This window comes from Alphaproteobacteria bacterium HT1-32 (genome assembly GCA_009649675.1).
Taxonomy (GTDB): domain Bacteria; phylum Pseudomonadota; class Alphaproteobacteria; order Rhodospirillales; family HT1-32; genus HT1-32.
The window spans coordinates 242889-357709 of sequence record WJPL01000001.1 but is presented as its reverse complement, the minus strand read 5'-3'; the positions used below and the strand labels follow the sequence as shown (position 1 = coordinate 357709).

Annotated in this window: 116 protein-coding genes, 3 tRNA genes and 1 pseudogene (1 of these 120 only partly in view); 80 read left to right on the top strand and 40 right to left on the bottom strand. The window is 56.4% G+C overall.

The window, feature by feature from the left end; all coding sequences use genetic code 11:
* The 4 genes from GH722_01660 to GH722_01645 all read right to left on the bottom strand — a co-directional run.
* Window positions 1-269, bottom strand: partial view of a hypothetical protein gene (locus tag GH722_01660; protein ID MRG70460.1) — the 5' portion only. 193 nt of this gene lie to the left of the window's left edge; only the first 269 of its 462 coding nucleotides appear in the window; it begins with the start codon at window positions 267-269; its stop codon lies off the left edge, out of view.
* Window positions 270-401: 132 nt separating this feature from the next.
* Complete coding sequence (locus GH722_01655; protein ID MRG70459.1) at window positions 402-1361, bottom strand: tripartite tricarboxylate transporter substrate binding protein; 960 nt, start codon at window positions 1359-1361, stop codon at window positions 402-404.
* Between the two features lie 17 nt (window positions 1362-1378).
* Entirely contained in the window at window positions 1379-2083 is a 705-nt protein-coding gene (locus GH722_01650) for an FCD domain-containing protein (protein MRG70458.1), read from the bottom strand.
* 258 nt (window positions 2084-2341) lie between these two features.
* Window positions 2342-4624 (bottom strand): molybdopterin-dependent oxidoreductase, encoded by a 2283-nt coding sequence (locus GH722_01645; GenBank protein ID MRG70457.1) that lies wholly within the window; start codon window positions 4622-4624, stop codon window positions 2342-2344.
* A 148-nt stretch (window positions 4625-4772) separates the two neighbouring features.
* Here GH722_01645 and GH722_01640 point away from each other — a divergent pair, with 148 nt between their 5' ends.
* Window positions 4773-5726, top strand: a complete 954-nt coding sequence (locus GH722_01640; GenBank protein MRG70456.1) for a dihydrodipicolinate synthase family protein — start codon at window positions 4773-4775, stop codon at window positions 5724-5726.
* 38 nt (window positions 5727-5764) lie between these two features.
* Here the strand turns inward: GH722_01640 and GH722_01635 are convergent, their stop codons facing one another.
* Entirely contained in the window at window positions 5765-6508 is a 744-nt protein-coding gene (locus tag GH722_01635; protein ID MRG70455.1) for a TSUP family transporter, read from the bottom strand.
* A gap of 96 nt (window positions 6509-6604) precedes the next feature.
* Window positions 6605-7078, bottom strand: a complete 474-nt coding sequence (locus GH722_01630) for a winged helix-turn-helix transcriptional regulator (GenBank protein ID MRG70454.1) — start codon at window positions 7076-7078, stop codon at window positions 6605-6607.
* 119 nt (window positions 7079-7197) lie between these two features.
* Here GH722_01630 and putA point away from each other — a divergent pair, with 119 nt between their 5' ends.
* The 5 genes from putA to GH722_01605 all read left to right on the top strand — a co-directional run bounded on the left by putA (window position 7198) and on the right by GH722_01605 (window position 18290).
* Entirely contained in the window at window positions 7198-10725 is a 3528-nt protein-coding gene (gene putA, locus GH722_01625) for a bifunctional proline dehydrogenase/L-glutamate gamma-semialdehyde dehydrogenase PutA (protein MRG70453.1), read from the top strand.
* A 129-nt stretch (window positions 10726-10854) separates the two neighbouring features.
* On the top strand, window positions 10855-12024 hold the full coding sequence (locus GH722_01620) for an efflux RND transporter periplasmic adaptor subunit (protein ID MRG70452.1): 1170 nt from the start codon (window positions 10855-10857) through the stop codon (window positions 12022-12024).
* 24 nt (window positions 12025-12048) lie between these two features.
* Window positions 12049-15219 (top strand): multidrug efflux RND transporter permease subunit, encoded by a 3171-nt coding sequence (locus GH722_01615; protein MRG70451.1) that lies wholly within the window; start codon window positions 12049-12051, stop codon window positions 15217-15219.
* 194 nt (window positions 15220-15413) lie between these two features.
* Window positions 15414-17633 (top strand): mechanosensitive ion channel, encoded by a 2220-nt coding sequence (locus tag GH722_01610; protein MRG70450.1) that lies wholly within the window; start codon window positions 15414-15416, stop codon window positions 17631-17633.
* A 75-nt stretch (window positions 17634-17708) separates the two neighbouring features.
* Entirely contained in the window at window positions 17709-18290 is a 582-nt protein-coding gene (locus tag GH722_01605; GenBank protein MRG70449.1) for a DedA family protein, read from the top strand.
* 12 nt (window positions 18291-18302) lie between these two features.
* Here GH722_01605 and GH722_01600 read toward each other — a convergent pair whose 3' ends face one another.
* Window positions 18303-18692: an acyl-CoA thioesterase gene (locus tag GH722_01600; GenBank protein ID MRG70448.1), complete on the bottom strand. Its 390-nt coding sequence runs from the start codon at window positions 18690-18692 to the stop codon at window positions 18303-18305.
* A 90-nt stretch (window positions 18693-18782) separates the two neighbouring features.
* Here GH722_01600 and parE point away from each other — a divergent pair, with 90 nt between their 5' ends.
* From parE to GH722_01570, 6 genes are all read left to right on the top strand, one after another.
* A complete protein-coding gene (parE, locus tag GH722_01595) occupies window positions 18783-20771 on the top strand; it encodes a DNA topoisomerase IV subunit B (GenBank protein ID MRG70447.1) in 1989 nt (662 codons plus the stop codon).
* Between the two features lie 77 nt (window positions 20772-20848).
* Window positions 20849-21397, top strand: coding sequence for a hypothetical protein (locus tag GH722_01590; GenBank protein MRG70446.1), 549 nt, complete (start codon window positions 20849-20851; stop codon window positions 21395-21397).
* 86 nt (window positions 21398-21483) lie between these two features.
* Window positions 21484-22857, top strand: coding sequence for a TrpB-like pyridoxal phosphate-dependent enzyme (locus GH722_01585; protein ID MRG70445.1), 1374 nt, complete (start codon window positions 21484-21486; stop codon window positions 22855-22857).
* 71 nt (window positions 22858-22928) lie between these two features.
* On the top strand, window positions 22929-23717 hold the full coding sequence (locus GH722_01580) for a class II aldolase/adducin family protein (GenBank protein ID MRG70444.1): 789 nt from the start codon (window positions 22929-22931) through the stop codon (window positions 23715-23717).
* A gap of 5 nt (window positions 23718-23722) precedes the next feature.
* Window positions 23723-23914 (top strand): zinc-ribbon domain-containing protein, encoded by a 192-nt coding sequence (locus tag GH722_01575; protein ID MRG70443.1) that lies wholly within the window; start codon window positions 23723-23725, stop codon window positions 23912-23914.
* 116 nt (window positions 23915-24030) lie between these two features.
* Entirely contained in the window at window positions 24031-24930 is a 900-nt protein-coding gene (locus tag GH722_01570) for an EamA family transporter (GenBank protein ID MRG70442.1), read from the top strand.
* Between the two features lie 3 nt (window positions 24931-24933).
* On the opposite strand, the gene GH722_01565 is transcribed toward GH722_01570, so the two are convergent.
* Entirely contained in the window at window positions 24934-25152 is a 219-nt protein-coding gene (locus tag GH722_01565) for a hypothetical protein (protein MRG70441.1), read from the bottom strand.
* 160 nt (window positions 25153-25312) lie between these two features.
* Between GH722_01565 and GH722_01560 the strand changes: the two genes are divergently transcribed.
* The 3 genes from GH722_01560 (at window position 25313) to GH722_01550 (ending at window position 27410) form a co-directional block, all read left to right on the top strand.
* Window positions 25313-26164 carry an NAD-binding protein gene (locus GH722_01560; GenBank protein ID MRG70440.1) on the top strand — a complete coding sequence of 284 codons (852 nt, stop codon included), beginning with the start codon at window positions 25313-25315 and terminating at the stop codon, window positions 26162-26164.
* A 1-nt stretch (window position 26165) separates the two neighbouring features.
* A complete protein-coding gene (locus GH722_01555) occupies window positions 26166-26771 on the top strand; it encodes a hypothetical protein (protein MRG70439.1) in 606 nt (201 codons plus the stop codon).
* 132 nt (window positions 26772-26903) lie between these two features.
* The gene (locus GH722_01550; protein ID MRG70438.1) at window positions 26904-27410 is read left to right on the top strand and encodes a hypothetical protein; all 507 of its coding nucleotides are present in this window, start codon (window positions 26904-26906) and stop codon (window positions 27408-27410) included.
* Window positions 27411-27422: 12 nt separating this feature from the next.
* On the opposite strand, the gene GH722_01545 is transcribed toward GH722_01550, so the two are convergent.
* On the bottom strand, window positions 27423-28100 hold the full coding sequence (locus GH722_01545) for an isochorismatase family protein (GenBank protein MRG70437.1): 678 nt from the start codon (window positions 28098-28100) through the stop codon (window positions 27423-27425).
* Window positions 28075-28758: an arylsulfatase gene (locus tag GH722_01540; GenBank protein MRG70436.1), complete on the bottom strand. Its 684-nt coding sequence runs from the start codon at window positions 28756-28758 to the stop codon at window positions 28075-28077. Before GH722_01540 ends, GH722_01545 begins: the two co-directional genes overlap by 26 nt.
* Window positions 28759-28879: 121 nt before the next feature.
* Between GH722_01540 and GH722_01535 the strand changes: the two genes are divergently transcribed.
* Window positions 28880-29524 (top strand): aldolase, encoded by a 645-nt coding sequence (locus GH722_01535; protein ID MRG70435.1) that lies wholly within the window; start codon window positions 28880-28882, stop codon window positions 29522-29524.
* A gap of 8 nt (window positions 29525-29532) precedes the next feature.
* On the opposite strand, the gene hemN is transcribed toward GH722_01535, so the two are convergent.
* On the bottom strand, window positions 29533-30885 hold the full coding sequence (gene hemN, locus GH722_01530; protein ID MRG70434.1) for an oxygen-independent coproporphyrinogen III oxidase: 1353 nt from the start codon (window positions 30883-30885) through the stop codon (window positions 29533-29535).
* Between the two features lie 176 nt (window positions 30886-31061).
* On the opposite strand from hemN, the gene GH722_01525 reads away from it, so the two are divergent.
* Complete coding sequence (locus tag GH722_01525) at window positions 31062-32033, top strand: aldo/keto reductase (protein MRG70433.1); 972 nt, start codon at window positions 31062-31064, stop codon at window positions 32031-32033.
* 229 nt (window positions 32034-32262) lie between these two features.
* On the opposite strand, the gene GH722_01520 is transcribed toward GH722_01525, so the two are convergent.
* A tRNA-Leu gene (locus GH722_01520) sits at window positions 32263-32351 on the bottom strand.
* A 166-nt stretch (window positions 32352-32517) separates the two neighbouring features.
* Between GH722_01520 and GH722_01515 the strand changes: the two genes are divergently transcribed.
* A complete protein-coding gene (locus tag GH722_01515; GenBank protein ID MRG70432.1) occupies window positions 32518-33786 on the top strand; it encodes an FAD-dependent oxidoreductase in 1269 nt (422 codons plus the stop codon).
* A 12-nt stretch (window positions 33787-33798) separates the two neighbouring features.
* Here GH722_01515 and GH722_01510 read toward each other — a convergent pair whose 3' ends face one another.
* Window positions 33799-34581, bottom strand: coding sequence for a hypothetical protein (locus tag GH722_01510; protein MRG70431.1), 783 nt, complete (start codon window positions 34579-34581; stop codon window positions 33799-33801).
* A gap of 306 nt (window positions 34582-34887) precedes the next feature.
* On the opposite strand from GH722_01510, the gene GH722_01505 reads away from it, so the two are divergent.
* Window positions 34888-34977: transfer RNA gene (locus GH722_01505), tRNA-Ser, on the top strand.
* A gap of 374 nt (window positions 34978-35351) precedes the next feature.
* On the opposite strand, the gene GH722_01500 is transcribed toward GH722_01505, so the two are convergent.
* Window positions 35352-36971, bottom strand: coding sequence for a recombinase family protein (locus tag GH722_01500; protein ID MRG70430.1), 1620 nt, complete (start codon window positions 36969-36971; stop codon window positions 35352-35354).
* Between GH722_01500 and GH722_01495 the strand changes: the two are divergent.
* Window positions 36862-37698 (top strand): annotated as a pseudogene (locus GH722_01495) (DNA methylase N-4). The gene GH722_01500 and the pseudogene GH722_01495 sit on opposite strands and share 110 nt — an antisense overlap.
* A complete protein-coding gene (locus GH722_01490) occupies window positions 37695-38417 on the top strand; it encodes a hypothetical protein (GenBank protein ID MRG70429.1) in 723 nt (240 codons plus the stop codon). The pseudogene GH722_01495 and the gene GH722_01490 overlap by 4 nt, the downstream one beginning before the upstream one ends.
* Before the next feature lie 81 nt (window positions 38418-38498).
* Here the strand turns inward: GH722_01490 and GH722_01485 are convergent, their stop codons facing one another.
* From GH722_01485 to GH722_01465, 5 genes are read right to left on the bottom strand one after another with little or no spacing between them, the layout of a single operon-like run.
* Window positions 38499-39752, bottom strand: coding sequence for a hypothetical protein (locus GH722_01485; protein ID MRG70428.1), 1254 nt, complete (start codon window positions 39750-39752; stop codon window positions 38499-38501).
* Entirely contained in the window at window positions 39662-40972 is a 1311-nt protein-coding gene (locus GH722_01480; protein MRG70427.1) for a TRAP transporter large permease subunit, read from the bottom strand. Before GH722_01480 ends, GH722_01485 begins: the two co-directional genes overlap by 91 nt.
* A gap of 44 nt (window positions 40973-41016) precedes the next feature.
* Window positions 41017-41541 carry a TRAP transporter small permease subunit gene (locus tag GH722_01475; GenBank protein MRG70426.1) on the bottom strand — a complete coding sequence of 175 codons (525 nt, stop codon included), beginning with the start codon at window positions 41539-41541 and terminating at the stop codon, window positions 41017-41019.
* Window positions 41542-41587: 46 nt separating this feature from the next.
* Entirely contained in the window at window positions 41588-42373 is a 786-nt protein-coding gene (locus GH722_01470; GenBank protein ID MRG70425.1) for a helix-turn-helix domain-containing protein, read from the bottom strand.
* Window positions 42374-42431: 58 nt separating this feature from the next.
* Window positions 42432-43415 carry a biphenyl 2,3-dioxygenase gene (locus GH722_01465; protein ID MRG70424.1) on the bottom strand — a complete coding sequence of 328 codons (984 nt, stop codon included), beginning with the start codon at window positions 43413-43415 and terminating at the stop codon, window positions 42432-42434.
* 161 nt (window positions 43416-43576) lie between these two features.
* On the opposite strand from GH722_01465, the gene GH722_01460 reads away from it, so the two are divergent.
* The 12 genes from GH722_01460 (at window position 43577) to dmpG (ending at window position 53976) form a co-directional block, all read left to right on the top strand.
* Window positions 43577-44356: a 2-keto-4-pentenoate hydratase gene (locus GH722_01460; protein MRG70423.1), complete on the top strand. Its 780-nt coding sequence runs from the start codon at window positions 43577-43579 to the stop codon at window positions 44354-44356.
* 24 nt (window positions 44357-44380) lie between these two features.
* Window positions 44381-45220 (top strand): alpha/beta fold hydrolase, encoded by an 840-nt coding sequence (locus GH722_01455; GenBank protein MRG70422.1) that lies wholly within the window; start codon window positions 44381-44383, stop codon window positions 45218-45220.
* Between the two features lie 74 nt (window positions 45221-45294).
* Window positions 45295-45723, top strand: coding sequence for a hypothetical protein (locus tag GH722_01450; protein MRG70421.1), 429 nt, complete (start codon window positions 45295-45297; stop codon window positions 45721-45723).
* Window positions 45638-46957, top strand: a complete 1320-nt coding sequence (locus tag GH722_01445) for a phenoxybenzoate dioxygenase (protein ID MRG70420.1) — start codon at window positions 45638-45640, stop codon at window positions 46955-46957. Before GH722_01450 ends, GH722_01445 begins: the two co-directional genes overlap by 86 nt.
* 22 nt (window positions 46958-46979) lie before the next feature.
* Complete coding sequence (locus GH722_01440; GenBank protein MRG70419.1) at window positions 46980-47336, top strand: Rieske 2Fe-2S domain-containing protein; 357 nt, start codon at window positions 46980-46982, stop codon at window positions 47334-47336.
* Complete coding sequence (locus GH722_01435; protein MRG70418.1) at window positions 47336-48589, top strand: Rieske 2Fe-2S domain-containing protein; 1254 nt, start codon at window positions 47336-47338, stop codon at window positions 48587-48589. The genes GH722_01440 and GH722_01435 overlap by 1 nt, the downstream gene beginning before the upstream one ends.
* Before the next feature lie 48 nt (window positions 48590-48637).
* A complete protein-coding gene (locus GH722_01430) occupies window positions 48638-49132 on the top strand; it encodes a hypothetical protein (protein MRG70417.1) in 495 nt (164 codons plus the stop codon).
* A 19-nt stretch (window positions 49133-49151) separates the two neighbouring features.
* The gene (locus GH722_01425) at window positions 49152-50327 is read left to right on the top strand and encodes a thiolase family protein (protein MRG70416.1); all 1176 of its coding nucleotides are present in this window, start codon (window positions 49152-49154) and stop codon (window positions 50325-50327) included.
* Window positions 50327-50728 carry a hypothetical protein gene (locus GH722_01420; GenBank protein ID MRG70415.1) on the top strand — a complete coding sequence of 134 codons (402 nt, stop codon included), beginning with the start codon at window positions 50327-50329 and terminating at the stop codon, window positions 50726-50728. Before GH722_01425 ends, GH722_01420 begins: the two co-directional genes overlap by 1 nt.
* A gap of 23 nt (window positions 50729-50751) precedes the next feature.
* The gene (locus GH722_01415) at window positions 50752-51927 is read left to right on the top strand and encodes a CoA transferase (GenBank protein MRG70414.1); all 1176 of its coding nucleotides are present in this window, start codon (window positions 50752-50754) and stop codon (window positions 51925-51927) included.
* A 55-nt stretch (window positions 51928-51982) separates the two neighbouring features.
* The gene (locus GH722_01410; protein MRG70413.1) at window positions 51983-52933 is read left to right on the top strand and encodes an acetaldehyde dehydrogenase (acetylating); all 951 of its coding nucleotides are present in this window, start codon (window positions 51983-51985) and stop codon (window positions 52931-52933) included.
* Window positions 52930-53976: a 4-hydroxy-2-oxovalerate aldolase gene (gene dmpG / locus GH722_01405; GenBank protein ID MRG70412.1), complete on the top strand. Its 1047-nt coding sequence runs from the start codon at window positions 52930-52932 to the stop codon at window positions 53974-53976. The genes GH722_01410 and dmpG overlap by 4 nt, the downstream gene beginning before the upstream one ends.
* Before the next feature lie 155 nt (window positions 53977-54131).
* On the opposite strand, the gene GH722_01400 is transcribed toward dmpG, so the two are convergent.
* Both GH722_01400 and proC read right to left on the bottom strand, forming a co-directional pair.
* On the bottom strand, window positions 54132-55019 hold the full coding sequence (locus tag GH722_01400) for an FCD domain-containing protein (protein MRG70411.1): 888 nt from the start codon (window positions 55017-55019) through the stop codon (window positions 54132-54134).
* Window positions 54898-55767: a pyrroline-5-carboxylate reductase gene (gene proC, locus GH722_01395; GenBank protein ID MRG70410.1), complete on the bottom strand. Its 870-nt coding sequence runs from the start codon at window positions 55765-55767 to the stop codon at window positions 54898-54900. Before proC ends, GH722_01400 begins: the two co-directional genes overlap by 122 nt.
* Window positions 55768-55833: 66 nt before the next feature.
* On the opposite strand from proC, the gene GH722_01390 reads away from it, so the two are divergent.
* The 7 genes from GH722_01390 to GH722_01360 all read left to right on the top strand — a co-directional run bounded on the left by GH722_01390 (window position 55834) and on the right by GH722_01360 (window position 63650).
* The gene (locus tag GH722_01390) at window positions 55834-56523 is read left to right on the top strand and encodes an FCD domain-containing protein (protein MRG70409.1); all 690 of its coding nucleotides are present in this window, start codon (window positions 55834-55836) and stop codon (window positions 56521-56523) included.
* 21 nt (window positions 56524-56544) lie between these two features.
* A complete protein-coding gene (locus GH722_01385) occupies window positions 56545-58239 on the top strand; it encodes a thiamine pyrophosphate-binding protein (protein MRG70408.1) in 1695 nt (564 codons plus the stop codon).
* 22 nt (window positions 58240-58261) lie between these two features.
* Window positions 58262-59101 carry an ectoine hydroxylase EctD gene (locus GH722_01380; protein ID MRG70407.1) on the top strand — a complete coding sequence of 280 codons (840 nt, stop codon included), beginning with the start codon at window positions 58262-58264 and terminating at the stop codon, window positions 59099-59101.
* Window positions 59102-59156: 55 nt separating this feature from the next.
* Window positions 59157-60155: a C4-dicarboxylate ABC transporter substrate-binding protein gene (locus GH722_01375; protein MRG70406.1), complete on the top strand. Its 999-nt coding sequence runs from the start codon at window positions 59157-59159 to the stop codon at window positions 60153-60155.
* A gap of 122 nt (window positions 60156-60277) precedes the next feature.
* Window positions 60278-61750: a succinate-semialdehyde dehydrogenase gene (locus GH722_01370; GenBank protein MRG70405.1), complete on the top strand. Its 1473-nt coding sequence runs from the start codon at window positions 60278-60280 to the stop codon at window positions 61748-61750.
* Window positions 61747-62340 carry a TRAP transporter small permease subunit gene (locus tag GH722_01365; GenBank protein MRG70404.1) on the top strand — a complete coding sequence of 198 codons (594 nt, stop codon included), beginning with the start codon at window positions 61747-61749 and terminating at the stop codon, window positions 62338-62340. The genes GH722_01370 and GH722_01365 overlap by 4 nt, the downstream gene beginning before the upstream one ends.
* Window positions 62340-63650 carry a TRAP transporter large permease subunit gene (locus tag GH722_01360; protein ID MRG70403.1) on the top strand — a complete coding sequence of 437 codons (1311 nt, stop codon included), beginning with the start codon at window positions 62340-62342 and terminating at the stop codon, window positions 63648-63650. Before GH722_01365 ends, GH722_01360 begins: the two co-directional genes overlap by 1 nt.
* A gap of 892 nt (window positions 63651-64542) precedes the next feature.
* Here GH722_01360 and GH722_01355 read toward each other — a convergent pair.
* A complete protein-coding gene (locus GH722_01355; protein MRG70402.1) occupies window positions 64543-65139 on the bottom strand; it encodes a TetR family transcriptional regulator in 597 nt (198 codons plus the stop codon).
* A 136-nt stretch (window positions 65140-65275) separates the two neighbouring features.
* Between GH722_01355 and GH722_01350 the strand changes: the two genes are divergently transcribed.
* The 5 genes from GH722_01350 to GH722_01330 all read left to right on the top strand — a co-directional run bounded on the left by GH722_01350 (window position 65276) and on the right by GH722_01330 (window position 71416).
* Window positions 65276-65779, top strand: coding sequence for a DUF417 family protein (locus GH722_01350; GenBank protein ID MRG70401.1), 504 nt, complete (start codon window positions 65276-65278; stop codon window positions 65777-65779).
* Window positions 65780-65928: 149 nt separating this feature from the next.
* A complete protein-coding gene (locus GH722_01345; GenBank protein MRG70400.1) occupies window positions 65929-67386 on the top strand; it encodes a dihydrolipoyl dehydrogenase in 1458 nt (485 codons plus the stop codon).
* Between the two features lie 21 nt (window positions 67387-67407).
* Window positions 67408-68352, top strand: coding sequence for a YeeE/YedE family protein (locus GH722_01340; GenBank protein ID MRG70399.1), 945 nt, complete (start codon window positions 67408-67410; stop codon window positions 68350-68352).
* Window positions 68353-68502: 150 nt separating this feature from the next.
* Window positions 68503-69501 carry a hypothetical protein gene (locus tag GH722_01335; GenBank protein ID MRG70398.1) on the top strand — a complete coding sequence of 333 codons (999 nt, stop codon included), beginning with the start codon at window positions 68503-68505 and terminating at the stop codon, window positions 69499-69501.
* Between the two features lie 10 nt (window positions 69502-69511).
* Window positions 69512-71416: a response regulator gene (locus tag GH722_01330; GenBank protein ID MRG70397.1), complete on the top strand. Its 1905-nt coding sequence runs from the start codon at window positions 69512-69514 to the stop codon at window positions 71414-71416.
* Window positions 71417-71470: 54 nt separating this feature from the next.
* Here GH722_01330 and GH722_01325 read toward each other — a convergent pair whose 3' ends face one another.
* Complete coding sequence (locus tag GH722_01325) at window positions 71471-72094, bottom strand: LysE family translocator (protein MRG70396.1); 624 nt, start codon at window positions 72092-72094, stop codon at window positions 71471-71473.
* 485 nt (window positions 72095-72579) lie between these two features.
* Here GH722_01325 and GH722_01320 point away from each other — a divergent pair, with 485 nt between their 5' ends.
* Both GH722_01320 and GH722_01315 read left to right on the top strand, forming a co-directional pair.
* Window positions 72580-72891, top strand: a complete 312-nt coding sequence (locus GH722_01320) for a hypothetical protein (protein ID MRG70395.1) — start codon at window positions 72580-72582, stop codon at window positions 72889-72891.
* Window positions 72834-73034 carry a KTSC domain-containing protein gene (locus GH722_01315; GenBank protein ID MRG70394.1) on the top strand — a complete coding sequence of 67 codons (201 nt, stop codon included), beginning with the start codon at window positions 72834-72836 and terminating at the stop codon, window positions 73032-73034. The genes GH722_01320 and GH722_01315 overlap by 58 nt, the downstream gene beginning before the upstream one ends.
* Window positions 73035-73237: 203 nt before the next feature.
* Here the strand turns inward: GH722_01315 and GH722_01310 are convergent, their stop codons facing one another.
* Window positions 73238-73402 carry a hypothetical protein gene (locus GH722_01310; protein MRG70393.1) on the bottom strand — a complete coding sequence of 55 codons (165 nt, stop codon included), beginning with the start codon at window positions 73400-73402 and terminating at the stop codon, window positions 73238-73240.
* Here GH722_01310 and GH722_01305 point away from each other — a divergent pair.
* Complete coding sequence (locus tag GH722_01305) at window positions 73401-74147, top strand: DUF3800 domain-containing protein (protein MRG70392.1); 747 nt, start codon at window positions 73401-73403, stop codon at window positions 74145-74147. The two genes, GH722_01310 and GH722_01305, sit on opposite strands and share 2 nt — an antisense overlap.
* An 89-nt stretch (window positions 74148-74236) precedes the next feature.
* On the opposite strand, the gene GH722_01300 is transcribed toward GH722_01305, so the two are convergent.
* Entirely contained in the window at window positions 74237-75151 is a 915-nt protein-coding gene (locus GH722_01300; GenBank protein MRG70391.1) for an IS1595 family transposase, read from the bottom strand.
* Between the two features lie 122 nt (window positions 75152-75273).
* On the opposite strand from GH722_01300, the gene GH722_01295 reads away from it, so the two are divergent.
* Together GH722_01295 and GH722_01290 are read left to right on the top strand one after the other, a co-directional pair.
* A complete protein-coding gene (locus GH722_01295) occupies window positions 75274-76707 on the top strand; it encodes a hypothetical protein (protein MRG70390.1) in 1434 nt (477 codons plus the stop codon).
* A 223-nt stretch (window positions 76708-76930) separates the two neighbouring features.
* Window positions 76931-78595 carry a hypothetical protein gene (locus GH722_01290; GenBank protein ID MRG70389.1) on the top strand — a complete coding sequence of 555 codons (1665 nt, stop codon included), beginning with the start codon at window positions 76931-76933 and terminating at the stop codon, window positions 78593-78595.
* Window positions 78596-78724: 129 nt separating this feature from the next.
* Here the strand turns inward: GH722_01290 and GH722_01285 are convergent, their stop codons facing one another.
* The 3 genes from GH722_01285 to GH722_01275 all read right to left on the bottom strand — a co-directional run bounded on the left by GH722_01285 (window position 78725) and on the right by GH722_01275 (window position 82428).
* A complete protein-coding gene (locus GH722_01285; protein ID MRG70388.1) occupies window positions 78725-79504 on the bottom strand; it encodes a hypothetical protein in 780 nt (259 codons plus the stop codon).
* A complete protein-coding gene (locus GH722_01280) occupies window positions 79494-79868 on the bottom strand; it encodes a hypothetical protein (protein ID MRG70387.1) in 375 nt (124 codons plus the stop codon). The genes GH722_01285 and GH722_01280 overlap by 11 nt, the downstream gene beginning before the upstream one ends.
* A gap of 604 nt (window positions 79869-80472) precedes the next feature.
* Window positions 80473-82428, bottom strand: coding sequence for a hypothetical protein (locus tag GH722_01275; protein ID MRG70386.1), 1956 nt, complete (start codon window positions 82426-82428; stop codon window positions 80473-80475).
* Window positions 82429-82694: 266 nt separating this feature from the next.
* On the opposite strand from GH722_01275, the gene GH722_01270 reads away from it, so the two are divergent.
* Window positions 82695-83579: an amidohydrolase family protein gene (locus GH722_01270; GenBank protein MRG70385.1), complete on the top strand. Its 885-nt coding sequence runs from the start codon at window positions 82695-82697 to the stop codon at window positions 83577-83579.
* A gap of 334 nt (window positions 83580-83913) precedes the next feature.
* On the top strand, window positions 83914-85086 hold the full coding sequence (locus tag GH722_01265; GenBank protein MRG70384.1) for a hypothetical protein: 1173 nt from the start codon (window positions 83914-83916) through the stop codon (window positions 85084-85086).
* Here the strand turns inward: GH722_01265 and GH722_01260 are convergent, their stop codons facing one another.
* Complete coding sequence (locus tag GH722_01260; protein MRG70383.1) at window positions 85087-85983, bottom strand: LysR family transcriptional regulator; 897 nt, start codon at window positions 85981-85983, stop codon at window positions 85087-85089.
* Between the two features lie 96 nt (window positions 85984-86079).
* Here GH722_01260 and GH722_01255 point away from each other — a divergent pair, with 96 nt between their 5' ends.
* On the top strand, window positions 86080-87396 hold the full coding sequence (locus GH722_01255) for an aminotransferase class I/II-fold pyridoxal phosphate-dependent enzyme (protein ID MRG70382.1): 1317 nt from the start codon (window positions 86080-86082) through the stop codon (window positions 87394-87396).
* An 18-nt stretch (window positions 87397-87414) separates the two neighbouring features.
* On the opposite strand, the gene GH722_01250 is transcribed toward GH722_01255, so the two are convergent.
* The 4 genes from GH722_01250 to GH722_01235 form a co-directional block, all read right to left on the bottom strand.
* Window positions 87415-89481 carry a CoA-binding protein gene (locus GH722_01250; GenBank protein MRG70381.1) on the bottom strand — a complete coding sequence of 689 codons (2067 nt, stop codon included), beginning with the start codon at window positions 89479-89481 and terminating at the stop codon, window positions 87415-87417.
* Between the two features lie 9 nt (window positions 89482-89490).
* Window positions 89491-90291 carry an enoyl-CoA hydratase/isomerase family protein gene (locus tag GH722_01245; GenBank protein MRG70380.1) on the bottom strand — a complete coding sequence of 267 codons (801 nt, stop codon included), beginning with the start codon at window positions 90289-90291 and terminating at the stop codon, window positions 89491-89493.
* A 49-nt stretch (window positions 90292-90340) separates the two neighbouring features.
* Window positions 90341-91915 carry a sulfatase-like hydrolase/transferase gene (locus GH722_01240; protein ID MRG70379.1) on the bottom strand — a complete coding sequence of 525 codons (1575 nt, stop codon included), beginning with the start codon at window positions 91913-91915 and terminating at the stop codon, window positions 90341-90343.
* A gap of 108 nt (window positions 91916-92023) precedes the next feature.
* The gene (locus GH722_01235; protein ID MRG70378.1) at window positions 92024-92437 is read right to left on the bottom strand and encodes a cupin domain-containing protein; all 414 of its coding nucleotides are present in this window, start codon (window positions 92435-92437) and stop codon (window positions 92024-92026) included.
* A 68-nt stretch (window positions 92438-92505) separates the two neighbouring features.
* Here GH722_01235 and GH722_01230 point away from each other — a divergent pair, with 68 nt between their 5' ends.
* Together GH722_01230 and GH722_01225 are read left to right on the top strand one after the other, a co-directional pair.
* On the top strand, window positions 92506-92868 hold the full coding sequence (locus GH722_01230) for a hypothetical protein (GenBank protein MRG70377.1): 363 nt from the start codon (window positions 92506-92508) through the stop codon (window positions 92866-92868).
* A gap of 5 nt (window positions 92869-92873) precedes the next feature.
* Complete coding sequence (locus GH722_01225) at window positions 92874-93188, top strand: antibiotic biosynthesis monooxygenase (GenBank protein MRG70376.1); 315 nt, start codon at window positions 92874-92876, stop codon at window positions 93186-93188.
* Window positions 93189-93194: 6 nt separating this feature from the next.
* On the opposite strand, the gene GH722_01220 is transcribed toward GH722_01225, so the two are convergent.
* The 4 genes from GH722_01220 to GH722_01205 all read right to left on the bottom strand — a co-directional run bounded on the left by GH722_01220 (window position 93195) and on the right by GH722_01205 (window position 96987).
* Entirely contained in the window at window positions 93195-93656 is a 462-nt protein-coding gene (locus GH722_01220; GenBank protein ID MRG70375.1) for a PDZ domain-containing protein, read from the bottom strand.
* A 75-nt stretch (window positions 93657-93731) separates the two neighbouring features.
* Window positions 93732-95141, bottom strand: coding sequence for a type I glutamate--ammonia ligase (gene glnA / locus GH722_01215; protein MRG70374.1), 1410 nt, complete (start codon window positions 95139-95141; stop codon window positions 93732-93734).
* 63 nt (window positions 95142-95204) lie between these two features.
* Window positions 95205-95543, bottom strand: coding sequence for a P-II family nitrogen regulator (locus tag GH722_01210; GenBank protein ID MRG70373.1), 339 nt, complete (start codon window positions 95541-95543; stop codon window positions 95205-95207).
* Window positions 95544-95805: 262 nt separating this feature from the next.
* A complete protein-coding gene (locus tag GH722_01205; protein ID MRG70372.1) occupies window positions 95806-96987 on the bottom strand; it encodes an aminotransferase class I/II-fold pyridoxal phosphate-dependent enzyme in 1182 nt (393 codons plus the stop codon).
* A gap of 118 nt (window positions 96988-97105) precedes the next feature.
* On the opposite strand from GH722_01205, the gene GH722_01200 reads away from it, so the two are divergent.
* A tRNA-His gene (locus GH722_01200) sits at window positions 97106-97182 on the top strand.
* 39 nt (window positions 97183-97221) lie between these two features.
* Here GH722_01200 and GH722_01195 read toward each other — a convergent pair.
* Complete coding sequence (locus GH722_01195; protein MRG70371.1) at window positions 97222-97617, bottom strand: hypothetical protein; 396 nt, start codon at window positions 97615-97617, stop codon at window positions 97222-97224.
* A 144-nt stretch (window positions 97618-97761) separates the two neighbouring features.
* Window positions 97762-98211: a helix-turn-helix domain-containing protein gene (locus GH722_01190; GenBank protein MRG70370.1), complete on the bottom strand. Its 450-nt coding sequence runs from the start codon at window positions 98209-98211 to the stop codon at window positions 97762-97764.
* Between the two features lie 251 nt (window positions 98212-98462).
* Between GH722_01190 and GH722_01185 the strand changes: the two genes are divergently transcribed.
* From GH722_01185 to GH722_01070, 24 genes are all read left to right on the top strand, one after another.
* On the top strand, window positions 98463-98663 hold the full coding sequence (locus GH722_01185; GenBank protein ID MRG70369.1) for a hypothetical protein: 201 nt from the start codon (window positions 98463-98465) through the stop codon (window positions 98661-98663).
* A complete protein-coding gene (locus tag GH722_01180; protein ID MRG70368.1) occupies window positions 98664-99188 on the top strand; it encodes a hypothetical protein in 525 nt (174 codons plus the stop codon).
* A gap of 143 nt (window positions 99189-99331) precedes the next feature.
* Window positions 99332-99577, top strand: a complete 246-nt coding sequence (locus GH722_01175; GenBank protein MRG70367.1) for a hypothetical protein — start codon at window positions 99332-99334, stop codon at window positions 99575-99577.
* A 14-nt stretch (window positions 99578-99591) separates the two neighbouring features.
* Window positions 99592-101139, top strand: coding sequence for a hypothetical protein (locus tag GH722_01170; protein MRG70366.1), 1548 nt, complete (start codon window positions 99592-99594; stop codon window positions 101137-101139).
* 25 nt (window positions 101140-101164) lie between these two features.
* The gene (locus tag GH722_01165; GenBank protein MRG70365.1) at window positions 101165-101680 is read left to right on the top strand and encodes a GNAT family N-acetyltransferase; all 516 of its coding nucleotides are present in this window, start codon (window positions 101165-101167) and stop codon (window positions 101678-101680) included.
* Window positions 101681-101754: 74 nt separating this feature from the next.
* Window positions 101755-102183 (top strand): hypothetical protein, encoded by a 429-nt coding sequence (locus tag GH722_01160; GenBank protein MRG70364.1) that lies wholly within the window; start codon window positions 101755-101757, stop codon window positions 102181-102183.
* Window positions 102184-102185: 2 nt separating this feature from the next.
* Window positions 102186-102986, top strand: a complete 801-nt coding sequence (locus GH722_01155; protein ID MRG70363.1) for a DUF2927 domain-containing protein — start codon at window positions 102186-102188, stop codon at window positions 102984-102986.
* Between the two features lie 26 nt (window positions 102987-103012).
* Entirely contained in the window at window positions 103013-103861 is an 849-nt protein-coding gene (locus GH722_01150) for a DUF2927 domain-containing protein (protein MRG70362.1), read from the top strand.
* 217 nt (window positions 103862-104078) lie between these two features.
* Window positions 104079-105854 carry a hypothetical protein gene (locus GH722_01145; GenBank protein ID MRG70361.1) on the top strand — a complete coding sequence of 592 codons (1776 nt, stop codon included), beginning with the start codon at window positions 104079-104081 and terminating at the stop codon, window positions 105852-105854.
* A gap of 13 nt (window positions 105855-105867) precedes the next feature.
* Entirely contained in the window at window positions 105868-106254 is a 387-nt protein-coding gene (locus GH722_01140) for a hypothetical protein (protein ID MRG70360.1), read from the top strand.
* A 188-nt stretch (window positions 106255-106442) separates the two neighbouring features.
* The gene (locus GH722_01135) at window positions 106443-106910 is read left to right on the top strand and encodes a hypothetical protein (GenBank protein MRG70359.1); all 468 of its coding nucleotides are present in this window, start codon (window positions 106443-106445) and stop codon (window positions 106908-106910) included.
* 13 nt (window positions 106911-106923) lie between these two features.
* Window positions 106924-107310 carry a hypothetical protein gene (locus GH722_01130; GenBank protein MRG70358.1) on the top strand — a complete coding sequence of 129 codons (387 nt, stop codon included), beginning with the start codon at window positions 106924-106926 and terminating at the stop codon, window positions 107308-107310.
* A 188-nt stretch (window positions 107311-107498) separates the two neighbouring features.
* The gene (locus tag GH722_01125; protein MRG70357.1) at window positions 107499-107966 is read left to right on the top strand and encodes a hypothetical protein; all 468 of its coding nucleotides are present in this window, start codon (window positions 107499-107501) and stop codon (window positions 107964-107966) included.
* 13 nt (window positions 107967-107979) lie between these two features.
* On the top strand, window positions 107980-108366 hold the full coding sequence (locus GH722_01120; GenBank protein ID MRG70356.1) for a hypothetical protein: 387 nt from the start codon (window positions 107980-107982) through the stop codon (window positions 108364-108366).
* Between the two features lie 188 nt (window positions 108367-108554).
* Entirely contained in the window at window positions 108555-109022 is a 468-nt protein-coding gene (locus tag GH722_01115; GenBank protein MRG70355.1) for a hypothetical protein, read from the top strand.
* Window positions 109023-109035: 13 nt separating this feature from the next.
* Window positions 109036-109422, top strand: a complete 387-nt coding sequence (locus tag GH722_01110; protein MRG70354.1) for a hypothetical protein — start codon at window positions 109036-109038, stop codon at window positions 109420-109422.
* Between the two features lie 121 nt (window positions 109423-109543).
* A complete protein-coding gene (locus tag GH722_01105) occupies window positions 109544-110605 on the top strand; it encodes a hypothetical protein (protein ID MRG70353.1) in 1062 nt (353 codons plus the stop codon).
* Between the two features lie 187 nt (window positions 110606-110792).
* Window positions 110793-111032, top strand: coding sequence for a hypothetical protein (locus tag GH722_01100; protein ID MRG70352.1), 240 nt, complete (start codon window positions 110793-110795; stop codon window positions 111030-111032).
* Entirely contained in the window at window positions 111032-111406 is a 375-nt protein-coding gene (locus GH722_01095) for a hypothetical protein (protein ID MRG70351.1), read from the top strand. The genes GH722_01100 and GH722_01095 overlap by 1 nt, the downstream gene beginning before the upstream one ends.
* Before the next feature lie 237 nt (window positions 111407-111643).
* A complete protein-coding gene (locus GH722_01090) occupies window positions 111644-112030 on the top strand; it encodes a hypothetical protein (GenBank protein MRG70350.1) in 387 nt (128 codons plus the stop codon).
* A gap of 157 nt (window positions 112031-112187) precedes the next feature.
* A complete protein-coding gene (locus GH722_01085; GenBank protein ID MRG70349.1) occupies window positions 112188-112739 on the top strand; it encodes a hypothetical protein in 552 nt (183 codons plus the stop codon).
* A gap of 4 nt (window positions 112740-112743) precedes the next feature.
* Window positions 112744-112938: a hypothetical protein gene (locus GH722_01080; protein MRG70348.1), complete on the top strand. Its 195-nt coding sequence runs from the start codon at window positions 112744-112746 to the stop codon at window positions 112936-112938.
* A 146-nt stretch (window positions 112939-113084) separates the two neighbouring features.
* Entirely contained in the window at window positions 113085-113678 is a 594-nt protein-coding gene (locus GH722_01075; GenBank protein MRG70347.1) for a hypothetical protein, read from the top strand.
* Entirely contained in the window at window positions 113668-114444 is a 777-nt protein-coding gene (locus GH722_01070; protein ID MRG70346.1) for a DUF2927 domain-containing protein, read from the top strand. The genes GH722_01075 and GH722_01070 overlap by 11 nt, the downstream gene beginning before the upstream one ends.
* An 86-nt stretch (window positions 114445-114530) precedes the next feature.
* Here GH722_01070 and GH722_01065 read toward each other — a convergent pair whose 3' ends face one another.
* A complete protein-coding gene (locus tag GH722_01065) occupies window positions 114531-114692 on the bottom strand; it encodes a hypothetical protein (GenBank protein MRG70345.1) in 162 nt (53 codons plus the stop codon).
* Between the last annotated feature and the right edge of the window lie 129 nt (window positions 114693-114821).

Sequence of the window (114821 nt, the reverse complement as noted above, 5' to 3'; positions counted from 1 at the left end):
GCCGCAGCATAAAGGATCATCCCGGCGAGCAGGGACAGCCGGCGTGGATCAGCCAGCCCGGTATCCTCCCGGTCGTCAGTCCGCCCGGCCAGCATTTCGATGATGACCAGAAAGCCTGCACCGCCCAGAAGCCAGACGAGGGGCTCTATCAGCAGGACTGATTCGGCGCCGCCATATTTATCGGCAAGCGTGCCCTGCAACATCCAGACAGCCCAGCCAAAGCCCAGAACCGTAACTGCAAGGACAGGAAAGATGGATTTCAGACGCATGAATGTTTCAGTCTGTTTGGTGTGTGGTCAGGTGCAATGAGATGTCAGGATATGAAGAACGTCCGGCCCTGTGAAGAAGCCGGACGTTTTATCCTCAGTCAGAAAACCTGACAGATCTGCTTTCGTGCCGGTTTACTTTCCGGACAGAATATCCTCGAAAGTCTTGTCGACGCTGCGGATCAGCGCGTCAGACTTGTCGGGACCATGCCAGTCACGGCCAACGCCTGTCTTGTCGGCGAAAGCGATGAAATCCTTGTCTTCGGTCGTGGTCGTGCGGAATGCCTCGACCAGCTTTGCAAAGCGGTCAGGGTGATTTTTCTTCACATCTGCATGGACCGCATGGAACCGGTAGGCACCACCGTCAGGCACAGTCACACCATACTTTTCCAGCATCGGGTTGAGCGGCTTTGCTTCCGGCCAGCCTTCGACCTTGCCGGACCAGAAAGCGCCAAGCACGACAGCCTCGTCGCGCGCGGAGAGCGCACCGCCTGCACCGGCTGCTGTCATGTTGACTTCACCGCTGAGGAAGGCTTTGCGGGCTTTGCCGCCACCTTTGTAAGGCACGATCTTGATCTTCAGGCCGAGTTTCCTGAACAGATCCTGCGACAACAGGTTGCCGACGGCTCCGGCGCCACTTGAGGAAATGGTGTATTTGTTCGGATCGGCCTTCACGGCCTCGATCATGTCGTCGAGAGTTTTCCAGCCCGTATCCTTGCGTGCGATCAGGATTGCCGGGTCAGTCCACTGCACGTTGATGACGGCGAGGTCATCCATGCTGAAAACCTTGGGGTCCTTGAACTTGACGTAGGTTGTGGCCGGTGCGAATGCGGTCAGAACCGTATAGCCATCATGCGGGGCATCCATATATTTCTGGATGCCGATCTTGCCGCTTGCCCCACCATGATTTTCAACAACCACGGTCTGGCCAAGCGCCGTCGGGAGGAACTTCTGCAATGAACGCGCTGTGCGATCAACGGCGCCACCGGCACCATAATTGACCATGACCACGATTTCCTTTTCCGGAAATTCGGCCAGGGCAGGAGATGCCACGAGGGCAGCTCCGAGTAAAACTGAAGGTAAAAGACGTTTCATTTTCTGTTCTCCCGTTGTCAGGCGGCTGATGTTTTTGCTGCGGCCGCCGTGCGCAATTCGTCGGTGCGTTGCTGTCCGCTGAGGTCGTGCTGATACAGCAGTTCACCTGCTGCCTGCGTGTCCTGCTTGCGCAACGCTTCGAGAATAAGTTTGTGTTCCTGATTGGATGCCTGCTGGTGCGCCAGACCACGTTCTTCCGGCTTGCCGGTGAACTGCATGCAATATTGCCGAAACAGCCTGTGTTCCCGGGCAATGTCGAAGTAGCTTGATGCCAGGCGCCGGTTGCCGCTGGCAACCACGATGATCCGGTGAAATTCGATGTTCAGGGGAAAGAATTCCCGAACGGAACCTGCGTCGGTGATCCTCTCGATATCGTCGATGATCTCGGAGAGCCTGGTCAGGTCGGACGCGCTGATGCGGGTTGCTGCCCGCTCCCCGGCCTCGCGGGCCAGCATGCACCGGAAATCGTACATCTCGCTGATTTCATCATCACTGAACACCCGGAGGAAAGCCCCACGGTTCTGATGAATGACGATCAGGCCGGTTTGCGCCAATGCGCGGATTGCCTCGCGGACCGGGCTGCGGCTTACGCCAAGAGACTGGGCGATAGCGGCTTCGTTCAGCCGTTCGCCGGCATTCAGTTCACCACTGAAGATCAGGTTCATCAGGGCTTCCTGCACGCTTTCCACAAGCGCCTGCGGACGTTCGAATTCTAATGGCATACTGTGTCCAGTCGATTGTCGACAATTTGAAATTAAACAGGAAGGCCCGATGGAGTCAACGCCCTGAACTGTTGGCTGATCTCAGGAAATGAGCGGCCATTGATGCCCGGACATCAAAACCGGAAGGTCTGGAAGTCTTCTCCAGTAACAGAGATCCCGGACAACCGGCCTTTCGGTCGCCCGGGGATGATGAGGATTAAAAGGTTGTTCGTTTCAACCGCCCGCTTGCCCCGGAGCCGACGCAAGCGGGGTGCGATATCAGGCTTTACCTTGCAAGGCCCGCCAGACCCGCTCCGGTGTCGTCGGCATATCCATATGATCAACATCAATGGCATCGCAAACGGCACTGACACAGGCAGGCAGAGCGCCAACCGTACCGGCTTCACCGGCACCCTTTACACCGAGTGGGTTTACTTTCGTCGGGACTGAAAGCGCCTCGACCTCGATCTCGGAGAAGGTGTCAGCCCGTGGCATGCCGTAATCCATGAAAGAGGCAGAGATCAGCTGGCCGCTGTCCGGATCGTAATGAATGTTCTCCATGAGGGCCTGACCGGCACCCTGGGCCACGCCGCCATGAATCTGGCCTTTCAGCAACAGCGGGTTGATGACCGTGCCGACATCATCAACCACGATATAGGATTTCATCTCCATGTCGCCGGTGTCGGGGTCGATCTCGACTTCGCAGATATGGCATCCGTTCGGGAAAGTGGCATTGTCTGCGCCGACAAAGGATTCCGCATCTATTGGTGTGGCCTGTTCCTGAAGCACGTCGATCAGCCGCACCATCCGGTCAGTTCCGGTTACCCGGAAAGTTCCGTCACTGAAGTTAATGTCAGCGACATGGGTTTCCAGCATTTCGCTGGCTTTCGGCTTCAGCTGCTCGGAAATGTCGAGGACGGTTGTATTGATGGCAGTGCCCGCAGCCCCCATCGAGCGAGAGCCGAAACTGCCGGTCCCTTTCGAGACCCGGTCACTGTCACCGGAGATGATGGTGACATCTTCCGGACTGATGTCGAGTTGCTGGCAGATCATCTGGCGAAACACGGTCTGATGCCCCTGTCCGGAATCGACAGAGCCGATGAAGGCCGTCGCCTTGCCGTCAGTGGTCAGTTCGATGCGGGCAAATTCTGGCGCCGGTCCGTTGAACGGGCCACCGGCAATTTCAATCGGGCAGGAGATACCAATCCCGCGCAGTTTTCCCCGTGCCTTTGCCTCTGCCCGGCGGTCTTCAAATCCCGCCCAGTCCGACAGTTCCAGTGTGCGGTCCAGCACCGCCGGGAAATTGCCGGAATCATAAGTGAAAACAAAACCCGTATCATAGGGCATTTGTTCAGCAGTGATCATGTTCTGACGGCGTATATCGGCCCGGTCACGGCCCAGCTTGCGGGCGGCGATGTCGATCAGGCGTTCAATGACGTAAGTTGCTTCCGGTCGCCCGGCCCCACGATAGGGTGCGGTATACATGGTGTTGGTATGGACGCCGGTGACGCTGACATGAATGGCCGGGGTGCGATAGACACCGGACAGGCTGCCAACATTCATCGTCGGCGGATGTCCGGACATCGGCCCCATATAGGCACCCAGTCCGGCCACTGTTTTTACCCGAAGTCCGATGAAATTGCCGTCTGCATCCAACGCAAGGGCCGCATCGGCGACCTGATCCCGCGCCTGTGCGTCGGCCATGAAGGATTCGAGGCGGGTCGCAATCCAGCGGATCGTGCGGCCGGTGCGCCGGGCGGCAATCAGCGACAGCATATATTCCGCGTAAGGGGCATTCTTCATGCCGAACCCGCCACCGGTATCGGCGACGACCAGTTGCAGCTGGTCCGGTTTCACACCGAGGATAGCGGCCATGGGGGCCTGCTGCCGGTGCGCTGACTGGGCGCCGTGAACCAGCCTGAAACGTTCGGTATCCGCGTCATAGCTGGCCAGCGCAGCGCGCGGCTCCATGGCCACCGCGGTAATGCGGGTGATACGAAAACGCTCTTCAACAATATGCGCGGCTTTAGAGAAAGCGTCCTCGACCTTCGCGCTATCGCCCTGTTCGAACAGGAAAACCCTGTTGTCTGGTTTTTCGGGCCAGATTTTCGGCGCATCCGGCTTGATGGCGTCCAGACAATCGCAAACTGACGGTTCCTCATCAATATCCAGAATGATGGCTTCCAGGGCGGCTTCGGCTTCGGCAAGGCTTTCAGCAATGATCGCCGCAACCGGCTCGCCCACATGCATGACACGCTCACCCGCCAGCGGCATGAATTCCGGGGCGTACATCTCACCGCCATCGGGGGCCGGATGTTTGATCACCGGCAGGATCGGGCCGATGCCTTCCTGTTTCAGGTCGGCATGGGTGATGATGTCGATGATACCCGGCATGTCGCGTGCGTCACTGATATCCAGTTCGAGGATACGCCCCGCAGCGAGGGGTGCGCGCAGGATGACCATCCGGGCTTCACCGTCTGCCTTGTGGTCGGCTGTGTAGCGTCCGCCGCCCCGTAACAGCCTGTCATCTTCAACCCGAACCTGTGATTCGCCAATGCGCATGCTGGTCTGCCCTTCCCTGATAGATGTTATGTCCGATCATAACGGTGCAACGCCAATTCGCCAGTAGATCAAAACGGGGTCTCGACATAATTTTCGGCCATCGTCATAGTCAGGACAAAATAACCAGAGATCGACAGAGGACGTTCAGATGAAATACAGCCGCAATGACGCCAAGGATTACGCCCGCGAGAATATGACCGGTATCTGGGCTGCTGCCCTGAATCCGTTCAACCCGGATTCTTCCATGAATGAAGCGGGACTTCGCGCCAATCTGCGGCACTGGATCGATGATCTGGAGATCGACGGCTTCTTCATCGCCGGTAAACAGGGCGAGTTCTTCTCCATGTCGATCGAGGAGCGGAAGCGGAATTTTGAAATTGCGGTTGATGAGGTTGGCGGCGCTGCCGGGACGATCATGTCCTGCTCTGACCAGAATTTCGATACGGTGATCGAACTGGCGAAGCATGCAGAAGCGGTCGGGGCCGACTACATCGTCGTTCATGCGCCGATTCTGCATTTCATCCATGACCAGGACGAAACCCTGATGGCCTATTACAAGGCTGTCTCCGAGCAGGTGAATATCGGTATCGCCATGTGGAGCCACCCGGACTCCGGCTATCTGATGAGCCCGGAACTCTGCGCCCGGATCGCTGATCTGCCGAATATCGTCGCGATCAAATACAGCGTTGAGCGCGAGATGTATAAGGAACTGACCCGCCTTGCCGGTGACAAGCTGATTGTCAGCACCGCGTCGGAAGATGAATGGTTTGATAATATCGTCGAGCTTAACTGGCGTCTCTACCTCTGCTCGTCACCGCCTTATCTGCTTCAGACCAAGAACGACAAGCGGATGCGCGAATATACCGATCTTGCGTTCAAAGGTGAGGTCGAGGCCGCCCGCAAGGTTCGGGACAGTCTGGAGCCGGTTCGCAAGGCCCTGAAGGATACCCGTCCCGGCGGCAAGCCGCAGGCCCATCAGAAATACTGGCAGGAACTGCTGGGCCAGGCCGGTGGCCCGGTTCGCAAGCCGTTGCTGCAACTGACGGATGCTGAGAAAGCGGCAACGAAAGCGGCGTTTGAAAGCTGCGGCCTGAAACTTTAGGCAATCGCCGCCGGGTTCAGGAAACCGGGTGGCAGTCGTTACCGGATCAGCAGCCAGAGGCCGTTGGCGATATAGGTCAGTGCGACGCAGGTGATGATCAGATTGGTCCATTTTCTGAACTGGGCTTCTGTCATCACCTCCAGCACCCGGCTGGCAAGCGTGGTGCCGACGACGGCGCAGACGATGGCAATGGCTGCAAGGACTGGGTCGACGCCGGCGGCCTCGTCAATCAGTGCGCCGAAATAGATCAGCTTCGATATATGGCCGAAGACCTGAACACTGGCTTTGGTGGCAACGATGGCTTTGCGGTCGAGGCCGGAACGGATGAAGTAGGTATCCAGAATGGGGCCGGCGATGCCGGTGGTGATCTGTACGGTGACGCAGATGATGCCGCAGAGAACGGAATGTCCCCGTTTCATCATGTCCGGGGTCAGCCGGTCAGGTATTGCGCGGGCGATGAAGGGCAGCAGACCGAGGGAGATCAGCGCATAAGGTTTTTCCGGAACATATTTGACCAGCAGGCTGAGGCTGAGAGCGATGACGGCACCGATAATATATTCGATGGCGATCCGGGGATTGACGTGGTGACGCCAGAGCCATGCCCGCCAGCCGTTTGAAGCAAGCTGTGATACCCCGTGCAGAACCATGGCGGCAGGCAGCGGCAGCAGGGCAATCAGGATGCCCATCAGTATCATGCCACCCGCCATTCCGAAGATGCCCGACAGAAGAGAGGTGGCCAGCATGGCAACCGTAAGGGCAACAGTCGTTGTCAGGGAGAACATCTGATCAGGTCCGGGGATTTAATTCGCGCAGGCAGGGTGAGGGTCAATGCTAGCGGGGGAAACCTTTCGGTGCGACCGGAAAATCAGAGCCGTCACTCAGGCGCCGGTATCCTTTACTGCTTCCATCACGACATATGTCCGGGTTTGTGCGACGTTCGGCAGGGCGGAGAGTGTCTCTCCGAGGAACTTACGATAGCTGGCGATATCGCGGGTTCTGACTTTCAGCAGATAATCGAAGCCACCGGCGATCATGTGGCAGCTTTCAACCGGTCGCAGCCCCTGCACGGCGACATTGAAGGCACGGAGTGCTGCCTCGCGGGTGTCAGACAACTGAACCTCGACAAAGGCGATATGGGCAGCACCCATGGATACCGGGTCCAGAATGGCACGATAGCCCCGTATCACGCCGTCTTTTTCCAGTCGTCTTACCCGGTTCTGACAGGGGGTTTTTGACAGCCCGATCCGGTCTGCAAGTTCGGTGATCGTGAGGCGGCCATTTTCAGCCAGTATCTCCAGTATCTTGCGATCATACCGGTCAAATTCACTGCTGATCTGTTTTGAATCGATCATTTGTGCTCATTTATCAGGATAAATTTAGCCGAATTGCCTGAAATGATAGACGCCTTTGGACGGCATGAAAACAAAAGCTCTGCTAAAGTCCGGAGATTGGTCCTTTGGGAGTGCTAGCGATGTCGGTGTCTTCAGATCATCTCACGGAATTACGGCAGAAAATCCGGGCAACAAATCTTCCTGATGAAGCGAAGGTGGTCAGCGACCTGGTCCGGATGGCCGGTCTTGATGCGGATGTTCGTCAGGCGATCTGCCGACGTGGCGCAGACCTGATACAAAAGGTTCGCGACAGGTCCGATCCCGGACTGATGGAAGTGTTCCTCGCTGAATACGGACTGTCGACACAGGAAGGCGTTGCCCTGATGTGTCTGGCAGAGGCGCTGCTGCGGGTGCCGGACGAGGAAACCATTGAGGCGCTGATTGAAGACAAGATTGCGCCGTCCGACTGGGGGAAGCATATCGGCCATTCCAGTTCTCCGCTGGTCAATGCCTCGACATGGGCGTTGCTGCTGACCGGCAAGGTGCTGAAGGAAAGCAATCGCGGACTTGCGGCAACATTGCGCGGCGCGGTGAAGCGGCTGGGAGAGCCGGTGATCCGCACGGCGGTCAGCCATGCCATGCGGGATCTGGGCAGCCAGTTTGTGCTTGGCCAGTCGATCGAATCTGCCCGTGACCGGGCCGCCCGTATGGAGAAGAAGGGCTATACCTATTCCTATGACATGCTGGGTGAAGCCGCCCGGACCGAAGGGGACGCCAGACGGTATCATCTGTCTTATTCCGATGCGATCACGGCGCTGGCCGGTGCCTGCAAGTCGAAGGACATTCGCGAGAATCCCGGTATTTCCGTCAAGCTGTCGGCGCTGCATCCGCGCTATGAAGTTGCCCAGCGTGAACGGGTAATGTCTGAACTGGTTGCCCGTGCCCGCTCACTGGCCCTGCTGGCGAAGTCTGCCGGTATGGGCTTCAACATTGATGCGGAGGAAGCAGATCGCCTCGACCTGTCGCTGGGTGTGATTGCGGCCATTCTGTCAGATCCGGCGCTGAAAGGCTGGGATGGTTTCGGGGTGGTGGTGCAGGCATACGGACCACGGGCGTCCCACGTCATCAGCTGGTTGTATGAGCTTGCCGGACTGCTGAACCGCCGGATTATGGTGCGTCTCGTCAAGGGGGCCTACTGGGATACTGAAATCAAACGGGCACAGACACTGGGTCTTGATGGCTTTCCGGTTTTTACCCGCAAGACCTCAACGGATGTCAGCTATATCGCCTGTGCCCGCCGTCTGCTGGGCATGACAGACCGTATCTATCCGCAGTTTGCGACCCATAATGCCCATACCGTGGCGGCAGTTCTGGAAATGGCAGAAGAAGGGCAGGCGTTTGAATTTCAGCGTCTGCATGGCATGGGCGAGTCATTGCATAATGTGGTGCTCGGTGAGGCTGGAACCCGCTGTCGCATTTATGCGCCGGTTGGCGCGCATGAGGATTTGCTGGCCTATCTGGTGCGGCGGCTGCTGGAGAACGGTGCCAACAGTTCCTTTGTGAACCAGATTGTCGATGAGACGCTGTCTCCTGAAGCAATTTCGACGGATCCGTTTTCTGCGGTTGAGAAGCTTGGTGACAATCAGGCAAATCCGAATATCCGCCAGCCAAAGGCCCTGTACGGGGCTGGCCGGGTAAATGCCCGTGGCTGGGATCTGACCGATCTGGATGATCTGGCGGACATAGAGGAGAGCCGGTCCCGCTGGGAAAATCACCAGTGGCAGGCAAAGCCAATAACTGTCCGGGCTGCAACCGGGGGTGAGACAGTTGAGATCATCAATCCGGCCAATCATCAGGATATAGTCGGGCATGTCACAACAGGCGACGCCGCAACAGTTGCCGGCGCGCTTGAGGATGCCCGTTCAGCAATGGCCGGCTGGTCGTCCATAACGCCGGGCGAACGCGGGGCGATTCTGAACAAAGCGGCTGATCTGTACGAAGAGCATGCGGGCGAGATGTTTGCGCTGCTGGCACGGGAAGCGGGCAAGACCCAGTCCGACTGTGTTGCCGAAATCCGCGAGGCTGTCGATTTTCTGCGCTATTACGCGGTGCAGGCAGAAACGCTGGGTGCTGACCGGCAGGCACGGGGAGTATTTGCCTGTGTATCGCCCTGGAATTTCCCGCTGGCGATCTTTACCGGTCAGTTGTCGGCGGCACTTGCTGCCGGTAATGCGGTGGTCGCCAAACCAGCGGAACAGACGCCGCTGATTGCCTCACGGGCTGTGGAGTTACTGCATCAGGCCGGTGTGCCTGCGGCGACCCTGCAACTGATCCCGGGCGATGGTCCGACCGTCGGTGCAGCACTGGCCGGGGCGCCGGAAATTGACGGGTTCTGTTTTACCGGTTCGACCCAGACTGCCCGGATCATCAACAGGTCGATGGTGGCCACGGGTAACCCGAAGGCGCCGCTGATTGCGGAAACGGGTGGGCTGAATGCGATGATTGTCGATTCCACGGCGCTGCCGGAGCAGGCGGTCCGGGATATCGTCGCTTCGGCTTTCCAGAGCGCGGGGCAGCGTTGTTCGGCACTTCGGGTTTTATATGTCCAGAAAGATGTCGCCCAGAAGCTGCTGGAAATGCTGTTCGGGGCGATGGATGAGCTTCTGATTGGTGCGCCCTGGGACCTGGCAACGGATGTCGGCCCGGTCATCGACCGGGAGGCGCTGGAAAAAATTGAATCACATGTGGAAATGGCGGCTGTCGAAGGCCGGTTGATGAAGCGCCTCGAAGTCCCGTCTGGTGGCACTTTCGTCGCACCGGCGGTGATCAGTATCAATGGTATTGCGGACCTTGAGGAAGAGATTTTTGGTCCGGTTCTGCATGTGGCGACATTTGAAGCCGATGAGATTGACGAGGTTGTCGATGCGGTCAACGCAACCGGATATGGTCTGACCTTTGGTCTGCATACCAGGATTGATGACCGTGTTCAGCAGGTCATCGAACGGGTGCAGGCGGGAAATCTGTATGTGAACCGTAATCAGATCGGGGCCATCGTCGGGTCTCAGCCATTTGGCGGAGAAGGACTGTCGGGCACTGGCCCGAAGGCCGGTGGACCGAATTATCTGCCGCGGTTTACCCGGCTGGCTGATCTTGAAGCTGAAGACGCCGGGGGCGCTGCGGTCCGCGTTGCGGCGGTCCAGAAGCTTCTTGATGCTTCTGTGAAGCCTGTGCATGACGCGATACGCAGGCATGACCTGCCTGGCCCGACGGGCGAGTCCAACCGGCTGTCAGTCTATTGCCGGGGAACCGTGCTCTGTCTTGGTCCGGGAATAGAGGCGGCGAAGTTGCAGGCAGAAGAAGCACTGTCCAGCGGCTGTGCCGTTGTTGCTGTCACTCCCGGTCTGACGGAGATCAAGGGTGCGCTGGTCATCAACGGCAAACTGTCACCGGAACAACTGTCCGAACTTCGGGGTGTCAGTGCCGTCTGTTTCTGGGGTGACCAGCTGTCAGTTGGCAAGATTCGGAAACTGCTGTCCGATGGCAAGGGGCCGTTGCCGCAACTGTCAACGGAACCGGGAATGGAAAGCGTATTTATCCACGAACGTCATCTGTGCATCGATACCACAGCAGCGGGCGGCAATGCATCATTGCTGGCATCGTCGAGTTGACAAAGTAAACTAGACAGTACAGTCTATTGCTGCATTGCAATAAAATCTTGGTCTGAAGGATGGCAATTTGCCCGGCTGACCTCACATTGTGCTGCAACAAATGATGTAATCTATTTTGGAGTATGCTGGATGCGCGCGCGTCTGTTTGTTGTTCTGCCCCTGGCTCTTGTGGCATTGACCGCCTGTGACGATCAGTCTTCCAACAGTGCGGCTGCGCCCTCGGCACCTCCCCCTCCGGCAGTTGATGTGGCAGCCCCGCTGGCCAAGGAAATTATCGAATGGGATGAGTTCAACGGGCGGTTCCATGCCTCTCAGGATGTTGAAATACGTCCGCGGGTCAGTGGTTATGTTGAAGCGGTGCATTTCCGGGACGGTCAGATGGTACAGACCGGCGATCTGCTGTTCAGTATCGACAAGCGCCCGTTTGAGGCGGCGAAGTCGCGGGCTGTGGCAGAGCTGGCGTCAGCCCGCGCCAGATACCAGTTTGCCAATCAGGAAGTGGAGCGTGGCCAGCAACTGGTAACCCGCGGCACCCTGCCAAAGGCAACCCTGGAACAGCGGATCAGCGACCGTCTGGTGGCTTCGGCTGATATTGCCGCAGCAGAAGCTGACTTGCGCTCTGCGCAGCTGGACATCGAGTTTGCTGAAGTCCGGGCACCGATCAGCGGACGTATTTCAGACAGCCGTGTCGATGTGGGGAATCTGGTTTCGGGCTCGGGCACGACCACCCTCCTGACCAGGATCGTCGCCTTTGATCCGATCCATTTTGAATTCGACATGAGCGAGACGGAATATCTCAGCTATGAACGGGCCAACCGGCGTGGCGATCTGAAGTCGACCAGAGATGGTGGCACCGAAATTGAAGTGCGCCTGCCGGATGAAGACGTCTGGTCCTACAAGGGGCGGATTGATTTCGTCGATAGTGCCATTGACGCAGGCACCGGAACGATCCGGGTGCGGGCGACCTTGCCGAACGATGACGGTTTTTTACTGCCCGGTCAGTTTGGCCGGCTGCGGCTTCCGGGGTCATCCGTTTATGAAGCCATTCTGGTGCCTGAATCCGCAATCGTATCCGACCAGTCACGGAAGCTTATCCTGACACTGGATGAGAACAACCTGGTCCAGCCGAAGGTGGTCCGGGTCGGGCCGAATGAACTGGGGCTGCGCATTATCCGCAAGGGTCTGGAGAAGACCGACCGGATCATTGTCAACGGTGTCCTGCGGGCCAGATTTGGTCAGCCGGTTACGCCGAATGAGGTTAAGATTGAACCCTGGCCGAATGGCCAGCCGGGTCAGTAAGGCCGGCGGGAAAGAGCAAAACTCATGAAATTCGCACATTTTTTCGTCGACCGTCCGATCTTCTCGACGGTTGTTTCGATCTTCATCGTCCTGATCGGCGGCATCTCCGCCATGTCACTGCCGATTGCGCAATATCCGGAAATTGCACCGCCGACAATTCAGGTCCGTGCCAGCTATCCCGGTGCGTCAGCAGAGACATTGGCGAACACGGTTGCCAGCCCGCTGGAGGAAGAGATCAACGGCGTTCAGGGCATGCTGTATCTGTCGTCACAATCGACAGGTGACGGTTCGGTAACCATCACGGTTACCTTTGAACTCGGCACTGATCTCGATGCGGCACAGGTGCTTGTGCAGAACCGGGTGGCGATTGCAGAAGCCCGCCTGCCTGAATCAGTTCGTCGCCTTGGTGTGACAACGCGCAAGAATTCCCCCGACCTGATGATGGTCGTGCATATGTATTCGCCGGGGGAAAAGCTCGATTCACTCTATGTCTCGAACTATGCCTCGCTTCAGATTGAAGACCGCATGCTCCGGCTTTCAGGTGTCGGGCAGGTTCAGCTGTTTGGTGGCAGCGATTATTCGATGCGGATCTGGCTGAACCCGGAACGGATTGCCGAACTGGATATGACGGCCAGTGATGTTGTCGAGGCCGTACGGGCGCAGAATGTACAGGTGGCTGCCGGTTCGCTGAATCAGGCGCCGGTCACCAATCCCGGGGCTTTCCAGCTTGCCGTCGAAACACAGGGCAGGCTGGAAGATGTAAAGCAGTTCGAACGCATTATCGTGAAAGCCGGAAGCGGCGGAAAGGTAACGCGGCTCGGTGATGTGGCGCGGATCGAACTCGGCGCGCGTGATTATAATTCGCTGGCCTATCTGGGAACCGACCCGGCTGTTGCCATCGCCATCTTCCAGCGACCGGGATCAAATGCACTGGAAGCTGCGTCTGAAGTGCGGGCGCTGATGAAAGAAGCGTCGGCGAATTTCCCGGACGGACTGGCCTATGACATCATTTATGATCCGACGGCCTATATTGCGAAATCAGTCGATGCCGTTGAAATGACGATCTATGAAGCCATCCTGCTGGTCGTGCTCGTGGTTATTCTATTCCTGCAATCCTGGCGCGCTTCAATCATCCCGATTCTGGCTATCCCGATTTCGCTGATTGGTACTTTTGCCATGATGTCGGCGCTTGGATATTCCATTAACAATCTGACCCTTTTCGGAATGGTGCTGGCAATCGGTATCGTGGTCGATGATGCGATTGTCGTGGTCGAGAATATCGAACGAAATCTGCAGGATGGCCTGTCGCCGAAAGAGGCCGCACACAAGACAATGGATGAAGTCGGCGGTGCGCTGATTGCCATCGCGCTGGTGCTGGCAGCAGTGTTCATTCCGACAACTTTTGTGGAGGGAATCAGCGGTCAGTTTTATCGTCAGTTTGCGGTTACCATCGCAACGGCTACGGCGATTTCTGCGCTGGTTTCACTGACGCTCAGCCCGGCGCTCAGCGCCATCCTGCTGAAACACAAGGGCGATACCGAGAAGCGGGGCACTGTTCTGCTCTGGCCGGTAAGGAAGCTCTTTCAGGGATTCAACTGGGCTTTTGACAAGCTGTCGAACGGTTATGCCCGCCTGACCGGGCAGCTGGTACGGTTTTCAGTGCTGGTACTGGTTGCCTATGCCGGGCTTGTCATGCTCACGGCCTTTCAGTTTGAACGTGTTCCGACAGGCTTTATTCCGGCACAGGATCAGGGATATTTCATCACGGTCATTCAGTTGCCGCCGGGATCGACCCTGGAACGGACGGACAAGGTGGTCCGCAAGGTGACGGCAAGTATTCTTGAGGTTGATGGCGTTTCCAGCGCAGCTGTGTTCGCAGGCTTTGACGGGGCGACTTTCACCAATGCACCGAATGCCGGTGCAATTTTCGTAACTCTTGAAGACTTCGGGACACGGGCGGCAGCAGGCGTCTCCTATGGCGGTATTCTGAATAATCTGCGTGGAATTGGTGCGCAGGTGAAGGAGGCGAACGTCTTTGTCGTGCCTCCGCCACCTGTACCAGGTGTCGGTAATGCCGGTGGCTTCAAGGGAGTAGTTGAAGATCGCCGGGGGCGTGGTGTCAAAGCGCTTGAGGGTGTGGCATGGGGACTTGCAGGGGTGGCCAATCAGTCGCCGAAGCTGACCAGTGTTTTCACGACCTTCAACACAGGTACGCCGAAGATTTATGCTGAAATTGACAGGGTGCGGGCGGAACAGCTCAACATCCCGATTCAGCGTGTGTTCGATACTCTGGAGACCTATCTCGGTTCGGCCTATGTCAACGACTTCAACATGCTCGGGAAAACCTACCGGGTGACCGCGCAGGCTGATGGCGAGTTCCGGAGAACGGTCAGCGATGTGGCAAAACTCCGGACCCGTAATGACAGTGGTGACATGACTCCGCTGGGGTCTGTCGCTGCGTTCCGGGATACGACCGGCCCCTATCGTGTGTTGCGCTATAATCTGTATCCGTCGGTCGCCCTGCAGGGGAATGCGTCTGCAGGCATTTCAACCGGTGAAGCGCTGGCGGAGATGGAGCGACTTGCGGCTCAGGCACTGCCTGACGGTTTCACCCTGGAATGGACGGAACTGTCTTTGCAGGAAAAACTGGCTTCGGGTTCCATCCTGTTGATTTTCGGGGCGTCGGTCATCTTCGTCTTCCTGTTGCTGGCGGCACAGTATGAAAGCTGGGCATTGCCCTTTGCGGTCATTCTGATCGTGCCGATGTGTCTGCTGGCGGCGGTCAGTGGTGTGATGTGGCGCGGTATGGATAACAACATTCTGACCCAGATCGGGCTGGTTGTGCTGGTTGGCCTGTCGGCAAAGAACGCGATCCTGATCGTCGAGTTTGCCCGGCAGGCAGAAGATGCGGGCATGAGCGTTGTCGAGGCCGCGGTGGAGGCGGCACGGGTTCGTCTGCGCCCGATCCTGATGACCTCTCTGGCCTTCATTCTGGGTGTTGTACCGCTGATGATCGCTTCCGGTGCAGGTTCCGAAATGCGTCAGGCGCTGGGGACAGCGGTGTTCTTCGGCATGCTGGGTGTGACCGGCTTTGGCTTGCTGTTCACACCGGTTTTCTATGTGGTCTGCCGACGCATTGCTATGCTGGGACAACGACTGAGTGGTGGAACCGCAAAGCCGGGTGCTGCTTCCTGATCCGGGTGAGAGCATTCTGATGCTGATGGACTGACCGGCAATATCCTCCGGTCAGTCCGCCCCGGTTTTATCGGCTGATGATCTGAACTTGTTGCATCCGTCTTCTCCGGACTCTCCTGGCAGAGGGCCAAAGCTGTTCATCTCTGCGGCTTTGACCGATAGTGTCGGCGTAAACTGCCGCCTTCAAGGCGCAGATGTCAGATTCGGGGGAGACGATCAGGATGACAAAATGGGTATTTGCTGCGCTGCTGGCCGGATTGCTGGGCTGGGCGTCTCCTGGTGTCAGCGCAGATGTTGCTGCCGCCAAGCCGCCCGTTACCGAGGCCGATCTTGCACGGCTGTCGGATGCCGAGTTGCGGGCGATTGTTGCCGAGAAACTTGCCACGCCGGGCCCCGCTGATTCCCGCAATTTCAATCCTGCGGATATTGCTTACTCTCTGCAATCCGATTTCGGCCGGATTCGTGAACGGCTGGGGGATATATTTGGTGCCTATGGCGGGTTGCCGGATGCGTTCCGACAGGCGGGGAATATCCTGTTCGGAGATCGTGAGGAAGGCGGTATGGCCTTGTTCCTCATGGCTTTTATTGTTGCACTTCTTGGTGGTTTTGGTTGTGAGTTTGCTGTCCGGCGACGAATTGCGAGAAGCGGTGCCGTCGAGATTCCATCCGATCTGACACTCTGGCTCAAACTACGCGCTCTGGCGGAGTCGCTGTTGCGGGACGGGTTGTTCATCCTGCTGTTTTCTGTTGTCGCTATCGTGATCTTTTTCGTAATCGAAACCGGCGGATCGGTGGATCGTATCGCGTTCGCTTTTTATCTGTCGGCAATCGTTATCCTCCGGCTTGTTGCAAGCTTCAGCCGGTCGTTTCTTGGCATCCGAATTCCTGCGATGCGGATAACCTCGTTTTCAAATTCCGAAGCGCTGGCAATTCATCGTGGCGTGCTGGTTTCAATGGCGCTCGGGGCGTTCGGCTTTTTCACCTGCGCTCTGTTTGCCGTCATGGGTATTCACGGGGATGTCCATTTATTGCTGCTGCTGATGGTTGGCACGGTGATGATGCTGGGTTTTTCAATCGTCTTTGTGCTGGGGCGCGAAGCCTTGCAGCGCGATCTCTCCGGCTCTGCCGCCTCCTCCGGCCGTCGACGGTTTGCCCGGCTTTATCCCTGGCTGATGGCTGCCGGAATTCCGGTTCTCTGGGCTCTTCTTGTCGGTATGGCCACGCTTGGAACGACGCCGTTGTTCGGTGCGGGCTTGTCCACAATTGCCATTCTGTCGGTCTGGCCGATGTTTGATGCAGCGGCCCAGCGTGAATCTCATAACCTGACGGGCTCCGGTGATGATGTAACTCCTTCCGTTCTCCGGGTTCTGCGGATTGCGGTTGCTGTGGGGTCGTTGTTTATCCTGCTTACGGGCTGGCGGTTCGATCTTCTGGGACGGACGGATGCTGTCGCCTCTGCCGTGGGGCGTGGTCTGCTGGAGGTCGGCGTGGTGCTGCTGGTGGCCTATAGCCTGTGGCAGATTTTAAATGTCTGGGCTAACCGGAAGATTGCCGAGGAAGATGCCTCTCTGATCAGCGAGGGACATGACAGCTCTGAAATGGAAATCGGTGGCGCCGGGTTGTCGCGGATGCGCACCCTGCTGCCGTTGTTCAGGCGAGCCGGGCAGGTGACGATAGCCGTGATTGCCCTGATGATCATATTGTCATCGCTCGGGGTAAATATTGCCCCTGTACTGGCGGGTGCAGGCGTTGTCGGTCTTGCCATCGGCTTTGGTTCGCAAACGCTGGTTCGCGATATTGTATCCGGAGCGTTCTTCCTGATGGATGATGCTTTCCGGCTTGGTGAATATGTTGATCTCGGTGATGTGAAGGGGTCCGTCGAGCGAATAGCAACGCGGTCCCTGCAACTGCGCCACCATCGCGGCGCATTGCATACGGTGCCGTTTGGCGAGATCACGCGCCTGTCGAACTACAGCCGGGACTGGGCGATCATGAAATTGCGCTTTCGGGTAAATTTTGACGCAGATCTGGAACAGGCACGGAAGATCATCAAGAAGGTCGGCGCCAGCCTGCTGGAACATCCGGATGTCGGTGAAGATTTCATTCAGCCTTTCAAATCGCAGGGTGTGGTGGAGGTCGATGATTACGGTCTCATCATCTCAACCAAGTTCATGTGCAAACCCGGCAAGCAGTTCCTGATCCGTCGCCACGCCTATGCCGCTGTTCAGAAGGCATTCGCGGACAACGGTATCAGTTTTGCCCGGCCTGAAGTCAGGGTCTCGGTTGACAAGGGCGGAGATGAAAAGACGGCTCCCGGGGACGAACAGATGTCTGACGCCAGTGCTGTCGCTGCCGCGACCGCCATTGCAAGCGCAGCCCGGCAGAAACAGGCAACTGAGACGACGGGCAGCTGAAAACACTGATTTTGCTTTATATTCTGTCGCAGGATCACCAGATCAGCCGGTGAGTCATCAACGGGACAGTTTGTCGTGGCACAGATCAACAGCCTTATTCTTGAATATGGGACGCTGGTCTACATTCTGCTGTTTGCCTATTGCGCCCTGAAAAGTGGCGCATTGCCTTTGTTTGCCGGACTGGTGGCGCAGTACGGATCGCTTGATGTGATGATTGTCGCCGCGGTCACTCTTGCCGGTGGATATCTTGGTGACGAGCTACGTTTTTTTGTCGCCCGTCGCTATGGCATCGGTTTCATGCTACGGCGGGAACGGTTGCAGCGGATGATGGCCAGAGCGCAGCTGCTGATGCAGCGGTATGGCGCTGCCTATATCTTTCTCTATCGTTATCCGAAGGGCATGCGGACAATTGGTGCACTTCCGGTCGGGTTGGGAGACATGCAATGGCGACATTTCACGCTGCTCAACCTGACTTCGGCTGCACTCTGGTGCCTGTTGCTGGTTGGGGGCGGCTACCTTTTTGGCCGCAGCATAGAGCAGGCGGTTGCTTCTGGCTGGGGAGCGGCCAGTATCCTGCTGCTGATCGGTTTCCTGGCCCTGTCCTGGCTTGGCTGGCGACAGGTAAGACAGCCTGAGAAACCGGGAAGCACTCTTTGAAGGTTGCTGCTGTTATCTTTTTGGAAGCTGCCGTGGCCGGCCATTGTCGTCAATTGCAACAAAGGTGAACTGCCCTTCCGTGACCTTTTCGCGGTCCGGGCCTTCCGGCCCCCGCAATACCCAGGCTTCAATCCGGTAGGTCAGAGACGTGTTTCCCTCACGGATCAGCTCGGCATAGCAGCAGAGCACATCCCCGACCCGGACGGGCCGGTAGAAGGTCATGCCATCAACGGCAATGGTGGCGACCCGGCCATGGGCTCTGCGCCAGGCCGTCGTGCCGCCGGCAAGGTCCATCTGGGCCAGCAGCCAGCCGCCGAAGATGTCGCCGGACGGGTTTGTATCGGCCGGCATCGCGATGGTCCGGATGGCCAGTTCACCACGGGGGGAGTCGTTATCGCTCATCGCCACTGATCCACAAGATATTGGTGATTGTCGTCAATTATACTACAGCATGAAGCTTGCGCCTGTTCACGGCAAATCTATAATGCGGGCATGGCAGATCTGTTTAATTCATCCGCTTCGGCGGCAATCGATCCGGGCTATTCAGCCAAGGATATCGAGGTTCTTGAAGGCCTGGAGCCGGTGCGCCGGCGTCCGGGCATGTATATTGGCGGCACGGACGAACGGGCGCTGCATCATCTGGCCGCGGAAGTGCTGGATAACGCAATGGACGAAGCCGTTGCGGGACATGCCAGCCGGATCGAGTTCGAACTGGCCGCGGGGGACCTGCTGACGGTTCGTGATAACGGGCGTGGTATTCCCATCGACCCGCATCCCAAATTCACCGACAAATCGGCGCTGGAAGTGATTCTCACCACCCTGCATTCAGGGGGTAAGTTTTCCAACAAGGTCTATGAGACATCAGGTGGCCTGCACGGGGTTGGTATTTCTGTTGTTAATGCGCTCTCGGATAATCTGGAAGTCGAGATTGCCCGCGATAAACGACTGTGGCGTCAGACCTACAGCAAGGGGCATCCGACATCAGAACTGAAAGATGTGGGGGCGGTCAGTAACCGTCGGGGGACGGCGGTCACGTTTCATCCGGATCCGGAGATTTTCGGTGCGCGGGCGGGCTTCAAGCCATCACTGCTCTACAAGCTGGCCCGCTCGAAGGCCTACCTCTACAAGGGGGTGGAGATTCGCTGGCGCTGTGCTTCTGAACTGATCAAGGACGGTGACGAGACACCGGAAACGGCGGTTCTGCATTTCCCCGGTGGACTGGGTGATTATCTTGAGGAAGTGCTCAAGGGGCGCAAGACGGTAACACCTGTAATGTTTGCCGGTCATGCGGATTTTCCGGACAAGCAGGGTCGCTGTGAATGGGCGGTGGCCTGGCCGATGGATGATGACGGCTTCTTTAACAGCTACTGCAACACGATCCCGACACCGGAAGGCGGCACCCATGAATCCGGTATCCGCACGGCATTACTGCGCGGGCTGAAAGGGTATGGCGAACTGATCGGGAACAAGCAGGCCGCCAAGATCATGGCAGAAGATGTGGTCGGCGGCGCCTGCGGCATGTTGTCTGCGTTCGTTCCTGATCCGCAGTTTCAGGGCCAGACCAAGGACAAGCTGACATCAGCCTCTGCCACACGACTGGTCGAGATGGCGGTGAAGGATCATTTCGATCACTGGCTGTCGGCGGATGGTGATTCAGCAAAGGCCTTGCTGGACCGGGCGATTGAAAGCGCCGATATGCGCCGCCGCCGGAAAGAGGCGAAGGAAATGAAGCGCCAGTCTGCCACACGGCGGCTGCGGCTTCCGGGCAAGCTGGCGGACTGTACCCGTTCGGTGTCCGATGGAACTGAAATCTTTCTGGTCGAGGGTGACTCTGCTGGCGGGTCTGCCAAGCAGGCGCGGGACCGGGCTACCCAGGCGGTGCTGCCGCTGCGGGGTAAAATCCTGAACGTCGCCAGCGCGACCCGTGACAAGCTGAAGGGCAATCAGGAACTCAAGGATCTGATCGAAGCACTCGGCTGTGGTGCCGGGGCAGATTATGACGAAGAACGGCTTCGGTATGAGAAAGTCATCATCCTGACGGATGCTGATGTTGATGGTGCACATATTGCCTCGCTGCTGATGACCTTTTTCTACAAGGAACTGCCGGAACTGATCGAAAACGGGCATCTGTATCTCGGCATGCCGCCGCTCTATCGTCTGGTGCAGGGATCAAAATCGATCTACGCCCGCGATGACGCTCACAAGGATGAGCTGATGTCGAATGGCACGTTCCGGAGTAACGGCAAGATTGAAATCAGCCGGTTCAAGGGGCTCGGCGAGATGCCGCCGCCGCAGCTTCGCGAAACGACCATGAACAAGGCCACACGGCAGTTGCTGAAGGTCAATGTTCCGACAACGGAAGACCGGCTGGCGCAGCGTGACACGGAACAGCTGGTCGATGACCTGATGGGCCGCAACCCGGAAAAGCGCTTCAATTTCATTCAGGACCGCGCCCGGTTTGTTGAGGATATCGACATCTGAGCAGACGCAGGTTGGACATTGTCTCGCCATTTTCTGCCGGTCATAGTGTGTCCGTTCAAACTTGTCGGATGCTGATGATGAAGGCTTTTGTGATGCTGGCCTGTCTGCTGGTGCTGGCGGGCTGTAACCGGTCGGTCGGTGATGTCTATCAGCCGGGCGTACCTTCAGCGGTCGGGCTGGTCGCCGGACAGGGGGATATGCCGGTGGTGATTTCCGGCCGTTTCTATGAGATGCCCCAGCCTGAATTCGACAACCTGATTACGGACATGATGTACGGCAAGAATGCGGGGCCGCTGGTCCGCTTCACCACCAGTCCGAAGCCGGGATCGACGGAGAATTATTCGGTGCGGATGCTGTTCGGTGCGCCCGGTACTTTCAGCCATCACCTGATGTGCAGTCCGGAAACGCTGCCGTCGCCTGAACCGCTGTCATCGGAGATGATCGTCACGGCTGCATTCTGTTACAAGGATCGGATGGAATCCGGTGCTACCGGTATTTTCTATCCCGGAGACGGATCTGATCTGGCGGCGCTGAAGCGGCTGATCCATGGCATGATGACGACAATGTTTCCATTGCTTGACCCGTTTGCTGATGGTGGTTGTGGCACCAGCATTGTCGATTGCTGAAATCCAACTGTGGCATTGTTCGTTCGCAAATGAATGGTCTAGGATGCTGAACGATAAAAAGAACTGACAAAACCAAGGGGAGCCAGATGTCAGATACCGTGAAGTATTTCCTTGAAGAAAGCAGGATGCCAAAGACCTGGTACAACCTGCAGGCGGATCTGCCGGAGCCTCTGGCTCCTGTCCTGCATCCCGGAACCGGTCAGCCAATTGGTCCGGATGACCTGGCCCCGTTGTTCCCGATGGCCCTCATCGGGCAGGAAGTTTCCACCGAACGGGATATTGAGATCCCGGAGCCGGTCCGTGAAATCTATCGGCAATGGCGTCCGTCGCCATTGTACCGGGCCCGGAAGCTGGAGAAGGCTCTCGATACCCCGGCGAAGATTTACTACAAATATGAGGGTGTCAGCCCGTCCGGCAGCCACAAGCCGAATACGTCTGTTCCGCAGGCTTTTTATAACAAGGAAGCAGGTATCAAGCGGATTACCACCGAAACCGGGGCCGGTCAGTGGGGGTCTTCGCTGGCCTTCGCCGGGTCACTGTTCGGTATCGAAATCGACGTCTATATGGTGAAGGTCAGCTTCCAGCAGAAGCCGTACCGCAAGGCTCTGATGGAAACCTATGGTGCGCGCTGCGTTGCCAGTCCGTCGGAAGAGACACAATCCGGCCGGGCCGTTCTGGCGCAAAACCCGGACAGCACGGGCAGCCTGGGCATTGCGATTTCTGAAGCGGTTGAAATGGCCGCACAGCGTGACGATACCAAATATGCGCTGGGGTCGGTGCTGAACCATGTGCTGATGCATCAGACGATTATCGGCATGGAAGCGATTGATCAGCTGGAAATGGCTGACGATTATCCTGATGTCATCGTCGGCTGCACGGGTGGCGGCAGTAACTTTGCCGGTATCGTGTTTCCGTTCCTCGGCCAGAAATTGCAGGGCAAGGCAGCGAAACAGACCCGCTATGTTGCAGTTGAGCCTGCGGCCTGCCCGACACTGACCCGCGGCAAGTTTGCCTATGATTATGGTGATCTCGCGAAGCTGACGCCGATGGTCAAGATGCATACCCTCGGCAGCTCGTTCGTTCCGCCGGGCTTCCATGCAGGTGGCCTGCGTTATCACGGCATGGCACCGCTGATCAGTCACATTGCGGATCTTGGTCTGATTGAATCTGCCGCCCTGAAGCAGGTCGGATGTTTTGAAGCCGGGGTTCAGTTTGCCCGCGCCGAAGGCATTCTGCCGGCACCGGAAGCGACCCATGCTGTTAAAGGTGCTATTGATGAGGCGCTTCGCTGCAAGCGGGAAGGCAAGGCCGAGACCATCCTGTTCAATCTTTGTGGTCACGGGCATTTCGACATGCAGGCCTATATGGACTTCTTCGCCGGCAAGCTGACGGATCAGGTCTATGACGAGGCAGAACTCGCCATGGCGCTGGCGGGTCTGCCGTCGGTAGCGGCTGAATAGCTGATTACACTCCGGAACCGTGTCGGATGTTCGCCGATACGGTTCCGGATCATTTCTGAAGAGGCCGGGACATGCCTGACAGCAGTACAGAGCCAAGCACAGGGCAGGGGAGGTTTGACCCCGAGGAATGGGCCGTCCGGGTCGATCTTGCGGCCTGTTACCGGCTGATTGATCATTTCGGCCTGACGGACCTGATATATAATCACATTACGGCCCGGGTTCCCGGTCAGGGAGATGCCTTCCTGATCAACCCCTATGGTCTGCGTTATGACGAGATCAGGGCCTCAGACCTGGTGAAGGTTGATCTTGAAGGCAATCTGCTGGCCCCGTCTCCCTATCCGATCAATCCTGCCGGATATACCATTCACAGCGCCATTCATGCGGCGCGCCATGATGTGTTCTGCGTGATCCATACCCATTCAGCGGCAGGCTCGGCCGTCTCCTGCCTGAAAGACGGTTTCATGCCGCTGACCCAGGCCGGGCTGCAGTTCCACAACCGGCTGGCCTATCATGATTATGAGGGCATTGCGCTGGATCTGGCTGAACGTGAGCGGCTGATTGCTGATTTCGGCAGCTATCATTCGATGATCCTGCGCAATCATGGCTTGCTGACCACCGGCACGACCATCGCCGAGGCATTCAAACGGATTTACTATCTGGAGCAGGCCTGCCAGTTGCAGATGCAGGTGCTGGCCAGTGGCCGGGAGATTGTCCAGCCGTCTGATGAGGTGATGGAGCGCACGGCCCGACAGTTTGAAGGCGGCGGTGCGTCCTCCGTAATGGGGACGGGCAGGAAAGTGAGTGCCTGGGATGCCTATCTCCGGCTGCTCGACGACAGGTCACCGGATTACCGGACCTGACGGGAATGGAAGCCTGTCCAAGCTGCAACAAGTCTATTTCCGGAAATGCGACTGTCTGCCCGAAATGCGGCGAACCGCTGGCGGAAGGATGGGGGGCTGCGAAAAGCCGGCAACGCTGGAAAGACTATCTCGGAGTGCTGGCTGTTATCGTGGTCTTCTGGCTGGGTTGGGATTACATCGTCCCTTTGTTTGAATAGGACGTGATCCTGTTCCCGTCGGCCTGTCCGGAGCTGACAATAGCCGCACAAGCGCCGGATAGATTGTGCCGGACCCCGCGGGCTACATTCACTGCATCATTGTTTCCGGGGACTTCATGACAATACGTGACTGGACGCTGATCGCCTTTCTCTCGCTCATCTGGGGAGGGTCGTTCTTTTTTGCCGAGGTTGCGCTGCTCGCTTATGGCCCGCTGACGGTTGTGGCGCTTCGGGTATCGCTGGCTGCGATCATTCTGCTGATCATTCTCCGGGCAACAGGCAAGGCTTTACCGTCAGGCTGGGGCATCTGGGCTGTGCTGGCAGGTATGGGACTGCTGAACAATGTCATTCCTTTCAGCCTCATCGTCTGGGGGCAGGTGCATGTCACCAGCAGCATTGCCTCGATATTCAATGCCACGACACCTCTGTTCACTGTTTTCGTGGCGCATCTGCTGACAACTGATGAACGTATGACGGCGAATAAACTGGCCGGGGTGTTACTGGGGATTGCCGGTGTAGTTGTGATGATCGGCCCCTCGGCACTGGCCGGGTTTGATATGGCGAATGCAGGGCAGCTGGCTGTTCTTGGTGGTGCCCTGTCCTATGCTTTTGCCAGCATCTGGGGCCGTCGGCTGAAAGGACTGACGCCAATGGTTGCCGCAGCAGGGATGTTGCTGATGGCGTCCGTCATCATGGTTCCGGCAGCATTGCTGTTCGAGCAGCCGCTGGAGGTGGATGCCTCGCCGTCCGTTATCGCTTCGGTGGTCGGTCTGGCGAGTGTCTCGACGGCGCTGGCATATCTGATCTATTTCCGGCTGCTCAGCAGCGTCGGTTCAACCAACCTTATGCTGGTGACCTTGCTGATCCCGATCAGCGCCATGGCGCTGGGCATCGCATTTCTGGATGAAGCGCCGGAAGCATCTGCCTTCGCCGGAATGTTGCTGATCTTTGCCGGACTGATATCGGTCGATGGCAGGCTATACCGTAAACTGAAAGGCCGTCGCCTGCCGGAATGATGGTCAGGCGGCTTCCCGGCCACTCCGTTCAACCTGCTTGAACAGCCGGTTGTCACGCAATGCGGAAACCGAAATCAGTCTGCGGTCTGACGGATCGCTCATCAGGCTGACCCGGGCATGCGGTTGCTCTTTCCGCGGGGTGAAAAGCTCCACCACCTGCCAGACGAAATGGGTTGCGTCGTTGCGCTGATAGAAGTCGCCAATCTGAACTGGATTGCTCACAAATATACCCTCCACAATTACCCGACCCCGCCTAGACGTTAGGCATAGCTTCTTAAAAGATCACTAATTATTTTCTGGTTCTGTAAGTCATTCACGGACAAGTTATTTTTTGAGTCTTCGTTGTGAAGGACACTGTGATCACACTATCTGGACGGCAAAAATGGCGACTCGGAAACTGACAGAGAAAACGATTGGGGTCGCCGGTCTGGGCGACATGGGCTACCCGATGGCTCGGCGTATGGCAGAGGCGGGCTTCCGGATTCTGGGCCATGATGTCAGACCCGCATCCGACTTTCCCTTACTGGGTGAGCGGTTTGTTACAGACCCTTCGGAATTCGCCGGGACGGTCGATATCTTGTTTTCTGTCGTCCGCGATATCCGTCAGACCGAGGCGCTGTTATTTGGTGAGCAGGCGATGGCCAGCCATCCGCAAGCGCCGGAGTTGCTGGTTATCTGCTCTACGGTATCGCCGCGTTTTGTTTCCGGATTGCAGGAGCGGCTGTCTGGAAAGATGAGGCTGGTAGATGCACCGATGTCCGGCGGTCCCTATTCGGCGGAGGCCGGTTCCCTGACTTTCATGCTGGGCGGGGCAGAGGCAGATATCTCCGCACTGATGCCTTTATTGCAGACGATGGGAGAGACTTTCCATCATCTCGGCCCGGTTGCGGCGGGCATGTCCTGCAAGGTGCTGAACAACTTTGTCTGCGCGGCATCAGTTGCGGCGGTCCGGCGGGTTGGTCTGCTGGCGCCGGAATTTGGTCTTGACCCGGACAAGCTGCGGGAAGTCATGTCCTCCAGTTCCGGTTCCAGCTGGTTTGGTGATAATTACGACCGGATCAAGTTTGCCCGGGAAGGCTATGATCCGGGAAATACGATGGGCATTATCCGCAAGGATGTCAGTGCCTATCTGGATGCGGTGTCCGGGGGAAACGAGGCCCTGCTGGAGGACTTCGAGCAGGCAGTTGCACGTGCCATGGAAATGCTGCCGCCGGACGGCACCGGGGATCATTAGTTTGACTGCCCGTTATACACCGCCGGGCTGGGTCAGTCTGACTGTGGCTGTCGGGCATATTGCGGAGACGCTCGATAAAGGGATTGGCTGGACCAGTGGTCTGGAAGCCACAGCGTGGCTTGCCGAACCCCAGGGTGATCCGCCACCGGACGTGGTGCAATGGTTGTCGGCCTGGCGGAAATTACGTGACGCGTTATCCCGTGGAGAAATTCCGGCACTTCGGAACAGCGGGGAGTCTGATTTGCCTGTTGAACTGCCGCCCCTGCAATGGGTGGGCGGATTTGGCGATAACCCCTGGCGGATATCATCCCAACAGATCCGGCCCATTGCTGACCAGATACTGATCGCTGAAGACCCGTTGCGTGTCCTGATTGCAGGGCTTGGCCACAGATCCTGGAACAGCGGCCGAAGCTTGACCGGTCAGAGCCCGCGCGCGGCCTGCCGTGACTGGATTGAAGCACTGGCAGCGAACGGGGAAAGCCCGGACAGCAAGGATGCGCTATATGCGGTTGCGCAAACCCGGTTTCCGCAGCTTTCACGACGCGGTTTTGATGCGGCATGGTCGCAGGCCGCGCCTGAGGGCTGGCGAAAACCCGGACGGCGATGACGCAGGGCGTTTCCCGTTCATTGCAGTTCTGTCGGAAAACCCCGCAGAAAAATTAATCCTGTCGGCTATTTCCCATGCCGGTTATCGGCCAGTTTCCGGTCTTCGTTTGAAACTGAAGACAGGAGTTGCAGAATGATTGATCCCCGTGACCCGCTGAAGGCTTCCGGCCCGCAAAGTCTCCTCCGTCCGTCGTCTGACGATGATCCGGAATTCGAGACCTCGGCAGAGGAAACCGCCCCGGTGGTGCCTGCCACCCCCGATGACTACAGATTCGATCAGCTGGCCATGCCGCCGGGCATGGAGATCAATGCCGGCGGCTTTGGAGCAGCACAGAACTGGTGCCACAAGGCGGGGCTGAATCAGGGTGAACTGAATGGTGTTCTGGCGTCTTACAGCCGGGCGCTGACGGACCCGCACTGGAACAGTGACGAGATGAACGAGGAACGTCAGCGCACGACCGTAAACTTTCTGCGGGAACGCTGGGGTCATGAGACCATGTCACGCCTGATGGCGGTTCGTGAACATATTGAGCGGATTGGTGGTGATGATCTGATCGATTTTCTTGATGAGACCGGACTGGGAAATGATCCCTTTCTCATTCTGGCTCTCGACCGGGCTGCAAACGGTCGTCACTACTGAGGCTGGTCTCGACTAGCGTAGCCGGTCAATGACCTGCTGTGTGGTCAGGACGTCGCCGAAGCGCAGATAGAACTGATTGAGGGCACCGGCATGTTCTTCGTCAGATTGCGCGGCAAGGGCGTCAGACAGCATGGCAACCCGGTAGTTGTGCTGCATGGCATCGACGGCTGTCGACTGGCAGCAGACCCCGGTCGCAGTGCCTGCAATCAGCAGGGTATCGACGCCATACTGCCGGAGTGTGGCGTCGAGTGCCGAGGATTCCGGTGCGAAAGCGCTGTAGCGTGACTTGACCAGGGTAATATCGTCCGGGCTTGTCCGGAGGTCCGGCCAGAGAGGATAGCCTTCACCGTCCGGTGCAAGAAAAGTCTGGCGTCGCGTCCAGGCTGCATCTGAATGCAGGGCACGATATCCGGACCAGCCATCAGAGGCAGCAGGTGAGCCGTCGGTCACAATCCAGATAACCTGTCCCCCGGCCTGGCGCAGGCGCTCTGCGAGCTGGTTGATTGCGGGGACAATTTCCTTTGCGACCGGTGCCGCAGCCGGCATGCCATCGCCGATGAAATAGACCTGCATGTCGATAACAACCAGAGCTGTGGTGCTCGCCGTTACATCATCGATGAGATGGGGCTTTCCCTGTCGCGCAGTAACGCGCCGGATAGCGTCGTCAGAGAGCCTGAAGTGATGAGGCACGAGCCTGCTCGTCAATCATGAAACGAAGCATCTTTACGGCACTGGCCGGACTGGTAAGGGCTTCAATACCGGTAAGTTCCCGAACTGTGTTGCGGGCGGATGTCATCGAAAGTTGGGCCATCATGATGACGTCGCATTTGCCAAGGCTCTGGGCGGCTTCGGCTATCAGGGTGTCATGCTTCCATGAATTGCCCGACAGGGCGGCGCTCATGGCACCGTCGGCATAGGCTGTCTGCAATTCCGGGTTTCCGCCGACTTCGCGGGCGATCGCGGCATATTCATCCGACATTGCCTGAAGGCTGGGCGCAAATGTCGCGACGAGGCCGACACGACCGCCGTTCATCAGGGCTTCACGAAACATGGCTTCATTCGGTTTAAGAACCGGAACGGGCAGCCTTTCCGCAACCTGATCAATCGATTCACAGAAAGCGGTACAGGTGAAAAGCAGACCATCAACGCCAGCATCCATTGCCTGTGCGGCAAGGCTTGCGATCCGGTGTTTGATCTCCGGTGTTTCACAACCCGCAGCAGCCCGGACAGGAGGAAGGTCATAATCCCCGAAATCAGTGACCTTCGCTTCCGGCCAGAATTCGGCAAATGCCGCCCGGATAGGCTCTTTTGCAAGCCTGGTCACATGCGCAACGCCTATATGCGCCATGCGTTCTTTCCCACTTCCCTACTCCCACCAATACCCTGTATCTAAGTACAATGAATTATCCTTAATTGCCAGAATAACCGTCGACATATGGCCTGTTCAGTGCTTGATTCGGCAAAATTTCATGGAAAATACTGTGACTGAGACAAAAATACGGGAAAATATCGTGAAAATGGCCCGGTCCATGTTCACGAGGGGGCTGACATTTGGCAGTTCCGGGAACATCAGTGTGCGAGTCGATGATGGCTGGCTGATGACCCCGACAGGCTCAACCATGGGCGAACTGGACCCTGCGCGGCTGGCAAAGCTGGACGATCAGGGGCGGCATGTCAGTGGTGACAAGCCGACAAAGGAGACATTCCTGCATCGCGCGATGTATGAGGAACGGCCGAAAACGGGCGCTGTGGTTCATCTGCATTCCACCCATTCGGTTGCGGTCAGTTGTCTGGCGGATGTTGATCCGATGGATGTGCTGCCGCCGATCACGGCTTATTACGTGATGAAGATCGGTAAACTGCCGCTGGTACCCTATTTTCCGCCGGGTGATCTGGATCTGGCGAAGGCCGTGCGCGAGATGGCGTCTGATCATCACGCGGTCCTGCTGGCCAATCACGGTCCGGTAGTGGCCGGCAAGTCACTGGAAGACGCGGTTTATGCGACGGAAGAACTGGAGGAGACAGCAAAGCTGTTCCTGATGCTGCGTCATGCAAAAACCAGTTACCTGACGCCGGAACAGGTGACAGCCCTGCGGGAGAAGTTCCCGACCTGATTCCCGTATCAGATTGCGCGGCTATGTTTCCCCGCGCGGGAGATATGTGTCGGGTCGAAGCAGGCGGCGATGTTGCGCAGGTACAGACGGCCGGTATCTGTCGCCCGCAGCGTAAGCCCCTGCCGGTCGTACGTGACCAGCCCGTCGTCGGCAAGTTGCGGTAACCTGGCAAAGGCGTTTTCCACCAGTCTGGTATCGACACCGAAATCCCGACAGATTGCGGCACCATCCACTGCGCCATAGCACATGACTTCTTCAATCAGGCGTCGTCGTAATTTGTCTTCAAATGTTGCGGCATATCCCCGCACCACGGGTAGCCGGTCTTCGGCCAGCAAGGCCTGCCAGTCGCGTGATGACGCAGCGTTCTGCACATAACCGTCGGGCAGGCTGCCGATTGAGGACGACCCGAATCCCAGCATTGTGGCGGCCTGATCGTCTGTATAGCCCTGAAAATTCCGGCGCAGGCGACCCGCTTCCCGTGCAATGACAAGCCCGTCATCGGGGCGGGCAAAATGGTCAAAACCGATATTGCTGTATCCGGCATTTTGCAGTTCATCGGCGGCGGCCAGCATCTGTTCGAAGCGTTCGGTAGCACCGGGCAGCCGGGTCTCGTCAATGGCCTTCTGGTGTTTGCGGAACCAGGGCACATGCGCATAGCCGAAGACCGAGACTCGCGAAGCACCCGCCGCCGCAATGGCCCGGGCTGTGGCACGGACATGGGACTCGGTCTGCCCGGGCAGGCCATAAATCATATCCATCGAAATCCGCATGATGCCGGCTTCACGTAACCGGTCGACGGCCTTCATGACGGTCTCAAGGGGTTGCAGCCGGTTGATCAGTGCCTGAACCTCCGGATCAATATCCTGCACACCAAGGCTCACCCGGTTGATCCCGGATGCCGCGAAAGCCTCTACCATTTCCGGTTCCAGCCGCCGGGGGTCGACTTCGACCGCCCGCTCGGCATCTTCCGTAAAGCCGAAGCTCCGGTCCAGGATCGTGAACAGGCGCCGGAAATCGATCGGGAGAAGCTGTGTCGGGGTGCCGCCGCCGAAATGCAGATGACCGATTCCCCCTGTTGGCGCTGTCTGGGCAGCGACCATCTCGATCTCCTGCTCCAGGGTCCGGGCATAGGCTTCGGCATTTTCTGTGCGCCGGTTGACCTCTGTCGCGCAGCCACAATACCAGCAAAGCTGGTGGCAGAAGGGTACATGCAGATAGACAGACAACCGTTCCTGTTGCCGCAATGACCGAAGCCAGCGTCTGTAGGTCTGTTCGTCCAGCTCGTGAAACTGCAATGCCGTCGGATAGCTGGTATATCGCGGGACGGTCGCGTTGGCGTAATCAGGCAGAAATCGGTTCATGGGGAACTATGTAGACCGCCCTGAAGCTGATGGCTTTGATCAGGATCAATCCCATATCGTGAGATGATCGATAACGGAGGTTTTGCTCCGGAGAATTTGTGGCAGCATGGGGTCAGACAAACTGTGCGGACTCCCGACCGGGGGCGCATCCAATTTCATATCAGGACGATTTCAGCATGAACTACAAGCTGCTTGGCCGGACCGGCATTAAGGTCTCACAACTCTGCTTCGGCACCATGTCTTTCGGCGGCGATGCAGATGCCGCAGAATCAGCAAAAATGTACAAGGCCACCCGTGATGCGGGGATCAACTTCTATGATTGCGCCAACGGCTACAGCAAGGGCCGGGCAGAAGAAATCCTCGGCAAGCTGATTGCCGGTGAACGCGATGACCTCGTCATCACCTCGAAATGCTTCAATTCGACCGGCCCGGATATCAACGCGGGTGGCGGCAATCGCCGGCATATTCCCCGCGCTGTCGAAGACAGTCTGAAACGCCTCGGCACCGACCGGCTGGATGTTCTGTTCATGCATCGCTGGGACAAGGAAACCCCGCTGGAGGAAACCCTTCGTGCGCTGGAAAACCTGGTGACGCAGGGCAAGGTGGTGCATCTCGGTGCCAGCAACTACGCGGCCTGGCAGATTGCCAAGGGTCTAGGTATCGCCGAACGCAAGGGCTGGTCACGTCTCGATGTCATCCAGCCGATGTACAGTCTGGTCAAACGTCAGGCTGAATCCGAAATCTTCCCGCTGGCGCTGGCCGAAGACCTCGGGGTCATCACTTACAGCCCTGTCGGTGGTGGTCTGCTCAGCGGCAAATACGGCCCGGACAACAAGCCCGATGCCGGTCGTCTCATCAACAACAAGGGCTATGCAAAACGCTACAGCGAAAGCTGGGCCTATGACACGGCAGGTGATTTCACGAAACTGGCGAAGTCTCTGAACGTACATCCGGTCAGCCTCGCCGTTGCCTGGGCCGGCGCAAACCCTGCCGTCACCAGCCCGATCGTCGGTGCCCGTAATGTGGAACAGCTCCAGCCCTCACTGGACTCTGTCAAAATTGATATGACGGCGGAACTGTATGAACAGATCGCCAACCTGTCCCGAACCCCGGCCCCGGCCACGGACCGTCTCGAAGACCAGCTCTGACTGCGACATCTTCCCCGCCGGGCAGTGCTGTGCGGCGGGGAGGGGACGTGGAGAAAATGGGGGTGAGATGCGAGTTAAGCAGAGTCTATAGTGCTGGCCTTGCGATAATCAGGCTGCCTGATGTTTGATCAACTATATGGTTGGACAACGCTTTCGTCGTTTCGGTGAAACGACTGTGGCTCAATAAACTCTGAGGTTTATTTCACGACTTTGCTTTGCAAAGCCGTTGTGGTGGCCGCGGCCGGACTTGAACCGGCACTCGGGTTGCCCCAAGGCAGATTTTAAGTCTGCTGTGTCTACCAATTCCACCACGCGGCCATTCCGGGAAGCTAACCGGCAGACCGGCTGTGGGCAAGGTCGCAAATCCCGTTCTGGATCAGGTAACGCTCTCAGTCTGTCCCTTGCCGGGGCGGGGGCAAGCGTGCAGTGTTCTGCGGGCGGGTCAGGGCGATGGCCCGGTTGGGGAATGACAGGGGGAATGGTGATGAAGGTTCTGGTTCTCGGCAGCGGCGTGATTGGTGTTTCCACCGCCTATTATCTGGCGAAGGAGGGGCATGAGGTCACAGTGATCGACCGGCAGGAAGGGGCGGGGCTGGAGACCAGTTTTGCCAATGCGGGGGAAGTCTCTCCCGGATATTCCGCGCCCTGGGCCGGGCCGGGTATGCCGGTGAAGGCGATCAAATGGATGCTGCACAAGCATTCGCCGCTGGTCATTCGTCCGCGCATCGACATCTACATGTTTCGCTGGTTGTTCCGCATGCTGAAGAACTGCAACAGCAGCGCCTACAAGGTGAACAAGTCACGGATGCTGAAGGTCGCGGCCTACAGCCGTGACTGTCTGGAGGAGATCCGCGGGGAAACCGGCATCGGCTATGATGAGCGGATGAAGGGCACCTTGCAGATGTTCCGTGATCAGAAAGGCGTCGATGATGCGGCAAAGGATGTCGAGATTCTGAAAGAGTTCGGGATCGAGCATTCGATCCTCGACCGCGACGGCTGTATCGGTCAGGAACCGGCCCTGAAACATGTGTCAGAGAAGGTCGCGGGCGGTCTGTTGCTGCCGGGCGATGAAACCGGCGACTGTTTCCAGTTCACGGAATCTCTGGCGAAAAAGGCCGAGGCGCTGGGGGTTGTCTTCCGCTATGGGGTGAAGATCAGGAAGCTGATCGCCGATGGTGACACGGTGCGCCATATCGAGACCGATCAGGGTAACCTCACGGCGGATGCCTATGTCGCGGCACTTGGCAGCTACACGCCGATGCTGCTTCGGCCGCATGGTATCCGCACCCAGATCTATCCTGTGAAGGGCTATTCCGTCACCGTGCCGATCATTGACGAGGACGGGGCACCGGTCTCGACCATGATGGATGAAAAATCAAAGGTGGCGATTACCCGCCTCGGCGACCGCATCCGGGCGGCGGGAACGGCAGAGCTGACCGGCTACAATCTGAAGCTCAGCCATGGCCGCTGCGAGATGCTGTTCCATATCGTCCGGGACCTGTTCCCGAAAGGCGGCGATCTGTCGGAAGTGAAGTTCTGGACCGGTCTGCGCCCGATGCTGCCGGATGGCGGTCCGCTGATCGGGCCGACGAAGTTCAGCAATCTCTGGCTGAACTCCGGGCATGGAACTCTCGGCTGGACCATGGGGCCGGGCTCGGGACGGCTGCTCGCCGATCTGATGTCCGGCAAGCAACCGGCGATTGATGTGGATGACCTGTCAATCCGCCGGTTCCCGCAGGGGCAGGGTATCTGATCCGGTCTCCGGTCAGGCAAAATTCACGGGCTTGCCATCTGCGGCTGGCCGGAGGTCGCCATCTTCGCTGAACTCCAGCGCGATGCTGGACGATTGTCGGTTATCGTTAAACAGATAGCTGTATTTGGAAATGATGGCTTCGGCCTCGGCCTGTGTCCGGGCGGCGGCATATTCCTCCCGGAAGGGTGCGCTTTTCTGAATCTCCACATAATGGGAGGTCAGTGCATTGACGGTGCGCAGCTCACGGTCCAGCCCCGGATTGTCCTGTAATGCCTGTTTAAAGTCCTCCGCGTAGGGATAGTCCGGCGGAAGCTGCATCCGGCCTTCATTGTCATAGCTGATCTGTTCCGGGGCAGCCGGAATGCCATGTTCCGCCATGACCTGTTTCAGCCGCTCCGAGACATGTTCCGAAATTGCCGTGATGTTGTCCGGTGAGGGCAGCAGGAACGGCACGTCCCGGAGGTCTCCCTTAACCTCGGGATTGTCAGAGAAATAGGCATCGAGATCCAGTTCGCGATAGCCCTTGTTCGTGTTCATGACCGGGTCTTCCCCGGCACCGGAGGCCGCCACCTGTTGTTGCTGCAACAGGATTGCGTTCATCTCGCTGGAGACCAGTGAACGGGTAGAAACGGCCGGCCGCTGTGCAGAATTTGCCGGGTCAGTTTGGGCTGGGCCAGCTTTTCGCCGGACTGCGTTTTGCGGCTCTTCCGGTGGCGGATGCCCCGCCGTTTCCTGCCCGGTCGGCCGCAAAGCGGCAATAACACCGTTTCCTGATCCGATAGCTGAAACACTCATCTTCCTGCCTCATCGCTTTCTGATACCCTCTGTCAGCAAGGGATAAAGCAATGAATATGCCATCTGGTCTGATGGCCGGTGCGGGAGGTAATGCCGGGGGCAGGCGGCGGCCATCAGCCCGTCAGGCGGGGAGGAATTCGGGCGACTGTTCCGGTCATTCAGGGACTGCCGGAGCGCAGATACCAGCCTCCAGAACCGCGATCAGAAGGGTGCCGGCACCGGCCATGCCGCAGCGCTTGCGCCCGCCCGACGGTTCCGCTAGTTTCCCGCCCTCCACCGGACCCGCAAGGGCCCGGCCCGGATCGCGGAGAGGTGCCAGAGCGGTCGAATGGGGCGGTCTCGAAAACCGTTGTGCTGGTAACAGTACCCAGGGTTCGAATCCCTGCCTCTCCGCCACCGACACCTGTCTCCCTGTGCCAGTTCCGAACGGCTGTGAATTCCCGCGAGAATTCAGTGGCTTGCGCATACGCGTTTCCCCTTGAGACGCACCGTCATGACTGATTGCGCCCAATTTCTCCATGCGTCTCACTGCTGCAAAAACAGCGGTCCGTTCAGGGTGATATCTGCTGGGTGCATTCCGGTTTACAGGGAAAGAACAGGGAATTTGGAAATTTTTAGATCGATTTCTGCGATTTCGCTCTGAATAGCGACGCAATATCAGTCTGTTACGAGAGATTTCCCTGTGCGAAATAACAGGGAATTATATCCTACGTATCAGGGAATTTATTGGAGTAGCTCAGGGAACTTAATTCGGAATAACAGGGAACGGGCTATTTGCCTCTTTCGAGCATCTGTTCCTGTTCTGCCCAGTCCAGAGGCAGGGGATAGCGCACCAGTCGCTCGAGAGTAAGATCTGCCGGCTGGGTGCCTTTCAGAATCGCGATCTGGATTTTTGGCGAAAGCCCGGAAAGTGGCACGAGCCGCGCGATGTAGCGCTCCGTCACCCCTGCTTCTGTAGCAAGCCGTCGCATTGGGACGCCTGACTTCAATCTCGTGGTCCAGAGATGCGCGCGGCGCAGGCCGCGGATCATCGCAGCATCGGGTCTGGGGCAAGCTGTCCCGGCGATGATCTTCAATTCGACACCACGTCGGCGGGAGGTGAAGGGCGCTCTGACACACAGCAACTCCGGCATCAGGTTCGCCTCTTTCAGCCCGGTCGCTTTTCTGAGGGCATCGGCGTCGAGATTGATCAGGATCTGTCCGGTGATGATCTGTCCTCTGCTGATCAAGGCGGCCGCGGCGGGAAGCCCGTCTGCCATCAGCTGACTGCACAGAGTGTCTATTGCCTCGGAGGCCAAGGAGGACGTCGCCACATCTGCCGAGGCGAGAACAGCATGTCGCCGGGCATGATCTGCGAGGTGGTCGACAATACACATCAAGACTGCCTGTTCGAAGGAACGGGCCGGGATGCGCCAGCCTGTCGGGTCGGTGCCGCCGGAGACCAGTCGGTTGGAGATGTAATAGCCGAGGCGTTTGCCTCTCCGCCGCGTATGCGATGGCGTCAGCGTATCACCTGTCTCATCGCGGAACTTTCCTTTCAGCGGCGCCGGACCTGTGGCGCGACTGCCGGGTGCCGCCCCCCTGCGCCTGGCGCTGGCGGATTGCAGCATCCTCTGCACCTCATCCCAGACATCCTGTGTGATGATGCCTGCATGCCGTCCGGGAAAGGTCTGCTCCTTATGGCGGATCCGCCCGATATAGACCGGGTTGGTCAGCAGTTTGTGGATCTGGCCGCGGCTGAAGATGTTCCCGCCCTGTACCCGACCGGAGGCAAACTGATGCCGCTTCGAGCGCAGCCCTGCCTCCGTCGCTGCGCGGGTGAGAGCATTCAGGCATCTGTGTTGGCGGTAGAGTGCAAAGATCTGTTTGACCACATCCGCCTCACCATCATTGACGACGAGTTCTCGGCGCATCGGATCTGGGTGTGGATCATATCCAATCGGCGGCACACCGCCCATCCAGAGGCCTTTTTTCTTGGAGGCCGCGATCTTGTCGCGAATGCGTTCAGCGGTAACCTCGCGTTCGAACTGGGCAAAGGACAATAGCACGTTGAGCGTCAGGCGGCCCATTGAGGAGGAAGTGTTGAACGCCTGAGTGACAGAAACAAAGGAACAGTTGGCAGCCTCCAGACGCTCGACCAGCTTTGCAAAATCGGCCAGTGAGCGGGTCAGCCGGTCGATCTTGTAGACCACCACCATGTCAACACGGCCTGCGGCAATGTCGTCCATCAGTTTCTGCAGGACGGGGCGCTCCAGCATGCCCCCGGAGATGCCGCCATCCCGAATTCGTCCGGGTGACATCTGGCAGTTGGGCCGGCACCGGCTGATCTGCGGCGATGCATTGGACGGTGCGGTCATTGAGGAATTGATGGACGGAGAGACATCCCGCATGGTCTTTACAGACCCGCCGTATAACGTGCCCATCGACGGCCATGTGAGGAATTCCGGGAAGATCCAGCATCGGGAGTTCGCCATGGCGTCCGGGGAGATGTCGGTTGAGGCATTCACCGGCTTTCTGCAGTCCGCTTTTCAGAACCTCGCGGATCACAGTGCTGATGGATCCATCCACTTCATCTGCATGGACTGGCGTCATATGGGTGAGATGCTGGCGGCAGGACAGAGCGTATACAGTTCGTTCGAGAACCTGATTGTCTGGGCCAAGGACAATGGTGGCATGGGGACTTTCTATCGCTCACGACATGAGTTGGTCTTCGTCTTCAAGAAGGGTGATGCCCCGCATATCAACACGTTCGAGTTGGGTCAGCATGGTCGCTACCGGACCAATGTCTGGGAGTATCGCAGGGTGAACACGATGCGGACTGGGCGGATGGAGGAACTTGCGCTGCATCCCACGGTCAAGCCGGTGCAGATGATTGCGGATGCCATCCGCGATGTCTCGGGGCGCGGCGATATCGTGCTCGACATCTTCGGTGGTTCCGGATCGACGCTGATCGCGGCAGAAAAGACCGGGCGTCGGGCGTATCTCTGTGAACTTGATGAGATTTACTGCGATCGCATTTTGGCCCGCTGGGAGACTTATGCCAATGACGCGGCCGAACAGGTCTTGTGTGGCTGGGCACCACCTGCGCCTGCACTCTCACTTGAGGCAGCCGAATGAAGGGCCCGAAGCTCATCCCGCCCGACGCTCAAGCTGGTGCCCGCTATGACGTAGGTTATGGAAGGCCACCAGAAGAGATACGCTTCAAGCCAGGCCGCTCCGGCAACCCCAGAGGCCGTCCGCGAGGGTCCCGCAACAAGAAGCCCGCCCTCAATGAAGAGCGGCTCAAAGAGATTGTCCTCGAGGAAGCCTATCGCCGTATCACGGTTCGCGACGGCCATCGCAATGTCTCGGTCCCTATGGCGCAGGCTATCGTCCGGTCAATGGCCGTCAATGCTGCCAAGGGCCAGCACCGGGCACAGCGTCTTTTTGCCGAGATGCTCTCCAGCACCGAGCGTCAGAACAAGGCTCAGGTGGATGAATGGTTCTGTGCGGCACTGGATTACAAGATAGACTGGGAAGAAGAACTGCACCGCCGGGAAATACTTGCGATTACAAATCTGCCAGATCCGCTACCGCATCCGGATCAGGTGAAGATCGATATGGATACCGGCATGGCCCGGATTGAGGGACCTGCAACGAAGGAAGCGTTGGCGGAGGTTCTGAGGTGGCGCGAGAAGCAAACAGAGTTCCAGAAAGAACTGGAGTGGATTGAGGCTGATCTGAAACGGGCCAGAAAGCCGGAACGTATCGCTATACTTGAGGCGGACAAGAAACAGGTGAAACGCGTTCTCGAAACTATCAGCACAGCGCTCGGCAAGTTGGACTGGAGGCGGTGACGGAAGCTGCCATAGCAACAAAAATAACCCCGGGAGCTTTGTCCTCCCGGGGTGTTTCACAAGATCATGCAGGTCTGCTGGCTATTTGATCTTTGAATAAATTTCATCCCAGAGGACTTTTTCATAAGCTGCTTTGTCGATCGTATCTCCGGTCAACAGGGCATTCCATTTGTCGAGGTTCTTCTTGAACTGGCTGATGATCTGTTCGGGGTTTTTGACTCCGAACTTACTGGCCGTTTCAGCGATCACAGCCTCATCCTTGTTTTTATAGTCAGCCACTGTCTGGGCGAATTCACTCTGACCGGTCAGGACGGAGATGCCTTTTTCTGCCGCTGTCTTTAGGGCGGCGTCATGCCCTTCGACATATCCCTTGATGACCAGGTCATAGGTCAGGGCTGGCAGGGATTTCATGAATGCCTGCTGCTGATCCTTGTCGAGTGTATTCCAGCTGTCTGTGTTGAAGGCGACCGAGATGGCGTTTGGAAAGGCACCGAAAGGATAGGACACAATTGATTTGATCGTATCGAACAGGTTGTAGGAGCTGATCCAGGCCAGCGGGCCGAGTACGCAATCGATGTTGCCGCGTTCGAGTGATGTCACCAGATCTGCCGGTGATACACGAACGGGTGTGGCACCGAGATGCCGGGCAAGGCGGCCGCCTGATCCGGATACCCGAACTTTCAGCCCCTTGATGTCTTCGGCGCTGGAAACAACCTTCGTGCAGAATAGGCCGGAGTTCGATGTTGCGTAGGTGCCGAGAATGGTCACGCCGTGCTGCTTGAAATCTGCCTGACATTCAGGGCAATCCAGCAGAACGGTTTCGAGGGCTGCGCCGGCACCAGCCAGTGGGTTTTCCACGAAAGCAACCATATCAAACAGTATGTTGAAGTGCGGAAGCTGATTGGGGGCATAGGCAGACAACGCATTTGTTGCGTCAGCAAGGCCCTCTCCCGTTGCCGTAATGGATGACTTGTTATCAAAAAGCTGGGCACCGGGAACATGATTGAATGTGATGCTTCCGTTGCTTGCTGCGGTTACTGCCTTGAAGAAGCTGGGCAGCGCTTCCTTGTTCATCAGATGTGACGGCGGCAGATAGGAGGCAAAAGTGATTTCCTTTGCCTGCACGCTTTGAGAAGCGAGACCTATCAGGGCCAGCCCTCCAATTAGTGCCGCGGGTAGCCGATATGATGCAAAACCAGATGAGTTTGTTTTGATAAACTTATTCATAGTTACCTCCCTTTGGATCAGTTGTGCATAGTGTTGACGAGGAAAAGAGAAAGTGATGGAAACGCGATCAGTGCTGCGCAGATAAATACTTCGCAGAGGATGAACCATGCTGCCCCGGAGAATATTGTCTCCAGTCGTATTTTCTCGCCGACAATACTTTTGAGTACATAGACGTTCAGGCCGACCGGTGGCGTGATCATGCCGATTTCGACGAATTTGACGGTAAGAACGCCTAGCCAGATCAGGTCGAGATTGGCGGCCTCAAACATTGGAATCAGCAAAGGCAGCGTGAGCAGCAGGAGCCCCAGTGTATCGAGGAACATGCCAAGCAGCAGAAACAGGGCGGCTGCCATGAAAATGATTGTCCAGGGGCTTGGGTCGTTATCGACAATCAACTGCGCCAGGTAGGGTGCGACACCGGCCTGCGCCATGAACCGGCTGAACAGGACAGCCCCGATGACGATGAAGAAAACCCGCGCCGTGGTGGTTACGGTTTCATGCAGGCTGTCGGAAAACATGCTGCGAGAGAGGCGGCCATTCAGGGCTGAAATTACAATTGCGCAGAAGGCGCCGAGGGCGCCAGCTTCTGTTGGTGTAGCTATGCCGGCATAGATCGCGCCGATTACAGCTATCACGAGACAGATAATAGGCCAGACCTGACCGAGCGAACGCCATCGGTCTCCCCAGCTTTCGGACAGGTCGGATCGGGGCGCGAGTGCTGGATTGAAATGGCAGCGCAGTCCGATCATCAGGCAATAGACGATAAGGGTCAGTAAGCCGGGAATGATACCGGCAATGAACAGGTCGCTGATCGAGACTTCGGCAAAAATGCCGTAAATGATGAAGACGAGGCTTGGTGGTATCATGACGCCGAGGGTGCCCCCGGCGGCGACACTGCCTGAGGCGAGGCCCTTGTTATATCCGGCAGCGAGCATTTCCGGAATGGCGATCCTGCCAATTGCGGCTGTGGTCGCCAGCGATGATCCGGAAGCCGCTGAGAATCCTGCGCAGGCCATGTTGCTGGCGATGGCCAGGCTGCCGGGCAGAAAAGACAACCATGAACGGGCCGCGCGAAACAGTCCGGCGCTCAACCCCCCGAAATTTGCGAAGGCACCCATCAGGATGAACATGGGAATGGCAGATAATGAGAAATGTGCCGCGGTTGTGAACGGTTCGTCCCGCAGCATGGCGTAGCCAGCAACTGGGCCGCGTATCATTGCAATGCCAATCAATGACGTCGCACCCAGTGCAATACCGATGGGGAATCGGACCGCGATGAGAATGAGTGCGGCGGCAATGCCGACAAATCCGACAGTTAAACTGGACACGATGTCCTCCCTTTGAAGGCCTCTTCGGGCCTTGTCTGTCGCCGTTATGGCTGTTCTTTTCTGAGTGCTGCGATGGCGCGCAGCAGGTTTCTTCCAAATGCAATTGCGCAGAACCCGATCCCGACTGGCACAAGCCAGCGGCTGTACCAGATTGCGATATAGCCATCTGCGGTTTCCCAGGATTCTCCGGATGCCGTTTTCCTTAAGGCCTGATCAAAGGCAGCAAAGAAAAAGACGCTGACGATGATGAAGGTGATCAGAAGAACGACAGCGTTCAGCCTGCGGGCGGTAGATGGCTTCAGGAACTTTGTGAAAAACTCGACACTGATGTGACTGTCGATCAGTGTCACTGCCATCAGCGGCAGAAAAACGATTGAGACCATATAGATCGCAGAAACAATCTCGGTTGTACCGGGGATCGGATGCCTGAACAGATATTTAAGGGAAATGTCTGCAACGATATGGAGCATCATCGCAACCAGCGCGACACCGGAAACTGCAACGAGCCATCGGGATATGGTATTGAGCGGCCCTCCGGGCTTGTCGGGTTGCTGGCTCATTGTATGCATCCTGTCCGGCAGGTGATGTGATTGACAGGTGGGATGGATGACATGATCAGCCCGCCCGCTTGCTGGTATCGAGCCACTGGACAGGGTTGTCAGCGCCGCTCTCCATCTGGGCGATGAGGCTGTTTGCCTGTTCGCTTGCGCTCAGGATGATTTCCCCAACCCGCTTTTCATCCGCAATTTCGAACCGGGTTCGGGAAAAAACGAAAGTGAGGCTGCTGGGGGGATCTGTCTTCAGGGGCGCGGAGACGCCGACATTTCCTTCGTCAAGCTCGCCTCTGGACAGAGCAAAGCCCTGCCGTCTGATGCGTTTGATCTGCTTATAGAATTCATCCCAGTCATCACTGAATTCTGACCCGAAAAGCTGTTCGATATTATCTTCAAATAGTTTCTGGAGTTTTGATTTTGGCAGAGATGCCAGGATGATCTTGGAGGGTGCCCCAAGGAACAATGGCATTCGACGGCCACGACCGTAACTCATTGTGAATTCTTCGTTGCCCCGTTCATGGTGGCGAACAATGACGCGACCCTGATAGTAGCTCGACATCAGGATATCGCAGTCCAGCCTGTCACTCAGGCTGCGCATGATTGGCTGAACAATCTTGATATAGGGGTCACTGCTGCGAATTGAAAAATCCAGCTCAATGATCCGTGGTCCCAGTGCATAGGCTCCGCCGACGCTTGTCAGAAGACCCGCCGCCGTCAGTTCGCGGAGATAGCGGTAGGCCGTGCCACGGCTGTAGGACAGCCGGGACATTATGTCTTCGGCACTGAGCACCGATGAACTGACCGTAAATTCATCGAGAATGGCTAACATTCTGGTCAAACTGGACATCTTCAACCGACCTGTTGATTGCTCTGGTGTAAGGGAGAGAGAAACTGTGGGGAGGAATTCATTCTGCTGCCTCCGGGCATTCACCTGACATTACGTCATAGTTTCCCTTGATAACCTGAACGGGATGGCGAATGCCATTGGCGGCTGCCTCAATGCGCATTTCCTGTGCCTGTGCCCGAACTTCCGGTGGTAGCCATGTGCGCTCGTGTCCCCATAGGCTGGGGCCTTCATGATATTGTTTGGCGGTCCAGTTGTGGGGATCGATTTCACGTCCGCCCCAGCCGCATTCAATCATGAAGGGAGAGGGGGTTCTGGCGTAAAAGGAGGTCATGTAGTCGTTCGAATGACGGCCCAGTGTTACATTCACGCAGTCCTTGGCGATTGCGAGGTCATAGGCCTGTCCGACATCATCAAGAGAATAATGCTCCATCATGACATGATGAACACCGTTCTTTCCGGTCTCGATAAGGGCCAGGCTGTGATGTCTTGGATTGATGTGAAGGAAAAAGGCTTTGAAGGGGGCGAGCATGTAGTCGCTCAGCCCGAAACCGAGAACATCCCGGTAAAAAGGTAAGATGTCGTCGATTCTCTCGACGGTCAGAACAGCATGACCAAGTCCGAGCGCGCCAGTCCGGAATCCCGAGATGGTACGACCGGGTGTGAAGCCATTGTCATCGGTCTGTGCTCCGTGGAAGACCTCAAGCCGGTTGCCTGCGGGGTCTGAAAAGGACAGTACCTGGCTCACGCACCGGGACTCCGAAATATAATCCGGTTCTCTGGTAACGCTAACGCCTGACTGCTCCAGATGGGCTGCCATAGCTTCCATTTCGGTGGGGCCGGCAACCTCCCAGCCGAAAAAACATGATCCACCGGCGGTCTCCTGGTCAACGATGATCCGTCGCTTTCGGTCATCCATTCTGAAGCCAATGAGAGAGCCGGTTTCCTCAGCACATTGCAGGCCGACGATTCTGGAGCCGAATTCTTTCCAGTCCGCCAGACGCTTTGATCCGACGCCAATATAGCCGAGGGCATGCAAATTCATTCTCGTACCTCATTTGATTTATAAAACGCTATAATCCCAAAATATGAAACACAAGGTATTTTTTGTCATTGACATAAATTAATAATAAGATTTATCTCATAATGAGAAATATGAATGAATAAATATGCCTTTCGGGCTGTTTTCTAAGGGAGAAATTCTAAATGGGCGATATTTCTGGTGCGGCTGATGCCTTGTTTGAAGCGCGACGGGCGCTCAAACCTACCGGGCCTGTAAGGGATGCGTATGCGATCAGTTCGCCCGCAGATGCCTATGATGTTCAGGAAGAAAATACGCGGAGGTATATTGCGGATGGCCGTGTTCTGGCTGGCAGGAAAATTGGTCTGACTTCTGTCGCGGTGCAGCAACAGCTCGGCGTCGACGAGCCGGATTTTGGCATGCTCTGGGAAGACGGTGGTTTTCAGCCGGGTGCCGAAATTCCGATTTCTGCTTTCATGCAGCCGAAAGTAGAAGTGGAAATCGCTTTCCGTATGGGGCGTGACATAAATGACCCGGATATTACGGTTCAGGGTCTGTCTGGCGCTGTCGATTCTGTGTTTGCCGCTGTGGAAATTGTCGATAGTGCGGTCGCAAACTGGGATATCCGGCTGGTTGATACAATCGCCGATAATGCCTCTGGCGGCGGTTATGTGCTTGGTAGTGATCCTCATTCTCTTGGTGAGTTTGATCTGCGTTTGTGTGGCATGACGCTCTCGCGGAGTGGGGAAGATGTTTCTCTGGGTGTTGGGGCCGCCTGTCTGGGGACGCCGCTGAACGCAGTCCAGTGGCTGGCGCGCAAGATGATATCGGTCGGAAGGCCGCTGAAGGCAGGTGACCTTGTCCTGTCGGGCGCACTTGGCCCGATGGTCGCTGTTGAAGCGGGCGATCGCTTTGACGTTTGTATCGCCGGTTTTTCACCGTTTTCGATATTCTTCAGCCGCTAGAACAAAGTGATGGGTGATCCAGTCATGTCCGTAAATTCAACGTCAGATACACCAGAGATTGGCAAGTCGATCGAGGTCGGTGACCTGAAGATAAATTATCACGATCTTGGTGAGGGTGAGGCTGTGCTTCTCATTCACGGGTCAGGCCCGGGTGTGACGGGTTGGGCAAACTGGCGAGGTGTGATCCCGGGGCTGGCAAAGGAATTCCGGGTTATCGCCCCGGATATGGCTGGCTTTGGATATACATCAACGGCCAGTGATGTTTCCTGTTCAACGGCTTACTGGGCAGAGCAGTTGTTGCTGCTGGTTGATGCTTTGGATGTCCCGACATTCAGTATCGTCGGCAATTCATTCGGCGGATCCATTGCCCTGGAGTTCGTGCGTCGTTATCCGGACCGATGCAACAAGGTTGTGCTCATGGGGGCCGTTGGTGTCAGCTTTCCGCTGACCGACGGGCTTGACGCGGTATGGGGGTATGAGCCGTCCCATGATGCGATGCGCCATCTGTTGCGGGTGTTTGTCGCCAACAAGGACATGATTTCAGATGATCTCGTTGAAATGCGCTATCGGGCCAGTGTCCGGCCGGGGGTGCAGGAACGGTTCTCTGCTTTGTTCCCGGCGCCGAGACAGCGATGGATTGAGGCGCTGGCTCAGGACCCTGAAGTTCTGCGACAGATCAGACACCAGGTTCTGCTCATTCATGGCTATGAAGACGAAGTGATTCCGTTCGCAGCCTCCGAGCGTCTGGTCAGCCTTTTGCCGAATGCGAGGCTGGAGCGAATTGATCGTTGCGGCCACTGGGTACAAATCGAACAGGCTGAGCAGTTCAACAAAATTCTGGGGGAGTTTCTGTCTGCGCCCTGATGGGGCGGGCTGTGGAAGCAGCATGATCTTCGCCGGAACAACACCACGAGAATTCAAAACAGAGGTTTGAAACGATGACCAGTCAGATGATTGACCGTTGGAATATTGTAAGTTGGTATCAGGAATATGATGACGGTCGGCTGATCCACCCGTTCGGGGAAAACCCTGAAGGTTTTCTCGACTATCAGGCTGCCGGTTATATGTGCTGTACCATCGTACGGCCTGACCGGCAGAATTTTACAACAGGCGGACAGTGGAACGCTGACGATCGCGAGAAAGCGGATGCCTATAATGGCTATCTGTCCTACAGCGGGACATTTGAGGTCGTTGGAAACACGGTCGAGCACAAGGTCCGGTACAGTATTTTCCCTAACTGGGTCGGGTCTGTGCAGAAACGAACATTCGAGCTCAAAGGGGATGTTCTGGATCTGTCTGCCCGTCTGGAAGACGGAACAGCTGAAGCGCGAACGGCAATCCTCAGATGGTCCCGGGATAAGCGCTGAATACGGAGAGCCGGGCATGTCTGTTTCATCTGATATTACAATTGTCGGGGGCGGCCAGGCTGCGGCACGGGCATTTGCTGCTGTGCGGAGTCTGGCTCCGGAATTACCGGTGACGCTTTTCTCGGAAGAGAGCCACCTCCCCTATGAGCGCCCGCCGCTTTCTAAAGAGTGTCTGCGGGAAGGCGGGCTCTCGGAGCCTCAGCTGGTGATACCGGACAGTGATTATCGGCATCCGGCGACTGATCTTCGACTGGGAAGCAGAGTTATCAAAATTGACCGGAAGAAACATCGGATTGAGACGGCAACCGGCGACTCCCACAGCTATGGCAAACTGCTGATTGCGACAGGTGCGCGAGCCCGGACCTTGCCTGATGTCAGTGGTGGCGAAAACATCCTGTATCTTCGTAACTTTGAAGATGCGCTGGCGCTGGCAGACCGGCTGAAGTTCTGTCGAAATCTTGTCATCATCGGTGGTGGTGCCATTGGCACGGAGATCGCGGCAGTTGCTGCCGAGCGGAGTATCACAGTGACGGTGATCGAAGCGGGAAGTCGCCTGTTGGCACGGGCAGTCTGCCAAATGACGAGTGATCTGCTGCGTGATTGCCACCTGTCCCGGGGTGTTCGGGTGCGATTCAACTCTGCCGTCAAGGCGGTCTCTGACGGCTCAGTTAGTCTGAATGACGGAACTGAGATTGCTGCTGACCTTGTCGTTGCCGCTATTGGTGTTGTGCCAAATGCAGAGCTGGCCGAACAGTCCGGCCTTGAGGTTTCAAATGGCGTCCTGACAGATAATGACTGCCGGACATCGGACCCCGATATTTATGCTGCGGGTGATGTTGCCAATTATTATGAGCCATATCTGGGGCGACAGTTTCGATCAGAATCCTGGGCGGAAGCCAACATGCAGGGCATGCGTGCAGCGCAGGCCATGCTCGGTCTTGAGGTTACGAAACCGGTTGTTCCATCGTTCTGGACGGACCAGTTCGGCATTAGTTTTCAGATGTGTGGCAATGTAACATCAGATGATATCGAGATGCGGGGAAATCTCGCCTCGCATCAGGGGGCAATTGTACATCTTGATGGTAACCGGGTTGTGGGTGCCACCTGTCTGAATAATCCCCGCGAGTTCCGTCTTTTAAACCGGATGATACGGGATGCGGCCGTGCTGGACCGGACAGCGATCAGAAATCAGTCGCAGCCTTTGACAGAGAGCGTGATTGATGCCGCAGCCTGAAGTCGCAGAACGAAACGAAAGAATGTCGGGAGAAGTTGTTTTGGATCAGGAATGGTTTGCCGTCTGCGATATTGCAGAAATACCTGAAGATATGGGCTTTCGGCTGGAAACCGGTGCGGATTCAGCCGTGGCCGCGTTCCGGGTGGATACGACATTCCATGTCGTTGATGACCGTTGTTCCCATGGTGCCGCTTCGCTGGCTGACGGATTTATCGAGGGGGCCGAGATTGAATGTCCCTATCACGGTGGCAAGTTTGATTTGCGGACTGGTGAGCCAACAGCTTTTCCCTGTACCAAAGCGATCAGGGTTTATGAGACGAAAGTTGAGGAGGGCCGTCTTTATGCCCGCCCCGCAACCATGAATGAAGGATCAGAATGATGCCGGGCCATACTGCCGAGAAGATCCAGACACTTGTTGAAAGCGGACGCATTCACAGCTCGCTCTATACCGATCCGGAATTTTTTGCCGGCGAGATGTCGGAGATATTCGAAAAGGCCTGGGTTTTTGTGGCCCATGAGTCAGAGCTTAAGGAAAACGGATCGTTCCTTCGGCGGACAGTAGGATTACAGCCTGTGATCGTAACGCGGGCCCGGACTGGCATTCATGTTCTGGTCAACCGGTGCAGCCATCGTGGCAATCTTGTCTGTGCGCCGGAGAGAGGGGTGAAGCGTGCCTTTTCCTGTCCGTATCATGGCTGGGTGTTTGCCCAGAACGGTGATCTTGTCGATGTGCCGTTTCCTGAGGGCTGCAAGGACCTCGATCGTAATGCCAGCGGTTTGAAAACAGCAAAGGTTGCCAGCTACCGGGGCTTTGTTTTTGCCACTTTCAATGAATCACCGCCTTCTCTGGAGGATTATCTGGGTGAAGCCAGACAGGCCCTTGACCGCGCAGCCAATCTGTCCCCGAGCGGGGAGGTTGAACTCGGACGGACATGGGTTCGTCACCTGTTCCGGGCAAACTGGAAGATGCTGTCAGAGAATGAGGCGGACGGATATCACGTCACCTTCGTCCATGATTCCTTTGCAAAGGCCATCAACCGGCAGGGCAAGTATGACAGTATTCTTCAGGATAGTGAGGATAAGGTCGAAGCAGTCTGCCGTTATCTGGGGGGAGGGCATACAGAGCTTGATTATGAACGTACCTATTCGGAACCGATGACCTGGCTCGGCGTGAAGCCGGACCGTTACCCGGATTATGTCTCCGCTATGAATGAGGCTTACGGACAGGATCAGGCCTTTGAGATCATGCGCAGGGGGCCGCCACATACCTTTATCTTCCCGAACCTGTTTCTGGCGGAAACCTGTCTGGTGATGATCCAGCCAACCTCTGTCGGAGAGACGGTCAACTGGCATACCCCGCTCTATCTGAAAGATGTCCCGGAAGCACTGAACCGGAGAATTCTGCGTCAGGGTGAAGTGGCGCTGGGGCCATCCGCCTTTCTGACGGCCGATGATGCGGTTATTGCCGAGCGTCAGTGGCGGGCAACCGGCGGGTCGCCAGGATGGCTGGATATCAGCCGCGGTCAGCATCGTGAGGAAGTGAACCCGGCAGGTGTTGTCGAATCCCATTATTCCGATGAGGCTTCCAACCGCGGCTTCTGGGAACATTACAGGTCATTGTTCACCGCCTGATCCCCACAGCCCGGATATGCCGGGATACTGAAGTCTTATGGATTGAAAATGCAGAAACTTACAGAAGCCGAATACCGCACCGTCGCTGACTTCATTTATCGGGAATGTCAGCTTGCTGACGAAGGCCGCTGGGATGAATGGGAAGAACTGCTGGCGGATGACATGCATTACTGGGTGCCGGTTAATCCGGAGGATGCAGACCCGGACCGTGATGTGTCGATTATCAATGACAACCGGTCACGACTGGCGACACGCCTGCGGCAGTTGCGTACGGGTACACGCCACAGTCAGGCCCCCCGATCCGCGATGCGGCGGATGATTTCAAACCTTGTTGTCGAACGGCATGATCAGCAGATGTTTCGGGTTGAGGGAAATTTTGTCGTCTATGAATTTCAGAATCAGTCCACGGGAACCCTGAATGTCTGGCCGGGTCGCGTGCGTTATCACCTGCGTCAGGTGGAAGACTCGTTTGAAATAGCCCTGAAGCGGGTTGAACTGGTCATGGCTGGTGCGCCAATCCCGACTCTTGCCTTCATTATCTGATGAACTGGTCGTCTCTCTTATGACAAGACAGGCAAAATCGGCAATCGTGGGGTATGGTAAAAGTACCTTCTCACGTAAACCCGGACCGCCGGTCAGTGACCATGTCCGGACGGCTGTTATCAATGCGGTTGAGGATGCCGGTATTGAAATGGCAGACGTCGATGGTCTGATTCTGGGTCAGAGCGATATTCTTGAGCGTTCTGCGCTGACGCTGGCATTCCGGCATATGCTTGATCTGGGAACCCTTAACCTGCTGTGCGTGACGGAAGGTAAGGGGACAACAATGCTGCAGGCGGTGCAGCATGCAACAATGGCGATCAAGTCTGGTGTTGCCAGAAAGGTCGTCTGTGTATTCGGTGACACCCCGATCGGCGCGGATACCGGTGCGGGAGAGACCTTTGCCCGGCCATCCCGGATCATGAATCTCCCGGGATGGGAAGAACGCTATGGCTGTTATGGGGCAATGGGTGCATATGCCCTCGCTGCGTCGGCTTACAAGGCTCGCTACGGTCTGGGGGATGATGCTTTTGCCCCTTATGTGATGGCCTGCCGGAACTGGGCCGGTCTGAACCCGGACGCGTTCCTGCGCAACCCGCTGTCGCTTGATGATTATCTTGCGTCCCCTTTTGTCGTTGAACCGATCCGGCTGTTTGATTGTGCCTATCCGCTGAACGGTGCCGTTGCATTTGTCGTCTCGGATATTGAAGACGCAACATCCGGCCTCTCCGCTCCGGTTTACCTGCATGGTATGGGGCAGGGACATGGTGCCCGCTCAGCCCTCTATGCGTTGTGTGATGGCGGAGAAACCGGCGCGCGGTCGGCGGCTGACCGGGCACTGGCTATGGCCGGTGTCTCGCATCAGGATATCGATATCTGCCAGCTTTATGATGCCTTTTCATTTTCCGGACTTTATGGGCTGGAGGACTTTGGCTTTTGTGCGCCTGGCACAGCACCGGCATTCGTTGCTGCCGGGGAAACGTCGCCGGGAGGCCGGTTGCCGGTGAATACGGGAGGCGGGCATCTGTCTGGCGGCTACCTGCAGGGTGCAACACCACTGCTGGAGGCGGTTGTGCAGGCGCGTGATGCTGGCGGAGAACGACAGGTCGACCGGCATGACCTGCTGTTTGTATCTAATTCAGGTGGTTGCCTAGAATATCACGCGACGCTGGTCGTCAGCCCGCATGAGGTGTTGTGATGGCGACGCCGGGTAAACAGTTTCTCGAAGCCATTCGGCAGGGGCGGCTGATGCTACCGTTCGACAACGCCGCCGGATCGTTCATGGCACTCCATGAGATGGACCGGGCCGACGAAAACCGCATTCAATGGAAAGCAGCAAGCGGTCAGGGCATCTTGGTCGCTCTCGCCATTTATCACCGCCGCTACACCGCTGAGGTCGACCCGCCTTACAATGTGGCGATGGTCCGGCTGAAAGAAGGGCCTGTCATTCTTTCGACGGTTCTTGGTGATGCGGAATACTTGCCGGTAGGAATGTCTGTAACCGCCGTCTTTCAGGACGGTAACCGGCTTGCTTTTGAACCTGAGGGTGATGGTGCCGGACCTGCCCATACAACTGACGAAGAGGATGCCCGGCCATGAAGTCTGATGCCGTGACAGATATAATGGCGACCCCTTCTGACAGGGAGGGTGCTGGTGGGTCTCTGACCGGTGTCCGGGTTGTTGATCTCAGTCGGGTTCTGGCTGGACCTTATTGCACGATGATTCTCGCAGACCATGGTGCCGATGTGATCAAGATTGAACCTCCGGCAGGCGATGAAACACGCAAGTGGGGACCGCCATTTGATGATGTTGCCGGCGGTTCCAGCTACTTCGTCGGGATTAACAGAAACAAGCGTTCGGTAACTCTGAATCTGAAAGATGACGCAGATCGCTCTCGTCTGGAACGCCTGCTGGATGGCGCTGATGTGGTGATTGAAAATTTCAAGCCGGGAACAATGGAAAGCTGGGGGCTTGGTTATGATGCGATCTCAAAGTCGCGGCCTGACCTGATTTATTGCCGGATATCCGGGTTTGGTTCGACCGGCCCGATGGGAGGCATGGCGGGCTATGATGCTGTCATACAGGCAATGTCTGGTCTGATGAGTGTGAACGGCACGGCAGAGAGCGGCGCAACCAAGATCGGCACGCCAATTGTTGATCTGTCCACCGGACTTTATTCGGCAATCGCCATTCTGATGGCGCTGAATGAGCGGCACCGCTCCGGTATGGGGCAATTCATCGACATGACGCTTCATGATTGTGCGCTGGCGATGCTGCATCCTCATGCTCCGAATTATCTGATGAATGGTGTGACCCCGACGCCGCTGGGCAACACCCATCCTAACCTGGCCCCCTGCGACAAGTATGAAACGAAGTCAGGGGACATCTTTATCGCCATCGGAAATGACGGACAGTTTCGCAAGCTGACAGATGTTGTTGGTCGGTCAGAACTTGCAACGGATGACCGGTTTGCCACCAACAGCAATCGTGTGAAGTACAAACATGAACTGTTTGACGAATTGCAGGCAGTCTTCAGGGAACTTGACGGGCAACAGATCTGCGACGAGCTGTTGCGGCAGTCGGTCCCGGCCGGTCCGGTGCTCTCGGTTGGTGCTTCTCTCGCTGAGGAGCAGACGGCGGCCCGGGAAATGATTGTTGAAGGCCCTGACTACAGAGGCATTGCATCACCGATCAAGTTCTCAAGAACGAAGGCTGGCCTGCGATATGGCCCACCGTCCCAATCGAAGGATCAGCATATTCTCGATGGCCCGAACTCACCGTGGGAGACGGGGGAATGAAACCAGACAATGCAGCAGATGTAATGCCGGAACGGATAAGCAGGGAGAAACAGTCATGACCCGTCAGAAAGTGGATTGTGCGATCATCGGGTCGGGAAACATCGGGACTGACCTGATGCTGAAGGTCAGACAGCTCTCAGACATTCTGAAGGTTACGGCGCTGGTGGGTATTGATGCGTCTTCGTCCGGACTGGAGACAGCCAGGAATATGGGAATCGGGGTCAGTTCTACTGGTCTTCAGGGACTGCTCGATATGCCGGAGTTTGCCACCATCCGGATAGTTTTCGATGCGACATCCGCAGGCGCACATTCAGATCATGACACGATTTTACAACGTCATGGCAAACAGGTGATTGACCTGACACCGGCTGCAATCGGTCCTTATGTCATTCCCGAGGTCAATCTTGCGGAGCATCTGGAGGCTCCGAATGTGAACATGGTGACATGCGGCGGACAGGCAACAATCCCGATCATTGCGGCGGTCAACCGGGTTTCGCCTGTGGCCTGGGGTGAGATTGTCGCCTCCATTTCCTCACGGTCAGCCGGTCCGGGCACGCGGGCCAATATTGATGAATTCACGGAGACCACATCGCGGGCGATTGAGGTGGTTGGTGGTGCCCGGCGGGGCAAGGCAATTATCATTCTTAATCCGGCAGAACCTCCCGTCGTCATGCGCGATACCGTCTTTTGTCTCTGTGCGGATGCGGACCCGGAGGCGATCCGGAAATCTGTCAACGATATGGTACGGGCTGTGCAGCAATATGTACCGGGCTACAGGCTCAAGCAGGAGGTTCAGATCGAACGGATCGGAGATAATAACCCTATGCAGATTCCAGATGATGACAAACCGTTCAGCGGACTGAAGGTCACCGCATTTCTGGAGGTCGAGGGAGCCGGGCATTATCTGCCAGCTTATGCTGGAAATCTCGACATCATGACCTCGGCAGCCCTTAAAACCGGCGAGAAGATAGCTGAACTTCGCGGCTGGACGGGAGATGCCTCATGAGTGCGGGTGAAAAGATCGATCTGTATATTCAGGATGTTACCCTGAGGGACGGCATGCATGCCATTCGCCACCAGTATGATCTGGGCCAGGTTCGGGCGATCGCCGAGGCACTGGATGAGGCTGGTGTCGATGCGATCGAGATTGCGCATGGTGACGGGCTGAACGGCTCAAGTCTGAATTACGGATTTGGCCGATATACGGATTTACGCTGGATTGAAGCTGCCGCCACGGTTTGCAGGCGGGCAAAGCTCACCACCTTGCTGATCCCGGGTATCGGGACGATGGAAGACCTTCAACGGGCCTTTGACCTTGGGGTGACATCGGTGCGGATTGCCACGCATTCAACAGAAGCCGACATCGCAGCCCAGCATATCGCCTTTGCCCGGGAGATCGGGATGGATGTGTCCGGTTTCCTGATGATGTCTCATATGACCGAGCCTGCGGAACTTGCCCGACAAGCCGCGCTGATGGAGGAGTACGGTGCACATTGCGTTTATGTCACTGATTCCGGCGGGGCGTTGACAATGCCGGGAGTCCGGGAACGGTTCGAAGCTTATGATGCGGTCCTTGATGCGAAGACCCAGCGCGGCATTCACGCCCATGACAATCTGTCTCTCGGGGTCGCCAACTCGGTTGTGGCGGTGGAAAGCGGCGCCCGTCGAGTTGACTGTTCGCTGGCCGGACAGGGAGCCGGAGCAGGAAATTGCATGCTGGAAGCCTTTGTCGCTGTTGCCAACCGCTATGGGTGGAACCACCGCTGTGATCTCTTCAAGCTGCAGGATGCGGCAGAAGATCTAGTTCGTCCTATTCAGGATCGACCGGTCCGCGTTGATCGCGAAACCCTGACCCTAGGATATTCCGGCGTTTACAGCTCTTTTCTGCGCCATGCAGAAAAAGCAGCAAACGAACATGGAATTGATGTCCGCGAGATACTGGTCGAACTGGGGCGCCGCCGGATGGTTGGCGGACAGGAAGACATGATTGTTGACGTGGCTCTGGATCTTGTCCGGCAGAAATCACAAACAGAATCCCTGACAGGCTAACTGTCAGGATGCTTATTTGCGTCAGTATGTCCGGAATTTAGAATCGTAATATTTGACCAACCACGGTGGATGCAGAGTTGGGGGTGAGGGGAGACCCAGAGGAGGTTATGAAACGTCATGAGACTATCTGGCCCCATCAGCCTTCTGCTTAAAAATCAGTCCTGCGTATCCAGTTCCTGACCGCGCAGGTATATCCGGGCGAGCCCTTCCTTGATGACTTCCAGTGCCTTGTCGCGACTCATGGCAATATGATCCTTCAGTGCCTTGGCACCGGAGTCTGCATCCCGCGCTTCAAGAGCATTCAGTATATCAATATGTTCGTCATACAGAGGGCCATGTCGGGTCCGGTTTTCAAGGTCTATGACACGACAGAACCGGATGCGCTCTGCAATCTGGCGAATTGAATGCAGAAGCTGTTTGTTATTTGAAAGGGCGGCCAGACGTTCGTGAAAATCTTCATCGTTGGTTGTGATTTCACTTATTGTCATGCCTTCGTAGGATTCCCCGAGATTTCGCCAGTGCTTGCGAAGAGAAGCGATTTCCTCGTCCGTTGCCCGGTCAACGGCATAGCGGAAAGCGGCAATCTCGAGTGCCAGACGAACTTCGAACAATTCGACAATCTCGGTAACGTTCAGGTCCCGTGCCGAATAGCCTTTGTTCGGTATGAATTTCAGAAGACCTTCGACAGCAAGCCGGTTAAGGGCCTCGCGTATAGGAGTCCTGCTGACGCCAAACTGTTCAGAGAGTTGCTTCTCGTTGATGTTCTGGCCGGGGGGAAATCCATAACTAATAGCGAGCTGCTTGATGGCTGCATAGGCACGCTCGGCACCGCTGCTTGCTGCTGGTTTCTTGTTCTGAGTTTTCGTCATCTTCGCCATGTATCTGTATATATAGCAGTCACAGGGGATGGCCAATGCAAGGTCATTCGATCTCTGAAGCGATTTCCTGAGCGCGCCGGAAAGCGGCCTGGGTGGCCTTGGTGAGGAGGGGTTCAAGGCCCGTTTCAGACATGAGCACAGCCAGAGCTGCCGCCGTTGTGCCATTCGGACTGGTCACGTCATTCCGGTGATCTGTCGGGGACCGGTCAGATTCCATCAGGATGCTGGTTGCGCCGATCAGTGTCTGTTTCGCGATCTCATTCGCCTCTTCCGCCGACATTCCCAGCTTCTGCGCTGCCTGACTCAAAGCTTCAACGAAATGAAATATGTAGGCCGGCCCGCTGCCGCTGATTGCAGTGAGGGTGTCGACGGCTTCATCGTCTGCAAGCCAGAACAGTTTCCCTAGCGGGGTCAGCAATAACTCGATTTCAGTCCGTAATGTATCTGGAAAGGATCGTGAGCAGACCGCGCCAATGACTCCCTGTCCGGTCATCACCGGCATATTCGGCATTGCCCGGATACAATGAGCCGGTCCGGGTCGTATCGACATAAGTGCCGCATGTGAAATACCTGCAGCCAGCGAAATCAGTGTTTCAGCCTTGCTGATGAAACCAGCGTTGTCTGCGAGGACATTCAAGGCAATGTCTGGTTTTACGGCGCAGATCACATGACGGGGAAACCAGCCGTCCCCGATCAGCGAATCAACAGACCTGACGACACGGATTCCCTCGTCCTCCAGTTGGCTTTGTAGCGCTGACATCGGGTCGGCGACGACAATCTCTGCAGATTTATTTTTTGCCTGATTAAGCCCGGCAGCAAATGCGGCACCCATTTTTCCGCCGCCAAAAATCAATATTCTCATATGGTTAAGTCCTCTTTCGTTGTCTGGTTTCTCGCGAATTTGAAAATTCATATCAGCATATTGACGAGAATATAAAAATGTATACAATTAAATATATCAATTAGGATATTTAAAAGAATGCAACCCAGAAAGCCTTCTTTAAAAGAATCGGTCGCGGATCGTGCCTACCGGGAAATCCGGGAGCTGGCGATGATGTACAAGCTGCGTCCCGGAGCGTCGCTCAACGAGGTAGAGCTGGCGCATCGACTGAATGTCAGCCGGACGCCGTTACGCGAAGCGCTTAACCGGCTCGCCAGTGAGGGCTTCTTCACGTTTGAGGCCCGGCGGGGCTTTCGAAGCCGGTCGTTCGAAGTGAGAGAACTGGTTGATCTGTATGAGTTACGAAGCGAGCTCGAGGTTTTTGCAACGAAGCTGGCCATTCAGCGTGCCAGTGACGACCGGATCAGTGAGCTCGAGGCGTTCTGCCGGAACGAGGGGGCCAAACGATTTGGCGCTGACATGATGGCGCAGCTTGATGTCGACGAACTGTTTCATGAGCGACTCGCAGCTTTATCCGATAACGGTGAGGTCGTCCGCATGCTCAAAAACATAAATGGTCGGATTCGTTTTGCCCGCTGGGTCGATATGGATGGACGTCTGAGGCAAACCGACAGCGAGCATCTGCAAATAATCGAGTCCGTTCGACAACGCGATGAGGGGCGCTGCCAGCAACTTGTCGCTGGCCATATATCCCGTCGCGTAGACCAGATCCGCGAAGTCATCAAAGAAGGCTTCGCGCGGATATTCATTGAAGAAATTCAAGCCTGATAACGAGGAGAAATAAGGCTGATGACGAAGAAAATTACCGGGGGTGAAGCAGTTGTCCGTATGCTTGAAGCTCACGATGTTGAACATCTGTTCGGACTATGTGGCGACACAAGCCTGCCATTCTATGATGCGATGGCTCGAAACAATCGTGGTATCAGGCATGTTCTGTGCCGGGATGAGCGTTCTGCCGGATACATGGCCGACGCCTATGCCCGTGTCACAGGAAAGGTTGGTGTTTGTGAAGGGCCGAGCGGCGGCGGTGCAACCTATATCCTGCCCGGCCTTGTAGAGGCAGGGGAGTCGTCGATTCCCGTTCTCGGAATTACGACGGACGTTGCTGTCAATTCCCGGAACCGTTTCACGCTCACTGAACTTGACCAGAAGTCGCTTTTCCGGCCGCTGACCAAATGGAATGACGTCATCAACCGGTCGGTTGACGTGCCCCGCACCTTTCGGAAAGCGTTTGTCGAGATGACGACAGGTAATCCGGGTTCCGCGCATATCGGGCTGCCATATGATGTTCAGACCGGAGAGGTTGAAGAATCAGACGTCTGGGCTGATCCGTCCCTTGGTCATTATCCGTCACGTCGTGTCGCGGCTGATCCTGAATCGATTGATGCTGCCGCCAGGGTTCTGTGCCGTGCGGAGCGCCCCGTTGTGGTTTGCGGTGGTGGCGTTGTCATCTCCGGCGCTGAGGCCGAACTGGTCGGTCTGGCTGAACTTCTGGGGATGCCGATCGCCACAACGATCAGTGGTCAGGGGGCAGTCTCTGACAATCATCCGCTCGCGGTCGGGGTTGTAGGCAGCAACGGCGGCACGCCGCAAACCCGGTCAATTGTGGGATCGGCTGATGTTGTGCTGTTCATCGGCTGCCGTGCGGGATCCGTTACGACCGAACGTTGGCGCTTTCCGAATGCCAGCGCAAAGATTGTTCATCTTGATGTCGACCCGACGGTTATCGGGGCTAACTATCGTACCGAGGCTGCCCTTGTTGGCGACGCCCGGCTGTCGCTCGCACAGTTGCGGACGGCTGTTGCGGGTCTTCCGCGTGCTGTGAGTGACTTCAAGTCTGTTGAGGAAGAAATCCGTTCCGCGAAATCCTCCAAGGCACAAGATTTCCAGCAGTTGGCGATGTCAGAGGATCTTCCGATCAAGCCGGAACGTTTTGTCTCCGAATTGTCGGAAGTTCTGCCCAGGGACAGCGTTGTTGTCGCTGATCCGGGAACGCCATGTCCTTACCTCTCCGCTTTCCTGCCGGTGACGTCTACCGGTCGGAATTTCATCACCAACCGGGCTCACGGTGCCCTCGGCTATTCACTTTCGGCCGTTGTCGGTGCCCATCTCGGGCGGCCGCAGGCAAAGAGTGTCGCTGTCATGGGGGACGGGAGTTTCGGTTTCACGATTGGTGAAATGGAGACGGTGGTCCGGCTTAACCTGCCGATCACCTTCATTGTGATTTCAAACAGTGTCTATGGCTGGATCAAGGCCGGACAGAAGTCCGGTTTTGACGAGCGGTATTTCTCTGTCGATTTCAGTACGACCGACCACGCGAAGATCGCGGAGGCCTACGGTGTGCGGGCATGGACGGTTACAGACCCGGCACAGATGAAAAAGGCTCTGGGTGAGGCGATGGCGCACGATGGGCCGTCACTTGTCGATATCGTGTCGCAGCCGCTGCATGAAGCTAATGCGCCTGTAAGCGAATGGGTCGCTTGAGGCCGAGAACAGGAGGAAAAAAATGCGCTTAACTGATGAACAGGTCCGCCAGTATGACGAAGACGGTTATGTCGTTCTTCATGGCATTCTCACACCAGCGGAAGTTCGCTTGCTACAGGCTGAGGCCGAGATATTGCGGACGGATCAGCGCGGGCATCCAGATGCCAACGTTTACGAAAAAGATGGCGTATCCCTGCGGGCTGCATGGTGTGTCGAAATGGATTCCGAAGCCTGTCGCCTGGCAATGAGTATGCAGAGAATTTTTGGTCCGGTGCGCCAGTTGATGGGAGAGAAAGCATATCTCTACCAGTCGCGGCTGAACTACAAGGTTGCGGGTCGCGGCGATGTCTTCCAGTGGCATCAGGACTATGGCAGCTGGGTCGAGGATGGTGTGCCAAGTGGAGCGCATCGGCAAATGCTCAGCGTTCTGGTGATGCTGGATGATACGGAACATGAAAGTGGCCCGCTCCGGATTATTCCGGGCTCTCACAAAGCCGGACTGATCCGGTCGAAGTACGATACCGAAACGACGAGTTATGCGCTTCACGTGGTGCCGGATGAGGAAGTTGACCGGCTCTCGAAAGAGGGTGGCATGGTCGAGTGTACCGGGAAGGCCGGTACGGTGATGATCTTCGGCAGTCTGCTGGTTCATGGATCACAGCAGAACATATCGAAGAATGACCGGCGCAATCTGTATTTCGCCTACAATGTCGATGACAATCTGCCAGACCCGAATTACCCGCGTCGCAAGCATGCCTGTCCCTACATCATGAGCCCGGAGACAGGGCCTCTTGAGTTCAGCAGCGACGTTGATCTGCTTCAGATAGCAAATCGAAAGAGGCTCACGGCAGCCCCCGCGTAATGGGCTGTTCAGGCGAAGAGCTTGAAAAACAAACAGAAAACTTCAGGAGGCTGAAATGACGCACGTTAAATCGAATATGCTTATGGCTTGTTTGCTCACATTCGGAGCTTCGATTGCCAGTACCGCATCCGCCGAGGTCAAGCTTGACCTTGCGAACGAATACAGCGCGACATCACTTGTGGGGCAGGCGGATACATTTTTCGTCGAGGCCGTGAAACGGCATTCGAATGGCGAGATCGTCGTGACGCCGCATTTTGGCGGCGCGCTTGGGTTCAAATCGAAAGATCATTTCGATGCTGTCGGTGATGGCGCGGTGCCGATTGCCGGAACCTATACAGGTGTTTTCAGTGGCATTGATCCGGTATTCGCACTGTCAGCCATGCCGTTTCAGGCCCCTAGCCTTGACGATGCTGTTGCAATGTTTGAAGTCGCTAAACCCTATTATGAGAAGGTGTTCGCGAAGCATAATCAGAAGCTTCTTTATGCCTCGCCCTATACGCCAACAGGTATCTGGGCATCGAAAGCAATCAAGAATGATGCGGACCTGAAAAATCTCAAGATCCGGACCTACGATGCGGCGGGTCTGGGAACACTGAAGGCTATCGGCGCCGCTCCGATCCAGCTCAGCTGGGCAGATGTTGTCCCTCAGCTCAGCACAGGCGGAATTGATGCGGTACTGACGTCAGACGAAAGCGGAATCAACGGCAAGTTCTGGGAACATCTGACCCATTTCAATGCTGTTCCCTACAGCGTTGCCATCAACATGACGCATATGAATCTCGACACCTACAATGGCCTGACAGATGAACAGCGTGCAGCGCTCGACAAGGCTGTGGCGGAAACCCAGGCTGAAAACTGGCGTCGTGTTGCGGCGCGGATCGAGCGCAACGCAAAGGTGCTAAAGGACAACAAGGTTGTTGTTGTTGCGGCCCCTGAAGCGTTGATCTCAAAACTCCAGACTGCCGCAGAAGCAGTGCTGAATGATTGGGTCGAGGTGATGGGTGACGACGGCAAGGCGATCATGAAAGCGTATCGCGAACGGTCCTCGAACTAACTCCCGGTCTGCCCTTCCCCCCGGGGCAGACACTCAACCGGGGGCGGTTCGGCATGATGCCACAAATCGGAACCGCCCCCATTCTCTCTCAGATGCCGACAAGACGGAGCTAGACCCAAACCATGAATGACATCTCAAATCCATCCCCCAAAGCCACGGTATATGATTCGGCTTACATCAATGGCAACTGGGTGAAGGCCGCAAGCGGTGCGACATATCCGGTCAGCAATCCGGCCTCCGGCGAAATGCTGGCCAGGGTGCCGGACATGAATGCAGAGGATACCCGTGAGGCGATCAGGGCAGCACATGCTGCACAGCCGGGATGGCGCTCGATGACGGCTAAAGAGCGATCCGCCATTCTGAAGCGGTGGCACAGGCTTGTGGTCGATCATGTTGATCATCTGGCCGAGATCATGACAGCCGAGCAGGGAAAACCCCTCGCCGAGGCGAAGGGTGAGGTCATGTTTGGTGCAAGCTACATCGAATGGTATGCGGAAGAAGCCAAACGTGTTTATGGCGACATCATACCGGAATATGCGCCCGACAGGCGTATTCTTGTTCAGAAACAGCCGATCGGCGTTGTTTTCGCGGTGACACCCTGGAACTTCCCGTCAGCGATGATCCCACGCAAATGTGCGCCTGCGCTTGCCGCCGGCTGTACGGTGGTTCTCAAGCCTGCGGAGGCAACGCCCTTATCCGGACTGGCTCTGGTTAAGCTGGCAGAGGAAGCCGGGTTTCCTGCTGGTGTCTTCAACGTTATCACCACAAACACTCCTTCGCTCGTTGGTGATGAAGCGACGGCAAATCCACTGGTTTCAAAAGTATCTTTCACGGGATCGACGGCGGTCGGCAAACTGCTGATGAAACGTTGCGCCGATACGGTGAAAAAGGTGACGCTGGAACTGGGAGGGCATGCGCCCTTCATCGTTTTCAACGACGCCGATATCGATGCCGCTGTTGACGGTGCCATTGCCTCAAAATTCCGCACGGCCGGACAAACCTGTGTTTGTGCCAATCGCTTTCTTGTTGAAGATGGCGTGTACGAGGTTTTTGTTGAGAAATTCACTGCGGCGGCCAGAAAGCTTAACGTTGGTAACGGTTTTCAGCCAGGCGTTGACCTGGGGCCGCTCATCAATGAGAAGGCTATTGAAAAGGTTCAGCGGCATGTCGACGATGCGGTTACCAAGGGGGCCCGGTTGCTCTGTGGCGGAGAGCGACAGACGTCGTCCGGAACCTTTTATCCTCCGACCGTATTGTCAAATGTCACTGATGACATGATCGTGACGCAGGAAGAGACATTTGGGCCGGTTGCTCCAGTCATGAAGTTTTCCGGCGAAGCTGATGCAATCCGCATTGCAAACGACACACGCTATGGTCTGGCTGCTTATGTTTATTCCAGAGACATTGGCCGGGTATGGCGTGTCGCAGATGCGCTGGAAGCGGGTTCGGTTGGCGTCAATACCGGGGTAATGTCGACAGAAGTCGCCCCGGCTGGCGGCATGAAGGAGTCGGGCATCGGACGTGAAGGCTCCATGTATGGGATCGATGACTTTCTGGAACTGAAGTATATCTGTATGGCTGGATTGGAAAAATGACCCTTCGTCCCTTCCGGAATCTGGCGATCAGGCTCGACAGGGCTGCGACTGTATTGGCAACTGCCGGTGGCGTCATCGCGGCTTGTGCACTGGTTCTGATGACGGCGCATGTGGTCATAGAAGTGGTTTTGCGCGGTGCTTTTTCGACATCGACATTCGCCCTCGACGAGTATGTGGGATACGGAACGGCTGCCATGACATTCCTGGGGGCGGGGTATGCGTTACAGGAAGGAGCCTTGATCCGCGTCAATATTCTCCTCGGCAGGCTTGATCCGAATAGCCGCAGCCGTCGGGTTCTGGAGGTATTCGCCGTGGTCATGACCATTGCGGTGATGGCACTGTTGAACTGGTATTTTCTGGTCAGCGTTCTGAGAAATTTCAGTCGCGGGACAGTGAGCGAGACAGTCGCTGCAACCCCGCTCTGGATTCCGGAGGCTGCGGTAACCGCGGGTATCACCATCCTCCTTCTCCGACTGAGCGCCTATCTGCTGGTGGTTGCTACCGGCGGGCCTGTTATCGAAGACGGGGAGGGGGATGAGGCTGGTGACGACGTTAATCGCGGGGCGCTTTCGATGGGGAATCAGAACTGATGGACCCTCTCCTCGCCTCCTTCATCGTTTTGTGTCTGCTCGTTTTCTATCTCGGGCTGGGTGTCTGGATTTTCTCCGGGCTGATGCTTCTCAGTGTCTCGGCTCTGATCATCGTGCTGGATTTCCCGATCGACCGTATCGGGGCTATCGCCAAGGGGATTGTCTGGCGAAGCTCAAGCGCGTGGGAGCTTGCTGCGATACCGATGTTCATCCTGATGGGGGAATTGATTTTCCGGACGGATATTTCGGAACGCCTGTTCAAGGGACTCGCTCCGCTTGTTGAGGGCATACCCGGCAGGTTGCTGCATACAAATGTTCTCGGCTGCACAGTGTTTGCTGCGGTCAGCGGGTCCAGCACGGCGACCACTGCGACAGTGGGAAAGATGACCTGCAAGGCACTTGCTGAACGAAACTATGACCGCAACCTGACTGTCGGCTCGCTGGCCGGAGCCGGCAGCCTCGGGCTGTTGATCCCCCCTTCGATCCTGATGATCATTTATGGCGTGCTCGCTGAGGTTTCGATTTCGAAACTGTTCATTGCCGGTATCGTGCCCGGGCTTACAATTGCCGGATTATATTCCCTCTATATAGCTGTGCTGTGCCTGTGGAATAAGGACAAGGCACCGCCGGAACAGCCAGAGCAGGGTGAATGGCGGAAACTCCGGGCAATTGGTTATCTGTTTCCGGTCGTCATTCTCATCGTGACCGTTCTTGGCGGGATATATTCCGGGCTGGTGACGCCCTCTGAAGCTGCGGCGATAGGCGTCACGGCAACCGTGATAATGACGATCATTCTCGGTCAGTTTTCATTCCGGATGTTTGGCACGGCGATCATGAGTGCTGTGAAATCTTCCTGCATGATCTGCCTGATCCTGTCCGCAGCGGCTCTGCTATCATCGACGATGGGGTTCATGCATGTACCGGTCGAGATAGCCAAAGCGATTTCGGCTCTTGATCTGGGGCCCTATCTGCTGATCTTTCTTCTGGGGATCTTTTACGTTGTGCTGGGCCTGTTTCTGGATGGCATCTCGATAACCGTCATGACCCTGCCCATTACGCTTCCGCTTATTCAGCAGGCGGGCTTTGACCCGATCTGGTTTGGTGTGTTTCTGGTCATCATGGTCGAAATGGGTCTCATCACACCGCCACTCGGCTTTAACCTGTTTGTTCTGCAAGGCATTACAGGTGAGTCGCTCAACACAGTGGCGCGTGCTGCTGCCCCGTTCTTTCTGTTGATGGCGCTGGCTGCCGTCGGCCTCACCATTTTCCCGCAAATGGCGCTATGGTTACCACAAGTGCTCGGCGGGTAGGTCCACAGGTATTGTCGGATTAAACTAATCTGACAGCTTAATCACGTGTGTTTTCGCCACTGTGAATCCTGCCCTGTTTGGTCAACGCGAAGTAATCTGCGGTTTAGTGCCTAAACCCAACGAGGGGTAGGAGGTTGCGGGCGGCGCAATCGCTTTACTCTTATAATGCTGTTCCGGCATCTGGGTGCTAACTGAGACTGGTTCGAATTGGTCTGAGAGCACCGCCACCGACACCTGTCTCCCTGTGCCAGTTCCGAACGGCTGTGAATTCCCGCGAGAATTCAGTGGCTTGCGCATACGCGTTTTCCCTTGAGACGCACCGTCGCGGGCGATTCCCGCCAATGGCATTGTCAGATTAAACAAATTTGATAGGGTCATCTCGTGTGTTTTCGTTGCTGTAAGTCCGCCCTGTTTGGTGACCGCCAAGCAACCTGCCATTTAATGCCTAAACCAGCGAGGTTTAGGAGATGGAAGGTGGCGCATAGCTTTACTCTGACAATGCCCACACCACGGCTCTTGCCGAATGGCGTTAGCTTTGTGCAGCATAAGCTCCGGTGTTTGGCTGCTAACTGAGACTGGTTCGAATTCGTCTGAGAGCACCGCCACCACGTCCCTTCACTCTGCGAACGGGGTCAGAACATTCTCCGGATAAAATGTAGCGTCAGCCGTTTCATAGAAACGGCGAGAGCGATTGTAGTTCGAGCTTGCTCCCTGCCTCTCTGACTCCGACGCCAGTCTCCCTGTGTCAGTTCAACCCGGAGCGGCATCTCTGCAACCGGCCGGAATTCAATCGGAATTCAAGTTGAATCGCACTGCCGTGCATGGCCGGGTGGTGTCAGCTTCGTTCAGTGCGGGTCCTGGTATCTGGCGGCGAAAGGGAGCTGGTTCGATTTTACCTGACTGGGGCTCCGAGTGTGTCCATGACGGCGTTTCTGGCGAGTGAGAGCGTGTCAGCGGTCATACCCGATCGTGCCATCACACGGAGGCCGGAATAGACCGTCAGGACAAGTTGAGACCGGGTGGTAACCGTCACAATTGGCATATCGGGAAAGGCTTCGGACAAGGAATCAGCGATGGCACGGTACATCTTGTCGTAGGCTTGGCGCACTAGTGCGGCCGTATCGTCGTCCAGCGATGCACGGTCTGCAGAGGCGTTGCACAGGAAGCAACCGCGCCTGTCCGTGTGATCGCGTACAGCCTTGATCGGTTCGGAGAGGAAGGCATCGATCCGTTCCAGTGGAGCCATGTCCGGGGACCGCAGGCTCGACACCGCCGCCTCAACCATTCGGTTCTCATAATGTGCAAGAGCTTTGAGATACATCGATTGCTTGTTACCGAATGCGGCATACAGGCTTGCTTTGCCCAGCCCGGTAGTTGCGATGATGTCACTCAGGCCCGTTGCTTCGTAGCCGTGTTCCCAGAACAGTTGCATGATCTGCGACATTGTTTTGTCCGGATCGAATTTTCTCGGACGTCCTGCTTGCTGCATGTGAAACCTCCTTCAGAAATCTGTGATAAAATAATTATTGACCAATCGGTATTTAATTCGTAAGAATGGGTTATCAACGCTAATCATGAACAATTTGGCTTAAATATAGACCGTTTGGTCAACAAAGGAAACAGACATGACATATGCTACAGACACATCAGCTTCCGCCACGAATATCCACGACCTGGGTGACATCGTCACAAATGTTGGTACCCACGCAATCCGTTTCACCAGTGCGGTCGTTCTAGGCTGGATTGGCGCGATGAAATTCACTGCCTATGAAGCAGGCGCGATTGAAGGGCTGGTTGCGTCCAGTCCCCTGACGAGCTGGCTCTACAGCGTATTCAGTGTGCAGGGTGCGTCGAACCTGATCGGATCGGCGGAGATCGCGATTGCGCTGTTGCTTGTAATTGGTGTGAAATTCCCCAGGGTGTCGCTCCTGGGGTCACTGGGGGCCTCGGCAACCTTCTTTGTTACGGCAAGTTTCCTGTTCACCGCTCCTGTCACCGAACCGAGCCTCGGCGGCTTCCCCGCCCTGTCCGTTGTGCCGGGTCAGTTCCTGCTGAAAGACATCGTGCTTCTGGCGGCGGTGGTCTTCCTGTCGGGCGATGCCCTGCGACGCATCGCACGCAACAGCTGATCCCTTTGGCCCCTGCCGTCCTGGCGGGGGCTTCCGTCCTGTCACACCGAAGGCCTGCCATGCGGCCTTGATGTCGCGGGCAATCTGGACGCACTGCTGCGTGTCAGACAAACAGCGTGAGGCTGGCAAACTATCAAAGGAATGAAACGATGAACGATTATGATGCAGATGTTGCCATTCTGGGCGCAGGAACAGCAGGTCTGGCAGCTTATCGCGAGGCTGTGAAACAGACCGACAGGGTCGCCCTGATCGATGGCGGTCCGCTGGGTACGACCTGTGCCCGTGTGGGGTGTATGCCCTCCAAACTGCTCATTGCTGCTGCCGATGCGGCACATGAGGCACGTCACACCGGCCGGTTTGGCGTTTCGGCGGGGCCTGTTACCATAGATGGCGTTGCTGTGATGAACCGTGTCCGCGGCGAGCGGGACCGTTTCGCAGGTTTCGTCAAGGAGATGGTGGACGATTTCCCCGATCGTCATCTCATTCGCCAGAATGCGCGTTTTATCAATGACACCACGCTGGAGCTTGGGGATGGCACGCAACTGACGGCTCGTACGGTCATCGTTGCCACCGGGTCGCGTCCCGCCGTGCCACCGCCTTTCGAAGTGGCTGGCGACCGGCTAATCATCAACGATGATGTGTTTGACTGGCTGGACCTGCCGCGTTCTGTCGCCGTCTTTGGCGCGGGTGTGATCGGGCTGGAACTGGGCCAGGCGCTGTCCCGGCTGGGGGTTCGGGTGCATCTGTTCGGGTTGGGCAATTCCGTTGGGCCACTGAGCGATCCCGATCTGGTGAGTTATGCCAGAAAAACATTTGGCGACGAGTTTACGACGCATTTCGATGCCGACACCAAGATCACGCGGGAAGGAGACGAAATTGTTGTGCGCTGGACCGATCGCAACGATGCGTCGGATACCGGAGTAGAACGGTTCGACTATCTGCTCGCCGCGACAGGGCGCAGGCCGAACCTCGACCGCATCGGGCTTGAGAATACTTCGCTGGCGCTGGACGATCGCGGTACACCGGATATAGATCACCAGTCCATGCAGGCGAAAACCAAAGCCGGTGAGGCGTCCTCGATCTTCGTGGCCGGTGATTCCGCTGTCGATCTGCCTTTGCTGCATGAGGCTGCCGACGAGGGCCGCATTGCCGGTGAAAACGCTGCGCGCTATCCGCAGGTCTACCGCCGCCTGCGTCGTACTGGGCTGGGTGTCGTGTTCTCTGACCCGCAGATTGCCATTGCGGGACGCGGATACAAGGATCTGATACAGACAAAGACTGACTTTGCCTGTGGCGAGGTGTCGTTCGAGGATCAGGGCCGTGCGCGTGTGATCGGCAAAAACAAGGGTCTGTTGCGCGTTTACGGCGACCGGGCGACAGGTATGTTGCTGGGGGCGGAAATGATCGGCCCTGCAGCTGAACATATCGGGCATCTGCTGGCCTGGAGCATAGAAAGCAGGCTGACTGTATCCGAGATACTGCAACGTCCGTTCTATCACCCGGTGCTTGAAGAAGGGTTGCGCACTGCCTTGCGCAATCTGGCTGCGGCGCTCGAACTTGGCCCGAACCCGCCGCTGCGCTGCATTGACTGCGGACCGGGGGGCTGATCCGGATACGGGAGCCTTATCATGCTGCTGACCGTATTTCTTCTGATGCTGGCGTTTCTTGTCGGTTATGCGATCCGGCGTGGCAGCATTTGCGCCGTAGTGGCAACGCGGGCATTGATCGTCGACCGCCGCACCGCCCGCTTTCGGGCCTTCGGTGTTGCGGCGGCGGGAGCGGGGGTCGTCATCATTCCGCTGCACTGGCTGTTTCCAGACAGTGCGACCCTGTCCGCCGGCTATCCCGTCACGCTCCAGGTTCTTCTGGCCGGGGCCGTCTTTGGTATCGGTGCGCGGATCAACGACGCCTGCGCGCTCGGCACGCTGGCGCACCTGACCGGCGGGAACCTCGTGTACGGTGCGACAATCATCGGCATGGTGATGGGGGCAACTGCGGTAGGGTTGTTCGGGAGCGCGAGCGATGTCACCACGCTGTTTGCCTCACCGCTGGAGATACCCAGCGCCGGTGCCATGACTTTTGTTGCGGCTCTTGTCATTACCCTGACCATCACCCTTTACTGCCGCGGGCTGCGCAGTCTGCGTAATCCTTCGTCCCTGCGTATGGGACCATATCAGGCGATGCTCATCGTCGGTATTTGCGGCGGATTGCTTTATACACTGGCAGGCAACTGGACTTATATGAGCGTCCTGTCCCACCGTGCCGCCCGTCTTGTTGATCCTAATCTCGATACCGAAAACTGGTCGGTTCTATTATGTGCGGCAACGGTCGTCTTCGGCGGCTTGACGGCCGCATGGCGCTACCGTGACTTCGATCTGCGTCATCCGCACTTCAAGGGTGCCCTGCGATGTTTTTCGGGAGGAACAATGATGGGTGCGTCCGCTGCCATTATACCGGGAGGCAACGGCATGCTGCTCATTCATGGCCTTCCGTCACTGGCCCCCCACGCCATCGCTGCATACTTTGCGATGACAGCTGTTTTATGTCTGTCGTTTGTGATCCGGCGCCTGTAACCAGGGGCAACCTGTTTCAGGCGGCATAGACAAGTTAAGATTGTTCGACCTTGCTTAAGTATAACCTGGTCTGGAAAGTCTTCGACCTTCGGAGGAAACCGTTTAAGCTCTGTTGCTTGGGCTTTTTCGATAATTTCGTAGGTTGTAGGGATGGAAAGATCAAAAATTGTAAATTCTTTACTACCGACAACTTTATTTATATTTCTTTTATGTGCGTTTGTCTTTGCCGATCAGGCAGACGCCCGTTCCCGGGCTGACAAGGACAGGGTGATCGTCGGGGCGACACCTACTGCCATTTTGATCTGGCTGGCAAAAGACCTTGGTTATTTCGACGGCCTTCCCATTGAAATCGTACGGATGCAATCTGGTATTACGACGGGCCGGGCTGTTCTGGATGGCACAGTCGATATCGCCACATCATCTGATTTTGCGTTTACGGCTCTTGCATTGGAACGTGATGAACTCCGGCTGCTGGCCACATTGTCCTCAACGCAAACGGCCAGATTGATTGCGCGCCTGCCGGAACCGGCTTCCGGAGCGGAAAAGCTGCGCCAGTTACGATATGCTGTGACTAAAAACGGTATCGGACATTATTTCCTCTGGCAGTATCTTGCTCTCCACGGGCTGGAGCTAGCGGATGTTGATCTGACTTTTCTGCCTCCGGACGAGATCGTAGATGCTATGCGTGCCGACACGATCAACGCGGCCCTGACATGGGAGCCATATGTTGCACGCATTGAGAATGCGATTGAACCATTTGCGGTATATTTCAGAGACCAGCTCGATCAGTTCTACTATTTTTGTCTATATTCGACGAAATCCTGGATTGATCAGAATGAAGCTCTGGCAGGTAAATTTTTGCTGGCCATAAAACGTGCTGAAAAGTTTGCCCAGACATATCCGGAAGATTCCATAGACCGCCTGTCGAGAGCACTTCTCATAGACAGATCGATCATGACAGAGATATGGCGCAGCCATACTCTCCGGGCATTGCTCCCTCAGGATATTCCGTCAATTCTTGAACTGGCAACGGAGTGGCGGATGAAAGAGAAACTGACAAACAGAACCGCTATTCCGAACGTGCTCAACTTTATTGACACAAGGCCGCTTCGGGCCATTTCACCTGACTCCGTGCACATGTTGAAATGATCTGAGCGTTATGCGACTTCGTTCAAAGTTCTACAGTTCATATACTATCGTCGCGATCATCATGATGGCGGTCAGCACGGCGTTGTACATGACCACGAGAGATCTTGAAGAGTCCCGAGATATTCACGCTTCAGGCACAGAGATCCAGTCTCGTCTGGCTGTCATGAAGCAGCTGGCCTATGAGTATTCTCCCTTCAACGCGGCCCGGAGCAATCAGCAATGGGGAGGCATCGTTGACCGGTTGACAGTTCAGGCTCAATTCCTGAACGACCGCTCTCCTGTGAACAGGTCAGGGGTTAAAGAGCTTATAGCACGGCTTGAAGGCGCAGGAGATGTGTTTGAACAGTTGCAGCATCTTTACCGGAACGACAGACTTTCCGAACAGCGCAGAAAGATCGTCCTTGGAAAGCTGATTTCCATTCTGAATTCGGCAACAGCCCGTGCAGATGAGATTGTTGTGGACGCACGTTCGCGGGAAGAGGCTGCGGCTGACAGGGCCGTCTATATCATCCTCTGCATATTGGCGGTGATCCTTCTTTCCGGGGCCGGGATATTCAGGTCTATGGTTGTCCAGATTCTGCCGTCAGTTGACCGGATAATGAAGATCGCCGCGCGAATTGGCTCGGGAGATCTGAAGTCCGAGGTCAAGCCTCACAAGGACGACGAGTTTGGTGATATCGAGAAATCACTGGAAGCGATGCGCAGCAGTCTGGAGCGGTATCATCAGCAACTTGATGATTCCAGAAAGGAGGCAGAGGCCGCCAATGATGCAAAATCGCAGTTCCTGGCAAATATGAGTCATGAACTGCGAACCCCCCTCAATGCAGTTATCGGCTTTTCTGATATCCTGGCGATACAGGACCCGAAAATTTACAATCCCGGGAAAATCCGCGATTACGCCAGCAACATTTCTCAGGCAGGAAGGCATTTGCTGGAGTTGATCAACGACCTCCTTGATTTTGCAAAGATGGAGGCTGGGAAACTTGAACTTTCACAAGAGCCGTTCTCTATTTCCGATGAAATAGCAAATGTCAGCTCGGCGTTCGCGGTTCTTCTGCAGGAAAACATGGCCGAGCTGGAGGTTGTCGAAGACGGCTCAGACCCATTTGTGAATGGCGATCCCGTGCGCTTCCGTCAGGTTCTGTACAATCTCGTTTCAAATGCCGCCAAATTCGGCGCCGGCGGCAAAATCAGGATCGAAACGTCATCTGTTCAGCTTGAGAATAAGCGTGTTCAACTGAAGGTCACTGTGCAGGATTTCGGGATTGGTATTCCCGAAGACCGGCAAAATGCCATCTTTAATCCGTTCTCGCAGTCCGACAGTTCCATCACGCGACGGTTTGGCGGCACGGGCCTCGGGTTGCCAATTTCACGGACGCTGGCATTGCTGATGGGCGGTGATGTTACGGTAGAGAGCCAGCCCGGGGTTGGTTCCGTGTTCACGGCAACTTTTGTCTTTGATGACATCTCAAGTGAACGGGCTGGTATTCTGGCTGCCGGGAGCACGTCCAGCGGCCTTCCGGTCGAGCTTGGTCTGTCCGTCCTGGCGGTCGACGATGTGTCTTCCAATCGTGATGTGATCAAGAGCATGCTGACCGAGTTGGGATGCAGGCCCATTACCTTTGAAAAGGCATCGGATGCAATTGAATGGATCCGGGAAAACGATGTCGATGCCATACTGATGGATATCCATATGCCGGACGTAGATGGTATTACGGCTGCGTTAGCGATACAGAATCTGGGCTCTGAGAAAAGCAGCATTCCGATTTTTGCCTGGACAGCTGACATCACCAGCCGGGAGATACTTAAAGAAGCCGGCATCGATTGGGCAGGTACGCTTATAAAACCGGTAACCAGAGATGCGTTGTTGCTTGCCTTGCGCCGCGTCGGACATCCGGGACGTCAGCCTGAATAGCGCCGGCATCTGACAGGGAAGCCCGGGGCTCCCGCTTGCGGTAGTTTGTCCCGTTCAGTCACTTCCTGTCGTCGCGGCAAACCAGACGGCAATGACTATCAGTGCGAGTGAGAGAATACGCCGGGCGACCATGCGGCGTTTCCGGTCTTCCAGGAATAGCTGCGCCGTTCCGGCCAGCAGGACGAGCAGACTATGTATTGTCGTTGCGATCATGACATAGATGATGGTCAACGTGATGGCCTGAGTTATGGCTGACGGCGCGGGGGCGATGAATTTGGGCAGGATGGCCACGTAGAACACAGCAGCCTTCGGATTCAGAATATTGACGATTAGCCCGCGTCTGAAGAACTTTGCCGGATAAACAGGATTACTGGTTTTGCCGGAGGACATCTGAGCGTCTTCCCGCCATGCATCCCAGGCCAGCCAGAGCAGATAGACAACACCGCCCCATCTGAGAATCTGATAGGCGAGAGGTGAGTTCGAAACCAGCGTGGCGATACCAAGCGCTGCGGCAAGTCCGACAACGAAAAGCCCTGTCGCGATACCTGTTGTTGCAGCAAACCCTGCCTTGCGGCCTTCCGAAGCGCTCAAAACTGCCAGGTAAGCCATGTTCGGCCCTGGTGTGATCTCGATAATCAGGCAGGTCAGAAGAAACGGCAGAAGGATAGCCAGAGACATGGTCAGTTTTCTGTTCCGGGTTTTTCAATCAACTTCAAACTAAGTACATCTTTACTGTCTGGTCTGCACGGGCTGCGGGCGGTTCGTCGGGCAAGTCCGGGAGGCTGGACGTTTCGTCAATCCGATCTCTGTCAGGCAGCGTAGCTGTCGCCTGAAAAACAGCTGATGTTTGCGTATTGCAAGTAATTGTCAGTAATTTATTACGCTTGGAAATAAGACATTGAAATACGAGCTTTGCTCGTGTTTTCTATTCATAGTCTCCTGTAAGAAAGATCAGAGTCCTGCGGCATGAATAGCCGTCAGCTTGAGGGATTGATCATGGTGCCTGATTTTTCAGTTTTTGTCTCCCTCGTCAATAATATATCAATATTCATTGTCCTGATTGCTGGTTACGCCTACTTCAGTACTTATCTGCCCAAAAGTATTGATCCGCGTATGAGAGATGTCCTGCAGGGGTGTTTTTCGGGCTTATTACAATTGGTGCCATGCATATCTTCATCCCGATTGCCGAAGGTGTCAGGGTGGACCAGAGAAACGCCATCATTACTTTGGCCGGAGCATTTGGCGGACCTGTAACTGCGATTGTCTGTGCAATATTTGCCGGTACTTATCGTGTTTATCTGGGTGGGGCGGGGGCGCTGGCCGGTGTTGTGGCGTTTGTATACTTTGCACACCCATTGACTCATGGTTGCATCGGAGTCAGATTTTCTCCTGATATAAATCCAATCGGGAGACGAATGTGCCTTATGTCGATTCCACCGCCATCACTCGCATTGAGCATGACAGCAAAACTCTAGTTTTGTCGATTTGGTTCACTGACAATCCGGACCGGTACGATTACTACGGTGTGCCGGAGAGCGTGTATAAAGCATTCCTTCAAGCACGGTCAAAGGGCACTTTCTTCAATGACCATATCCGGGACCAGTACAGCGCACGCTAGTCCCAATTTAGAGTGGCGGTTAACGGGCCGCAATGCTCCAGCACTGGCTTATCATTTATGAGAACAACAACGCTGTCCGTAAGGCCGCATGATGCGCTTTTGCATCCTTCGCGTCGGGATAACTCTGCCTGAAGGGCTTTCGTTGTTACCCGGTTGATGTCGATGGATTCAGACATGCTATTCCCCTAACGAAAAACCCCGGCTCACTTGTCCGGGGTTTCTTTCTCTTGTTTCGGTTTCTGTTCGGCTATTCGCCGTAAACTAAGCTCAAATGCGTCTTCACTCTCATCCGCTTCTAATTCGCGAGCGGCTTCAACGAACTTGTCTGATTGACTCTTCTCCGAAGTCTTTGCTCTCTTATCACCCATGATAAACTCCAATAAAATCCACTTTTACTGTGACAGCAGCAGCCATCGAAATAGTCAATATATGGTCGCAGGCGGAATTGCGATCCGCCAGGGTAGGCTTGCTGAGATAAGTCAAAAAATTCTAGACATCAAAGCTTCTGGTAACATTGGAAGTGAGTTCAAATGGTCTGGCTACCGTGGCGGTTATCGCAGACAGGCATATGAAGATCTTATCGATCTCTGCTTCTCGCTGGCTGAACAAAAGCAGGCTGCGCTCCATTGGATTATCGCTGATTTCGGATCTTTCGCACACAAAACAAATGATGATGGAAGCCCGGAGTCTAGTGTCAACAGAATGTACTTCCAGCTTTGCCTACACCGCTTGTGTAAATTCTACGGCAAGGCTTGCGGGGTATATGTCTACCCAGACAATGGTAATGACTCCGCTGAGTTGATTGGGTTTCGTGACGTCCTCTGCGCAAGGGCATATAAAACATATAAAACCAAACCAAACTGTGTACGCGACATAAAAGCACTGACATCCCATACAGAACCACTGATTCAAATGGCCGACGTCGTGACGGGTGCCATCGCGGCACTACGAAACCAACGACAACTCAAGGCACCGAAAGCTAACCTTGCACAGTACGTTCTGGATCGTTCTGGGCACCCAGACTGGTCAACAGACACTCTCCACACAGCGCGCTTTATGACTGTCTGGAACTTTCAACATCAAGAAAGAAATCCCCACCGCCCTAGACCCTGAGAGGATCACGGCTAGCGCGGCCAGCGTATTCAGACGATGGGGATTCCATAGAGTGTGTCCCTTTCGGATTCACACGTCAATCACGCCTTTTAAGTAGCTGTTTGATACGTCAATCGCTTACCAACGATACCCCGCAGCGCCTCAACGCTACGCTTTGCATCATCAAAACCCAGAGCCGACCGCGTGTTATAGCGGAAATCAAATTCACCCAGATACCGCTTCAAATGCTGCTGGCTGACATGCTGGAACACGCCGGTTATGCCGCGCTTGAGGATCGAGAAATAACCCTCAACCGTGTTTGTGTGCATGAAACCACCGTGGCGCACATATTCGTTGATCGAGTGATTGACGGTGCCATGACCGGCATACTCTCGACCAGCACCGCGATAAACCTTTGCCTCGTCAGTCATCAGGAACGACTTACGGTCGATCTGCGTTACCAGCACCGGGCGAAGGTTCTTTGCAGTTACGCTCGGCATATGGAACGAGCGAACCTTGCCTTCACGCTCCACCAGAGCAACCACCGGCTCTTTCTTCGGCGGGGCCTTGTAGGCGCGGTTCTTAGCCTTGCCACCAACATAGGTCTCGTCAGCTTCAACAACCTTGTTCTCGCCACCCAGACCGCCGTCAAAGTCACCTTCACGCATTGCCTCGCGGATACGGTGAGCGAGAAACCATGCGGACTTGTAGGTGATCTCCAGCGTGCGGTGAAGCTGGTGAGCGCTGATACCCTTCTTGCTGCTCGTCATCAGATAGACAGCCTGTAACATCTTGTGCAGCGGGATACGGCCATGCTCAAACACAGTGCCAACCTTTACCGTGAACTGCTTGCGACAGGCGTAGCATTTCCAAAGTCCGATGCGGTGGGACTTGCCCTGCATCTTGTTAGAACGACCGATGACACCGCAGTGAGGGCAGTGAGCGCCGTCCGGCCAGAGAATGCTCTCTAGATAGTCGAAGGCTGCTGCTTCATCGTGAAAGTAGGTCTTGGATAGTATCGACATGGTAAGGCTCTGATTCCGTTTGATGAATCAAGATACCTTCCGAGTCTGGGTTTGTAAAGTATATTATCGCCGGTGTTGTCGCAGCCTTTCTGGCTGCTTCCGTCGGTATATTCCTGTATCGAATGAGGGACGGGAATGATTCTGCGCTGAAGATCGCCTTTGGTGCGATTCTCGCAATTATCGTAATCATTCCCAGCTTTCTGGTAATTGTCGATCTTGAAACGGGATGGTCGATCCTCAAACGGATGTTTGTGCCGTGGGGCAGCGCCATGTTTATCGGACTGTTTTTTGGCGGACTGATGCTTGCCCGCGAGGATCTCCGGCTGAAGGTAGAGAATGAAATAACCCGTAGTGAGGCGCGCTTTAAAAATCTGTTCGAAAGTTCGGAGATTTCAATCTGGAACGCTGATCTTCTGGCGGCTTTCAGGGAGCTGAAGCGTCTCAGGAAAGAAGGGGTAAAGGATTTTCGTCAGCATGTTCAGGAGAACCATCATCTGGTTGCAGACCTGGCGCGTATGATTTCGGTAAACAATGTAAATCCTGCGTCACTGACATTGTTTAAATTCAGAAATGAGAAGGAACTCATATCATCTATCAGTCGCCTGTTTAGCCCGGATTATCATGAGTTCTGTCTGAATGTTTTTTGTGCGATCTGGGATGGCGAGAAACATTACCGGACCGAGACATTGATGCGGGCCAGCGATGGTGAAGAACTGACAGTGATCATTTTTTTACCGCTGCCGGATACAGAAGAACTGATTCAGAATACGCCGGTCGGAATTCTCGATATATCAGACCGTAAACGGGCAGAGCAGAGCCGTGATCTGGCCCTGCAGGACGCAGAGCGGGCAAATGAGGCCAAGTCCCAGTTTCTTGCGACCATGAGTCACGAGTTGCGAACGCCCCTGAACGCCATTCTCGGATTTTCCGATATCATTAGTAAACAATATTTCGGGCCGGCAGACGAGGGCGGGAAGTATGTGGAATACGCGAAAGACATTCACTTCAGTGGTGAATTGTTGCTGGAGCTGGTCAATGACCTCCTCGACATTTCAACCATTGAAGCTGGCCGTAAATCACTGACACTGACGCAGGTCGAAATACGGGATCTTATTTCTGAGAGTCTGAAAATCATAGAACAGAAAGCGAAGGCCCATGGCATAGATTTACTGACGGAAATTCCGCAGGATATCCCGCCGCTTTATGCCGACAGACGGGCGCTTCTGCAGGTTCTGTTAAATCTGTTGTCGAACGCTATCAAATTCACACCGGAAGGCGGCTCTGTTACCGTCAGAGTGAATGTCAATTTGCCGGAAACCGAGGTTGTCATTCGTGATACGGGATGCGGTATTCCGGCCGAAAATCTGCAAGAGGTCATGAATCCGTTTGTCCGGACGGAATCCGATCCTCACAAGTCCCAGGAAGGCTGGGGCCTTGGTCTGGCAATTGCCAAGTCCCTGATTGAACTGCATGACGGCAAGCTTGAACTGGAAAGCAACGTCGGGGAAGGCACTGCTGTCCGCATCAGGTTTGCAGCCCCTGCTTCCCGACACTGATTTCCAAGCCGCCGGTTGCCTCTGCCTGTAACCGTCGAGGTGGTTTGTCAGCAAAAGTTCTTCTGAGACAAAGGATGCGCTGCGATTCCGGACGCTGCGACTCATGCCGAAACTCGTCTTGGAAAATACTGTCCTGACCCTGTGGGCGGAGACGGTCAGGTGATCGTCGATAAATCCAGCGACTTGAAAAAAAAGGAATTCACCCTATAAAAATAATGGTTATATGCCCGTGAATATTTCCAGGCATCAGAGAAAAAAATTAGCAACATTCGTTGCTGATCATAAAATAACCCAAGGTAAATATCACATGAAGAAGGTAATAATTGGCCTCGTTTGCCTCATCATTTTGGCGGGCGGTGGATTCTATTATTTCTTTTTCCTCAAGGAAGAAGAAAATGTTCGTGCGGCCAGTAACCCGCCGAGCGTTCAGCCGTTCAAGGAAATGACGATGAATTTTACCCATGAACCGGCTGAGGGGCGCTTTCCGTTCACCGGCGGTGCAGCCATAGATATTGACGGTGATGGCATCATGGAAATTTTCGTATCCGGATCCCGGGGACAGGGCGGAGTGATCCTCGCCTATCGTGATGGTAAAATGATCGACATCACCAGTGAGACCGGCTTGTCCATCGACGAGGCAGCGTTCGGTGCTGTTTCCATCGATATCGAAAACGATGGCGACACAGACCTCGTTATCGCGCAACAGGATGGGGCGTGGGTCTACGTTAATGACAACGGCAAATTTACCGGCACTCGGATAGACGCCGATTATCCGACGAATTCCTTTTCCACCGCGATCAGCCTTGCTGATTTGAACGGCGACGATTTGCCCGATCTTTATGTCACCAATTTCGTCGACGGTGCCAATTTCGTCACTGCTACCTTCAACGACCCTGATCATGCCAAGGCGAATATCATGTTGCTGAACAACGGCAACGGTACTTTCCAGGATGTTACCGGACGTACCGGAACCGCCGGGGTGCAGAATTCGTTTCTGAGTGTCTTCGTGGACCTGGATAATGATGGTAAACAGGATCTGGTCGTTGCCAACAACACCGGGCCGTTGGAAATCTGGAAAAATAACGGCGATCTTGACTTCCAGCCGATAGCTTACAATCCGGGGCTGGGTTACTGGATGGGTCTGGGCGTCGGCGATTTGGACAAGGATGGCGATCAGGATTTGTTCGTCTCCAACATCGGATCATCCATTCCTGAAGACCTTGTGCGCGGCGACTTGCGGGAAGATCAGAAACTCAATCTGGAGTGGTTGATCCTGCGCAACGACGGCGACATGCGGTTCACTGACGTTACCGCCGATTATGATCTGGATGGCTATGGCTTTGCCTGGGGCGGTGTGTTTGAAGACCTGAATCTGGATGGCGAACTGGATTTCATGGTCGCACAGAATTACATCAAATGGCCGGGGCATAACGTTAACAAGCTGCCCAACAAGGCGTTCCTGCAACTGGACCAGGACAACAAGAAAGGGTTCTATCATCTCGACGAACTGGGACTGAACAATCCCTATTACGGTCAGTCACCGCTGATCGCCGACGTTAACGGTGATGGCAAACCGGATGTGTTCTGGATCAATATGGCCGGGCCGGTACGCGGGTTCCTGAACCAGAGCAATGGACAGACTGTCAAAGTTCTGGTGCCGGACCAGGCCGGTTATCTCGGGGCGACATTGGTCCTCGAAATGTCGAAGGGTAACTCCTATACCAAGCAGATTGTTGCGGGTGTCGGCATGGGTACCGACCAGACGCCGAACGTGTTCTTCGCCATTCCGGCAGGTGAAACACCGAAGGCGTTGCAGGTGACCAGGCTGAACGGTGAAAAACGTACCTTCACAAACCCCAAGGGGGGCGATGTGATCGATCTGCGCTGATCACTTGATACTTCTTGGTCTCCCTCCGGCGTCATGATGACGCCGGAGGGAGAAGAAATATAAAGAACGCTCGTCGCATCAAGCGCGGGCGTTTTTTTCTTGCATGAGTGGTCTCAAATCAGTGCGACGTCAGCGATTCAGGAGGGCAGGAACCAGAGGCGGCAGACCAGTACCGCCACGTACCGCCGGTTCGAGCGTCCGCATCCAGCGCAGGACGTTGGCATGTGCGATATAATCATCCATGCCTCTCAACCCCAGCAAATATGGCCCGGCGATTAACGCCCACGCGCCGATATCCGCGAGCGAGGGCGTGTTGGTCTCGGCTATGAAATCGCGGTCGCGCAATTTCCTGTCCAGAGCTGACAACACTGTGGCGCGGTACGCTTCAGCGCTGGCAGAACTCGCCAATGGTGCCACCATCCGCCGGATGAAACCGGCCCGGTTAATGAAAAGCGGCCACAGATATCGCAACCCAAACGGCAAGCCGCCCGGTGTGGTGTAATCGACGCAATAGCCGAGACGCAGCGTATCGGCAATTGTGCGAGGCAAATTGCCGGGTGCCGTTAAGCGTGGATGGACGCGGTAAAAGATCGCTGGGATCAGGACGTCTGTGATCCATGTGTCTGCTGAATGCACGGATGCAGCAGCGGTCGGGTCATCGGGCATCAACTGTGGTGTATCCGGGAATGCCTCGTCCAGCCAGATGCCAATCGGTGATGAATCTGCTCGCACCTCGCCATCGATTTCCAATACCGGTACAGCACGGCCCATCGGCAGGTCTTTTTCCGGATGGATCGGGTTGACGTACACAAGCTCGAACGGAATTTGTTTGTACAGCAAATATCCATGCACTTTCATTCCGTAAGGGCTGGAGACATAAGTATAAAACCTGACCGATTTACGGGGCATTGTGACCCCCGGCGTTTTCCTGACGCTCCTTTTCCATATAATGGGCCACGTATTCACTGTGGCTGAACCTGCGATTCTCCGTTCCTTGTAATGGGCGCGTCTTGGCCAGCGTATCGCTGATGACGGCGATGCGTGAACCGGCTTTTCGTTCCAGCCATGCAACGATGCGATCCAATCGCGTCATCCGGCTACGTGCCCACTGAACGCAGAGGCGTGCTTTCGGGCTGGCATAAATCAGCAGTGCTAATCCGAGTGCCATGAGCAGGGTTCCGCCGGGAATTGGCGTTACCATTGAAACCGCGCCAAAAAAAATCACGATAAGGGCGAGGATGGTTAAAACACGGCACTTCAGAGTGGTTCTCATAAGTTTGGGTATTCCTTCTTTGACGGGCGACACCACCTCGCTGAACCGATGTCCGGTCACATTTGATTGTCGCGCAACAAGAAATGTTTCCCGGTTATCTCAGCGATGGATAAGACCGGTTACAGACTTCCGTTGGTATTGGGTCGTGATCAGGGGCGGGCCAGACGTTATTCAATTCCCGGGTCTGCTTCGTATCATCATCCGCAAGCACCAGATGCTGGTCTATGTCGTCAATCAGCATACGGCTGCCAAATGGCAAAAGATTTCGCCGGTTTCGTACCAATAATAGAAATGGGGCAGGAATACCTGTCCCATGACCGGAGAGTGTCTTTTCGATTAGATAGAAAGTTAAAGCTAACAGACATTAAGGCGGACTGAAAGCGGCCCCGTATCCGCAATATGTGCAGGCTCTGTGAAGGTGAAGAACAGTATACCGTCAGGCCAATCATAAAATGACGAAGGAAGTGCAGTATTTCAGCAAACCGTCCAGAATGGAGAAAGCCCCTTCTGGACGCTTTGCGCTTACGTTTTAAACTATGAGGAGATCATTCAGCTGTCCCGGTTCTGCGGTGCAGGGGGGCGAAATGATTGTACCTCCTCTCCGCTATCGTACCCGGTCCAGTCGCTCCTCGTGGGTTGATCCGTCAACTCTTGTCCAGAGAATAGCGGCGCAGTTGTTGTTGCGGACATAGGATCTGAGCTCCGTCCGGTCGCGAAAATACATGTCGACTGTGCCCTGACGTGTCTGCCGGTACTTCCATTCGATCAGTTCGTTGCTGGCCTGTGGCTCGCCCTGTTCAAAGAACAGACCGGCGAGATGGTTGGTTCGCTGCTTACCGATGGCGCGCAGTTTCTCCAGTTCTCCGCGGCTGACTGACTGCATCCGGATGACGGCGCCGATGATCGCGCCTTCATGAGCGTCGATGACATCAACATCGGGATCGCCGGTACATTTCTTCACCCGGTAGGGAGAAAGCATCGGCAGGCGGACCAGCTTTACCGCTGTGCACTTGACCTCGTGGATGCGGGTTGAATCAAAGGCGCCGCCCGGGTCGCAATGGGCGATGTCTTTCGACAGCGACGTGATGCTGCTGGCGGCCTGATAGGCCGCGATCATGGGGCCTTTCGGTGCTGTAACCTTCGCGGCCTGCTGACCTGAACTGCTGTTGTTGTTACCTGTGCTGCCGGATGATGAACCGGAAGACGCGGTGTTCGGGGTGGCGCTTCTGGCTGTTGCGGACAACTGGTTCCGTTGTGTCTGCAACTTGCGACGGTGGTTCTCGACCCCTTGGGCCTGCAGTCGGGCGACACGGCTGGCGGCGGCATCATGACGTTGTTGCAGACTGCTTTGCAGGCCCTGAAGCCCGGCCATCAGCCCCTGCATCTGGGCGCGCTGTTGTTGTTGGGCACGGCGGGTCTGTGCGCGTTTTCGGGCCGTGTAGTCGCCGCCCTCGAACAGGTAATCCGCCCGGTTCAGGGCTGTGCGGATGTATGCTGTGGCATCCCGGGACTGGGCATGGGCATCCTTGAGCGAGAAACGTTTGATACCATGGGTTTTTTCAAACAGGGCAGCTTCTTCCTCCGACAGTTGCTCGTAGCGGTCGGCGAGGGCGCCCGGATCGTAGTTTGCCAGTACCTTGTTTAGACAATCGGCACGTCGCAGGGATTTTTCAGCTTCGTCATAGAAGGTCTGGGCTGGGTGGTAGTTGTATTCCAGTCTGTAGGGCAGGGCAGGGCATTTTGCCTTGTTGTAAATGCCTTCAAATGTCAGCGGCTCCAGTTCAAGAGCGACAAACTGCTTGTAGGCCTTGTTGTCGTTCTGGGCGGCGCGCATTTTTGCCTTATCTTCAAAAATGGCTGCATCCATTGCAGCGAAATGTTGCTCATAGGCAGCCTGAGGGTTCTTGAGGGCTGCTATTGCTGCATCCCCGTGGAGAGTCCGCTGCGCATGCCAGCTGGTGTTTGCTTTATAATTCACAGACGTCACATCAAGTTGCCAGGGCTTCATATGAACACCCGCAGCGATATTGTCGTGGAAAGCCTTTAGGGTTTTGAGCCGGTCGTTCCGGATGTTTTCGTAGACCTTGCCAAAGATGTAGGGATCAGTTCCCAGTGACGTGATGTTGTAGTGGACGCCACTCCACATCCAGTCTGTTACGTAATAAGACCGTCCGTCCGGGCCGGTTTCCTTCTTCGCATCGTCAAAGCTGATATCCCGTAGAATTGTGGAATAACCCGATCGTCCGTTGAACCAGACCTTGATTTCAACGTTGTAGAGTTTGTTCAGGTCGAACCTGCGGTCGGGGAGCGGAGCATAGGCGACCTGATAGATGAAATTGTTGCCATTAAGCCGGACGCGCACCTGCACCGGACCGCCATCTTTAGGACAGCCATTGCATCGCTGGTAGGGGAGGGCCCCCGTCAGGTTGTCGAAGAGGATAAATTCATCTGCCGCCGGCGGGGCCTTTCCGATAGGCTGGGAGGGGATGTGGTTTTCTGTCGTCTGACAGGCGGACAGCAGTGCGGCCATGCCAATGGCCAAAGTGAACAGGCGAAACATGTCAGGGAAGATCCTTAGGGCAGGTGAACAATGACTGGCAGGCGCGTACCTGAATGAAATTATGCCGCAGGGTTTTCCGATGAACAAGTGGCGGGAATGCTGGATTTTTGGTCCATTTGGTTGCGTTTGAGAGATGCGGGCCATGACCAGCCGGTACTCTTTACCCTGTCTGTCGCCATCTTGTTGGTTCCCGGTTTCTCGACGTCCGGTAAGAGGGTATTGATGTACCTGTATGCTGTCTCTGACATTGCCCGGAGTATCAGACGATGAATGACCCCTATCCCTTTTGTCAGGCTCCGGACCCGGAGCCTCGGCCGGTGTCGTTCGATGTTCCGGCCGGTGCTGTGGATTGCCATGCGCATGTGTTCGGGCCGGAGAGCCGGTATCCTTATTCGCCGTCGAGGGGATATACGCCACCTGACGCTTCTCTGGAGACATTACTGAAGCTGCACCGGACCCTTGGTGGCATAGAGCGGGTTGTCCTGACCCAGCCCAGTGTCTATGGCACGGATAATACCTGCATGATGGATGCCGCAGCCAGTCTGGGTGAACGCTGCCGTTCCGTGGTGGCGCTGGGGCCTGATGTGACGGACAACGAGCTTGAGGCGCTGCATGAGCAGGGGGCGTGCGGTGTCCGCGTTAATCTGGTCGACAAGGGGGGGATGCCATTTGATGGCATTGATGAGGTGCGGCGTTTTACGGAACGGATAAAGGATCTGGGCTGGCACCTGGAAGTTCTGATCCACGTTCATGAGTTCGAGGACCTCCGTGCGACCCTGAACAGCATGGCGGTTGATGTCTGCGTCGGTCATCTCGGCTATATGAAAACCGAACATGGGCTCGACCATCCGGGGTTTCAGGACTTTCTAAATCTGCTGCGAGACGGGAACTGCTGGGTAAAACTATCGGGATCCTACCGTATCGCAGCGCCAGGCCTGCCGCCCTACAGGGATGTGGAGCCGTTTGCCAGAGCCCTGATCGGGGCTAATGCGGAGCGGATTCTCTGGGGGACTGACTGGCCGCATCCGGTGTTCAGGGGCGCCATGCCGAATGACGGGGCGCTGGCCGAACAACTGGCAGTCTGGGCACCCGATGAAGCGTTGAGGAACAGAATACTGGTTGATAATCCATCGGTGCTCTACGGATTTTAGATGGCAGATTCTACGGAAGGGCCATTCTTCCGGGAAAAAAGCGCGATTAATATTAGGCGTGATTTCGATTTCCGTTTAGAATCTGATTCGTTTTCAACGTTCGAAAGGAGGTGATCCAGTGTCTAGTGATTTTGGTGCGATGGGTTCAGACCAGATTGTGAGACTCGGATTGCGCGGGAGCCTTCGTTTTCCGAGCTGACAACGACATTAAAGTTTCTGGCTGAAAACCAGTACAATCACGGAAGGGAGGCGCAAGCCTCCCTTTTTCGTTGGAGGTTCATATTCTGGCTGTTTCCCGCAGCAGGGAGCCAGTCACTGAGTTTCTGAATTTTGTATGGTGGTTAATACAATTGATGTGTTTTTCCTCTCCGGATATTCGGTTAACTTCGACCAGCCTTTCTTTTATGACGCAGGAGCCAGCCAGATGAACTTTCCGGAATTTGATACGTCAGCCGCCTGGCGGGTTGAGGACCTGGCGCGCGACCGCCGATGGGTTTTCACTGTTGAGGAAAAGGACGCAGCGCAGCTGGCGCGGGCGGTAAAGCAGGCCTTCGATCCGGAGCGTCCCCATTTCGATTATGCGCGTGATGATTTTGATCTTGGTCGGGGAATGGATGTTATTACAGCGGCCGCACATGAAGCTCATTTCGGATATGGTCTGTCGCTGGTCAAAGGACTGCCCCGCGCTGTCCTGAGTGCTGATGAATACAAGCTGCTGACCTGGGCGATCGGGCTTAATCTCGGGGTCGCACGTCCCCAGGGGAAAGCGTCGCATTACATGTCGGAAGTCCGTTCTGCAGGGATGACCTACCGTGCGGCAGGTGGGCGCGGTTACAACACGAACTCTGATCTGGATTTTCATGCGGACAGTTGTGACCTGGTCGCGCTGGCCTGCTACAACAAGGCGAAGTCCGGGGGGCAGAGCATGGCCTCCAGCAATATTTCTGCCTGGCAGACGCTGGTGAAGGAACGCCCGGACCTCGCCGAAGTGGCCTGTCAGGATTTTTATTTCAGCCGCAATCAGGAAGAAGCGCCAGATGAAGGTCCGTTTTATCCGCAGCCGCTATATGGTTTCAGGGAGGGTCGTTTGTTCGGTAAATGGAACCGTAACCGCGTACGGACGGCGCAGGATCTGGAAGGCGTGCCGAAGCTGACTCCGATCCAGAATGAATGTATTGACCTGCTCGACGATATTCTGCGGCGACCGGATATCATGTACACGATGTGGCTGGAACCGGGTGATCTGCAACTGATGAATAATCACCAGTTGCTGCATTCCCGTACAACCTTTGAAGATCATGACGAGGAAGATCGCAAGCGTCTGCTTTACCGCTTGTGGCTGGCACCCCCCGATTCCGTTGCCCTGCCGGAAAGCTGGACGCCCTATTACGGCTCTGTCGAACCGGGTACTGTACGCGGTGGTATTCGGGGGCATAACCATGATGAGGTCTGTCAGGCCTTTGATCGGCGACAGGCTGCATCTCTGGGGATGCCGGTACCGGCCTGATCAGGACACGGCGCCATCTGTGCGCAGTATCTCTGCCGCCCGGGCGGCAAGCCTGCTGTCCGGACGCAGTTCCATGACCAGTGCCTTGCCGGTTTTTGCGGAACCGGGGAAGGGACGGACGAGGCTGCCGTTGCGGAGTTCGCGTTCGATCAGACACTGGTGGGCCATCAGAACACCAGCACCGGATTTGGCTTCTTCAATTGCGATGCTGTAGAGCGAATAATGCAGCCCGTCGGACGCGTCGGGAATGCTGCTTTCTGTTTGCTGTGCCCAGCATGCCCAGTCGTCGGACCAGACTGCGTCATGCAACAGGGTGTGGTCCGACAAGTCGTTTGTTTCACGCAGGTTTTTCGCAAGGGCAGGGGTGCAGACCGGGAAAATCAGGTCTTCTTCCAGAACGATGATTGTGTCGTGATCCGAAAGGTCGTCGGGTTGTTCCCGGATGAAAAGCGACAGGTCGAAGATATCGCGCCGCAGGTTTGGTGGTGTTTCCACCGCAAAGACCGAAAGCCGGACAGGGCTGAGGGCCGGACGCAGAACAGGCAGTCTGTCAGGCAGCCAAAGCTGCGCTACCCCAGGCAGGGCAGCGATATTGAAGGTGGGGTACGGTGCCCAGCTACGCAGCTTGGCGACGGCAAGGCCCAGCTGGTCGAAAGCCTTCTCGAAATGCGGGGCAAGGGCCTCGCCCGCGGCAGTCAGGCGAACACCCTGTGACCGGCGTTCGAAAAGTGGCGTTCCGGCCCAGGCTTCCAGCGTCTTGATATGCTGGGAAACCGCCGCCGGGGTAACGCAGAGCTCTTCCGCGGCAGGGGCGATACCGGAAAGACGTGCTGCAGCTTCAAAGGCACGGAGTGAATTGAGCGGCGGAAATTTTGGCCGCGGTGGAGTGATCGACATAACCTACCCCTAGTTTTTCTTAATCCATTTTACAGAAATACCGGTTTGCGGGAATTTGTCGAGTGCCGGAAACTGCTGACAACAGGGAGATCTGACATGACACTGATGAAACGGGATTGGGTACCTTCAGGCAGCGAGGCGCTTGTGCAGTCGGTTGCCGTGGAAACTGCGTCGCAGACTTCGGACGCAATCCGCGAACGCATTGAGGCGCTGGTCAACCGGAACCGGGAGATTCATGAGCGTGAATGCTTCAATCTGAATCCGGCCACCAATGTCATGAACCCGAAGGCTGAGGCATTGCTGGCCTCTGGTATCGGCTCTCGCCCCTCCCTTGGTTATCCCGGTGACAAATATGAAATGGGGCTGGAAGCGATCGAGGAGATCGAGATCATCTCGGCAGAACTTTGTGCCGAGATATTCAATGCCCGTTTTGCTGAAATCCGGGTGGCCTCCGGTGCAATGGCAAACCTTTATGGCTTCATGGCGACCTGCAAGCCGGGGGATACGATTATTGCCCCGCCCGCGACCATTGGCGGGCATGTGACACATCACGCTGCAGGCTGCGCCGGGCTGTACGGGTTGCGCACGATTCCGGCTCCGGTCCATGCAGATGGCTATACGGTTGATATCGATGCTCTGCGTGATCTGGCCCGCCGGGAAAAGCCGGTGCTGATCACGGTCGGCGGTAGTCTGAACCTTTTTGAACATCCCGTGCAGGATGTCCGGGCCATTGCTGATGAAGTTGGTGCAAAGGTGATGTTTGATGCCGCGCATCAGTGCGGAATCATTGCCGGAAAGGCCTGGCGGGACCCGCTGGCCGAAGGCGCCCACTTCATGACCATGAGCACGTACAAAAGCCTTGGTGGGCCGGCCGGTGGTCTGATTGTCACCAATGATCCGGATATTGCGCAATCGCTCGACGCAATCGCTTTTCCGGGCATGACGGCGAACTTTGACGCCGCAAAGTCTGCCGCACTTGCGGTCACGATGCTCGACTGGCGGGATCATGGTAAGGCCTATGCTGCGCAGATGATAGACGTCTCCATGAAACTGGCAGAGGCCCTGCATGGTCTGGGGCTTCCGGTTTTCGCAGCGGAACAGGGATTCACCCGGTCACATCAGTTTGCCATTGAAGCCGCCAGTTTCGGAGGCGGACAGGCAATGTCGCAGGCTATCCGCAAGGCAGGCTTTCTGGCCTGTGGTATCGGCTTGCCGCTGCCGGAGGTTGGGGGTGACATGAACGGTCTGCGTATCGGTACGCCGGAACTGGTGCGCTGGGGTGTCGGGCCAGAGCATGTTGAGCGCCTCGCCACACTGATTACCTCTGCGATCCGGAGTGACAGGCCCGAGACATTGCTGGTGGAGACCTCTGCATTCCGCCAGCAATTCGACCGGCTGCACTATATCAGCTGACCAGCCGGAGAGGTGCTGTTACTTCAGTACGACGAGGCCGTCACCAGCCCGGGTTCCGGCCCCTTCGGGCAGAACGAAAACCGGATTGATTTCCGCTTCGTCCAGCCGGTCGCCCAAAGTGGCTACCATGTTGGCAAAGGCGACGATGGTATCTGCCAGCGCCGTGATGTCAGCATGTGGTCGCCCGCGAAAACCCCGGAGCAGAGCAGCGGATTTCAGGCTGTCGATCATGGTCAGGGCCTGCGACTGATCTACAGGTAATAGCCGGAGCGCGACATCGTGATACAGCTCGGTCGTGACCCCGCCCGCGCCGAGCAGAATATAAGCGCCAAGCTGTGGGTCGCGGTTGAAGCCGAGGATCAGCTCAACGCCATCACGGATCAGTTCCTGCACCAGAAAACCATCCAGAGGGGCAGTGCTGTGCCGGGCCACGGTCTGCTGCATCTGAAGACAACAGGTCTCGACATCTTCGGCGGCGACACCAACTCTGACCCCGCCAATATCGGACTTGTGGAGGATCTCACTGGACAGAATCTTGATAACGACGGGGCCATCAAACCTGGTGGCTATACGGGCTGCTTCCTGCGGTGATGATGCCTGTTCTTCCCGTGGGATGGGGATGCCAAACCGGGAAAACAGTTTCTTCGCTTCCGCTTCATTCAGCGTTCCGGAGGGGAGGTCGTTGTCATCGACAGGAATGGGGGCAGGCTGCTCTGCCCAACCGGCCCCTTGCTTCGGCTGTAGTGCCATCAGCACGGCGGCACAGGTCTCCGGTGCTGCATAGGCCGGGATACCGTTCTGGTTCAGGGTTTTCAGAATCGTCGGGGCGTCCGGACTGACATAGGCAATCAGCGGCTTGCCGGTAATGCTGAGAGAGCTTCGCAAGGGACCGGCGACGACTTCCGGGTTACCGATTGAGGAGGAGCCGACAACCACCGCGATGGCGTCATAGCTCGGGCTGTCGGCCAGAATGCGGATGATGTTGCTGAACAGGTCGGGACGAAGCCCGGCAAGTGTCACGTCAATCGGGTTCTGGTCGAGAACCACATCCGGCAGATCGAGGGCACGAAGCTGTGCCGCTGTGTCCGGGTCTGGGGCTGGCATTTCCAGCCCGCAAAGTCCGGCATTATCTGCGATGATCGTGGCTGCGCCGCCGGTTGAAGTCACGATGGCGATACGATTGCCCTGCATCCGGCGACCGGTCGCCAGTGCGGCCGGAATATCCAGCAGGTCGTTGAATGTCCCGGCACGAATGATTCCGAGCTGGTTAAAGAAAGCATCATAGACTTCATCGGCCCCGGCCAGCGCGCCGGTATGGGAGACAGCAGCTTTTGCACCGGATTCTGAACGTCCGACCTTGTAGACAACGACCGGTTTGCCAGCGGCCAGCACCCGCCGCGCTGCCTGCCTGAAGCTATCGGTGTTGCGGATCGTCTCAAGATAGAGTGCGACCACGTCAGTGGCATCATCATCAACGGCAGCGTTGAGGAAATCGGCAACGTCGAGATCGGCCTCATTTCCTGTTGCGACAAGTTTTGAGAAACCGATTCCGCGCCCGGCAGCGCGGGACAGCAGAGAACCGAGAATGCCTCCGCTTTGCGAGATCAGGGCGATATTGCCGCTGTTGAATTCGGCCGTCTCCATCGCGCCGCTGGCTGACAGCATGATGCCATCTGTCAGGTTGACGAGGCCAATGGTGTTGGGGCCGAGAATACGCATGTCACCGGCGGCAGTCATCAGTTCTGCCTGACGGGCACGACCTTCTTCACCGGTCTCACTAAACCCGCTGGCCAGAATGATGGCAGCTTTGGTGCCCCGGTCTGCCAGTTGCCGGACGGCGTCAATCACGCGGTTCGCGCCAACCAGTACGAGGCCGAGGTCAGGAGCGACGGGCAGGTCGCGGGCATCGGCATAGCATTTCAGATCGCCAATGGCGTCAATACGGGGATTGATCGGAAATATCTGACCTTTATAGCCATGTCGCCGGAGGTAAGTGACCGGCCGGCCGTTCAGTTTATCCGGATCAGATGAAGCGCCGACGATGGCGACACTGGCCGGTCGGAAAAGCATATCCATTGAGGTCATGCCAGCGGCTCACTTGCCGGTCTTGTTGAGGAAATCTTCAACCGATTTGCGATGCTCGGCGGTTGTATAACAGATCGACTGGGCTTCCCGGCCAAGAGCCAGTATCTGCTCTTCACTGCTCTCGAATGTCTTGTCGAGGATTGATTTGGTCAGGGCTATGGCAACCGGCGACCCGGCGCTTAGCTCTTCGGCCCAGCTCTGTGCATCATCAGCCAGCCGGTCAGCTGCGGAGACGCGGTCAACCATGCCGATAGAGAGGGCTTCAGCGGCTTCGATGACGCGGGCGGACAGGATCAGTTCCTTGGCGCGGACAAGCCCGACCCGCCGGGGCAGAAAATACATGCCGCCACCATCGGAGACGAGACCGCGCTTGATGAAGCTCATCGACAGCTTTGCACCATCAGCCGCAATAATAAAATCGCAGGCCAGCGCCATGTCGAGGCCGAGACCGAAGGCAGCGCCGTTGACGGCGGCAATGACAGGTTTCGACAGGCTGCGGATGGCGGCAATCCCACGGTGCGTACTGCCCTGACGCCGCCATCCATTGAAGGCGACGTCACCTGCGGGTGCATTCAGGCGCTCACGCATGCCACCGATGTCACCCCCGGAGCAGAAGCCCTTTCCGGCCCCGGTCAGAATGACGCCGCGAATATCATTGCTGGTTTGTGCCCGCTCAAAGGCGGCAATCAGTTCCGCCCGAAGCTGATCATTGATCGCATTGCGGACTTCCGGCCGGTTGAGAGTAATGGTCAGGATGCCGTTCTTCACGGTTTCCAGGATATAGTCGGGCCGGGTTGATGTGGCAGTCATTTTGTCCTCGTTTCTTTTATGCTGCCCGGAAGTCGGGCGGTGTTCCCTGTCACCAGACTCCGAACAGATATCCCCTGTCCTTGGCGTTGTCGGTACGTCTGGCAATGGTGTCATGGTCGATGGTTGTCCGCATCCGGCGATGCTTCAGCCAGTCGGCAAGCCGGGCCTCCATCTCTGCCCTGACGGACTGATGGCTGTCGCTGCGGCCAAGGTCGATCAGTTCCTGCGGGTCCGTTCTGAGATCAAAGAGCTGCGGGGGAAAGCCGTCAAAGCTGACATATTTCCAGTCGCTGGTGCGGACCATGAAAGCACGGGTTTCATCCGGGGCCAGACCAAGGCTGTGGCGGGCACCGCGAAAGGCGTAGTCGGCTTCAGAAAATGCAGCGTCACGCCAGACGGTGTGTCCGTCACCCCTGGTCAGCGGCAGCAGAGAGCGTCCTTCAAGAATATGCGGTTTTGCCTCACCACCCAGCGCATCGACGAAGGTGGCAGCCAGATCGATGGCTTCGGTCAGCCGGTCATCATTGGCTCCCCGGCGGGCATCGGCCTGCTGGTCCGGATCATAGATGATCATCGGAATGCGGACTGATTCCTCGTGGAACATTTCCTTCTCGCCCAGCCAGTGATCCCCGAGATAGTCGCCGTGGTCGCTGGTGAAGACGATCAGTGTGTCTTCCAGCCGCCCGCTGGCTTTCAGTGAGGCCATCAGGCGACCGATATTGTCATCGATTTCAGTAATCAGCCCCATATAGGCGGGAATGACCCGGCGGCGGACTTCCTCGCGCGAGAAATTGCGGCTCTCTTCATGCTGCATGAAAGCTTCGATAACCGGGTTCGGGGTCTGTTTTTCATTGTCTGAACGATTGGCCGGCAGGATATCGCTGTCGCTGTACATATTGTGATAGGGGGTAGGGGCCATGTAGGGCCAGTGCGGCTTGATGTAGCTGAGATGCAGGCACCACGGCGTATCACCAAGGTTGGTGATTTTCTCAATCGCCCGGTTGGTCATGTAGGCCGTTTCAGAATGTTCTGCGGCGACATTTGCGGGCAAGTGAGCATGGCGCAGATACCATCCGGAAAGTACTTCTCCGTCCGGTCCTGTCGAGGCGTTGGCGGCTGTGTGCCAGGGGTTGTCGCCGTCATAACCCTGCTCGCGCAGATAACGGTTATAGGCGAGATTGGGATCGGCAGACTGATCCGGGTGCAGACCGTCATCGCGTTCCCACGGTTCAAACCCGCACTGGCGGGACAGCACGCCCTCGGGTGATGCCGGATCAAGTCCGAGGCGCCGCATACCGGCAATGTCCGGGGCCATATGGGTTTTGCCGATCAGGCCGGTCCTGATCCCGAGCGGGCGAAGGTGATCACCGATGGTCTGTTCGCCGATACGGAGCGGCACACCGTTATAGGTGGCGCCATGCGAGAACATGTAACGGCCGGTATAAAATGACATGCGTGAGGAGCCGCAGACCGGAGCCTGACAGAAGGCGCGGGTGAAGTTGACCCCGGATGCGGCGAGGGCGTCGATATTCGGTGTCCGGATTGTCGGATGCCCGTTGCAGCCGAGATAGTCGGCCCGCAACTGATCGCACATGATGAACAGGATATTCCGGACCTGACCCAATTCTGTTTTCCGATTCTGTCAGCAACGAAGAGAGTAGAGCGACATTTTTCAGGCCCGGCGATCCGGCCCCTGTCACCTTGGTGTGGCGGGGGCCGGAGCCTGAGATGGTCAGGCGGGCTGTTCGGTGTAGATTTCTTCGGCGACCAGTTCCTGCCAGTCCGTACCCCGGCCCTGATCGTCGCTCTCTGACATGGCGAGATGGCACATCATCTGATCGGGTGAAGCGCCGTGCCAGTGGCGTGCATTCGGCGGGATGACAACCGTGTCACCGGGGCATATTTCCTCAACCGGGCCGCCTTCAAGCTGGTAGCGCCCGATACCGGACAGAACATAGAGAACCTGTCCGACAGCATGGGTATGCCAGTTCGTCCGGCCGCCGGGCAGGAAAGTGACTTTCGAGACCCGCAGCCGGGAAGGATCTTCCGGCACAAAAACTGTTTCATGCATGACCTGGCCACCAAAATTGCTGGCCGGGCCGGTATTGGTTTTGGTCTTATCGGCGCGAATGATCCGCGGTTCCATGTTATTCTCCCGAGGGTTTTGGTTATTGTCCGTATAATAACAATATATCGGGAAAAGGAGAGAACATCATGCGCAGAATTATGATCATCCTCGTCATTCTGGCCGGATGGCCTCTGTTGGCCCTTGCCGGTGAAGCTGATGTCGTGAAGGCCAGTGCCACGAAATCCGGCGAAACATGGCGGTTCGATGTCACCGTGGCCCATGCTGATACGGGCTGGGATCATTATGCGGACAAGTGGGATGTGATGGCTCCGGACGGAACCGTACTTGGCACCCGTGTGCTGTTGCATCCGCATGAGACAGAGCAGCCCTTTACCCGTAGCCTGAGCGGGGTAAAGATACCGGCTGATATCCGTGAAGTAACACTCCGCGCCCATGACAAGGTGCATGGCTATGGCGGGAAAACCATCACTGTTAAACTGGGAGAATAGAATTCATGCCTTCAGAAACGCCGGTTAAAGGCGCCTTTGCGATATTCGTCACCGTTGATCTGCATCCCGGCCGGAAAGCGGAATTCATGCCGCTGATTCTGGCTAATGCAGAAGCCGCGCGTCGTGATGAGCCGGGCAATCTCGGATTTGTGGTGCTTGAGGATGAAGCGGATGAAAACCGTCTGCATTTCTTTGAGCAGTACCGTAATGCCGCAGCTCTGGACGATCATCGCAACACGCCGCATTACAAAGCCTATGCGACGGGAACTGAGGGGATGATTGCTGATAAACAGATTGTCCGGTGTCAGATCGCCGGATAGGGCTGCTCAGGAATCCTTGCGCGGCGGCATGATGCCGGTCGATGATTTTGTCACAATGCCGGAATATTGCAGGTTGGTGCGGATGCTGAACCGCATCTCCTTGCCGTCCCGCAGGGCGGTCACGCGGTTTGCTCGGAAGAAGCGACCGGTGTCACCGAACGACCGGACCAGATTATCTTTTGTGTAGATATCATCGCCGTTCACTTCGACGATGATATCGCCTGCCTGCATGCCCTGGCGGGCAGCTTCTGTGCCGGGGTCGATGCTGACAATGGGAATCCCCCGCTCACCAGCCGGTGTGGCAGATGAAAAATCAGGCAGGGAGACAGAGGGCAGGCTGTCACAGGCCGCAATCACCAGTCCGGCGATCAGCAGGATGCTTACAGTCCCTAGTTTTCGAATAAGATATCTGATGTTCATGCAGCGGAAGATAGCAAAATGAGCCGCAGGCTGAAACCTGTGTTTCATGTGTCAGGCCCGGAAACGACAACGGGGCCACCCAATGGGCGGCCCCGCATCTTAACCGGATTGTCCGGTTAATAATCAGCCGCTGTAGTACATATCGAATTCGAGCGGATGCGGTGCCATGTCGACGGCGATAACTTCCTGCATCTTCAGTTCGATATAGGCATCGATCATGCTGTCAGAGAACACGTCGCCCTTTTTCAGGAAGTCACGGTCGGCATCAAGTGCTTCGAGTGCTTCACGGAGTGAGCCGCAAACGGTCGGTACACCGGCCAGTTCTTCCGGCGGCAGGGCATAGAGATCCTTGTCCATCGGCTCGCCCGGATGGATCTTGTTCTCGATCCCGTCAAGACCGGCCATCAGCATGGCGGAGATAGCGAGATACGGGTTGGCCAGCGGATCCGGGAAGCGGACTTCAACGCGCTTTGCCTTCGGGCTGTTACCGTAAGGAATACGGCAGGAAGCGGAACGGTTGCGGGCCGAATAGGCCAGCAGAACCGGTGCTTCATAACCCGGTACCAGGCGCTTGTAGCTGTTGGTGGTCGGGTTACTGAAGGCATTGATCGCCTTGGCGTGCTTGATGATACCACCGATGTAGTACAGGCACATGTCCGACAGGTCGGCATAGCCGTTACCGGCGAACAGTGGCTTGCCGTCTTTCCAGATCGACTGGTGGCAATGCATGCCGGAACCGTTATCACCAAACATCGGCTTCGGCATGAAGGTGGCGGTCTTGCCATACTGATGCGCGGTCATGGTGACGCAGTACTTGTAGATCTGTACCGCGTCGGCCGTGTTCAGGAAGGTGTCGAGCGCGAAGCCGAGCTCATGCTGGGCCGGGGCGACTTCATGATGATGCTTTTCAGCCTTGAGGCCCATGGCGTCGAGGTTGGAGCAGATTTCGGCGCGCAGATCCTGGGCGCTGTCAACCGGAGCAACCGGGAAATAACCGCCCTTGGCGCGCGGACGATGGCCGAGGTTGCCGGCTTCCATTTCGAAGTCACCGGTATAGGGCATTTCCGGCGAATAGAGCTCATAGCTCGATTTCTGCTGGCCGGTGATGAATTTCACATCATCAAAAATGAAGAATTCCGGTTCCGGGCCGACGAAGAAGGTGTCGCCAATACCAGTGGATTTCAGGTAGGCGTCAGCACGTTTCGCCAGTGAACGCGGGTCGCGGTCATAGCCTTCGCCGGTTGACGGCTCGACAATGTCACAGAACAGCACGAGGGTCGGCTGGGCGGCGAACGGATCGATAACGGCACTGGCAGCGTCCGGCATCAGAATCATGTCTGATTCATTGATGTCTTTCCAGCCGGCAATCGATGAGCCGTCGAACATCAGACCGTCTTCAAAGACGCTCTCGTCGATGGTAACAGCCGTCTGAGCGGTATGCTGCCATTTGCCTTTGGTATCGGTGAAGCGGAGCTCCACAAACTCGATACCCTCTTCTTTGATCATTTTCAGAACGGATGCTACGTCCGACATTTCTGTACCCCGTCGTAATGGTGGTTGTTGTTCAGGATGATTTCAGGCGATGGCATGCTGTCGTCAGACAGCGTCACCACCGCGTTCACCGGTTCGGATGCGAATTGCATCGTCGATGGTGGAGATGAAGATCTTGCCGTCGCCGATGCGCCCGGTGTGAGCGCCCTGCTGAATAGCTTCGATGGCCTTTTCGGCCATATCGTCATCGACAACCACTTCAATCTTAACCTTGGGCAGAAAATCAACGACATATTCCGCGCCGCGATACAGCTCGGTATGTCCTTTCTGCCGGCCAAAACCCTTTGCTTCAGTCACGGTGAGACCTTGCAGGCCGATCTCGTGAAGCGCTTCCTTCACTTCGTCCAGCTTGAAGGGTTTGATGATCGCTTCGATTTTTTTCATGAACTCGTTTTTCCGGATCGGAGAGTTAAGTGTTCCGCTGTCAGGCGGTACACGACGAACATAGCATAACGCGTGCCAGAATAAGAGTTCCCGATCTCTGCCAGAGAATCAAAGGCTTAGATCTGAAACGGCTAAATTTCCTCAACATGCGATGCCTTTTATTTCGCCATATGCACAAAAAATACGCAAGCTATAATGCTCAAAATTCGTGCAAATTGCGGGCGCGATACTCAGGTGGTCCGGGCTTCCCCTGTCAGGGCGGTTACCGTGCTTTCAAAAATGCTTCAACCCGGTCGAGGGCTTCTGTGATCGCTTCCAGGCTGGCGGCATAGGAGAAGCGGATGAAGCCCTCACCCATATCGCCGAAGCTGGTCCCGGCGATGGTTGCGACATGGGCGTCGGCCAGAACCTGATTCTGGAATTCGCGGGCCGTCATACCGGTTCCGGTGATGTTCGGGAAGGCATAGAACGCGCCCAGCGGTTCGATGCAGCTGACGCCGGGCAGGGTGTTCAGCCTGTCGGTGATATAGCGCCGCCGTTCCGCAAAGGCGGCCATCATCGTATCAACGGCATCCTGCGGGCCGGTCAGCGCGGCAATACCGGCATACTGGGTCGCGGCATTGACACAGGAATGAATGTTGATGGCCATGCGGGTGGCGAGTTCTGCCAGGTCACCCGGCCAGACGGCCCAGCCAAGTCGCCAGCCGGTCATGGCATAGGTTTTCGATGCCCCGTCGAGCATGATCAGCCGGTCGCGAATTTCAGGAAATTCGAGGAAGCTGACATGCGGTGCCCCATAGGTCATGCGTGAATAGATCTCATCCGACATGACTGCGACATCCGGAAACTTTGCCAGTCCGGCGACCAGCTTCTCGACTTCCGCACGAGAGACGTTGCCGCCGGTCGGGTTGGCCGGACTGTTGACGATGATCAGCCGGGTGCGGGGGGTGATCGCAGCGAGCACTTCATCTGCATCAAAAGAGAATCCGTTCTCTTCACGCAGGGGCATTGGTACCGCCTTGGCACCGGTAAAGCCGATCATTGAGCGGTAAATCGGAAAGCCGGGATCGGGATACATGATTTCGGTGCCCGGTTCGCCAAACATCATGATGGCGAAACTCATGGTCACCTTGCCACCGGGAACGGCAACAATCTGATCCGGATTGACCTCAACACCACGATATTTCTTGATATCCGCAGCGATTGCTTCCCGCAGTTCAGGGATGCCATTGGCCGGGGTATATCCGTGATGCCCGTCCTGCAGCGCCTTGACGGCGGCTTCGACAATATGCCCGGGTGTCGGGAAGTCTGGCTGCCCGATGCCGAGGTTAATCATGCGTGGCTGGCCCTTTGCGGCGGCTTCGCGATCAATCGCGTTGGCCCGGGCGAGAACTTCAAAGGCGCTTTCGGTGCCCAGTCGGGACAGATTGGCGGCCAGTTTCATTTTTCTAACTCCCTTGTCATGCGGCGGCGGATCGTCTGGCAAAACCGGGGTGCAGGCAAGCCCCTTACGCTGCTTCTTGACGAAGCACGGAGGGAAGGGTAAACCGGCGCACTCTGTGGCGGGCGTAGCTCAGTTGGTTAGAGCACCTGGTTGTGGTCCAGGGGGTCGTGGGTTCAAGTCCCATCGCTCGCCCCACTTTGTTTCTGGCAGGATAGCGGTCATGTTAACGCGCCCTCAGGGCGCGGACCGATCTGCCTGATTGCCGAAAACGGCTTCTCCCAATAATGCAGCACTGGTTCGCAGTTCTGCCATGCGGCTGTGCTGGTCGATCAGTCTGGCCAGTTCCATCCGGCTGATCTGAATCTCAAGCAGGGTCTCGACGGTTGCAGGCTGGCGCTTTTTGAGGGCCAGCAGTCCTGCGGGATGTGTCCGGCGCCGGCAGAGTTTGCGTATTGCAGACCATATGGCACGGCAATCCTGCCGGTAAATTTCTGCAATCTCCGCGCATAGTGCAGCGCCGTCGCCAGAGTGGCATGCCTGTTCACGGCGGTCCCGCCGTCGGGCAGCTTTCAGCCGCGCTGCAGAGAGATGAATATCCGTCCCCATCATTTCCGCATCAGTATTGTTCATGAACATGTCGCTTTATGTCGTTTTCTGTTTGTCTGATTAAGACATACTGAAAATAAAGATTCAAGATCGGCACGCTCACCAGCTGTTTTCTGATGAGTCCGATGCTGTGTTTGATGAGAGGTCGGGCGAGAAGGGGCGGGGCGGTTATCGGCGCCGCGTGGTGGCGAATTCAACGATATTGCCGGTGATGGCGGTCAGTTGAGCCTGTCGGGTTTCCGCGTCGGTATCCTCTTTTTGCAGGGTCTCAAGGATATGCCGGCAGATTTCAGCGACTTCCCGGGCGGGTGTGTTTGCCAGATCCAGTGCGCCGCGCGCTGCATAAGCCTCCAGAACCTGCTGGACGACCTGTTCAACAAGCTGTCCGTCAGTCTGACTTTCCCCGAGCAGTTCCGCCTTTGTGCAGTCGAAGGCGTCTGCCAGTCGCCCGAGCCAGTCTTCGGTCAGCTGCATCTGGCCTTTTTCCAGTTTGTTGATGGTGGAGGCGGTCGTGTTGACGCGCCTGGCCAGCGCTTCCATTGACCAGCCGCGACCGGCACGGAGTTTGTTCAGCAGACTCATTTGGATAAGGCCATGTTTCTCAATGGATATATCCATATCGGAAATTTATCTTGACGTAAATGTCTGATATAGACATAAATGGGACATCAGGGACGCCGTTGTCCTGCCTCTCTCCCCTGAAGGGACAGCGGCCAGCGCGGAATGTCGCAGCACCCTGATACTGCCGCCGGTCTCTCCCGCCGGCAGTGGCCGCAACAGAGCGGCCGCCGGGACCGGGGGGCTGGACTTTCCTTCCACCAGCCCCCCGGCCGGTACCCGTCCCCGTTTCACGTCACAGGAGTACAGCCATGAACAGAAAGCCCGCCCGTTCCCCGAAACATCACAGCCCTGTGCTTTCCGATGAGGAAATGCGCTGTCTGCGGCGCAGCGCCTGGTTGCGTCAGGGGGTGATCGTGATTCGTCCGGAAGACATCAAGGACGACTGGACCCGCCGCGCAGTGGTCAACGAAGCCGAACGTTTGTTCGGTGCACGCCGGGAGGTGCAATAGATGCCAGAGGATGGAACGGATATCCGTGACCGGCCGGTGCTGGTTGCGGATATTTCCGAAAGCACAGCGACCCTGCAGACAGTCCGGCGGCTGAAAGCCGATGTTGTCGAAAGATTATACCGGTCCGGCACACTTGATTCGATACAGCGAACGGCAGCCTGTGAAATCCGGGAAGTCTGGATGGCACTCAGCCGGGGTCTGTTTGCTGCCAGCCGATTCGGTTCGCAGTCGCCGGTCAGCACGCGGGGACGACGCAGCTTTCGTCAGCCCTTTGACAGGCTGTCTGACCGGCAGCACCGGCTTTTCGAGACCCGTTACCGACTGTGGAATGTCGAGGTCAGCCGGACAAAGGTTGGCGGGTGCAGAACATTGGCCGGTCTTGTGCATGAGATTGTCATTGATAATCGCGGTCCGCGGCAGATCGACCGGGCCTGGCGGCTGCGTAACGGCTCCGCACGGGATCATCTCTGTGATGCTCTGGACCTGTATGCGTCTTATGCCTTTGCGTCGGAAAAGATGAATTGAAAATTATAAAAAACAACTATTGACGTAAGGGACATCTCGCAGTACTGTTTTTCCACACTCCCGAGATATCGATTTCAACCCCGCGACCCTCCCTGTCGCGGGGTTTTTCGTGTCCGCTTCTTCCCCCTCGTCCGGAGACTGATATGGCCAAAAGCACCACCCCGGCTGCTGCCCGCAGTCGTGCAAAGACCACGACAAGAACGGGTGCCGGAAATCTCACCCCCCTCGATTTTTTGCTGAAAACCCTTCGTGATGAAAAAGCCGCCCCGGAAGACCGCAAATGGGCGGCACAACAGGCATTACCTTACATGCATCCCCGGCTGTCGACGGTTGCGCATTCCGGTGATGTGCTGCTGCGTCATGAAGATGCGCTGGAAGACCTGGAATGACAGGGGCCGCAATGATGACCCCGCGTGAGCGGCGGATCCGGCAAACCCTGAAAACCGATTTCATCCACTATGCCTCCCGCTGTCTGAATATCCGGACCAAGTCGGGCCGGCTTGAACCGTTCCGGATGAATGCAACCCAGACCTACCTGCATGAACGGCTGCAGGACCAGCTGGCCCGGACGGGACGTGTCCGGGCACTTGTTCTGAAAGCCCGGCAGACGGGGATCAGCACCTATATTGAAGGTCGGTACTACTGGCGGGTGACACATCGCCGGGGGCTGCGGGCCTTCATCCTGACCCACAAGCAGTCCGCGACGGAAAACCTGTTCGCTATCGCCAAGCGGTTTCATGACCACTGCCCGGAGGTTGTGCGCCCTGTGCTCAAGGCATCGAATGCCCGCGAGCTTGATTTTGCCCGTCTCGATTCCGGCTACCGGGTGGGAACGGCCAGTACCGAAGGCGTCGGCCGGTCGGATACCATCCAGCTGTTTCATGGCAGCGAAGTCGCGTTCTGGCCGAAAGGCGACGCGCATGCGGCGGGTGTTCTGCAGGCGGTGGCGGGTGATCCCGGCACTGAAGCAATTCTGGAATCCACGGCCAACGGGATCGGCGGGCTGTTCTACAATATGTGTCGAGCCGCCCAGGCCGGAGACGGTGACTGGGAGGTCATCTTCATCCCCTGGCGATTGCATGACGAGTACCGTCAGGATCCTCCGGGTGACTGGCGACCGGCACCGGCTTTCCGCGATTACGCTGCCCTGCATCGCCTTGACGCACCGCAGACCTACTGGGCAGAGCGCAAGAATGCAGAACTGGCAGCAGCAGACGGTCTGCCGGTTGACGAGCTTTGCTGGCGCTTCCGCCGGGAATATCCGGCCACCGAGCAGGAAGCCTTTCAAAGCTCGGGCGAGGATTCCTTTATTCTGCCGGAATGGGTCATCCGTGCCCGTAAATTCACGGTGCCGGACCAGTCTCATGCGCCCCTTGTCCTGGGGGTTGATGTGGCCCGGGGCGGTGGCGACAAAACCCGGATCATTGACCGGCAGGGCAGGGCGGCGGGCCTGCATATCAACCGGCGGATCGATTCCGGCGACCTGATGGAAGTCGTTGGCCTGATCGCGCAGGAGATTGACCGGCTGTCCCCGGATCAGGCTTTTGTCGATGCAACCGGTCTGGGGGCGGGCGTTGTCGACCGGCTGAAGGAACTGGGCTACGGGCGGGTTGTCACCGGCGTCAATTTCGGCAGCCGTGCGCTGAACCCGGATGTCTATGCCAACCGCCGGGCAGAAATGTGGGGCGGCCTGCGCGACTGGCTGATGGAGCCGGGCGGTGCCTCGATCCCCGACAGTGACGAACTGCATGCCCATGTCTGTGCACCGGGTGCCATCTATACCTCGTCACAGGCAATCCGGCTGGAGGCCAAGGAGCGCATCCGCGAACGTGTCGGTTTTTCTCCCGACGCCGGCGACGCCCTGGCCCTCACCTTCGCCGCGCCTGTCCGGCCCCGGGCTGAAGCCTTCCGCTGGCAAACTGCCGTCATCGACGCCGACCCGTTCGGGTGAACCCGGCTCTGCAAGGAAACAACAGATGATCAGACAAATCGAAGAACGCGACATCCCGGCCCTCGTCGAACTCGGCGCGGAGATGCACGCGGAAAGCAGTTTTGCGGATGTGCCATTTGACCGGCAGCTTGTGGAAAACATGGCCTGGCATTGTCTGCGCAGCGCAGACTGGTTCGGTGCGGTGGCGGAACATGACGGTCGCATTGTTGGTATGTTCGTCGGAAATGCCGGTCCTTTCTACTTCAGCACAACACAGGCCGGTTTTGACAAGGTCTGGTATGTCACACCCGAATGTCGCAGATCGATCCACGGTGTCAGGCTGCTTCAGGCTTTCCTGCGCTGGTGCGGTGCCCGCGACCTGATATTCGTCAGGATTGGCGTCAGCACCGGGGTTAACCCGGCAGGAACTGACAGGCTTATGCAGCGGCTGGGTTTCACAGCGGTCGGCGGCAATTACAGTCTGAAGCTCAATCCGGCAGGTCAGCCAGCCTCTGACAATACACAACCGGACACAGGTGAAAGCACGGCTTTCCCGGTCTGAAAACAACCAGTTTGAAAAGGAGTATGCAGATGTGTGGTGGTGGTGAAGATAATGGCGGTATGGGACCGGGCGGTATGGGCGGCGGCGGTATTGATCGGGAACGGGAAGAACGTGCCCGTGCCGCACAGCGAGAGGCTGGACGGGCCACAGATATTGAATTTCTGGATAAAGCTGACCGGTTTATTCAGAATAACTACAGATCCCAGATTCAGAATAACAGGAGCAGATTGGGTCAGGGAGTGATTGGTTCTGTCGGTCGTCGTGAAATTGGCCAATCTCAGGCAGATCATTTTGATGACCCATCGACAGACAGCCGACAGGGTTCTCACAATCAGTATAATGAAACGGCCCCTGGTTTTTCTTTGGTTAAAGACAAGGAAGTGAAAAAAGAAGCTTCTGTTCGACGGGCCAGCAGAAACCGGACTGTTCTGACTGCACTGAATATCAGACGACCCAAACTGTCGGTTCGGGAAACACTGGGAACCAGCGAGGTCATTGGTTAGCAATGCTTACGAGAATTGTTTTTTTGACTCTTCTGGCGTTAACCACTGCCTGTAAGCCCGCGACTGTCGCGGATCAGTCCCGGTCTCATAACTCGACCAAATGTGCTGGCTTTGATGCATTTGATCGAATTGAGGTGCCCGTCACAGCCATCGGTCATTCTCTGCCCACGTCAGATGTCGCAATTTCTGATATCCACGGTTTGGTCGGTGAGATACCGGGGCAGAGCCGGTTGGATGTACTGACCCGTCATTTCAGGTCGCTGGTCTTTGACACAGAATGCGATGGCGAAATTTATTACGTTCGGAAATGGAATAATGTTATTCGATTAGCGACAGGCCCGGCGCGGGATGTACCGGAAAGATTACGGTCAATCCTGCCCGTGCTTTCTGAAATAACAGGACTGGAATTTGTCACGACTGTTGATTACCGGGATGCGAATGTCGAGATATTCGAGGAGACAAACTACCCCGATAATTGCTTTGCCTTATATCAGATAAAACCTGATGGCTCCTTTGATTTTGCCCAGATTCAGATGGGGCGGAAAATTGCTGCTTCAGAGCGTACAGAATGTCTGCTGGAGGAACTGTCGCAGATACTCGGGCCGTTTAATGATGTAACCACCATAAAAGACACCATGTGGCGCCCGCTTGAGCTCAAGACGTACGATTCTCTCACCTGGTCCGATGCTGTCATTCTGCGCACGCTTTATGACGAACGGATCAGGCCGGGGATGCACCGGGATGTGGCGATGCCCCTTGTGCGGGTCATCATTGCCGAACTGCTGGCAGAACTGAACCGCTGAGTGATTTGCGATATGAGACAGGTTTAATGACTGACACGAATCTGATGCGGATATCTGGCCTTCCGGCTCCTTCTGTTTACAGAAATATGCTGGCCGTGATGCTTTCCTTTCTGATGACTTTGCTGTCGGGTATGTCTCCCGGCCACGGGGCTGATTACAGAGAGCCGACAATTCTTGGCAGCTCCCTGCCGACGCCGTCCGGCTCTCTGGCAGATGTGAAGGGGTTGATTGGCGAAAGGCCGCCATCAACGCAGCTATCCATCACCCGCCATGTCATGGCGTTTGAGATGATGGCCTTTAATTTCTCGTACAAGGGCGAGGTCTATCCTTTCGATCATCTTCGTAAGCGTAACAGTCCGGTTTCCTATGTAATTACGGGCGAAAGGGTCGGACGCACCTATCGGGCGGTGAAACCGATGATGCAGATGATGACCATTCTGTCCGGAGTTCCGTCGCGCCGGGTGCTTCCGGTGAAGGTTGCGAATTTTGTGATCTTTAGCGGACCGTCGCCGAAAACCGGTTCCCGTGACTATTGTGTCGGAGCGCCGGATATCTTCGAGGCGGATGGTGTTATTCGCCGGGCTGCTCTTCAGGCAGGGCCGGATGTCAGAGCATTTGATGATTGTATCCGCGGTCATCTGTCACGCTCACTGGGGCTGTCACACCATCAGGATATTCTGCCCGCCTCTTTGTTCTGGCCGACTGACCGGCCGGGGACACCCGCAACACCTGTCTTTACCACTTTCACCTGGTCCGATGCCGTTCTTTTGCGCACGCTCTATGACGAGCGGCTGAAGCCGGGGATGCACCGGGATGTGGCGATGCCCCTTGTGCGGGTCATCATTGCCGAACTGCTGGCAGAACTGAACCGCTGACCACCTCCCTGTCCTGAACCGGTTTCAGGACCACCCCGCTTTTTTTCATAACCCGCAGGCCGGTTGCCTCTCCTGAACTGTCATCAGGGGCGCCTTCTGTGCTGCCTGCCTTCGGGCGGGGATGTCTGTGCCGGTCCTTCCGGCCTGGCGCCTGCTCGGGCGCGTTTTCCCAACATCCTCTCCCCCCACAGAAACATCTGATCCGAAAGGACCCGATATGCCTCCCTTCACGCCCTACTGGCAGGGTGCGTCGCCGGACCCTGCTGCGCCGGTTGAACGCATCAGGCCCACGCCGCGCCGGTCCATCCTGACCGCCCCTCCGGGCACGCAGTTTGTCCTCCGCGACCCGGCCCGCGACTTCGCCTGGCAGCCCTCCGGCCCCTTGCCCGATAACGGTCCTGCCGATCTGTCCCGGATCGAGATGATCATCCCGGAAAACCCGGCCCCCCGGCCAGACCGGGGGCGGGCCAGCCCGCCTGGCGTGCGGACAATGGAGTTTCGTCCGGGCATTGATGATGCCGGCCTTGAGGTGATCACCCGACCTTTTCGCCCGGACAGGAATGCCGCCGGTTCAGGGGATGTCCTGCGTCTCAACGCCGGGGGGCGCCCGGCAGCACCGGATGAGGCGACGCCCGAACCGCAACCGGCTGACCGGCAGGCCGCGATACCGCCACAGGCAGCGGACAGACCGGTAACTTCCGCCGATGGCGCATCACCCGGTGACAGATCACCCGGTTCCGGAACATCTCCGGCCGGCCCGACTGACGGGAATGCGCCGCGTCAGCCTGAAGCGGATTCCGCCGCGCCTGCTGTACGTGACCTGTCGGCGGACCCGGATATCCCGTCATCCGCCGCCGCCTTTCTGGAAGCCCTTCGGACCGGCGAGCTGGACGCGGAAACCCTCGCCCTTCCGGACAATGACCTGATGCCGGTGATCCTGCCCGGCGGTCATACTGTATTTGCCGGTGTGGCGCGGCAGCTGATCCGCGCCGCAACGGTGAAGACCGAGGCGGAACGGCAGGCGATCCTGAAAGACATGCAGGAGAACGCCCATCCGCTCCGGCGCTTTGATCCGGAGACTGGCAGGTTCAGCCTGCGGTTTGATGAACCGGCCCCTGTCGCCGGGATCATGCCGGGTGTGTTGCGGGGCGACTCATTTCTGGCATCCGGGAATGCCGGTGCGCAGGCAGACCGCCTGCTGGCCGCACTTGGCACCGACCCGGAGGAGATGAGGCGCCGGCTTGAAAGCCTCTTCGTGTCCGGCGGCATCAGCGGCAAGGCTGAAGACGCCCTCCTGAATGGCATCGCCGGTGTCTCTGGCGGTGAAGACGGAGAGCTGCCATCTGCCGCCGCCCTGCTGATTGCGGCCTGGGGTGGCCTCAGGACGGGATCGAAAAACCGTGTCCCAGGAGGAGGAAAAGCCTCTGGCGAGGTCATAAAGAAGACTGATGAGGCGGACTGGTTCAGCACTGACGCGGACCTGCGGCGTTACAGGGAGATCAGACAGCGGGGTTACCCTGAGGGAATGACAGCGGATGACGCCGGACAGTTCGGCGATGTGGTGAAGAAGCATTTTGGTCCGGACAGCCGACTGGCAATCCGGGGCAGTGCCGTGACGGGCCTGAAATTCAATGGTGAGACGCAGGCATACGGACTTCCGGAAAAGGACAGACACGGCAATCCCGCCGGCCGGATGCGGCAGTTTGGCAAGAACAGCGACTTTGATTTCGCCATCGTTGACGAGAAACTGCTGGATGACATCAAGGGTCATCCGGAACTGGGACAGGTTGCCGGTAACAGGCCGGATCGCAGTCTGGGGATTGAATTGGGTGACCTTAACAAGGCGGAACTCGCCGAACATTCACCACTCTGGAATTTGCGGGAAACCCTGAAGGGGTTCCGGAACCTTACGGGGCGGGAACACAGCATTATGATCTACAGATCGGACAGTGATATCGAGAGCAGAGGCCCACATATGTGGCTTGGACAGTGAAAGGATAAGAAGAATGGATTACGAACTGGAATTACTGGGTACGCAGCTCGACGACCTCGCCTTTGTTGCGGATCGTGTCAGCCGGATAATCGGGATGGAACTCTACGAGATGTCTAACGAGGTTTATGGAGACCATTTCTCCAGTTCTTATCTCAATTTGATTGAGCGTTTCGGGAAATACAGGCTGGAAGACGGCGCCGAGGTTTCTCCCAGACTTAAGGTTATTTCGCAGCGAAACAGCCGGTACGGACAGGTGAATTTCTACGGCATGCAGAATTATGCATCCGGTGTTCTGCTCTCCTGCATCACCGAAACGAAATCACTGGTCGGGAAGCTTCTGGCGGATGCGGAGCTTGGTCTGGAAATCGTCGATACCGATCCGAAACGCAACGCCCTCTGACGCCCGCCGGGCGGCGCCGGAGATCCTGAAACAGGTTCAGGAGGAGGAAGGGGGCGTCTAAACCCTGTCTTCGCCCTCCATATCTCTGCTGATATCCGGGAATATCGGGTCCTGGTCTGGACTGGTTCAGCACTGACGCGGACCTGCGACGTTACAGGGAGATCAGACAGCGGGGTTACCCCGAGGGAATGACAGCGGATGACGCCGGACAGTTCGGCGATGTGGTGAAGAAGCATTTTGGTCCGGACAGCCGACTGGCAATCCGGGGCAGTGCCGTGACGGGCCTGAAATTCAATGGTGAGACGCAGACATACGGACTTCCGGAAAAGGACAGATCCGGTAATCCCATCGGCCGGATGCGGCAGTTTGGCAAGAACAGCGACTTTGATTTCGCCATCGTTGACGAGAAACTGCTGGATGACATCAAGGGTCATCCGGAACTGGGACAGGTTGCCGGTAACAGGCCGGGGCGCAGTCTGGGGATTGGTTTGAACAAGCTTGACGAGACAGAACTCGCCGAACATTCACCACTCTGGAATTTGCGGGAAATTCTGAAAGATTTTCAGGATATTACAGGCCGGAGGCACAGCATTATGATCTACCGGTCTGACAGGGATATTGAAGACAGAGGTCCGTATATGTGGCTTGGACAATGAAAGGAACAGGCTCATGAGCCGTAAATTGATGCTACTGGGAACGCAGATCGATGATCTCGCCTTTGTTGCGGATCGTGTCAGCCGGATAATCGGGCTGGAACTCTGCGAGATGTCTAATGAGAGGTATGGGGACCATTTTTCTGAGTCACATATCGATCTGATTGAGCGTTTCGGGAAATTCAGGCGGGAAGACGGCGCCGAGGTTTCTCCTGATCTTGTGGTAATACCGCAGCGAAACAGCCGGTACGGACAGGTGAATTTCTACGGCATGCAGAACTATGCATCCGGGGTTCTGCTCTCCTGCATCACCGAAATGGAGTCACTGGTCGGGAAGCTTCTGGCGGATGAGGAGCTTGGTCTGGAAATCGTCGATACCGATCCGAAACGCAACCGCCTCTGACACCCGCCGGGCTGTGCCTGAGATCCTGAAACAGGTTCAGGATGAGGAAGGGGGCGTCTAAACCCTGTCTTCGCCCTCCATATCTCTGCTGATATCCGGGAATATCGGGTCCCGGTCGGGACTGGTTCAGCACTGACGCGGACCTGCGGCGTTACAGGGAGATCAGACAGCGGGGTTACCCCGAGGGAATGACAGCGGATGACGCCGGACAGTTCGGCGATGTGGTGAAGAAGCATTTTGGTCCGGACAGCCGACTGGCAATCCGGGGCAGTGCCGTGACGGGCCTGAAATTCAATGGTGAGACGCAGACATACGGACTTCCGGAACAGGACAGACACGGCAATCCCACCGGCCGGATGCGGCAGTTTGGCAAGAACAGCGACTTTGATTTCGCCATCGTTGACGAGAAACTGCTGGATGACATCAAGGGTCATCCGGAACTGGGACAGGTTGCCGGTAACAGGCCGGAGCGCAGCCTGGGAATTGAATTGGATAAACTTAACAAGGCGAAACTCGCCAAACATTCATCGCTGTGGAATTTGCGGGAAACCCTGAAGGAGTTTGAAAACCTTACGGGGCGGGAACACAGCATTATGGTTTACAGATCTGATAATGATATCGAGAGCAGAGGCCCACATATGTGGCTTGGACAGTGAAAGGATAAGAAGAATGGATTACGAACTGGAATTACTGGGTACGCAGCTCGACGACCTCGCCTTTGTTGCGGATCGGGTCAGCCGGATAATCGGGCTGGAACTCTACGAGATGTCTAATGAGAGGCATGGAGACCATTTCTCCAGTTCCTATCTCGATCTGATTGAGCGTTTCGGGAAGTACAGGCTGGAAGACGGCGCCGAGGTTTCTCCCAGACTTAAGATTATTTCGCAGCGAAACAGCCGGTACGGACAGGTGAATTTCTACGGCATGCAGAATTATGCATCCGGTGTTCTGCTCTCCTGCATCACCGAAATGGAATCACTGGTCGGGAAACTTCTGGCGGATGCGGAGCTTGGTCTGGAAATCGTCGATACCGATCCGAAACGCAACGCCCTCTGACGCCCGCCGGGCGGCGCCGGAGATCCTGAAACAGGTTCAGGATGAGGAAGGGGGCGTCTAAACCCTGTCTTCGCCCTCCATATCTCTGCTGATATCCGGGAATATCGGGTCCTGGTCTGGACTGGTTCAGCACTGACGCGGACCTGCGGCGTTACAGGGAGATCAGACAGCGGGGTTACCCCGAGGGAATGACAGCGGATGACGCCGGACAGTTCGGCGATGTGGTGAAGAAGCATTTTGGTCCGGACAGCCGACTGGCAATCCGGGGCAGTGCCGTGACAGGCCTGAAATTCAATGGTGAGACGCAGACATACGGACTTCCGGAAAAGGACAGATCCGGCAATCCCACCGGCCGGATGCGGCAGTTTGGCAAGAACAGCGACTTTGATTTCGCCATCGTTGACGAGAAACTGCTGGATGACATCAAGGGTCATCCGGAACTGGGACAGGTTGCCGGTAACAGGCCGGGGCGCAGTCTGGGGATTGGGTTGGGTGACCTTGATGAGAAGAAGTTCTCTGATCATTCACCGCTCTGGAAGCTGCAGGAAATTCTGAAAGATTTTCAGGATATTACAGGACGGAAGCACAGCATTATGATCTACCGGTCTGACAGGGATATTGAAGACAGAGGTCCGTATATGTGGCTTGGACAATGAAAGGAACAGGCTCATGAGCCGTAAATTGATGCTACTGGGTACACAGATCGAAGACCTCGCCTTTGTTGCGGATCGTGTCAGCCGGATAATCGGGATGGAACTCTACGAGATGTTTAACGAGGAATATGGAGACCATTTCTCAAATTCCTATCTTAATCTGATTGAGCGTTTCGGGAAATTCAGGCGGGAAGACGGTGCCGAGGTTTCTCCCAGACTTAAGATTATTTCGCAGCGAAACAGCCGGTACGGACAGGTGAATTTCTACGGTATGCAGAACTATGCATCCGGGGTTTTGCTTTGGTGCATCACCGAAATGGAGCCACTGGTCGGGAAGCTTCTGGCGGATGCGGAGCTTGGTCTGGAAATCGTCGATACCGATCCGAAACGCAACCGCCTCTGACGCCCGCCGGGCTGTGCCGCTGACCACCTCCCTGTCCTGAACCGGTTTCAGGACCACCCCGCTTTTTTTCATAACCCGCAGGCCGGTTGCCTCTCCTGAACTGTCATCAGGGGCGCCTTCTGTGCTGCCTGCCTTCGGGCGGGGATATCTTTGCCGGTTCTTCCGGCCTGGCATCTGGCCGGGCGCGCTTTCCCAACATCCTCTCCCCCCACAGAAACATCTGATCCGAAAGGACCCGATATGCCTCCCTTCACGCCCTACTGGCGCGGACAGACCGGCAATCTCCGCCGATGGCGCATCACCCGGTGACAGGTCACCCGGTTCCGGAACATTTCCGGCCGGCCCCACTGACGGGAATGCGCCGCGTCAGCCTGAAGCGGATTCCGCCGCGCCTGCTGTACGTGACCTGTCGGCGGACCCGGATATCCCGTCATCCGCCGCCGCCTTTCTGGAAGCCCTTCGGACCGGCGAGCTGGACGCGGAAACCCTCGCCCTTCCGGACAATGACCTGATGCCGGTGATCCTGCCCGGCGGTCATACTGTATTTGCCGGTGTGGCGCGGCAGTTGATCCGAGCCGCAACGGTGAAGACCGAGGCGGAACGGCAGGCGCTGATACAGGAGATGGATGAACAGGCCGATCCGTTCGGATCGGGGGAAACAGAAAAGGGTCTCCAGTTCGGTCAACCAGCAGTGCTCTCCGGGATTATGCCGGGAGTTCTGCAAGGAAGACCCTTTTCAGGAATTCCGGACGGTAATGCAGACCAGTTACTGGCGGGTCTCGCAGTCTCCCCCGATGAGATGAGGCACCGGATACGAAAGCTGGTTGCGGCCGGCGGTGTCGATGGCCTTGCTTTCGACCAGGTGATTGATGGCTTTGCGGCCATGACCGACGATGAACGGTCTGAATTGCCGGAATGGCAACGCAAGCTGGCTGAGGCAGTTGCCCTGTTTGGCGCCGTGGCTGGTGTTCGGTCTGCTGTCAGAAACAAAACCCGCTCTGGCCGCTCAATAGATCGTAGCAGGATGCCGCCAGACCCGTTACGTCGCACTGATGACGACACCCTGCTTGATGATAGGGAACGCAACCGGGGTCTTCAGGGACTTGATAAGGAAGTTCAGTCAGGACTGGTGAAGGTTGAAAAGACTGAAATGACCCCCGGGAGGCAAGTCATGCTTCACTGACGGCGATGCAGAACAGGAACAAGTCGATGGATATCTCAACCGCCCACCCGCCTTATGACCCGGAGTTTCCGGTATACAAGGGCAGGATTAATAAAGGTGGTGCGCGCTATATGCGGGTGGTTACGGTCGACCGGAAAGACAGACCGGGGGTGGTTTCCTGATGCGGGTTGAGGAATTCGAAGAGATCATGGGCCTGCCTGATCCGGGGAAGGTCATGAAGGACCGCTTTGCACTTTCCGGTGTGCCGACACATTTTTCAGAGGTGAACTTGCCCGAAGATGTTGTGGTGCATATCGGTGTTGCCAGCCACCATCCGAAACTCGGACGCGGCGGCGGCGTGCAGATCGAGATTATAAAAGGATATCAGGATGAATTTTTCTCGCCTGCGCTTTCTCTGGATAGGTATGAAAAAGGAGGACGTCGATAATGAATATTGAGCTTCGTGAAGATGGGGCGCTGGAGATTGATGGCAGGATTGTTCGTTTTCCCCAGCGCATATTCAGATTTGTAGAGTATCGGGACATTATTGTAGTCGGGCTTAAGGTGGCTGACTTCGATATTGCTGACCCGATGGTTGGGCGTAACATTCTGGCTCTGGACCGGCAGGGTAAACTGCTCTGGCGCGTGGAGGATCATGGTTTTGAATACCAGGATCCGGATGCTGATCGATTATTGCCGCAACCCTTTATCGGTCTTGGGGTGAACTCGGAAACTGGCAAGTTGGAGGGAGTTCTGCCCTATGTCTATGTGACGATAGACGAAAAGACCGGGGGTGTCTCCGACCCCGTCATCAATCGGTGAATGAGCCGGCAGGCCCCGGCGACCGCTCCGACCGTCCGGGTGACTGTGATCCGGGAATGGCAACCGGGAGGAGAGGTGAGACGGATCCAGAAAAATGACTTGCTGTTCCCGAACCACCGTTTCCGTTTCTGTGATCCTCCTCATCCCCAGCCTGTTTCAGGATATCTCTCCCGAACTTCCGGGACTGCGAGAGCAGAGGGCCGCATATGTGGCTTGGACAATGAAAGGGACGGGCATATGAATCGTAATTTCATGTTATTGGGAACGCAGATCAACGACCTCGCGTTTGTTGCGGATCGTGTCAGCCGGATAATCGGGATGGAACTCTACGAGATGTCTAACGAGGTTTATGGAGACCATTTCTCCAGTTCTTATCTCAATTTGATTGAGCGTTTTGGAAAATTCAGGCGGGAAGACGGCGCCGAGGTTTCTCCCAGACTTAAGGTTATTTCGCAGCGAAACAGCCGGTACGGACAGGTGAATTCCAACGGTATGGAAAACTATGCAGCCGGGGTTCTGCTCTCCTGCATCACCGAAACGAAATCACTGGTCGGGAAGCTTCTGTCGGATGAGGAGCTTGGTCTGGAAATCGTCGATACCGATCCGAAACGCAACCGCCTCTGACGCCTGCCGGGCTGTGCCCGAGATCCTGAAACAGGTTCAGGAGGAGGAAGGGGCAGGGGGATGAAATGGTATTTCCGGTGCCATCCGCAATCTTCCGGTTATTTTTGAATTTCACACAGCCGCCTTTTACGGGCGGTTTTTTTTATGGAGTTTTGCCATGTCTGATGCGGATCGCGTCATCCTTCAGCCGGCCTGTCTGCGGGATCTGTCCTGGGTGGCTGCGTTCATGCGGCAGGCCGATCGTGACGAAGTGTTCGCGCTGATGGCTGACGACAACCCGCTGGCGCTGGCCGCCCGGCTTGATCTGGTGACAGAGCAGGCCTGGTGCGCCCACTGGCGGGGCCGGGCAGTGGCGGCTTTCGGGGCCACGCCGAACGGCCCGCATGTGGCGGAGGTCTGGCTGTTTGCCAGTGACGACTGGTCCCATGTGGCGCTCAGTGTCACCCGTTTCATCCTGCGCCGGGTGATGCCTGATCTTGCGGCGGCCGGTTTTGTCCGGGCGCAATGTCAGTCAGCTGCCGGACATGTCACCGCACATGCCTGGCTGGAGCGCCTCGGTGCTGTGCGCGAAGGGATACATCCGCTGCGGGGCAGGGGGGGCGAGACCTTCATCACCTTTGCCTGGCGCCGCGGTGACCCTGCGGTTGAGCAGTTTCTCGCCGCTGCGACATCTTACCATTCTTCTTCCACAACAGAAAAAGGAGCCTGACAGTATGTGTGTCGGACCATTCAGCCCCCCTGACCCTCCGCCTCCCGCGCCGCCGCCACCGGCCTTCAACGATGCCGAACAGCAACAGCTGGAGGAGGCGGAGCGTCGCCGCCTGCGCAATGCACAGGGACGCGAATCCACCATCCTGACCCTGAACGGCGAGAAAAAGGAGGAGGGCAAGAGCAAGCTCGGAGAATAGCCGGGAGCAGCCTGCCCGGTCGATGGCACTTTCGAAACCGTTTCTGTTTCCCTGCGCCGCGACCGGGAAACCGCTGTCAGGCAGTGGCGGTATTTCCTGTGCCGGAGACAGCATATCAGTTACCTTTAACCGGAGAGAATATGACAATGAACAATCAGATTGATTATGCCCGCGCCGCCCTGATGTTGCGCACTGCCGGCCAGCAGGGCGATGTTATCCTGGCGCATCTGACGCCGGGTGAAGTTGTGGTGCCGGTGACGGTGCTCGACACCACCCCGCAGCTTGCACCCTTTCTGAAGGAAGCCTTTGGCCGCGCCAATCTCAATATCGGTCGCTATACGGTGGGTGGCGCAGACGACAGCCGTAACCCGGTAACCGGCCTGCCGGAATATTTCGATGTTGGCCATGACCATGACGCCAGAGACATGATCGATGACAGCGGGTTCGGTGGCTTTGGTGATGAAGAGGATAGTTCTAAAACTGGTGGGTATGGTGGAGAGAATCAATCCAATGATGGCGATCATGGCCACGAAACAGATGGCGGCACCTTTTATTATGCTGCGTCTGATGCAACACAATCTCAGGACCTGTCAGAAGCCATCAGTGTTACAGAGCCGGAATCCGAACCCAGGCGGCGCCGAACGGTTCTGACAGCCCTTAACATCCGCCGGCCAAAGCTGTCGATTGGTGATGAACTCCTGGGGCCGTCGCCGAAAGGGAAAGTGAAACTTGGCCAGTAGACGTTTTATCACCTGCCTCTCTGCCGGGCTGTTTCTGTCGCTGCTCACCGCTGGTTGCCAGACAGCAACGAAGACGCTCAATCCACCGAAGCGGATCGGAATTTCAACCCCGACACCGTCAAAGCCGTTATCAAGCCTGACCTGGCCCACAGGCATCCGACCCGGCAACAGCCCGACAGATATCGACCTGATGACGCGAGCCTTTGATCAGTATGTCTTTGAGACTGAATGGAACGGGCCTGCGCCCTGGATCGTAAAAGGTGGCGGAGCCTATCCCTACTGGCTGGTTGAAGATAGTCGATCCGCAGAGATCCGGGCGAGCATCAAGGAAATATCTGTACAACTTGAAGAAGCTACCGGCCAGATAATCTCGGAAGCTTCTGCTGAACCGGAGGGCAGAATCCGGATTATCGTTTCTGTCGGAAAGACCGGATCACGGAAGCATTGTCACTTTTCCACCAAACGATATGGCGACGGTACATTGTCCCGGGCGGTTATTTATATTGGCCCAGACTTTCCAGATATACATCGCTGCCTCGTCGAAGAGCTGTCCCAGATTCTTGGCCCGGCGAATGACGTCACCCTGATTGAAGACAGTCTGTGGCGACCGAAAGAGGTCGAGACGGCACGGGGGCTGACCTGGTCTGATGCGGTCATTCTGCGGGCGTTATATGACGAGCGGCTCAAACCCGGCATGTCCCGGGCCGCAGCCCTGCCGGTTGTGCGCATAATCATCAGCGAGTTGCTCGAAGAACTGAACCGCTAACCCGGCTTCTGACGATACCTCGTTCCCGTCATTCCGGATCCCGGTCCGGGATCCATACCAACATATTCACAGCCTGCGCCGGCCTGTCATCTGGCGGGTCTTTTCCGGTTTTTGTCGCCCGAAATTTCGCGGGCTGACGAGACCGCGTCTGCGGTCTCCATACCCTTTCCTGAAACATAGGAGAAGCTGATGCTTCGTGTTCCCCCCGTCTCCGGGCCGGACAGTGCTGCGCCGCGCGTGGCTGTCATGCCAGAAGTTTCCGCCGATTCAGCCCGGCAGTCCCGACTGCGTGATGCTGTCTGGATGCTGGATACCGAGGTGGCGCTGAATGACGGCCTGACCGGTGTCGCCGAACAGGTGGTCACCCGCGCCCCGGC

Coding starts and splice junctions, on each gene's coding strand:
- GH722_01485 (MRG70428.1), bottom strand. CDS start 39,752: ATGGTTCATCCTCTGCGAAGTATTTATCTGCGCAGCACTGATCGCGTT.
- GH722_01185 (MRG70369.1), top strand. CDS start 98,463: ATGAACAGAAAGCCCGCCCGTTCCCCGAAACATCACAGCCCTGTGCTT.
- GH722_01345 (MRG70400.1), top strand. CDS start 65,929: ATGAACGATTATGATGCAGATGTTGCCATTCTGGGCGCAGGAACAGCA.
- GH722_01145 (MRG70361.1), top strand. CDS start 104,079: ATGCCTCCCTTCACGCCCTACTGGCAGGGTGCGTCGCCGGACCCTGCT.
- proC (MRG70410.1), bottom strand. CDS start 55,767: ATGAATTTTCAAATTCGCGAGAAACCAGACAACGAAAGAGGACTTAAC.
- GH722_01250 (MRG70381.1), bottom strand. CDS start 89,481: ATGACCTCAATGGATATGCTTTTCCGACCGGCCAGTGTCGCCATCGTC.
- GH722_01445 (MRG70420.1), top strand. CDS start 45,638: ATGTTCTGGATCTGTCTGCCCGTCTGGAAGACGGAACAGCTGAAGCGC.
- GH722_01410 (MRG70413.1), top strand. CDS start 51,983: ATGACCCGTCAGAAAGTGGATTGTGCGATCATCGGGTCGGGAAACATC.
- putA (MRG70453.1), top strand. CDS start 7,198: ATGTCGGTGTCTTCAGATCATCTCACGGAATTACGGCAGAAAATCCGG.
- GH722_01540 (MRG70436.1), bottom strand. CDS start 28,758: ATGGCGCATATAGGCGTTGCGCATGTGACCAGGCTTGCAAAAGAGCCT.
- GH722_01375 (MRG70406.1), top strand. CDS start 59,157: ATGACGCACGTTAAATCGAATATGCTTATGGCTTGTTTGCTCACATTC.
- GH722_01515 (MRG70432.1), top strand. CDS start 32,518: ATGAAGGTTCTGGTTCTCGGCAGCGGCGTGATTGGTGTTTCCACCGCC.
- GH722_01585 (MRG70445.1), top strand. CDS start 21,484: ATGTCAGATACCGTGAAGTATTTCCTTGAAGAAAGCAGGATGCCAAAG.
- GH722_01095 (MRG70351.1), top strand. CDS start 111,032: ATGAATATTGAGCTTCGTGAAGATGGGGCGCTGGAGATTGATGGCAGG.
- GH722_01450 (MRG70421.1), top strand. CDS start 45,295: ATGACCAGTCAGATGATTGACCGTTGGAATATTGTAAGTTGGTATCAG.
- GH722_01160 (MRG70364.1), top strand. CDS start 101,755: ATGGGCGGCGGCGGTATTGATCGGGAACGGGAAGAACGTGCCCGTGCC.
- GH722_01400 (MRG70411.1), bottom strand. CDS start 55,019: ATGGCACAACGGCGGCAGCTCTGGCTGTGCTCATGTCTGAAACGGGCC.
- GH722_01590 (MRG70446.1), top strand. CDS start 20,849: ATGAAGGCTTTTGTGATGCTGGCCTGTCTGCTGGTGCTGGCGGGCTGT.
- GH722_01580 (MRG70444.1), top strand. CDS start 22,929: ATGCCTGACAGCAGTACAGAGCCAAGCACAGGGCAGGGGAGGTTTGAC.
- GH722_01150 (MRG70362.1), top strand. CDS start 103,013: ATGACTGACACGAATCTGATGCGGATATCTGGCCTTCCGGCTCCTTCT.
- GH722_01310 (MRG70393.1), bottom strand. CDS start 73,402: ATGGGTGATAAGAGAGCAAAGACTTCGGAGAAGAGTCAATCAGACAAG.
- hemN (MRG70434.1), bottom strand. CDS start 30,885: ATGAACCGATTTCTGCCTGATTACGCCAACGCGACCGTCCCGCGATAT.
- GH722_01115 (MRG70355.1), top strand. CDS start 108,555: ATGACAGCGGATGACGCCGGACAGTTCGGCGATGTGGTGAAGAAGCAT.
- GH722_01235 (MRG70378.1), bottom strand. CDS start 92,437: ATGGAACCGCGGATCATTCGCGCCGATAAGACCAAAACCAATACCGGC.
- GH722_01460 (MRG70423.1), top strand. CDS start 43,577: ATGGGCGATATTTCTGGTGCGGCTGATGCCTTGTTTGAAGCGCGACGG.
- GH722_01535 (MRG70435.1), top strand. CDS start 28,880: ATGGAAAATACTGTGACTGAGACAAAAATACGGGAAAATATCGTGAAA.
- GH722_01370 (MRG70405.1), top strand. CDS start 60,278: ATGAATGACATCTCAAATCCATCCCCCAAAGCCACGGTATATGATTCG.
- GH722_01295 (MRG70390.1), top strand. CDS start 75,274: ATGAGGGACGGGAATGATTCTGCGCTGAAGATCGCCTTTGGTGCGATT.
- GH722_01255 (MRG70382.1), top strand. CDS start 86,080: ATGACACTGATGAAACGGGATTGGGTACCTTCAGGCAGCGAGGCGCTT.
- GH722_01510 (MRG70431.1), bottom strand. CDS start 34,581: ATGAGTGTTTCAGCTATCGGATCAGGAAACGGTGTTATTGCCGCTTTG.
- GH722_01390 (MRG70409.1), top strand. CDS start 55,834: ATGCAACCCAGAAAGCCTTCTTTAAAAGAATCGGTCGCGGATCGTGCC.
- GH722_01655 (MRG70459.1), bottom strand. CDS start 1,361: ATGAAACGTCTTTTACCTTCAGTTTTACTCGGAGCTGCCCTCGTGGCA.
- GH722_01455 (MRG70422.1), top strand. CDS start 44,381: ATGTCCGTAAATTCAACGTCAGATACACCAGAGATTGGCAAGTCGATC.
- GH722_01260 (MRG70383.1), bottom strand. CDS start 85,983: ATGTCGATCACTCCACCGCGGCCAAAATTTCCGCCGCTCAATTCACTC.
- GH722_01475 (MRG70426.1), bottom strand. CDS start 41,541: ATGCATACAATGAGCCAGCAACCCGACAAGCCCGGAGGGCCGCTCAAT.
- GH722_01435 (MRG70418.1), top strand. CDS start 47,336: ATGCCGGGCCATACTGCCGAGAAGATCCAGACACTTGTTGAAAGCGGA.
- GH722_01645 (MRG70457.1), bottom strand. CDS start 4,624: ATGCGCATTGGCGAATCACAGGTTCGGGTTGAAGATGACAGGCTGTTA.
- GH722_01245 (MRG70380.1), bottom strand. CDS start 90,291: ATGACTGCCACATCAACCCGGCCCGACTATATCCTGGAAACCGTGAAG.
- GH722_01220 (MRG70375.1), bottom strand. CDS start 93,656: ATGAAACACAGGTTTCAGCCTGCGGCTCATTTTGCTATCTTCCGCTGC.
- GH722_01320 (MRG70395.1), top strand. CDS start 72,580: ATGCATATCTTCATCCCGATTGCCGAAGGTGTCAGGGTGGACCAGAGA.
- parE (MRG70447.1), top strand. CDS start 18,783: ATGGCAGATCTGTTTAATTCATCCGCTTCGGCGGCAATCGATCCGGGC.
- GH722_01100 (MRG70352.1), top strand. CDS start 110,793: ATGGGCCTGCCTGATCCGGGGAAGGTCATGAAGGACCGCTTTGCACTT.
- GH722_01210 (MRG70373.1), bottom strand. CDS start 95,543: ATGAAAAAAATCGAAGCGATCATCAAACCCTTCAAGCTGGACGAAGTG.
- GH722_01415 (MRG70414.1), top strand. CDS start 50,752: ATGGCGACCCCTTCTGACAGGGAGGGTGCTGGTGGGTCTCTGACCGGT.
- GH722_01360 (MRG70403.1), top strand. CDS start 62,340: ATGGACCCTCTCCTCGCCTCCTTCATCGTTTTGTGTCTGCTCGTTTTC.
- GH722_01635 (MRG70455.1), bottom strand. CDS start 6,508: ATGTTCTCCCTGACAACGACTGTTGCCCTTACGGTTGCCATGCTGGCC.
- GH722_01135 (MRG70359.1), top strand. CDS start 106,443: ATGACAGCGGATGACGCCGGACAGTTCGGCGATGTGGTGAAGAAGCAT.
- GH722_01500 (MRG70430.1), bottom strand. CDS start 36,971: ATGCGGGATGTCTCTCCGTCCATCAATTCCTCAATGACCGCACCGTCC.
- GH722_01385 (MRG70408.1), top strand. CDS start 56,545: ATGACGAAGAAAATTACCGGGGGTGAAGCAGTTGTCCGTATGCTTGAA.
- GH722_01470 (MRG70425.1), bottom strand. CDS start 42,373: ATGTCCAGTTTGACCAGAATGTTAGCCATTCTCGATGAATTTACGGTC.
- GH722_01300 (MRG70391.1), bottom strand. CDS start 75,151: ATGTCGATACTATCCAAGACCTACTTTCACGATGAAGCAGCAGCCTTC.
- GH722_01080 (MRG70348.1), top strand. CDS start 112,744: ATGTGTGTCGGACCATTCAGCCCCCCTGACCCTCCGCCTCCCGCGCCG.
- GH722_01170 (MRG70366.1), top strand. CDS start 99,592: ATGACCCCGCGTGAGCGGCGGATCCGGCAAACCCTGAAAACCGATTTC.
- GH722_01440 (MRG70419.1), top strand. CDS start 46,980: ATGTCGGGAGAAGTTGTTTTGGATCAGGAATGGTTTGCCGTCTGCGAT.
- GH722_01380 (MRG70407.1), top strand. CDS start 58,262: ATGCGCTTAACTGATGAACAGGTCCGCCAGTATGACGAAGACGGTTAT.
- GH722_01430 (MRG70417.1), top strand. CDS start 48,638: ATGCAGAAACTTACAGAAGCCGAATACCGCACCGTCGCTGACTTCATT.
- GH722_01365 (MRG70404.1), top strand. CDS start 61,747: ATGACCCTTCGTCCCTTCCGGAATCTGGCGATCAGGCTCGACAGGGCT.
- GH722_01110 (MRG70354.1), top strand. CDS start 109,036: ATGAGCCGTAAATTGATGCTACTGGGTACACAGATCGAAGACCTCGCC.
- dmpG (MRG70412.1), top strand. CDS start 52,930: ATGAGTGCGGGTGAAAAGATCGATCTGTATATTCAGGATGTTACCCTG.
- GH722_01130 (MRG70358.1), top strand. CDS start 106,924: ATGAGCCGTAAATTGATGCTACTGGGAACGCAGATCGATGATCTCGCC.
- GH722_01225 (MRG70376.1), top strand. CDS start 92,874: ATGCCTTCAGAAACGCCGGTTAAAGGCGCCTTTGCGATATTCGTCACC.
- GH722_01120 (MRG70356.1), top strand. CDS start 107,980: ATGGATTACGAACTGGAATTACTGGGTACGCAGCTCGACGACCTCGCC.
- GH722_01180 (MRG70368.1), top strand. CDS start 98,664: ATGCCAGAGGATGGAACGGATATCCGTGACCGGCCGGTGCTGGTTGCG.
- GH722_01560 (MRG70440.1), top strand. CDS start 25,313: ATGGCGACTCGGAAACTGACAGAGAAAACGATTGGGGTCGCCGGTCTG.
- GH722_01570 (MRG70442.1), top strand. CDS start 24,031: ATGACAATACGTGACTGGACGCTGATCGCCTTTCTCTCGCTCATCTGG.
- GH722_01275 (MRG70386.1), bottom strand. CDS start 82,428: ATGTTTCGCCTGTTCACTTTGGCCATTGGCATGGCCGCACTGCTGTCC.
- glnA (MRG70374.1), bottom strand. CDS start 95,141: ATGTCGGACGTAGCATCCGTTCTGAAAATGATCAAAGAAGAGGGTATC.
- GH722_01265 (MRG70384.1), top strand. CDS start 83,914: ATGGTGGTTAATACAATTGATGTGTTTTTCCTCTCCGGATATTCGGTT.
- GH722_01085 (MRG70349.1), top strand. CDS start 112,188: ATGTCTGATGCGGATCGCGTCATCCTTCAGCCGGCCTGTCTGCGGGAT.
- GH722_01290 (MRG70389.1), top strand. CDS start 76,931: ATGCCCGTGAATATTTCCAGGCATCAGAGAAAAAAATTAGCAACATTC.
- GH722_01175 (MRG70367.1), top strand. CDS start 99,332: ATGGCCAAAAGCACCACCCCGGCTGCTGCCCGCAGTCGTGCAAAGACC.
- GH722_01065 (MRG70345.1), bottom strand. CDS start 114,692: ATGACAGCCACGCGCGGCGCAGCACTGTCCGGCCCGGAGACGGGGGGA.
- GH722_01490 (MRG70429.1), top strand. CDS start 37,695: ATGAAGGGCCCGAAGCTCATCCCGCCCGACGCTCAAGCTGGTGCCCGC.
- GH722_01190 (MRG70370.1), bottom strand. CDS start 98,211: ATGGATATATCCATTGAGAAACATGGCCTTATCCAAATGAGTCTGCTG.
- GH722_01305 (MRG70392.1), top strand. CDS start 73,401: ATGATAAACTCCAATAAAATCCACTTTTACTGTGACAGCAGCAGCCAT.
- GH722_01355 (MRG70402.1), bottom strand. CDS start 65,139: ATGCAGCAAGCAGGACGTCCGAGAAAATTCGATCCGGACAAAACAATG.
- GH722_01425 (MRG70416.1), top strand. CDS start 49,152: ATGACAAGACAGGCAAAATCGGCAATCGTGGGGTATGGTAAAAGTACC.
- GH722_01420 (MRG70415.1), top strand. CDS start 50,327: ATGGCGACGCCGGGTAAACAGTTTCTCGAAGCCATTCGGCAGGGGCGG.
- GH722_01620 (MRG70452.1), top strand. CDS start 10,855: ATGCGCGCGCGTCTGTTTGTTGTTCTGCCCCTGGCTCTTGTGGCATTG.
- GH722_01465 (MRG70424.1), bottom strand. CDS start 43,415: ATGAATTTGCATGCCCTCGGCTATATTGGCGTCGGATCAAAGCGTCTG.
- GH722_01155 (MRG70363.1), top strand. CDS start 102,186: ATGCTTACGAGAATTGTTTTTTTGACTCTTCTGGCGTTAACCACTGCC.
- GH722_01165 (MRG70365.1), top strand. CDS start 101,165: ATGATCAGACAAATCGAAGAACGCGACATCCCGGCCCTCGTCGAACTC.
- GH722_01140 (MRG70360.1), top strand. CDS start 105,868: ATGGATTACGAACTGGAATTACTGGGTACGCAGCTCGACGACCTCGCC.
- GH722_01125 (MRG70357.1), top strand. CDS start 107,499: ATGACAGCGGATGACGCCGGACAGTTCGGCGATGTGGTGAAGAAGCAT.
- GH722_01205 (MRG70372.1), bottom strand. CDS start 96,987: ATGAAACTGGCCGCCAATCTGTCCCGACTGGGCACCGAAAGCGCCTTT.
- GH722_01610 (MRG70450.1), top strand. CDS start 15,414: ATGTCAGATTCGGGGGAGACGATCAGGATGACAAAATGGGTATTTGCT.
- GH722_01340 (MRG70399.1), top strand. CDS start 67,408: ATGCTGCTGACCGTATTTCTTCTGATGCTGGCGTTTCTTGTCGGTTAT.
- GH722_01525 (MRG70433.1), top strand. CDS start 31,062: ATGAACTACAAGCTGCTTGGCCGGACCGGCATTAAGGTCTCACAACTC.
- GH722_01630 (MRG70454.1), bottom strand. CDS start 7,078: ATGATCGATTCAAAACAGATCAGCAGTGAATTTGACCGGTATGATCGC.
- GH722_01090 (MRG70350.1), top strand. CDS start 111,644: ATGAATCGTAATTTCATGTTATTGGGAACGCAGATCAACGACCTCGCG.
- GH722_01640 (MRG70456.1), top strand. CDS start 4,773: ATGAAATACAGCCGCAATGACGCCAAGGATTACGCCCGCGAGAATATG.
- GH722_01335 (MRG70398.1), top strand. CDS start 68,503: ATGGAAAGATCAAAAATTGTAAATTCTTTACTACCGACAACTTTATTT.
- GH722_01075 (MRG70347.1), top strand. CDS start 113,085: ATGAACAATCAGATTGATTATGCCCGCGCCGCCCTGATGTTGCGCACT.
- GH722_01230 (MRG70377.1), top strand. CDS start 92,506: ATGCGCAGAATTATGATCATCCTCGTCATTCTGGCCGGATGGCCTCTG.
- GH722_01325 (MRG70396.1), bottom strand. CDS start 72,094: ATGTCTCTGGCTATCCTTCTGCCGTTTCTTCTGACCTGCCTGATTATC.
- GH722_01280 (MRG70387.1), bottom strand. CDS start 79,868: ATGAGAACCACTCTGAAGTGCCGTGTTTTAACCATCCTCGCCCTTATC.
- GH722_01270 (MRG70385.1), top strand. CDS start 82,695: ATGAATGACCCCTATCCCTTTTGTCAGGCTCCGGACCCGGAGCCTCGG.
- GH722_01650 (MRG70458.1), bottom strand. CDS start 2,083: ATGCCATTAGAATTCGAACGTCCGCAGGCGCTTGTGGAAAGCGTGCAG.
- GH722_01330 (MRG70397.1), top strand. CDS start 69,512: ATGCGACTTCGTTCAAAGTTCTACAGTTCATATACTATCGTCGCGATC.
- GH722_01615 (MRG70451.1), top strand. CDS start 12,049: ATGAAATTCGCACATTTTTTCGTCGACCGTCCGATCTTCTCGACGGTT.
- GH722_01285 (MRG70388.1), bottom strand. CDS start 79,504: ATGCCCCGTAAATCGGTCAGGTTTTATACTTATGTCTCCAGCCCTTAC.
- GH722_01350 (MRG70401.1), top strand. CDS start 65,276: ATGACATATGCTACAGACACATCAGCTTCCGCCACGAATATCCACGAC.
- GH722_01575 (MRG70443.1), top strand. CDS start 23,723: ATGGAAGCCTGTCCAAGCTGCAACAAGTCTATTTCCGGAAATGCGACT.
- GH722_01600 (MRG70448.1), bottom strand. CDS start 18,692: ATGAGCGATAACGACTCCCCCCGTGGTGAACTGGCCATCCGGACCATC.
- GH722_01550 (MRG70438.1), top strand. CDS start 26,904: ATGATTGATCCCCGTGACCCGCTGAAGGCTTCCGGCCCGCAAAGTCTC.
- GH722_01195 (MRG70371.1), bottom strand. CDS start 97,617: ATGAACAATACTGATGCGGAAATGATGGGGACGGATATTCATCTCTCT.